Genomic DNA, 109,421 nt, shown 5'->3' with positions numbered 1-109,421 from the left:
GCAATGTCCTCGTCGAGGGACGCCGTATCGTCGCCGCCGGACGGGCGGAGACACCAAACGCCTGTGGAGCGCCGGTAAGACGGGCACACGTGCCCGCACAGCGCCGTGAAGCAGGAAGCCCCCGGAAGAGTCGACCGACCCAGACCGGAATCCCTGGACTTCAGACCAGGGAGCACGTCAAATGAGTGTCCCTACCGTGCTGAGCGCGCGGTTCCGCCTACTCTTCCGCCCATGGCAGCGGCTCGACCACAGATGACGGAGGGTTCCGGCGGCGGCACGGAGGGGGCAGGCGGCGACGACGTACCGCTCCCGTTCCGGCAGGCCGTCGCGGCCCTGAACAGTGCCCGGCCGCGACCGGAGGTACAGCTCTCGCAGCTTCCGGCCCCCAAGCGGCTCGCGCCCTACGCGTACGCGCTGGAGGCGGCGGTCACCGCGGCCGGGGCAGAAGCGGGGGCGGACGCGGAGGAGCTGGCCGACGGGCGCTTCGTGCTGCTCCACGACCCGGCCGGACAGGACCCGTGGCAGGGCACCTTCCGGGTCGTCACGCTGATCCGCGCCGAGCTGGAGCCCGAGATGGCCACGGACCCCCTGTTGCCCGAGGTGACCTGGTCCTGGCTCACGGGCGCGCTGGAGGCACGCGAAGCGCCCTACACGGAGCCGAGCGGGACGGTGACCCGGTCGGGCTCGTACTTCTTCGGCGGCCTCTCCTCGCGCGAGCCGCAGTCCGAGCTGGAGATCCGGGCGAGCTGGACCCCGCGCGCGACGGGCCAGGCCGGGCCGACAGGTCATGGCGGGCCGACGGGCCAGGGCGCGGTCACTGACGTGGCGGCGCACCTGTCCGCCTGGTGCGAGCTGCTGTGCCAGGTCGCGGGACTGCCCCCGGAGAACGGCGACGGCGACTCCGCGGTCCAGGTGGTCCAGCTTCCGCAACGGCGCGGCCCGCAGTCACTCTGACGATGGTCGGACAGGTACCCGGCATTTCGGATGAATGCCCGATTCAAGAAAATATCGGTCACCGATTTGTGATCATGCCCTAAAGGCGGGCGCGTGAGCTGCCGAAGGAATCAATGACCCTTCCACACGGAACGCCCTGACTCGCCCCCGTTTCCCCGGGGGCGGCTAGTCGGCATTTCCGCAGCCACTCTCCCTTCAGGAGGCCCGGTGTCTGTTCTCCTAGAGCACCCCACAAGCCTGGTCGCCTACCGCCCGAACAAGCCGACGGCCATGGTCGTCGTTGCCGACCCCCGCGTCCGCTCCACCGTGACCCGTCACCTCTGGGCTCTCGGAGTTCGGGACGTGATCGAGGCGTCGTCGATCGCGGAGGCCCGCCCCCGAGTCGGAAACCCACGTGACATCTGCGTGGCCGACGTCCACCTCCCGGACGGCTCGGGGCTCACCCTGCTGTCCGAGACCCGGGCGGCGGGCTGGCCGAACGGCCTCGCCCTGTCGGCCGCCGACGACATCGGAGCCGTGCGCAACGCCCTCGCCGGCGGCGTCAAGGGCTACGTCGTCACCGGCACCCGCAACAACCTCGGCGGAGGCATGACCACCCGGCACGGCGCCGCGCCCATCGGCGCCGCGGCGGCCCGGATGCACCGACGTCCCGGCGGCGGCCCCGGCGGCCCCGGCCACCCCGGCGGCCTCCGCGAACTGTCGGGCCGCGAGGTCGAGGTACTGCGGCTGGTGGCGGAGGGCCAGTCGAACAAGGCCATCGGCGTCTCGATGGGCCTCTCGGCCCTCACCGTCAAGAGTCACCTCGCGCGCATCGCCAGAAAGCTCGGCACGGGCGACCGCGCGGGGATGGTCGCGGTGGCGCTGCGGACCGGCATCATCCACTGATCCGTTCTCCGGTCCGCTTACCGATCCGCCCGCTGATCGCTTTACGTACCGGAAGCGCTCGTCGACGTAACGTTCCGTCGGCGGGCGCTTCGCATTGCGTGCACACAGATACCCTTGACTGGTGACCGACGCCCAAGAGACCGCATCAGCAAACGCAGCTCAGGCCCCGTCCGACGACTCCGGACCGGCGCCGATCCCTTTGCTGGAGCCGCGCGAGGGCATTCCGCCCGTGACCGCGGACGCGGAAGCCCTGGCGGAGATCACCACCGCGTTCGCCACGGGCTCGGGCCCCGTCGCCGTCGACGCCGAGCGCGCCTCGGGCTACCGCTACGGCCAGCGCGCCTACCTGATCCAGCTCCGGCGCGAGGGCGCGGGCAGCGCCCTCATCGACCCGGTCACCTGCACCGACCTCTCCGGGCTCGGCGCGGCTCTGGCGGACACCGAATGGGTCCTGCACGCGGCCACGCAGGACCTCCCCTGCCTGCGCGAGATAGGCATGGTGCCGCGGCGGCTGTTCGACACGGAGCTGGCCGGACGGCTGGCCGGTTTCCCCCGGGTCGGCCTGGGCGCCATGGTGGAGAACGTCCTCGGCTACGCCCTGGAGAAGGGCCACTCCGCCGTCGACTGGTCGACCCGGCCGCTGCCCGAACCCTGGCTGCGGTACGCGGCACTCGACGTCGAACTGCTCGTCGACCTGCGCAACGCGCTGGAGGAGGAGCTGGAGCGCCAGGGCAAGCTGGAGTGGGCGCACGAGGAGTTCGCGGCGATCGTCGCGGCCCCGCCGCCCCCGCCCCGCAAGGACCCCTGGCGGCGCACGTCCGGCATGCACAAGGTGCGGCGGCGACGGCAGATGGCGGTCGTACGGGAGCTGTGGACGGCCCGCGACAGGATCGCGCAGCGGCGCGACGTCTCCCCCGGCAAGGTGCTCACCGACGCGGCGATCGTGGAGGCGGCGCTCGCCGTGCCCGCGGACGCGCAGGCGCTGGCCGCGCTGCCCGGGTACGGCAACCGCATGGGACGCAAGCAACTGGAGCAGTGGCAGAGCGCGGTCGACCGGGCCAAGGCGCTGCCCGAGTCCGAGCTGCCGCAGCAGGGGCAGCCGCTGAACGGTCCGCCGCCGCCCCGTTCCTGGGCCGACAAGGATCCGGCCGCCGCGGCGCGGCTGGCGGCGGCGCGGGCCGCGGTGACGGCGCGGGCCGAGGAGCTGAACCTTCCGCAGGAGAATCTGCTGACTCCTGACACCGTGCGGCGCTTGTGCTGGGCGCCTCCCAAGGAGGCGACGGTGGAGGTTGTCGGGGACGCGCTGCGAGGTCTTGGCGCGCGGGAGTGGCAGGTCGCCCAGACGGCCGACCTCCTCACCACGGCCCTCTCCGCCCCGGCCCCTTCGGCCTGACGCCCCCGCGCGGGGCGACGGACGCCGCGCAGCACCCTTGCAGTGGTGCTGGCGACCGCGAAGGGTCCCGCCCCGCGCGGGGAAATGTGACGTGTGACCCTCCACCAGGGCAGCCCTTGTCACTCAGTTACCCACGGGTAGCATGGCGAGTGGGAAACGCGCCGTCCGGCGTACACGTACCGCACCTGGAGGAGAGCCAACGTGCCTCGTACCGCTAGGGACGTCGTCTTCGTCGACGGCGTCCGTACCCCGTTCGGCAAGGCGGGCCCCAAGGGCATTTACCACGAGACCCGCGCGGACGACCTCGTCGTCAAGTGCATCCGCGAGCTGCTCCGGCGCAACCCGGACCTGCCCCCGGAGCGCGTCGACGAGGTGGCCCTCGCCGCGACCACCCAGATCGGCGACCAGGGCCTGACCCTGGGCCGCACCGCCGGCATCCTCGCCGGGCTCCCGCAGAGCGTGCCGGGGTACTCCATCGACCGCATGTGCGCGGGCGCGATGACCGCGGTGACCACGACCGCAGGTTCGATCGCGTTCGGCGCGTACGACGTCGTCGTCGCGGGCGGTGTCGAGCACATGGGCCGCCACCCGATGGGCGAGGGCGTCGACCCGAACCCCCGGTTCGTGTCGGAGAAGCTCGTCGACCAGTCGGCCCTGTTCATGGGCATGACGGCGGAGAACCTGCACGACCGGTTCCCGCACCTGACCAAGCAGCGGGCCGACGAGTACGCGGTGCGCAGCCAGGAGAAGGCCGCCAAGGCGTACGCCAACGGCAAGGTGCAGGCCGACCTGGTGCCCGTCTCCGTGCGGCGCACCACCGGTGAGGGCGGCGAGAACGGCTGGGGCCTGGCCACCCAGGACGAGCCGATGCGCCCCGGCACCACGCTGGAGATGCTGGCCGGGCTCAAGACCCCGTTCCGTGCCCACGGCCGCGTCACCCCCGGCAACGCCGCGGGCCTCAACGACGGCGCCACGGCCTCGCTCATCGCGGCCGAGGACGTCGCCGAGGAGCTGGGCCTGCCGGTCAAGATGCGCCTGGTGTCGTACGCCTTCGCCGGTGTCGAGCCGGAGGTCATGGGCATCGGCCCGGTGCCGTCGACGGAGAAGGCCCTCGCCAAGGCGGGCCTGGGCATCGACGACATCGGCCTGTTCGAGATCAACGAGGCATTCGCCGTACAGGTCCTGGCGCTGCTGGACCACTACGGCATCGCCGACGACGACCCGCGCGTGAACCAGTACGGCGGTGCCATCGCCTACGGTCACCCGCTGGCCTCGTCCGGCGTGCGTCTGATGACGCAGCTCGCGCGGCAGTTCGAGGAGCAGCCGCACGTCCGCTACGGCCTGACGACCATGTGCGTCGGCTTCGGCATGGGCGGAACGGTCATCTGGGAGAACCCGCACTTCGAGGGAGCAGGCAAGTGAGCGAGACCGCAGAGCTTCTGAAGGGCGCGGCCGAGCGCTTCCCCGACGAGGTCGTCACCGAGGCGCACGTACGCCACCTCGACCTCCCGGCGGGCGCGGGCAGGTTCGCCCTCATCACGCTGGACAACGGCCTGGACCACACCAAGCCGACCACCTTCGGCGCACAGTCCCTCGCCAAGCTGGACCTCGCCATCGACCAGGTGGAGAAGGAGGCCGAGGAGGGCGAGATCGTCGGTGTCGGTGTCACCGGCAAGCCGTTCATCTTCGCCGTGGGCGCCGACCTCAAGGGCGTCGAGGTGCTGACGAACCACGAGGACGCACTGGCCATCGGCAAGGGCGGGCACGCCGTCTTCCGGCGCCTGGGCAAGCTCGGTGTCCCGACGTTCGCGTACTACAACGGCGCGGCCATGGGCGGCGGCGTCGAGGTCGGCCTGCACTGCGACTACCGCACCGTCTCGCAGGCCCTCCCCGCGTTCTCGCTGCCCGAGGTCTTCCTCGGCCTGGTGCCCGGCTGGGGCGGCTGCACGCTGCTGCCGAACCTGATCGGCGCCGACCGCGCCGTCTCGGTCATCATCGAGAACTCGCTCAACCAGAACCGTCAGCTCAAGGGCAAGCAGGTCTACGAGCTGGGCATCGCCGACGCCATCTTCGAGGGCGCCGACTTCCTGGAGGAGTCGCTGCGCTGGACGGCCGCGGTGCTGAAGGGCGAGATCGAGGTCGTACGGTCCGAGATCGACCGCGACGAGGCGTGGGACCAGGCCGTCGCCCGAGGCAAGGAGATCGCGGACAGCAAGGTGCACGGCGCTGCCCCGGCCGCCTACCGCGCGCTCGACATCATCGCCCAGGCCAAGAACGGCGACCTGCGCGCGGGCTTCGAGGCCGAGGACAAGGCGCTCGCCGACCTGATCATGGGCGGCGAACTGCGCAGCGGGATCTACGCGTTCAACCTGGTGCAGAAGCGCGCCAAGCGCCCTGCCGGCGCCCCTGACAAGTCCCTGGCGCGCCCGGTCACCAAGGTCGGCGTCGTGGGCGCGGGCCTGATGGCCTCGCAGCTCGCGCTGCTGTTCGCGCGGCGCCTCGAGGTGCCGGTCGTGCTGACCGACATCGACCAGGAGCGCGTCGACAAGGGCGTGGGCTATGTCCACGAGGAGATCGACAAGCTGCTGCTGAAGGGCCGCGTCAACCAGGACAAGGCGAACCGCCTCAAGGGCCTGGTCTCCGGCTCCCTGGACAAGGCCACCGCCTTCGCCGACGCGGACTTCGTCATCGAGGCCGTCTTCGAGGAGATGGGCGTCAAGCAGCAGGTGTTCGCCGAGGTCGAGGCGGTCGTGCCCGAGCACGCCATCCTCGCCACCAACACCTCCTCGCTGTCCGTCTCCGAGATGGCGTCGAAGCTGAAGCACCCCGAGCGGGTCGTCGGCTTCCACTTCTTCAACCCCGTCGCGATCCTGCCGCTGCTGGAGATCGTGCGGGGCGAGCGGACGGACGACGCGTCGCTGGCCACGGCCTTCTCGGTGGCCAAGTCGCTCAAGAAGACTGCCGTCCTCGTCAAGGACGCCCCGGCGTTCGTCGTCAACCGCGTCCTGACCCGCTTCCTGGGCGAGGTGCTGCGCTCCATCGACGAGGGCACCCCCGTCGACGTCGCGGACCGCGCGCTGGCGCCGCTCGGGCTGCCGATGTCACCGATCGTGCTGCTGGAGCTGGTCGGCCCGGCCGTGGCCCACCACGTCGCGGGCACGCTGCACGCCGCGTTCCCCGACCGGTTCGCCGTCTCGGAGAACCTGGGCCGCGTGGTCGCCGCCGGTAAGCGGAACCTCTACGTCTACGACACCGGCAAGCCGGAGCTGGACCCGGAGGTCGCCGCGCTCTTCGAGACCGGGGACACCGCGCTCACCGAGGAGCAGGTGCGCGAGCGGGCGCTGAACGCCATCGCCGAGGAGGTCCGCCTCATGCTCGACGAGGGCGTCGTCGCCGAGGCGCAGGACATCGACCTGTGCCTGATCACCGGCGCGGGCTGGCCCTTCCACCTGGGCGGCATCACGCCGTACCTGGACCGCGAAGGCGTCAGCGAGCGCGCGACCGGGAAGCGGTTCCTGGCGCCGGGTGTCGCGAGCGTTCCCGTTCCCGCGTGACGGGTGCGCCTACGGCGCGCGCTGAACCGGTGAGCCGCTGAGACCCGAACGGCGCCCGTCCACACCCTCTCTGGTGGACGGGCGCCGTTCGTGTGTCCCCGTCCGCGTGCGCCGGCGCGGGCGGGGCTCAGTGCGTGCCGGGCTGCTGCGGCTGCGCCTCGCTCGGGCGGACGATGACGAACCCCTCGCCCTCCAGGGCCAGTTGCATCGCCTCGCCCGAACCTCCGCGCAGCATGGAGCCGAAGCTCTGCGACCTGTGGAGCGAGGCGTGCAGCCGGGCACTCCAGCCCAGGACCGCGTCCGTGTCGACGTAGACCGGCGCCTGAGGGCTCACGGGGATCACGATCGGCTCGCCCTCGCAGATCAGACCGAGCTTGCCGTGCCCCGTGAAGACGCTGTTGAACAGGCCGCCGCCGGTCATGCCCGCTCCCTTGACGACCTTCACGTCGTAGGACAGCGTCGCGTCGAAGACGAGGACGTGGCGGCCGTTGACGCTCAGCTCGTCGCCCGGCGACATCTCGACGATGAAGCAGCTCGCCGCCTCGTGCGCGAACCACGCCTCGCCCTGACCGCGCACCGCCATCAGCGGCAGGCCCTCGCCGGTGACCTTGCGCTTGATGTAGCCGCCGACGCCCTGGCCCTTCTTCTCGAACTGGAGGTTCCCGCGGAACGCGACCATGGCGCCCTGACGTGCGTAGCACTCGCCGTTTACCACGTACTTGATGGACTTGTTGTTCTGGAGCGTCATCCCGGCCGCGACCGGATCCTTGACCAGGTATTCGTCCTTGAAGAGGTCACTTTGCATACCAGGCATGATCGCCCCGGAACGACTGCGTCCGCCAGCCCCTTCGCGGGGCTGCGGAAGGAAACGGGGGGTTCCTGCTTCACGGGGGTGTTGCGCGGGACGGTTGGCCGGTGTGGTGCGCAATGTAGGGTCCCGCGCTGATTTTTGCGCCGCTGCACGGGGCGCTGCGTGTGGCGGGGCGCCGTGTTCGGGTGCGGCTGTGTGGCTACGGCGCGGCCTATGGACCGGTGCGTCGCGGCTTGCGCCGCGTGATTCCGGGTTCCTGTTGGGGTTATGGGCACGTGGGTGCGGGGTGTCCGGTGCCGGGGTGGGGTGTCTCCTCGGCGTGAAGGTCTCGCTTACGGCTCTCCGCCGGTGACTCTCTCGACCTGCGGGGACACCCCACCCCGTCCCCGTCCCGCCGGTGGCCCGCTATCCAGCTCCGGGTCGGCTGACGCCCACACCGTGCCCTCACCCGTGGGTGCGCCCTCCCCAGTGCCCCCTCGGGGGTGCGTACGCGTGCTGCGGGCCGGTGGGTGGGTTGTGCCCACCCGTTCCGCCATGCGGAACGCTTGCCCACAACGGTGGTGCTGGTGGCCACCGGGTGGGAGGGGACGCGGTGGGGTGTCCCCGCAAGTGGTGGCGACTGTACAGGCAGCCGAAAAGCCGACCCGCACTTGTCGCCGCCCGAGGAGACACCCCACCGCGGCACCGACCCCCACCACACACGGGCCCCACACGACCACCAGCCGAAACCAAGAACCACGCGGCGCAAGCCGCAACGCACCGCAACCACACGCCGCGCCGAAGCCACCGGCCAGGCACCCGAACACGGCGCCAAGCCACCCCCACTGCGTGCGACGGCGCAAAAATCAGCGCGGGACCCTACAGTGCCCACCTGAGAGGTCAGCCGTCCCGCGCAACACCCCCGTGAGGGGCCGACCCCGCGTTTCCCCTCACGTAAAGCACCGCGCCGTCCACCTCCCCGACACGGTCGTAGTGCCGCTCCAGGTAGTTCCGGAGCGTGGGTGTGGAGGCGATGCCGTATGGGGCGCCCCGTGAGTCGTCGACGACGAGGGCGGGCGGGGTGTCGCGCAGTTCGCGGCGGAAGTGCGGCCAGGCGCCCTCCATCGCGTACCGCTCCCCTACCCGCACGCCCCCGCGCCCGCCGCTGAAGTTGGTGAGGAACCCCGCGGTCAGGTAGCGGGAGGCGGGGGCGCGGTCGGCGAGCCAGTAGCCCTCGGGGTGCATGCCCCACAGCAGGACGCGGTCCGAGGGCTGGGTGCGGGCGCGGACCTCGGCCGCGACGCGCTGGGCGTGGTCGAGTTCGGTGCGCGGCGCCGCGTAGCCCCAGACGAGGTGCCCGGCGGCGATGGCCGCGGTGAGCGCGAGCGCGAGGTCCGCGTGGCGCGGGCGGCGCAGTTCGCGCAGGACGGAGGCGCCGAGGAGAGCGAGGGGCGGGACGAGCTGGAGGTAGTAGTGGCCGAAGAACTGGAAGCCGACCACGATGGCAGCGGCCGAGGCCGCCAGCCATGCCCACAGGTCGGCGGACCACTCAGGACGGCGGCGCCGCAGCCACAGGTGTACGAGCGCCACCAGGAACGGCGCGCAGGCGAGCGCCAGCACACCGGTGCTGGCCAGTGCACGGGCCAGGGCTCGCAGTCCGGCGCCCTCGACGGAGGCGTACGCGCCGGAGCCCGTCGCCATCCAGTAGAGGAAGCGGCCGGGGCCGAAGGCGAGAGCGGTGATCGCGACCGGGAGCACCGCTCCGGCCGCCAGCCGCGCCAGGCCGGGGAGCCGGGGTGCGGGGGCCCGCCACAGCAGCACGAGCACCGGCAGCAGCACGGCACCACCGGTCTGTTTTGTGAGCACTGCTCCGGCGATGCCGAGCCCGGCCCACGCCCACCGGCGCCGGTCCGCGCACCACACGGCGGCGGCCGTCCACGGCAGCATGAAGACCTCGAAGGTCGCCGCCTGGGTGTCCTCGGGGTTGAGCCCGATGGTGAGCAGGACGTACAGCACACCGGCCGTCCATCCCGCCCGGTCTCCCCAGCGCCGCCTGGCCAGCGAGGCGACGAATGCGGCGCCCACGGCCACGGCCAGCACGGCAGCCGCCTTCAGCGGCCACAGCGACTCGTCCCCCGCGAGCGCGAACGCGCCCTGGTAGAGCCAGGGCAGCAGCGGGGGTTTGCGGTCGACGACGGTGTCGTAGAGCGTGCCACCGTCGGCGAGCATCCGCGCCTGGGTCGCGAGGAAGCCCTCGTCGGGGTTCCAGAGCGGGCGTGCGAAGGAGGGCAGGCGGGTGACGAGGGCGAGGAGCGTGAGCGCGGGCAGCAGCAGCGCCCAGTAGCGGCGGCGGGACGGGCTCTCGACGGGGACGGTGTCCGGTGTGTCCCGTGGGTGCGGCCCCGGTGTCCCGGGCGCGTGCCAGGTGTCGCGGCGCGGCTCGGGTACGTGGCCCTCGCGGGTACGGCCGCGCGTCGCCTTGTCCGTCGACGGCCGCGTGTCCACGGAGGACGACGGCGCGCGCGGGGGCTCGGCGGCGGACGGCATGCGCCCCAACTTATCCGGCTCCGTGGCCCCCTCCAGAAGAGGGCCCGCGGGAGCGGAAGCGGAGGATGAGCCTCAGTCGGCGCGGTAGGCGCCGTCCCCCGAGCGGAACCTCCGCTACCGCGCACCCCCGCCGCCAGAACCGGAGCCGGAACCGGAGCCCACGTCGCCCATGAGGCGCAGCCTGCTGTGGCGGCGCCCGTACACGGCGTAGATGACCATGCCCAGCGCCATCCAGACCGCGAACCGCAGCCACGTCTCGACACTGAGGTTCAGCATCAGCCACAGCGAGGCCAGCACCGACACGACCGGCAGCACGGGCACGAACGGGGTGCGGAACGCGCGCGGCAGCTCCGGGCGCGTACGGCGCAGCAGGATCACGCCGAGCGCGACGACGAGGAAGGCGAAGAGGGTGCCGATGTTCACCATCTCCGTCAGCTCCGTCACCGTGAAGAAGCCCGCGATCAGCGCGACGAGGACGCCGAGCAGGACGGTGGAGCGGTACGGCGTGCCGTAGCGGGTGTGCACCCGCGAGAACGACCGGGGCAGCAGCCCGTCGCGGCTCATCGCGAAGAAGACCCGGGTCTGTCCGAGCAGCAGGATCATCACGACCGATGTGAGGCCGACCGCCGCGCCGAACGAGATCAGCCCGGAGAAGAAGGGCTGCCCGACCGCCTTGAAGGCGGAGGCGAGGGGCGCGTCGCTCTCCAGCTTCGAGTACTCGCGCATGCCCGTCACCACCAGCGAGACGGCGACGTAGAGCAGCGTGCACACCGCGAGCGAGCCGAAGATGCCGCGCGGCAGGTCGCGCTGCGGGTTCTTCGTCTCCTCGGCCGCCGTGGCCACGATGTCGAAGCCGATGAAGGCGAAGAAGACGACGGCGGCGGCGGAGAAGATGCCCATCACGCCGAAGTGCGAGGGGGTGAAGCCGAAGATGAGCTGGGAGAGCGGGGTGAGCAGCCCCGAGGTGCCCTCCTCGGTGGGCTGCTCGGGCGGGATGAACGGCGAGTAGTTGTCGCCGACGATGAAGAAGGCGCCCGCGATGATCACGAGGAGCACCACCGTGATCTTCACGGCGACGACCGCCGAGGTGATGCGCGCCGAGAGCTTCATGCCCACCACCAGCACGGCGGTGATCGCGAGCACCAGCGCGGCGGCGAGGATGTCGAAGCCGAAGCCGAAGCCGTCACCGGAATGGGTGAGGACCTCGGGGACGGTGAGGCCGAGGTTGTCGAGCAGCGTGCCCACGTACTGCGACCAGCCGCCCGCCACGGTGGCGGCGCCCAGCGCCAGCTCCAGGACGAGGTCCCAGCCGATGATCCAGGCGGGCAGCTCGCCGAGCGAGGCGTACGAGAAGGTGTAAGCGGATCCGGCGACCGGGACCGTCGAGGCGAACTCCGCGTAGCAGAGCGCGGCCAGCCCGCACACCAGCGCGGCGACGATGAAGGAGATCGCCACCGCGGGTCCCGCGTAGTCCTTGGCGACTGTGCCCGTGACGACGAAGATCCCGGTGCCGACGATGACGCCGACACCGTAGACCACGAGGTCGAACGCGCTGAGCGACTTCTTCAGCGCGTGCTCCGGTTCCTCCGTGTCCTGGATCGACTGCTCGACCGACTTCGTCCGGAACCAGCCGCCGCCTCGTGCGCCGCTGTCCGGGCTCTCCGGCCTCCGCTGTGTACCGCTCATCTGCTTCCTCCGCGCCGCTGGACGGTCGTGGGGGACGGATCGGCACACCGGCGGGGCCCCTCGGCGCCGCCCCCGGACCGACTTCGCCCGATGAGACGCATACCCCGCGCACACCGATGGGCCGCCCGGTTCACCCTCACGGGGTCCGGACGGCCCATCGGCACGGGGCTCACGGCGACGCGGCGGCACCGGTCTTTCGGGCCGGGCCTCGCGTCGCGCGCGGGTGGTGTCAGTCGCGGGCCGCCTCGCGCCCCGCTCCCGCGGTCTCCGTGTCGTAGCGGCCGTCGATACGGGCCACCAGACCCGTCACCTGACGGGCGATGTCCGGCGCGGTGAGCCCGATCTCCGCCATGACCTCGCCCCGCGAGGCGTGGTCGAGGAAGCGCTCCGGGATGCCGAAGTCGCGCAGCGGCACGTCCACACCCGCGTCGCGCAGCGCCTGCGCCACGGCCGAGCCGACGCCGCCCGCCCTGCTGTTGTCCTCGACGGTGACGACGACCCGGTGCTGGTCGGCCAGCGGCGCCAGCGCCTCGTCGACGGGCTTGACCCAGCGCGGGTCCACGACCGTCGTCGAGATGCCCTGCTTGTCCAGCAGACCGGCGATCTCCAGGCACATCGGCGCCAGCGCGCCCACGGACACCAGCAGCACGTCCGGGCGCGCGGCACCCGCCTCGCGCAGCACGTCCATGCCGCCGATACGGGCCACAGCGGGGACGGCGGGGCCGACAGCGCCCTTCGAATAGCGCACGACGGTCGGTGCGTCGTCCACATCGACCGCCTCGCGCAACTGGGCGCGCAACTGATCGGCGTCGCGCGGCGCTGACAGGCGCAGTCCGGGGACGCACTGGAGGATCGACATGTCCCACATGCCGTTGTGCGAGGCACCGTCCGAGCCGGTGACCCCCGCCCTGTCCAGCACGAACGTGACGCCGCACTGGTGCAGCGCCACATCCATCAGCAGTTGGTCGAAGGCGCGGTTGAGGAACGTCGCGTACACCGCGAAGACCGGGTGCAGGCCGCCCGTGGCCAGCCCGGCGGCCGAGACCGCGGCGTGCTGCTCGGCGATGCCCACGTCGTAGACCCGCTCCGGATACGCCTGGGCGAAGCCGTGCAGGCCGACGGGGCGCATCATGGCCGCCGTGATGGCGACGATGTCCTCGCGCTCCCGGCCGAGCTTGACCATCTCCTCGCCGAAGACCGAGGTCCAGTCGGCGCCGGAGGACTTCACCGGCAGGCCCGTGTCCGGGTGGATGACGCCGACCGCGTGGAACTGGTCGGCCTCGTCCTGCCGCGCGGGCTGATAGCCGCGGCCCTTCTCGGTGAGGCAGTGCACCAGGACGGGGCCGCCGAAGCGCTTGGCGCGCTGGAGCGCGGACTCGACGGCGGCGATGTCGTGGCCGTCGATCGGGCCGACGTACTTCAGGCCCAGGTCCTCGAACATGCCCTGCGGCGCGATGAAGTCCTTCAGGCCCTTCTTGGCGCCGTGCAGCGTCTCGTAGAGGGGCTTGCCGACGACGGGGGTCCGGTTGAGGACCTCCTTGCCGCGGGCCAGGAACCGCTCGTAGCCGTCGGTGGTGCGCAGCGTCGCCAGGTGGTTCGCGAGACCGCCGATCGTCGGCTCGTACGAGCGCTCGTTGTCGTTCACCACGATCACGAGCGGGCGGTCCTTGGCGGCGGCGATGTTGTTGAGGGCCTCCCAGGCCATGCCGCCGGTGAGCGCGCCGTCGCCGATGACGGCCACGACGTGGTCGTCCTTCTTGAGCACCTCGTTCGCCTTGGCGAGGCCGTCCGCCCAGCCGAGGACGGTAGAGGCGTGGCTGTTCTCGATGATGTCGTGCTCGGACTCCGCGCGCGACGGGTATCCGGAGAGGCCGCCCTTCGCGCGCAGCCTGGAGAAGTCCTGGCGGCCCGTGAGCAGCTTGTGCACGTAGGACTGGTGCCCCGTGTCGAAGAGCACCTTGTCCTGGGGGGAGTGGAAGACCCGGTGCAGGGCGATGGTCAGCTCGACCACGCCGAGGTTGGGCCCCAGGTGTCCGCCGGTCTTGGCGACCGAGTCGACGAGGAAGGCCCGGACCTCGCCGGCCAGCCGCTCCAGCTCCTCCGGAGTGAGCCGGTCGAGATCGCGCGGTCCCGTGATGCGGGTCAGCAGCGCCACCCGTACCTCCTTGCTGTCGCACATGTCGAGATGTCGAGCTGTGCCATCTGTGCCGTTCGGGCTGTGCTTGTGCGGTTCCTTGTGCCGATTCCGACGAGTCTAATGTTCCGTACGCGGCGACGGAGATCGCCCTGTGCGATCTCGGTCACGCGAACGGGTCCCCTTCGCGGGGCCGCGGAAGGAAACGGGGCGTCGCCCCTTCACGGGGGTGTTGCGCGGGACGGTGGCCCGTGCGGTGGGCACCGTAGGGTCCCGCGCTGGGTTTGCGGGGTTCGCCGTTGTCTTTCGAGTGCGGGTTGGTGGCTAGGGCGCGGCGTGTGGACCGGTACGTCGCGGCTGGCGCCGCGTGGATCTTGGCCGGTGCCTGTGGTCGCGGGGTGCCTGGGTGGTGGGGGTCGGCGCCGCGCCGGGGCGCCCCTCTGGGGCGGGAGGGGCGCCCTTGGCCGTGAAGGTGGGCGGTGCGGGGCCGTAGGCCCCTTACGTGCGGCCCGCCGTCTTCTGCGTGCGCCGCGAGAGCGAGTCGATCACGACAGCGGCCAGCAGCACCGCACCCGTGATCATGTACTGGATCTCGCTCGCCATCCCGAGCAGGTTCAGCCCCTGCTGAATGGACTGGATCACCAGGATGCCGAGCAGCGCCGACCAGATCTTGCCGCGCCCGCCGAAGAGGCTGGTGCCTCCGATGACCGCTGCGGCGATGACGTTCATCAGCGTGTTCCCCGCGCCGAGGCTCTTCGTCGCACCGCCCGAGAGGCTGGCGATGAACAGACCGCCGAAGGCGGCGAGCATGCCCGCGATGGCGAAGACGCTGATCCGGACGCGTTCGACGTTGATGCCCGCGCGCCGCGCGGCCTCCGCGTTGCCGCCGACGGCGAAGATCTGCCGCCCGTAGGTGGTGCGCCGCACCACGAAGTCCGCGATGACCAGCACGGCCAGGAAGACCACCAGGGCGAGCGGCAGGCCGCGCGACTGGTTGAGGACGTAAGCGGCGACGAACGCGACCACCGCGACCACACCCGTGCGCAGCGCGATCTCGCTCATGGGCCGGAAGGGCAGCTCCGCCGCGCGGCGCCGCTTCGCGTCCAGGAGCAGCGCGCCCGCGTAGGCGAGGACGGCCACGAGGGCGAGGCCGTAGCCCGCGGCGATGTCCTCGAAGTAGTAGCCGGTGAGGTCCTCGACGATGCTGCCGCCGGGGGTGTTGATGCTTCCCTCGGCGCCCATCAGCCAGATCTGGAGCCCGCTCCAGCCCAGGAAGCCCGCCAGTGTGACGACGAACGCGGGCACGCCCACCTTGGCGAAAAAGAACCCATGGAGGGCGCCGATGAGGAGGCCCGCGCCGATGGCGAGGATCACCGAGAGCCAGTCGTTGACACCGTGCGTGACGCTGAGCACGGCCCACACGGCGGCGCCGACGCCCGCGACGGAGCCGACCGACAGGTCGATCTCGCCGAGCAGCAGGACGAAGACGATGCCCGTCGCCATGATGCCCGTACCGGCGATGTAGACGCCGATGTCGCTCAGGCTGCCCGCGGAGAGGAAGCTGCTGTTCAGCGACTGGAAGATGATCGCGATGGCGATGAGGCCGAGGATGACGGGCAGCGAGCCCAGCTCGCCGCCGCGCATGCGGCGCTTGAAGTCGGTCCAGTAGCCCGCGAAGCCCTGTTCGCGCACGAGCAGCCGGGGATCGACGGCAGCGGGCGCCGCGCCGTTCGCGTCGGCGGGGACGGGCCCGGCGACGGAGGCGTCCTTGCCGCCCTTGCCGCCCTTGTCCGTGTTCACGGTGTCGCTCACTTCGACCCCTCCTTGGAGCCCTCGCTCGTGCGGGCCTGACGGCGGGTGACCGCGTTGTCCGAGGCGCCGGTGATCGCCGCGACGATCTTCTCGTGGGAGGTGCTGGCGACCGGGAAGACACCGTTGTTGCGGCCGAGGCGCAGCACCGCGACCCGGTCGGCCACGGCCTGGACGTCGGCCATGTTGTGGCTGATGAGGATGACGGCGAGGCCGCGCTCGCGCAGCCGCTCGACCAGGTCGAGGACCTGCGCGGTCTGCTCGACGCCGAGGGCCGCGGTGGGCTCGTCGAGGATGACGACCTTGGGGTCGCCGATCAGCGCGCGGGCGATGGCGACGACCTGCCGCTGCCCGCCGGAGAGCGAGGCGACGGGGATGCGGACGCTGGGGATGCGGATGGACAGGGTGTCCAGCAGTTCCTTGGCGCGCTTCTCCATGGCGATCTCGTCCAGCACGGCCGAGCGCCGCACCTCGCTGCCGAGGAAGAGGTTGGCGACGACGTCGAGGTTGTCGCACAGCGCCAGGTCCTGGTAGACGGTGGCGATGCCGAGTTCCTGCGCGTCGTGCGGGCGGTGGATGGCGACGGAGCGCCCTTCCCACTCGATGTTCCCGTCGTCGATGGGGTGGACGCCTGCGATGGTCTTGACGAGCGTGGACTTCCCGGCGCCGTTGTCGCCGACGAGGGCGACGACCTCACCGGTGCGGACCTCCAGGTCCACCTCGGTGAGCGCCTGTACGGCACCGAACCGCTTGGAGATTCCGCGCAGCGCCAGCACGGGTTCGTTAGGCACTTGGCCTGCTCCGATCTTTCTTTCAGGAATGAGGACTGCGGGTGCGCCGCGCCGTGCCTCCCCCGCCACGGCGGCCTCCCCCGCGCGGCGGAGAGCAGGACCGCTGGTGCGGCCCTGCTCCCGTACTCCGCGACGCGGTCGGCGCGTCCGGCGCGGTCGGCGCGCCGTACGGCTCATCGCTCGGGGCTCACCGCTCACGGCTCGCCGCGTACGGCTTCGCCAAGTAGGGCGTACCGCTTACAGCAGGCCCGCGTCCTTGCAGGCCGAGGCGAATTCCTTGGTGCAGATCTGGCCGACCTTGTACACCTTGTCCTTGATGATCGTGTCCTTGATGTTGTCCTTGGTCACGATCTTGGCGCTGTAGAGCTGGGACGGGACGCCGTCCTGGCTCTTGCTGTCGACCTTCTTCGGGGTGAGGGAGTCGATCTTCTCGCCCTGGAGGAGCTTGACCGCGATCTCGGCGGTCGTCTCGGCCTCGGGCTTGATCGCCTTGTAGATGGTGAAGCTCTGGTCGCCGCTCACGAGGCGCTGGAGACCGGCGAGTTCGGCGTCCTGGCCGCTCAGCGGGACGTCCTTGACGCCGGACTTCTTCATGGCGGTGGCGATGCCGCCCGCCATGCCGTCGTTGGCCGAGTAGACGCCGTCGAAGCCGTCCTTGCCCAGCTTGGTGATGGCGGCGCCCATCTTCTTGTTGGCCTCGTCCGGGGACCAGTCCGGGATGTCCTGCTCGTAGACGACCTCCTTGACCTCCTTGTCGAGGACGCTGTGCGCGCCCTTCTTGAAGAGGGCCGCGTTCGGGTCGGTCGGCGAGCCGTTGATCATGACGACGTTGGCGTCCTTGGCCTTGTCGCCCATCGCCTCGACGAGCCCCTGTCCCTGGAGCTCGCCGATCTTCTCGTTGTCGTAGGAGACGTAGGCCGAGATGTCGCCCTCGGCGAGGCGGTCGTAGGCGACGACCTTGACGCCCTTCTTCGCCGCCCGGTCGACCCAGGACTTGGTGGCCTGCGCGTCCACCGCGTCGAGGATGATGACCTTGACGCCCTGGGTTATGAGGGCGTCGAACTGCTTCTTCTGGGTCTCGGTGTCCTGCGTGGCGTTGTTGTACTTGACCTTGCAGTCCGAGCACAGCGCCTTGATCTTCTTCTCCATGTACGGACGGTCGAAGGTCTCGTAGCGCGTGGTCTTGTTCTCGGGCAGGAGAAGCCCGATGGTCTTGTTGTCTCCACCGCCGCCTTCACCGTCGCCGCCGCCCGCCTTGCCGCACGCGGCGAGGGACAGGGCCATCGAGACGGCAGCCGTTCCGATGACGACGCGACGCATCTTTGCGTTCATGGGGTTCCAACCTCCCTGACGAGGCCGCGTCGTTGCGGCCGAGGTGGCTGGAAGTCAACTCGCAGGCCACGCAAGCGTCAAGAAGTAAATCCTTAACGAGACGGCAACGATGCCATTCGTTATGTGCATGAACACAAAAGCGCTCTCTGTGGTGACGCCGCGCAACCGTGCGCGGCGTCACCGACGGCGCCGGCGCCGGGCACCGCGGGCCCGGCGGCCGGGCGTCAGACCGAGGCCGCGGCCACCGCCGTGTCCGGGGGTCCCGCGGGGTCGGCGGCGCCCGTACGCCCGCCCGTACGGCCCGGCTCCCGCCCCTCGCGCGGCCCTTCCGGGGAACCGTCCGACGCGGCGCCCTCGCCCGCACCCTCCCCCGCGCCGAACCCGGCAGCGGCGGCGGCGTCCAGCAGCGTCGCGTCACCCATCTCGCTCAGCACCAGCGCCAGCGCGCCCAGCACCTCGGCGCGGCCCCCGAGCGTGCCGGGGACCACGGTGAGCTGACGTCCGGCGCTGGGGATCGCGTAGCGGGCCACGGAGTCGCGCACCGGGTCGAGCACCAGGTCACCGGCCTCCGCGAGGTCTCCGCCGAGCAGCACCTTGGAGGGGTTGAGCAGGTTGCAGAGGTTGGCGACGCCGCTGCCGATGTGCCGCCCCACGTCGGCGATCACCCGGCGGCAGCCCGGGTCGCCGTCGCGCGCGAGCTGGACCACGCGGGCCATCGTCAGGTCCGCGCCGTGGCTGGAGTGCAGCAGGGGCAGCACATAGCGGGCCGCGGTGAAGGTCTCCAGGCAGCCGCGGTTGCCGCAGCGGCACACGGGGCCCGACTCGTCCAGGGTGATGTGCCCGATCTCGCCCGCCGTGCCGCCGGGGCCGCGGTAGATCTGGCCGTTGATCACCAGTCCGGCGCCGACGCCGCTCGCCACCTTGATGTACGCGAGGTCGGCCGAGCCGCGCCCGTTGCCCCAGACCTGCTCGCCGAGCGCGCCGAGGTTGGCGTCGTTGTCGACGTAGACGGGGACGCCGAGGCGGGAGGCCAGCTCCTCGCGCGGGTTCGTGCCCGCCCATCCCGGGAGGATCGACGTGGAGCCCAGCGCTCCCGTCTCCACGTCGATGGGTCCGGGGACGCCGAGGCCGACGCCGATGAGCTTCTCGGGGCTGATGCCCGTCGTGGCGATGAGGCGCTGGACGAGCTGCTCGGCGCGGTCGAAGCCCTCGGCTGCCGAGGCGTCCACGTCGATGGGCTCGGCCTCCTCGGCGAGCACCTGGTGCGCGAGGTTGCCGACGGCGACCCGCAGGTGCGAGTGCCCGAAGTCGACGCCCACGACGGTGCCCGCGTCGCCGCTCAGCGACACTGCGCGGGCCCTGCGGCCCCCGGCGGAGGTGGGCGTGACCTGCACCGTTCCGCCGTCCTTCAGCTCCCGGACGATATTGGAGACGGTGGCGGCCGACAGCCCTGTGCTCCGGGCGATCTCCGCCTGGGTGAGCGATCCGGCCATCCGTACGGCCCGTACGACCCGCTCCAGATTCGCCCGGTGCAGCGAAGACTGCGAGCCCGGAGTCTCGACCACTGTTCCACTCCCGCCTCGACGGCCGGCACGACCGCCGCCCCGTCTGCCGTACCGCGTCGATGGGATACGGCCTGTTTCCAACATCTGAACTCTAAGCAGAGCCCGAGCGGTTCTCCCCCGTCAAGACCTTGAGCGTGCTTCGGCGACGGGGGCGCTCATCCGAGAGGCATTCTACGGAGGGTGAGCGGACGTCGCAGGGGGCGGACCGGCCCTGCTCCGGTCCGCCACCGTGACGGTCTGGGTCCGTGCTGTGAACGGTCCCCCTGCCTCGTCGCGCCCGGTTACTTCACCGCGCCCGCCGTCAGGCCCTGCTGCACCTGGCGCTGGAAGACCATGTAGACGACGAGGATGGGCAGCATGGCCACCGTCAGCCCCGCGAAGAGGGCGCCCCAGTCCCCCTCGTAGCCCTGATTCACGGACAGCTCGGCCAGGCCCTGGGTCAGCAGGGCCTTGTGGGAGCTCTCGCTGTTCAGGGCCAGGGGGAGGAAGTACTGGTTCCACTGGCCCAGGAAGTTGAAGATGCCGATGCTGATCAGGCCGGGCTTGGCCATGGGCAGCATGATCTGGAAGAAGGTCCGCAGGTGCGAGGCGCCGTCGATGGTGGCCGCCTCCGCGATCGATCCCGGCAGGGTGCGGAAGAACGCCGTCATGAAGAAGGTCGTGAACGGCAGTGAGTAGGCGATGTACGCCAGGATCAGGCCCTGCTTCGTGTCCAGCAGCCCGAAGTTGTCCATCACGAAGAACAGCGGCACGACCGCCAGGATGATGGGGAACATCATCCCGCCAGCGAACAGCAGATAGATGACGCGGTTGCCGGGGAACGCGAAGCGGGCGATGACGTAGGCCGCCATCGAGCCCAGCAGCATGGTGCCGGGCAGCGAACCGCACAGCACCAGCGCCGAGTTGAGGGCGTACTCGCCGATGTTGGCGTCGCTCCACGCGTTGGTGAAGTTCTCGACGCTGAACGCGGTGGGCCAGCCGAAGGGCTTGCCCTCGATCTCCGCCGACTTCCGCAGCGAGTTGACCATGACCCACAGCAGGGGCCCGGCCGCCATGACGCTCCACAGGATGAGGAAGCCGTTGGCGAAGACGTTGAGGGTGGCGCCCTCGGTGCCGATCCGGGCGCGCCCTTCGCGGCCCCCGTCCCCGCCCTTCGCGCCGGGCCCGGTGCCGGTGCCGGAGGCGGGGGGCTTGCCGTCGGCCCGGTCCGCTTCCCCGGGGGCCTCGGCGGGCTGGATAGCGTTCATCGCTCGAATCTCCCCGCTCACTTCAGTACTCGATCCGGTCGCGGCGGCTCAGCAGCATCATGACCGCGGCGAAAACCATGGTGACCAGCAGCAGCACGACGCCGATCGCGGTGGCGTAGCCCGCCTGCCCCGAGTCGAACGCCTTCTTGTAGAGGTAGACCGGGGTGACCAGGGTGGAGTCGCCCGGGCCGCCCTTGTTGATGGTCATGATGTGCACGACGGCGAAGCAGTCGAGCGCCTGGATGCCCATGTAGATCCAGCCGGTCTGCACCGTGTCCCAGATCAGCGGCAGCGTGACCTTGAAGAAGGTCTTGGGCCTGCTCGCGCCGTCCAGCAGCGCCGCCTCGTAGATGTCCTTCGGGATGGAGCCCATGGCAGCGGAGAACAGCACCACGTAGAAGCCGACGAACATCCAGCAGACGACGAACAGCACCGAGGCGAGCGCGAAGGTGGGGTCGGCGAGCCAGTTCTGCGCGAGCGCCCCGAGGCCCACGGTGCGCAGCACCTCGTTGATCGGCCCCGTGATGGGGTCGTACATCGCGCCCCAGACGACACCGATGATGGCGACGGAGATGACCTGCGGGAAGAAGTAGACGTTCTTGTAGAGCTTCGATCCGCGGACGCCGGAGATGACCTCGTTCTTCTTGTGCCGCCCGCCCGCCTGGAGCATGAAGGCGAAGAAGAGGCCGAGCGCCAGGGTGACGACGGGGGCCACGATGAGCAGGATCAGGCTGTGCTGCATCGCCGCCCAGAACGTGGAGTCGTCCATCATCCGGGTGTAGTTGTCCAGCCCGACGAAGCTGAACTCGCTGCTGAAGCCCGTCCAGTCGGTCAGTGAGTAGTAGAACGCCTGGAAGAACGGCGAGATCACGAAGACCGCGTAGATCACCAGCGGCAGCAGCAGGAACCAGCAGATGAAGCGGTACTTGTCGAGGGTCCGGTAGCGCGGGTCCCTGCGCGCCCTCTCCGGGGTGGCGCGGGGCGGCAGCAGGAAGGCCGCCACGAGCAGTGGGAAGGCGGCCTTGGTGCGCGCGGCGCCGCCCTGTCGTTCCGGTGCCGGACCCGTGGTCTTCCCCACCGTCCGGAGATCGTTCGCCATGCCGCCCCGCTCCGTACTCAGCATTGAACCGATGGATACCCGTGCCGTGCCCGGTCTTGCCCGGTCGGAGGCTGACCCGCCGGTCCGGCGGGTCAGCTCCGGATCAGCGCTTGTACTTCTTGACGGAGTCGTCCTTGGCCACGTCGTCGGCCGCCTTCTGGCAGCGCTTGATGGCCTCGTCCGGCTCGATGTCGCCCGACATCATCGAGGCGATGGCGCCGCCGATCTTGTCCTTGTGCAGTTCCAGGTACCAGTCCTGGAGGCGGGGGCCCACCACGTTCTCACCGGCGGCCTTGAGGATCTGCTGCGCCGAGGAGAGCCCCGGCTTCAGGTCCAGCCCCTCGGCCGCGCCGTCGACACAGGTGAGCGCCGACACCTGCTCGCTGAAGTTCTGTGTGGATTGCTTGCCCAGCATGATGCGCAGCCACTCCATGCCGCCCTCGACGTTCTTCGCCTTGGCCGGGACCATGAAGGGCTCGCTCGCCTCGGCGTAGATGGTCTCGAAGGGCATGGCGTCGGACTTGTCGAGGCTGGAGGGCGGGGCCACGGTCATCTCGAAGTCCTTGGGCGTGGTCTTCCTGGCCTCGTTCTCCACCCAGGAGCCGTTCGGGAGGAAGAGCGCCTTGCCCTTGTTCCACTGCGTCTGGGACTGGATGTGGTCGATGCCGGGGGTGCCCTTGAGGATGTAGCCCTTGGCGTACAGCTCGTGGTACGCCTCGAACGCCTTCTTGACGGCGTCGTGCTTCCAGGCGTTGGGCTCCAGGTTGTCGATGGCCTTCATGACCTCCTGGCCGCCGATCTTCGTGAAGAACGGGTACAGCGTGAAGGCGAAGTAGTACGGGTACTTGCCCGCGTACGTCCAGCCCGCGATGCCCTCCTTCTTCGCCTTGGCGCAGGCGGCGAGCATCTCGTCCCAGGTCTTGGGGTATTCGAGGTCCAGCTTCTCCAGCGCCGTCTTGGAATACCAGACGCCGTAGACGGTGAAGGAATAGTTGAGCTGGTACATCTTGTCGCTGCCGAACTGCCCCTTCTCGATGGTTCCGGGGAGAAGGGTGTCGCGTACCTTCTTCGACGGGTCGAAGAGGGAAGGCGCGTCCAGCAGCGGTTCGAGATCCATGACCTGCTCGTCCTTGATCAGACTCGCGATGTCCATGTTCTCGGCGCCGGAGTTGTTGATCACGTCCGGCGGGTTGCCCTTCACCATCCGCGGCTGCATCTTGGTGCGGATCTTCTGGGTCTTGACGTGCTCGACCTGTCCGAAGGACTTCTCGTAGACCGCGTGGTTGTCCTTGGCGTACTGATCGCCGTATCCACCGTTGAAGATGACGACTTCGAGCTTGGCGTCCTTGTTGACCGCCAGCGGGTTGTCCTTGCTCTTCTTGCCCTTGTCGACCTTGTCCTCGTTCTCGCCGCCGCCGCTCGCGCAGGAGCTGAGAAGCCCCATTCCGGGGGCGGCGACAAGGCCGGCTGCCGCGGTGCGCTTGATCAGATCACGACGGTTGACGTGGGTGGATCCCATGCTCAAGTCCTCGCCTTCTCCAGGACTCAGGCGGTGTACCGGTCTCCCGTCAGCTCGCCCGTCGGACGAAGGGCCCGACACCGCGGGTCAGTTGAAGCTGGGGTCGTACTGGTCGTGCTACCGCCAGCGGCTCCGTGTGAGGGCCCCGCTTGAGGTGCCGACAGGTATAGTCCACTTCTCGCCACGTGGGCAAGATCGAAAGCAGGGTTGCGCGTCAGTCTTTCCCTAGTTGAGACCTCTCGGACATAGGTGAGCACATGCACGCGACATCCGGCTAGGACAATCGCGGTACGGCGCTTGGACATACGAAAGCACGCGCCCCGGCTGACGTGGGGCGCTTCCGCTCTTTCGCGCCGCCTCACCGGAAGAAAACCCTCCGCCCGGCGCTACGCCCGCACGGCGGCACCTCGCGGAAAATCCCGTACCCCTTCGCGCTCCTTCACGTCCCGTAAATCGCGTGCCCCTTCGGCACCCTTGACAACAAAGGTCCCCCGCACGTTACTTAATCCTGCATTGCGTAACTGACAACGATGTCACCTCTGTTGAGAGGCCCGAGTGCGACGTAGCCATCAGACCACCCGGCACAGACCCGCGGCCCGCCGCGGATTCCGTCCCCCGACCCCCTTCTCCCCCTTCTCCCCCAGGGCCGCGCGCGCCGTCGTGCTCGCCGCGGTCACCATGCTCGTCGTGACGGCCCAGGGCACCGCGGTGGCGGCCCCCGAGCCCGGTGACCGCGGCACACGCTTCAGCTCCTCGTTCGAGCCAGGACAGCAGGCCCCCGACTGGAACAGCACCGTCGAGACAGGCCCCGACGGCGAACCCCGCGTCTCCGGCGTCGGCCCGGACGACTCCGGGTCGGGCCAGGGCATGAGCACCCGCACCGGAACCGGCCCCTCCGAGTCGCCTACGGCGAAGACGGGTGCGGGCTTCACCGGCAAGCACGCGCTGCGCTACGCGGGCGTCCACCGGACCGAGGGCCACGCGTACTCCTCCAACAAGGTCTTCGACGTCGACACCGACATCGCCGCCGACTCCGTGCTGTCGTACCGGATCTTCCCCGAGATGCCGGAGGGCGACCGCGGTTACGCGGCGACCCAGGTGGCCGTCGACCTGGCCTTCACCGACGGGACGTACCTCAGCGAGCTGCGCGCCGCCGACCAGCACGGCGCCCCGCTGAGCCCGCGCGGCCAGGGCGCGTCCAAGACGCTGTACGTCAACCAGTGGAACCACAAGGAGGCCAGGATCGGCCGGGTCGCGGCGGGCAAGACCGTCGACCGGGTCCTGGTGGGCTACGACTCCGACAAGGGCCCAGGCGCCTTCAGCGGCTGGGTGGACGACCTCACGATCGCGCCCGAGGCCCCCGCGAAGCCCAAGGCGCACCTGTCCGACCATGTGGCGACCAACAGGGGCACGAACTCCAGCGGCAGCTTCTCGCGCGGCAACAACTTCCCGGCGACGGCCGTGCCCAATGGCTTCAACTTCTGGACGCCGGTGACCAACGCGGGCTCCACGGACTGGCTGTACGAGTACGCGCGCAAGAACAACGGCGACAACCTGCCGACGCTCCAGGCGTTCAGCGCGAGCCACGAGCCGAGCCCCTGGATGGGCGACCGGCAGACGTTCCAGGTGATGCCGTCGGCGAAGGCGGGCACCCCGGACGCCTCGCGCTCGGCGCGCGCACTGCCTTTCCGGCACGAGAACGAGACGGCGAAGCCCCACTACTACGGCGTCGAGTTCGAGAACGGCCTGCGCACCGAGATGACGCCGACCGACCACGCCGCGATGATGCGCTTCACCTTCCCCGGCGACGACGCCGGCCTCGTCTTCGACAACGTGGACAACAGGGGCGGGCTCAGCCTGGACACCGAGAACGGAGTCGTGACGGGCTACTCGGACGTCAAGAGCGGCGGCTCGACGGGGGCCACGCGGCTGTTCGTCTACGCCACCTTCGACTCCCCCGTCACCTCCGGCGGCAAGCTGACGGGCGGCGGCGGAGCGGACGTCACCGGCTATCTGCGCTTCGCCCCGGGCGAGGACCGCACCGTCACCATGCGCATCGCCACCTCGCTGATCAGCGTGGACCAGGCGAAGGCCAACCTCGCCGACGAGATCCCCGGCTCGGCCACCTTCGAGGGGGTCAGGGACCGGGCCCAGAAGCAGTGGGACGACATCCTCGGCGTCATCGAGGTGGAGGGCGCGAGCGAGGACCAGCTCACCACGCTCTACTCCAACCTCTACCGCCTCTACCTCTACCCCAACTCCGGCTACGAGAAGGTGGGTTCGCGCAGCCGCTACGCCAGCCCGTTCTCCCCGGCCGAGAAACCGGACACGCCGACGGAGACCGGCTCGAAGATCGTCGACGGCGAGGTCTACGTCAACAACGGGTTCTGGGACACGTACCGCACCACCTGGCCCGCCTACTCCTTCCTCACCCCGGAGCGCGCGGGGAAGATGGCGGACGGCTTCGTGCAGCAGTACAAGGACGGCGGCTGGATCTCCCGCTGGTCCTCGCCCGGCTACGCGGACCTGATGACGGGCACCAGCTCGGACGTGGCCTTCGCCGACGCCTACGCCAAGGGCGTGGACTTCGACGCCGAGGCGGCCTACGAGGCGGCGCTCAAGAACGCGACGGTGGCCCCGCCGGACCCGGGCGTCGGGCGCAAGGGCATGAACACCTCGGCCTTCCTGGGCTACACGAGCACGGCCACCAAGGAGGGCATGTCCTGGGCGCTGGAGGGTTATCTCAACGACTTCGGCATAGCGAACATGGCCAAGGCCCTCCACAAAAAGACGGGAAAGAAGCGGTACAAGGAAGAGGCGTCCTACTTCCTGAACCGGGCCCGGAACTACGTGAAGCTCTTCGACGAGCGGATCGGCTTCTTCCAGGGCAAGGACGCCAAGGGTGACTGGCGGCTGTCGCCCGACGCGTACGACCCGCGCGTCTGGGGCCACGACTACACCGAGACCAACGGCTGGAACTTCGCCTTCACCGCGCCCCAGGACACCCGCGGCCTGGCGAACCTCTACGGCGGCAGGGCGGGACTCGCGAAGAAGCTGGACAGCTACTTCGCGACGCCCGAGACGGCGGAGAAGCGGTTCGCGGGCTCGTACGGCAACGTCATCCACGAGATGACGGAGGCCAGGGACGTCCGGATGGGCATGTACGGGCACAGCAACCAGCCCTCGCACCACATCGCCTACACCTACGACGCGGCCGGGCAGCCGTGGAAGACCCAGGAGAAGGTGCGCGAGGCGCTCTCGCGGCTCTACCTGGGCAGCGAGATCGGCCAGGGGTACGCGGGCGACGAGGACAACGGCGAGATGTCCGCCTGGTACGTCTTCAGCGCCCTGGGCTTCTACCCACTGGTGATGGGCTCCCCCGAGTACGCCATCGGCTCACCGCTGTTCACGAAGGCCACGGTCCACCTGGAGAACGGCCGCGACCTGGTCGTCAAGGCTCCGGAGAACAGCGCGAAGAACGTGTACGTGCAGGGCCTGAAGGTCAACGGCAAGAAGTGGAACTCCACGGCGCTCCCCCACAAGCTCCTCGCCAAGGGCGGCACGCTGGAGTTCGCCATGGGCCCCGAACCGTCGAAGTGGGGCAGCGGCAAGCACGCGGGCCCCACCTCCCTCACGAAGGACGACAAGGTGCCCTCACCGCGCCGCGATGTGACACGTCCCGAGGAGGGCGACACGCTCCTGGACGACACCTCGGACACCGGCGCCGAGGTCACCTCCTCGCCGGTGGCGGTGGAGAAGGGCTCGCGCGTCACCTCGTACACCCTCACCTCGGCGAAGAAGGACGAGGCGCCGGAGGGCTGGGTGCTCCAGGGCTCGCGGGACGGGAAGCGGTGGACCGATGTGGACCGGCGCGCCGGGGAGAGCTTCCGCTGGGACAAGCAGACGCGGGTCTTCGAGGTGAAGCGGCCCGGGTCGTGGGAGACGTACCGGCTGGTGCCGAAGGGTGGTGGCGCTAGGCTCGCGGAGATCGAGCTGCTGTCGTCGTAGGCGCCATTGATCCGTGCGTGTCCGTGCATGGCGGAGGCCCGCACCCCCGGTGGGGGTACGGGCCTCTTCGCCGTGCGTCACCTCATGCGGTGCGTCACTTGCTGATGAGCGAGCGCAGCACGTACTGGAGGATGCCGCCGTTGCGGTAGTAGTCCGCCTCGCCGGGGGTGTCGATGCGGACCTTGGCGTCGAACGCGACGCCGTTGTCCGTCGTCACCTTCACGGTCTCCGGGATGCCGCCGTCGTTCAGCGCGGTGATGCCGCTGATCGAGAAGGTCTCCTCGCCGCCCAGCCCGAGGGACTCGGCCGAGGCGCCCTCGGGGAACTGGAGCGGCAGGACGCCCATGCCGATGAGGTTGGAGCGGTGGATGCGCTCGTAGCTCTCGGCGATGACGGCCTTGACGCCCAGCAGCGCGGTGCCCTTGGCCGCCCAGTCACGGGACGATCCGGAGCCGTACTCCTTGCCCGCGAGGATGACCAGCGGGGTGCCCTGCGCCTGGTAGTTCTGCGAGGCGTCGTAGATGAAGGAGACCGGGCCGCCCTCCTGCGTGAAGTCACGCGTGTAGCCGCCCTCGGTGCCCGGCGCGATCTGGTTGCGCAGGCGGATGTTGGCGAACGTGCCGCGGATCATGACCTCGTGGTTGCCGCGGCGCGAGCCGTAGCTGTTGAAGTCGCGGCGCTCGATGCCGTGCTCGGTGAGGTACTTGCCCGCCGGGGTGTCGGCCTTGATCGCACCGGCCGGGGAGATGTGGTCGGTGGTGACCGAGTCGCCCAGCTTGGCCAGCACGCGGGCGCCGGAGATGTCGCCGACCGGCGAGGGCTCCATGCCCATGCCCTCGAAGTACGGGGGCTTGCGCACGTAGGTGGACTCGGCGTCCCACTCGAAGGTGTTGCCGGTCGGGACGGGGAGCGCCTGCCACTGGGCGTCGCCGGCGAAGACGTCCTCGTAGGACTTGTTGAACATGTCCTCGCCGATGGAGTTGGCGACGACGTCGTTCACCTCGGCCTCGGTCGGCCAGATGTCGGCGAGGTAGACCGGCTTGCCGTCCTGGTCGGTGCCGAGCGCGTCGCGCGTGATGTCCACCTTCATGGACCCGGCGATGGCGTAGGCGACGACCAGCGGCGGGGAGGCCAGGTAGTTCATCTTGACGTCGGGGTTGATCCGGCCCTCGAAGTTGCGGTTGCCGGAGAGCACCGAGGTGACGGCCAGGTCGTTGTCGTTGACGGCCTGGGAGACCTCGTCGGGCAGCGGGCCTGAGTTGCCGATGCAGGTGGTGCAGCCGTAGCCGACGAGGTTGAAGCCGACCTTGTCCAGGTACGGCGTCAGGTCGGCCTTGTCGAAGTAGTCGGTGACGACCTTCGAGCCCGGGGCCAGGGTGGTCTTGACCCACGGCTTGCGGGTCAGGCCCTTCTCCACGGCCTTCTTCGCGACGAGCGCGGCGGCGACCATGACGTACGGGTTCGAGGTGTTGGTGCAGGAGGTGATGGCCGCGACCGTCACCGCGCCGTGGTCCAGCTCGTACGTCGAGCCGTCGGGCGCCGTGACCTGGACGGGCTTACTGGGCACGCCGTTGGAGACGGCCGGCGCGTCGGAGGCGGGGAAGGACTCCTTGCCCGCCTCGTCGACGTCAGCCTCGGTGACGTAGTTGCGGACGTCCACGCCGAACTGGACGGCGGCGTCGGAGAGCGCGATGCGGTCCTGGGGGCGCTTCGGGCCCGCGATGGACGGCACGACGGTGGAGAGGTCCAGCTCCAGCTTCTCGGAGAAGTCGGGCTCGGCCGCCGGGTCGAGCCAGAGGCCCTGCTCCTTGGCGTACGCCTCGACGAGCGCGACCTGCTGGTCGCTGCGCCCGGTGAGGCGCAGGTAGTTCAGGGTCTCGTCGTCGACCGGGAAGATCGCCGCTGTGGAGCCGAACTCCGGCGACATGTTGCCGATGGTGGCGCGGTTGGCGAGCGAGGTGGCGGCGACGCCCTCGCCGTAGAACTCCACGAACTTGCCGACGACGCCGTGCTTGCGCAGCATCTCGGTGATCGTGAGCACCAGGTCGGTGGCGGTGGTACCGGCCTTCAGCTCGCCGGTCAGCTTGAAGCCGACGACGCGCGGGATGAGCATCGAGACGGGCTGGCCGAGCATCGCGGCCTCGGCCTCGATGCCGCCGACGCCCCAGCCGAGCACGCCGAGGCCGTTGACCATGGTGGTGTGCGAGTCGGTGCCCACGAGCGTGTCGGGGTACGCCTGGCCGTTGCGGACCATGACGGTGCGGGCCAGCTTCTCGATGTTGACCTGGTGCACGATGCCGGTGCCGGGCGGGACGACCTTGAACTCGTCGAAGGCGGTCTGGCCCCAGCGCAGGAACTGGTAGCGCTCGCGGTTGCGGCCGTACTCCAGCTCCACGTTCTGCTTGAACGCCTCGCTGGTGCCGAACTTGTCGGCGATGACCGAGTGGTCGATGACCAGCTCGGCGGGGGCCAGCGGGTTGATGCGGGCCGGGTCGCCGCCCAGCTCCTTGACGGCCTCACGCATCGTGGCGAGGTCCACGACGCAGGGCACACCGGTGAAGTCCTGCATGATCACGCGCGCCGGAGTGAACTGGATCTCCTGGCTGGGCTGGGCGCTCGCGTCCCAGCTTCCGAGCGCGCGGATGTGGTCGGCGGTGATGTTCGCGCCGTCCTCGGTGCGGAGCAGGTTCTCCAGCAGAACCTTCAGGCTGTAGGGAAGGCGCGCGGAGCCCTCGACCTTGTCCAGCTTGAAGATCTCGTACGACTCGTCGCCCACGCGCAGCGTGCTGCGGGCGTCGAAGCTGTTCGCCGACACGACAGTCTCCTTCAGTGCATGAATAGCGATCCGCTATGGTGGGCAGGGCTTAGTTAGGTAAGCCTTACTTCAGCGGTCGGTGTGCGCCTTCTCGCCAGTTATCTCGATGTCGAGATAACTCTAGTACACGACCGGCGGACGGTCATGCCCCGCCCCGGTCGTGCGCCACCCCCTGGTCCGACGCGTACCCCGCGACCGGCCCGGCGGCACCCGCCTCCCCCACCCCCTCTCGCCACCCGGGCCGAACCCCGCCACCCGCGCACCCTCACCCCCGGATGGCCCACCCCCCTTGCACCCCTATCTCACATCTGAGATACCGTCTTTTATATGACCGACGACTACCTCGCTCGTATCGGACAGCTCATCCGTGACGCCCGGCAGCACCGCGGCTGGACCCAGTCGCAGCTCGCCGAGGCCCTGGGCACCAGCCAGAGCGCCGTCAACCGCATCGAACGCGGGAACCAGAACATCAGCCTTGAGATGATCGCCCGAATTTCCGAGGCGCTCGACAGTGAAATCGTGTCGCTGGGCTACTCGGGACCCATGCATCTGAGGGTCGTCGGCGGACGCCGTCTCTCCGGCAGCATCGACGTCAAGACGAGCAAGAACGCCTGCGTCGCGCTGCTGTGCGCCTCCCTGCTCAACTCGGGGCGCACCGTACTGCGCCGGGTGGCCAGGATCGAGGAGGTCTTCCGCATCCTGGAGGTGCTCACCTCCGTCGGGGTCCGCACGCGCTGGATCAACGGCGGGGCCGATCTGGAGATCGTGCCCCCGGCCGAGCTGGACCTGGACGCGATCGACGAGGAAGCCGCGCGGCGCACGCGCAGCATCATCATGTTCCTCGGCCCCCTGATGCACCGCATGGACCGCTTCCGCATCCCCTACGCGGGCGGCTGCGACCTCGGTACCAGGACCGTGCAGCCCCACATGAGCGCGCTGCGCCACTTCGGCCTGGAGGTGACGGCGACGGAGGGGATCTACCACGTCGAGGTGCGCAGGGGCGTCTCGCCCGCGCGCCCGATCGTGCTGACCGAGCGCGGCGACACCGTGACCGAGAACGCGCTGCTGGCCGCCGCGCGGCACGACGGCACCACGGTCATCCGCAACGCCTCGTCCAACTACATGGTCCAGGACCTGTGCTTCTTCCTGGAGCAGCTCGGCGTCAGGGTCGAGGGAGTGGGCACCACCACCCTCACCGTGCACGGCGTCCCTGACATCGACGTCGACGTGGACTACTCCCCCTCCGAGGACCCGGTCGAGGCGATGAGCCTGGTGGCCGCGGCCGTGGTCACCGAGTCGGAGCTGACGGTGCGCCGGGTGCCCGCCGAGTTCCTGGAGATCGAGCTGGCCGTGCTGGAGGAGATGGGGCTCGACTTCGACCGCAGCGCGGAGTATCCGGCGGACAACGGGCGTACGCGCCTCACCGATCTGACGGTGCGCCCCTCCAAGCTGGAGGCGCCCATCGACAAGATCCACCCGATGCCGTTCCCCGGGCTCAACATCGACAACGTGCCCTTCTTCGCGGCCATCGCCGCCTCGGCCCAGGGCAAGACCCTCATCCACGACTGGGTCTACGACAACCGCGCCATCTACCTCACCGACCTCAACCGGCTCGGTGGCCGCCTCCAACTGCTCGACCCGCACCGCGTCCTGGTCGAGGGCCCGACCCGCTGGCGGGCAGCGGAGATGATGTGCCCGCCGGCCCTGCGTCCCGCCGTGGTGGTCCTGCTGGCGATGCTGGCGGCCGAGGGCACGTCGGTGCTGCGCAATGTGTACGTGATCAACCGCGGGTACGAGGATCTCGCGGAGCGGCTCAACGAGGTGGGCGCGCAGATCGAGACGTTCCGGGACATCTGAGGGTGACCCTCCGGGGTGCCCGGAATGTCCCGGGCACCCCGGGCTACAGCAGGGGGCCGACCACCGCGCGGGCGAGGGCCTCGGCGCGGGAGCGCGGGGCGCCATCGCGTGATCGTGTACGGATGCATCCCAGCACACGCGTACGACACCACTGCCCCGCCGCCACCGGTCCCGTGCCACCGGGCGCTCCGCGGCTCCTCGGCGGGCTCCGCTACGGCCCCTCGACGGCGGCGGCCCGTCGCAGCGGGTCGTACGGGGTCAGGTCCAGCTCCGGCGGCGTGCCCAACGCCAGACGCGCTGCCAGGGCGCCGACGTAGGGGCCCATGGTCAGGCCCGAGGAGCCCAGGCCGTTGGCCACGACGAGGCCCTCGCACGCGGGGACCGTGCCGAGCAGGGGCCGGACGTCGGGGCCCATCGGGCGGAAGCCGACCCGGGTCTCCACATGGGTGGCCGCGGCCAGTCCGGGGGCCACGGCCAGTGCCTCGCCCAGCACCTCGGCCAGTCCGCCCGCCGTCACGCGGTGGTCGAACCCGCTGCCCTCCTCGCGGGTCGCGCCCACGACGACGCGGGAGCCGTCGAAGGCGAGCAGGTAGTGGCTGGAGCGCGGGAGCACGACGGGCCAGCGCGCGGTGTCCGCACCCGCACCCCCGTCCGTGCCCGTGCCCACGCCCGCGCCCGTGCCCGCGTCCGCATCCGGGAGGCGCAGGTGCACGATCTGGCCGCGCTGCGGGGTCACCTCGACGTGCACGCCGAGCGGCCCGAGCAGCGCCGGTGACCACGCACCCGCCGCGGCGACCACCCCGTCAGCCGCGACGAGTTCGTCCCCGACGGACACCCCGCGCACCCGCCCGTCGCGCGCCTCGATCCTGGCCGTGCCCCGCACCGTCCGCGCCCCGCGCCGGACCGCGGCCCGCCGCAGCGCGTCCCGCAGCAGCCGCCCGTCCAGCCGCGCGCCCCCTTCGACACGCAGCACCGGCCCCTCGTGCCGGAGCGGAGGGAAGAGCCGCGCCGCCTCGTCGCCCGTGAGCAGGGAGACGTCCCCGGCGAGCGCGGAGACGGAGGCACGGGTGGCGACCAGGGAACGTACGGACTCGGCGCCCTCCCGGTCCCCGGGGTCCAGCAGCCGGAGCGCGCCGACGCGGCGGTACCCGATGTCCTCCTCCCCGTCCTCGGACAGGGCCGCGAGCAGCGCGGGGTAGTGCTCGGCGCCCGCGCTGGCCAGCAGGTACCAGGCCGGGTCGCGGACGCGGCTGGTCCAGGGGCAGATGATGCCCGCTCCCGCGGAGGTCGCCCTGCCCTCGGCTGCGGAGTCGACGAGTACGGTGTCCGCGCCGGAGCGGGCCAGTTCGTACGCGGCTGCCGCGCCCGCCACGCCGGATCCGATGACGACGATGCGCATGTGGTTCCCTCTTCCGGTTGTCCATGACGGCGGTGTCGGGCCGGGAGAGTTCGGCGGCCACCGAACGGTCCCGGTCGCATCATGGTCGTATGAAACGTGAGCTACGCGGTAAACCCGGTGCACCCGCTGCACCCGGTACGCCCGTGACGCATGGCACCGCCTTCCGCGCCGAGGACGCGAGCGCCGGGCTCGCCCGGCTGGCCGCGCTGCTCGCCGACAGGACACGGGCGCGGTTCTGTCTGACGCTGCTCGACGGCCGGGCCTGGACGGCGGGCGAACTGGCGCGCGCGGCCGGGGTCGCGGCGGCCACGGCGAGCGGCCACCTGGACAAGCTGATCGCGGGCGGCCTGCTGGCCGAGGAGCGGCAGGGGCGGCACCGCTATGTGCGCCTCGCGGGCCCCCGCGAGGCGCAGTTGGTCGAGAGCCTCGCGGCGCACGCGGGCCCGCCGCCCGCGCCCCGTTCGCTGCGTGCCTCGTCGGTGCACTCGGCGCAGGCACAGGCGCGTACCTGCTACGACCATCTCGCGGGCCGCCTCGGCGTGGCCGTCACGGACGCGCTGCTGACGCGCGGGCTGCTGCGCCAGGGCACGGACATGGGCACGGGCACGGGGTTCGCGGTGACGGAGGCCGGGCTGGCGTGGTTCCGGGACGCGGGCGTCGAACTGGCGCCACGCCCGCACGGCCGACGCCCCCTCGCGCGCGCCTGCCTCGACTGGACCGAACGCCGCCCGCATCTGGCGGGGGTGGCCGGGGCCGCGCTGTGCGCGCACGCCCTGGCGGAGAACTGGTGCGAACGCGTCGGAAGCGGGCGCGCCCTGCGCGTCACGGCGCGCGGCGACGAGGCGCTGCGCGCGCTGCTGGGCATCGGATTCGACTTCGACTTCGACGGGGAGGGCACGGCGTGAGCGGGAACGGACGGCAGGAACGGGCCGAGGCAGGGGAGCGGGCGCGGACGGAACCGGCACCGGAACCGGCAGCGGGAGCACGCGCGTTCCATCGGCTGCACCACGGGGAGCGCCCGTTCCTGCTGCCCAACGCCTGGGACCACGCGTCGGGCGCGGCGCTCGCCGCGCACGGCTTCGCCGCCGTCGGCACGACGAGCCTGGGGGTCGCGGCCGCGGCAGGACTCCCGGACGGCGAGGGCGTGGCCCGCGACCTGACCCGCGCGCTGGGGTGCGCCCTCGCGCGGCTGCCGGTGCCGGTCAGCGTCGACATCGAGGGAGGCTTCGCCGACACGCCGGAAGCGGTGGCGGCGCTGGCGGCCGAGCTGTGGCGTGCGGGCGTCGCGGGCGTCAACATCGAGGACGGGCGCCCCGACGGCACCCTCACCGACCCCGCCCTGCACGCCGCCAAGGTGACGGCGGTGAAGGAGGCGGCGCCCGGCCTGTTCGTCAACGCGCGCACCGACACCCACTGGCTCCGCGCGGACCCGACGGTGCGGGGCGCGCTGCGCCGCGCCGAGACGTATGCGGTCGCGGGGGCCGACGGCGTCTTCGTGCCGGGCGTGTCCGACGAGGACACCATCGCCGCGCTGACGTCCGCGCTGGCCGTCCCCCTGAACGTCCTCCACTCCCCCGCGCTGCCCTCCTTCGACCGCCTCGCCGCGCTGGGCGTGGCCCGCGTCAGCCTGGGCTCGTCGCTGTTCAGGGCCGCGCTGGGCCACGCCGTCGCGACGGCCGCCGCGCTCGCGGCCGGTGCCGGCGGGGCGCCCGCCACCGCGCCCCGCTGGGCGGGCAGCGGCACGGGCGTGCCGCCGTACGCCGACGTCCAGGCGCTGGCCGGGCACTTCGCCTGAGCGCGGCGGTGCCGGGACCGACCGGGACGTTGAAGACACTCTTAGCGGACCAGCGGGAGGAAGACCGTGTCGACGATCTCCTCGATCACCTCGGGCGCGACCGGCCGTCGCGTCATCATCGTCTCGCTCCGGAGCAGGTCGAAGGGGAGTGAGGCGATCCGTGGGGTGAGCTTGGCCGGGTCGATCTCGCCGCGCTCGACGGCGCGCTCCATGATCTCGTCACGTCCGGAGCGGCGTCCGGCGAGGAGCGTGTCGCGCAGCTCGGCGAAGCTGGTTTCGGCCTCGGCGAAGTACCCGGCGAGCAGCAGGCTGAGCTGAGTGAGGAACGGTCCCCGTTCCTCACTCAGCTCGGTGAGGGTGGCGATCAGGTCGCCGCGCAGGGACCCGGTGTCGGCCGGGGTAACCGGCCGGATGATGCCGCGGTGCTCTACCGCCGCCTCGACCAGCTCCCGCTTGTCCGCCCAGCGCCGGTAGAGCACCGGTTTGCTGGTGCCTGCGCGCCTGGCGACGGAGTCGACGGTCAGGTTCGCGTACCCCCGCTCGTTCAACTCGTCCCAGGCCGCTTCGAGGATCGCCGCCTCAAGGGCTTCGCCACGCCGTCGTCCCACAACACTCCTTAGAAACTTTGACGTTTCTTATCTCGCACCGTACTGTGCGAGATAAGAAACCCAAACGTATCGTAAACGAGTGTGTGAGGAGTCCTTCATGCGGCAGATCAGGGCCGGAGGCGCAGACGCCGGGCCGCACACGAGATGGAACGGGCGGCTCGTCGGCCTGGTGGCCGTGCTGGTCATGGTGAACTTCGTGCTCGACTCGGCCGTCAGCGCGCCGCTGGTCGTCCTCCCGGAGATGCTCGACCACTTCGACACCGACCAGACGGCGTGGCTCAACGCCAGCGCGATGCTGGCGGGAGTGCTGTGGGCGCCCCTGCTCGGCAAGAGCGCCGACATCCACGGCAAGCGCAAGGTGCTGGTGCTGTCGTTACTCCTCAGCGGCGCGGGCGCCCTCCTGTGCGCCGTGGCACCCAGCCTCTGGTTGTTCGTGCCGGGGCGCATGCTCCAGGGAGCGGCCCTGGCCACCCTGTTCCTCTCCGTCGCAATCGTCCGGGAGGTCTGCGTACCCCGCATCGCGATGGTCATCGTGGGCATCGTCACCTCTGCCTCAGCGACGCTCAACATCGCGTCCCGTTTCGCCGTCGAGAAACTGGCCGAGACGTTCGGCTTCCAGATCCTGTTCGTCATGTCGGCCCTCGTCGCGGCCGTGATGGCGGTATGCGTGCACAAGATCGTCCCCGAATCCACGGTCAGGACACCGGGCAGGATCGACCTCAGCGGCGCCTTCCTCCTCGGCGGCGGACTCGTCGGGGTGCTCAGCTACGTCAGCCTGGGCTCGGGCCTCGGCTGGCTCGCCGTCGGCCCGCTGGCCCTCCTGACCGGCGGCGCCGCGGCACTGACCGGGTGGTTCGTGGCCTCGGGCCGCAAGCCCGACCCCCTGATCAACGTCAGGAACCTCGGCCGCCCCTTGGTGCTCACGCTCCTCGTCGTCTTCTTCGCGACCGGCTCGTACCAGAGCATGCTTCAGCTCGTCTCCCTCATCGCCGACGTCTCGGCGGACCAGGGGCTCGGATACGGGCTGGCCGACCAGGGCTCCGTGGCACTGCTGCTCGCGGCACCGGCGCTCGGCGTCACGCTCGGCGGCCCGGCGTCCGGATGGATCGCCGCACGCGTCGGACCGGCCAGGACGCTGGCCGGCGCTGTCGTGCTCGGCACGGCGGTGACCGTCGCGATGTTCCTCGGGGCCTCCCTGCTCCCCGTCGCGCTCTGCTGCGGAGTCCTGCTGGGTGTCACGGTGGGAGCGCTCGGGTCGTCCGGCTTCAACGTGGTCGGCAGCCTGGCGTCCCCCGAGCGGCAGGCCGTCGTGTCCAGCCTGGTCATGGTCATGGTCTCGATCGGCTCCGTGGTGCTGGAGTTCGTGGGTTCGGCCGTGCTCGGGTCGACCAAGGTGGTCGTCGACGGCGACACGGCGAACTCGGCCACGGGCGTGTACAGCTACATCGCGATCGCCTCCGTCGCGTTCGCGGTCGCCGCGATGCTGGCCGTCAGGCTCGTGCGGAGCACCCGCCTCAGCGGTGATTCACCGTCGCCCGGCGTCGAGCGGGAAACGGTGTAGAGCGGCGTAAAGGATCCCGGAAATCCCGCATGTCCCATCACAGGCTGAGGAGTTGCTGTCGAATGAGCACAAGAACCGCATCGAAGGGCACGGTCCTGATATCCGGCGCGAGCATCGCGGGTCCCGCCGTGGCGTTCTGGCTGCACCGGTACGGATTCGCGGTGACGGTGGTGGAGAAGTCCACCGGGCCGCGGGACGGCGGATATCCGGTCGACGTGCGCGGCACGGCGGTGGAGGTGGCGCGCCGGATGGGAATTCTGCCGCGGCTCAGGGAGGCGCATATCGAGTCACGCCGGATGACCTTCCTCAATGCCGACGGCAGCACGGCGGCCGTGGTCCATCCACAAGCGGTGACGGGAGGAATCGAGGGACGCGACGTCGAGGTGCGTCGCGGGGATCTGACGGAGATCCTTTACGGGGCCGTCCGCGACGAGGTGGAGTTCGTGTTCGACGACTCCATCGACACGCTCACGGAACACGCGCACGGCGTCGACGTCACCTTCCGCAGCGGCGCCCGACGCGATTTCGACGTGGTCCTCGGCGCCGACGGGCTGCATTCGCATACGCGGCAGCTCGTATTCGGCCCCGAGCGGCAATTCCACCGCTATCTGGGGTACTGCTTCGCCATATTCACCATGCCCAACGCCTTCGGGCTCTCCCATGAAGTGCTCATGTGGAACGCCCCAGGAAGGGCGGCGGCGCTCTACGCGATCGGGGACGGCGACGAACTGCACGCGTTCCTCAACTTCGCGCGCCCCGAGCCGCCGTACGGGGTTCTCCGCGACCCCGGGGCACAACGCGACCTCGTCGCCGCCACCTTCGCCGACGACGGCTGGGAGATCCCGGCCATGGTCGCCGCCATGCGCCACGCGGACGACCGGTTCTTCGACACCGTGAGCCAGATCCGCATGCCGCGCTGGTCCAGCGGCCGGGTCGCGCTCGTCGGCGACGCCGCCTACGCCCCCTCGTTCCTGACCGGGCAGGGGACCAGCCTCGCCCTCGTCGGCGCCTATATGCTCGCCGACGCGCTGGCCACCCACCGCGACCACACCGCGGCCTTCGCCGCCTACGAACGCGATATCCGCGGCTTCGTCGAACTGAACCAGAACCAGGTCGGCAAGGGCGACGCGGCGCTTTTCCCCACCACCGCCGAAGCCCTGGAAAAACGCAACGCCAGGCTCCGCGGCCTCACCGCCTTGCCGCCGGGGACCGGACGCCCGGCCCACACGGCCCTCACCTTGCCGGACCGGCCCACGGCAGGACGCCCCGCCCCGAGGTCTTCACCGGCTCGTTAGGGGGTGTCTTCCGCGTCCCGCCCGGGCCGCCGGGGGCACCTCCCAGCGGTAGCTGGGGGAGTCCGGCACGCACGCCCGCGGCGTTGTCGGTCGTCAGCGCGCATGTTCCGCTTCCGCGTCCTCACGGCAGCACGGCCACCCCGTCCAGTTCCACCAGCGCCGTCTCGTCCCAGAGGCGGACAACTCCCACGACGGCCATGGCCGGGTAGTCGCGGCCCGCCAGCGTACGCCACAGGGCGCCGAGTTCGCGGGCGCACTCCCGGTACGCGGGCACGTCCGTCGTGTAGACGGTGACGCGGGTGAGGTCGGCCGGGGTGCCGTCGCAGGCGGCGAGGGCCGTGAGGAGGTTGGTGAGGGCGCGTTCGAACTGGGCGGGGAGGGTGTCACCGCGGATCACGCCCTCGGCGTCCAGCGCCGTCTGCCCCGCGAGGAAGACCAGCCGGGAGCCAGTCGCGGTCACCGCGTGCGAGAAGCCGGTGGGGGGTGAGAGGCCGGCGGGGTTGACGCGGCGGTTGGGCGACGGGCGCGCGGCTTCGCGGGCCGCGGACTGCGCTGGGCCTGGTTCCGGTGCTGGTACTGGTGCGGGCGCCAGTTCCGGTTCCGGTGCCGGTGCCGGGTGGCCGTCTCCCTCGGGGCCCGGCGTGCCGCACTCGCCCGCCCCGTCCCCCGTCATCGGTACAGCTCCTTCGCGATGACCGAGCGCTGGACCTCGCTCGCACCCTCGTAGATGCGGGGCGCCCGCACCTCGCGGTAGAGGTGCTCCAGCAGGTGGCCCCGCTGGAGCGCCGCCGCGCCATGGATCTGTACGGCCGTGTCGACCGCCGCCTGCGCCGTCTCCGTGGCCAGCAGCTTCGCCATCGCGGCCCGCTTGGCGATGTCCGGGTCGCCCCTGTCGTACGCCTCGGCCGCCGCGTAGACGAGGAGCCGCGCCGCCTCCACCCGGGTCGCCGTCTCCGCGAGCTGGTGGGAGACGGACTGGAGGTCGCGCAGCGTCCCGCCGAACGCGCGCCGCCGCGCCGCGTGGCCGAGTGCCGCGTCGAGTGCCGCCTGCGCCATGCCGACCGCGAAGGCGCCGACGCTGGGCCGGAAGAGGTTGAGGGTGCGCATGGCGACGCCGAAGCCGCCGTCCACCTCGCCGAGCACGTCCTCCGGACCGACCCGCACCCCGTCGAAGCGCAGCGTTCCGATGGGGTGCGGGGAGAGCATGTCCAGGGGCTCGCCCGTGAGGCCCGGTCTGTCGCCGGGGACCAGGAACGCGGTGATGCCGCGCGCGCCCGCGCCGCCACCCGTACGGGCGAAGACGGAGTAGACGTCCGCGTACGGGGCGTTGGAGATCCACGTCTTGGTGCCGTCGAGGCGCCAGCCGCCCCCGCCCCGGCCCACGTCACCGCTCCTGTCCCCACCCCCCTCCGGGGTCGCGGCGAGGGTGAGGGCCGCCGCGTCGCTGCCCGCCTCCGGCTCGCTCAGTGCGAAGGCCGCGACAGCGCGGCCCGAGGCCACCTCGCCCAGCCAGCGGTCCCGTTGCCGCTCGGTGCCCGCCTGGGCCAGCGGTCCCGCGCCGAGCCCCTGGAGCGCGAGCGCGGTCTCGGCCTCCGTGCAGGCGTAGGCGAGGGACTCGCGCAGCAGGCACAGGTCGAGGGCGCGGACCGGCCCCGCGACCGACGGCTCCGGTGACCCCGCTGTCCCCGGCGACCCTGGCGGCCCCGTCACGCCTGAGCCCAGCACCCGCGCCAGCAGCCCGAGTTCGCCGAGCGCGGCGACCAGCTCCCGGTTGACGCGCCCCGGAGCACCCGCTTCCGCGAGCGGACGCAGTCGCTCCGCGCCCAGCTCCCGCACCTCCGCACACCACGTCAACTGCTCCGTATCGAGCGCGAAAGCGGGCATCGGCAACGCCTCCTGTATCGCGTACTGTTGACTGCCGTCACCATCACGTTACGCTCAACGGCACATCGGCACACCCGCCGTGAGGGGGCAACCGCATGCGCCACCTGAGCCCGTCAGCGCACCTCGACACCTTCGCCCGCGACCACCTGCCCCCTCCCGAGCAGTGGCCCGACCTCCTCCTCGACCGGCCCGAGCTGCACTACCCCGACCGCCTCAACTGCGGTACCGAACTGCTCGACCGCACCGTCGCACGCCTCGGCCGCGACCGCCCCGCACTGCGCGCCGAAGCCCCGGCAACGCCCTCCGGTTCCGGTTCCGGCCCGGAAGCGCACGCGACGACGTGGTCGTACGGCGAACTCCAGGACCACGTCGACCGCCTCGCCCACGTCCTCACCCGCGAGCTGGGCGTCCTGCCCGGCAACCGCGTGCTGCTGCGCGGGCCCACCAGCCCCCAGCTCGCCGCCTGCTGGCTGGCGGTGATGAAGGCGGGCGGCATCGCCGTGACCGTGCTGGCCGCACAGCGCCCGCACGAACTGCGCACCGTCTGCGGCCTCGCCAGGGCCGGTCACGCGCTCTGCGACACGCGCGCGACGGACGATCTGATAGCGGCGCGGATACCGGGGCTGCGCGTCACCCCCTTCGGCAGTGACACCCCCGACGACCTGCTGCGACTGGCCGAGAACGCCCCCTCGGCGCCGTACGCGGCGGTCGCGACGGCGGCCGACGACGTCGCCCTGATCGCCTTCACCTCCGGCACCACCGGACGCCCGAAGGGCTGCGTCCACTTCCACCGCGACGTCCTCGCGGTCGCCGACACCTTCTCGGCGCACGTGCTGCGCCCGCGCCCCGACGACGTGTTCGCGGGAAGCCCGCCCCTGGGCTTCACCTTCGGGCTCGGCGGGCTCCTGCTCTTCCCGCTGCGCGCGGGGGCCAGCACCGTGCTGGAGCAGTGGAGCGGCGCCGAGGGGCTGCTGGCGGCGGTCGGACGGCACCGGGTGACCGTGCTGTTCACCGCGCCGACCGCGTACCGCGCCATGCTCGCGAAGCTCGCCGAGCCCGCGCACGGCCCCGAGACAGGCTCCGCGTACGACGACACCTCCTACGTCATCCCGCCGTACGACGTCTCCTCGCTGCGCCGCTGCGTCTCCGCGGGCGAGAACCTCCCGGCCGCGACCTGGCGCGGCTGGCACGAGCGGACGGGGCTGCGGCTGATCAACGGCATCGGCGCGACCGAGATGCTGCACATCTTCCTCTCCGCCGCCGACGAGGCCGCGCGGCCCGGCGTGACGGGCGTGCCCGTGCCCGGCTTCGAGGCGCGCGTCGTGGGTCCCGAGGGCACCGCGCCGCTGCCCGACGGGGAGCCGGGGCTGCTGGCGGTGCGCGGCCCCGTGGGCTGCCGGTATCTGGACGACGAGCGTCAGCGCGAGTACGTACGGGAGGGCTGGAACCTCACGGGCGACAGCTATGTGCGCGAGCCCGACGGCTACTTCCGCTATGTCGCACGCGCCGACGACATGATCATCTCGGCGGGCTACAACATCGCCGGTCCCGAGGTCGAGGAGGTCCTGCTGCGCCACCCCGACGTGGTGGAGGCGGCCGTGGTCGGGCGCCCCGACGAGAAGCGCGGGCAGGCGGTGGTGGCGCACGTGGTGCTGCGGTCCGGCACGCCGGAGGGTGAGGCGACGGCCGAGGCGCTGCGGGCGTTCACCGCCAGGGAGCTGACCCCGTACAAGTGCCCGCGCGAGTTCGTGTTCGCCGCCTCGCTGCCTCGCACCCCGACGGGCAAGCTCCAGCGATTCCGGCTCCGCGAAGCACACCTAGAGTGACCGCGTGACCCAGCACCCGCCCGCCGAAGCCCCCGTCTCCCCGGCCCGCTCAGCCCCGGCCGCCGACCCGTACGCCGTTCCCGCGCCCGGCCCCGGGTCCGGATCCAGTTCCGGTTCCGGTTCCGGTTCCGCGAGGCCGTCGCCGGGGTCCTTGATCATCACCTTCTACGGTGCCTACGGCCGCGACTTCCCCGGCGACGGCACCGTGCCGGTGGCCGCTCTCATCCGCGCCATGGCCGCCGTCGGCATCGACGCGCCCTCCGTGCGCTCGGCGGTCTCGCGGCTGAAACGGCGCGGCCTGCTGACCGCCGACCGGCCCGGCAGCAAGGCCGCCGGATACGCGCCCTCCCCCGCCGCACGTCAGCTCCTCGACGACGGCGACCGCCGCGTCTACACCCGCCCCGTGCCCGACGGGCGCTGGCTGCTCGCCGTCTTCTCGGTGCCCGAGAGCGAGCGCACCCGCCGCCACGTGCTGCGTTCCCGGCTCGCCAGGCTCGGCTTCGGCAACGCGGCGCCCGGCATCTGGATCGCCCCCTCCCACCTGGAGGACGAGACCCGGCACACCCTCGTCCGGCTGGGTCTCGACGCCTACGTCGATCTCTTCCGGGGGACACACGAGGGCTTCGAGCCGACGGCCGAGGCAGCGGCGCGCTGGTGGGACCTGGAGGCCATCGCAGCCCTGCACCGCTCCTTCCTCTCCGCGCACGAGCCGGTGCTGCGTGCCTGGTCACGGCGGCGCAAGACGCCGCCGGAGGAGGCGTACCGCGACTACCTCCCCGCTCTGGACGCCTGGCGCCGCCTCCCCTACGCGGACCCGGGGCTGCCCGCCGCGCTCCTCCCCCGCGACTGGCCCGGCGCCCGCGCCGCCGAGGTGTTCTTCGCGCTGCACGCGAAGCTGCGGGACGCGGGGCGGCGGTACGTGCTGGGCGCCGGCGACGGCGCGTAACCGGGCCGGAAACGGGCCAGGGCGGACCGGGTCGGGGCCGCCGGGGCGGTCGTACCCTGGGGGCATGACCATCCGTCGCCCGACTTCCCGTCCGGGCGCAGGACCGGAGAGGTCACCGGACCCGGTCCCGGTCCCGGCCCCGGACGGCGCCCGCCGCTCCTACCCGCGACGGCGCCGCCGCTACTTCGCGATGATGACGCTCTGCCTGGTGCTGTTCGTCTCGGCCTGGGCCTTCGTGCGGCTCTGGTCCGTGCCCGTCGCGGTGGGCATGTGCGTGGTCGCCATGGTCATTCCGCCGTGCGCCGCGATCGTCGGCAACAGGCGCGAGCGCGATGACCGCTGGTGGGACGAGGACGGGAACGGGAACAGCCGGGGCGGCTGAGCGGCGCTCCGCTCGCGCGTCAGAGGGTGAGCCTGGGCTTGGGCGCGTCCGTGCGCCCCGTCGGCGGCTTGCGGCTTCCCGCGCGGTACGGCAGCGGCCAGGGCGCGCCCGGCCCCTCGTACCCCTGCTCTGCGGCGGCGTGCAGGGTCCAGTGCGGGTCGTACAGGTGCGGGCGGGCCAGGGCGCACAGGTCGGCGCGGCCCGCGAGGACGAGGGAGTTGACGTCGTCCCAGGAGGAGATGGCGCCGACCGCGATCACGGGGACGCCGAGGGTGTTGCGTATGCGGTCGGCGTACGGGGTCTGGTACGAGCGCCCGAAGTCGGGGCGTTCGTCGGGCACGACCTGGCCCGTCGACACGTCGAGCGCGTCGGCCCCGTGCTCCGCGAAGGCGGCGGCGATGGCGAGCGCGTCCTCGGCGCTGGTGCCGCCCTCGGCCCAGTCGGTCGCGGAGATCCGCACGGTCATGGGCCGCTCGGCGGGCCAGATCGCGCGTACGGCGTCGAAGACTTCGAGGGGGAAGCGCAGCCGTCCGGTGAGGTCGCCGCCGTAGGCGTCGGTGCGGTGGTTGGTCAGCGGGGAGAGGAAGCTGGAGAGCAGATAGCCGTGGGCGCAGTGGAGTTCGAGCAGGTCGAAGCCGCAGCGCACGGCGCGCTCGGCCGCTGCCGCGAAGTCCTCGCGTATCGCGTCGAGTTCGGCGCGGGTCAGCTCGTGCGGTATCTGGTTGACGCCCTCGCGGTACGGGAGGGGTGAGGGTGCGACCAGCGGCCAGTTGCCCTCCGGGAGCGGCTGGTCGATGCCGTCCCACATGAGCCGCGTCGAGCCCTTGCGGCCCGAGTGGCCGAGCTGCACGCCGATGGCGGCGCCCGGTGACGCCTCGTGCGCGAAGCGGGTGACGCGGCGCCAGGCTGCTTCCTGCGCGTCCGTCCACAGGCCCGTGCAGCCGGGGGTGATGCGGCCCTGCGCCGAGACGCACACCATCTCCGTCATGGTGAGGCCCGCGCCACCGAGGGCGCGGGCACCCAGGTGGACGAGGTGGAAGTCGCCGGGTGTGCCCTCGCCGTCGGCCGAGTACATGTCCATGGCCGAGACGACGATCCGGTTGCGCAGGGTCAGTTCGCGCAGCGGGAAGGGGGTGAACATGGGGGGCGTGCCGCCGGTGCCCCCCGTGTCGTCCCCCGTGGCGTCCCCGGTTCCGCACACCTCACGTTCCACGGACGCGACGAAGTCCGCGTCGCGCAGCCGCAGGTTGTCGTGGGTGACGCGGCGGCTGCGCGTCAGCAGGTTGAAGGCGAACTGGCGTGGCGGCTGGCCCGTGTAGGTGGCCAGGTCCTCGAACCACTCCAGGCTCGCGCGCGCGGCCCGCTGCGTGGACGCGACGACGGGGCGACGCTCGGCCTCGTACGCGGCCAGCGCCGACGGCAGGTCGGGCTGCTCCTCCACACAGGCCGCCAGCGCGAGGGCGTCCTCGACGGCGAGCTTGGTGCCCGAGCCGATCGAGAAGTGCGCGGTGTGCGCGGCGTCGCCGAGGAGGACGGTGCGGCCGTGCGACCAGTGCTCGTTGACGACCGTACGGAACGCGATCCACTGCGAGTTGTTGCCGCGCAGCGCGCGCCCCTCCAGCGTCGCCGCGAACAGCTTGGCGCACGCCTCGGCGGAGGCCCGCTCGTCCATCGCGTCGAGCCCGGCCGCGCGCCAGACCTCCTCGCGGGTCTCGACGATGACGGTGGAGGCGCCGTCGGGGTGCTCGGGGGACGGGGCCGCGTAGGGGTACGCGTGCAGTTGGAACACGCCGTGCGGGGTCTCCGCTATCTCGAAACGGAACGCGTCCAGTGCGAAGTCGGCGGCGAGCCAGATGTAGCGGCAACGGTGTGTGGTGACCGTCGGACGGAACGCGTCGGCGTGGGCCTCGCGGGTGGCGCTGTGCACGCCGTCGGCGGCGACGACCAGGTCGTACGTCTCGGCCAGCGTCGCCGCGGGTGGCGCCTGCGTACGGAAGCGGAGGCGCACCCCGAGATCCCGGCAGCGCGCGTGGAGCACCGCGAGCAGACGCCGCCGCCCCAGCGCGGCGAAGCCGTGGCCGCCCGACGTCAGGACGCGGCCCCGGTACAGCACGTCGATGTCGTCCCAGCGCACGAACTCGTTCTGGAGCGCGGCGAAGACGGCGGGGTCGGCGTGCTCGATGCCGCCGAGGGTCTCGTCGGAGAGGACGACGCCGAAGCCGAAGGTGTCGTCGGGCGCGTTGCGTTCGAAGACGGTGACGTCGCGGGCGGGGTCGAGGCGCTTGAGGAGGGCCGCGGTGTAGAGGCCGCCGGGGCCGCCGCCGATGACGGCGATACGGGTTGTCGGCGTGGCGGCGGCACGAGTTGTCGGCGCGGCGGCAGCGCGGGTCGTCGGCGCGGCAGCGCGGGTCGTCGGCGCGGCAGCGCTGGGGGCTACCTGCCCTGCCACTTGGGGTTCCGCTTCTCGGTGAAGGCAGCGTGGAACTCGGCGTAGTCCGCGCTGTGCATCAGCAGGGCCTGGGTGGCCGCGTCCATCTCGACCGCCGCCGCGAGCGGGAGGTCCAGTTCGGCTGTGAGCAGCGCCTTCGTCTGCGCGTAGGCGAGTGCGGGGCCCTCGGCCAGGCGCCGGGCCAGTCGCTGGGCCGCCTCGTGGGCCTGGCCCTCCTCGGTGAGCTGGCTGATCAGGCCGATACGTTCCGCTTCGGGTGCGCGGACGGGGTCGCCGAGCATGAGGATGCGGGTCGCGTGGCCGAGGCCGACCACGCGGGGCAGCAGGTAGGCGGCGCCCATGTCGCCGCCGGACAGTCCGACGCGGGTGAAGAGGAACGCGAAGCGTGCGGTCGGGTCGGCGACCCGGAAGTCGGCTGCGAGCGCGAGCACGGCGCCCGCCCCTGCGGCGGCGCCGTGGACGGCCGCGACCACGGGGAACGGGGCCTCGCGGATGGCCCGCACGACCTGGCCTGTCATGCGGTTGAAGTCGAGGATGCGGGCGGTGTCCATGCCGAGGGTGGCGCCGATGATCTCGTCCACGTCGCCGCCGGAGCAGAAGCCGCGGCCTTCGCCCGCGAGCACGAGGGCGCGGGTCTTCTTCTCGCGGGCCAGCTCTGCGAGGAGGTCGCGGAGGTCGGCGTAGGCGCCGAACGTGAGCGCGTTCAGCTTGTCCGGTCTGGCGAGCGTGACGGTGACGACGCCTTCTGCGGTGTCGTCACAGGTGACGCGCAGGTGGTGCCACGTGCCGGTGTGTCCGGCTGACCCCGTGAACGGGCTCATGACCTCTGCCTCCTCGCGGGCACTGGCGTGGGGCGGTGCGGTTCGGTTCCGACGTCGCGAACGTATCACTGGTTCGTGACTGTCGTCACGGGTACGCGATAGATGAGCGGCGCTGTGCTGTGCGGTTCGGCGTTTTCGGGGTGCGCCCGTTCGCCGGGGGTGTTGCGGGTCCCCTTCGCGGGGTGCGGAAGGGAACGGGGGGTTGGTCTGTTCGTCGGGGGTGTTGCGCGGGACGGTTCGCCGGTGTGGTGGGTGCCGTAGGGTCCCGCGCTGATTTTTGCGCCGTGGCACGGGGCGCTGCGCGTGTGGCTTGGCGCCGTGTTCGGCTGCCTGGCCGGTGGCTTCGGCGCGGCGTGTGGTTGCGGTGCGATGCGGCTGGCGCCGCGTGATTCTGGGTTGCGACCGTGGATGTGGGGTGCCTGTGTGGTGGGGGTCGGCGCCGCGCCGGGGTGTCTCCTCGGCGTGAAGGTCTCGTGTTTGGCTTTCGGTCGGTGACTTGCTCGTCCTGCGGGGACACCCCACCGCGTCCCCTCCCAGCAGTGGCCAACCTCCGGCCGGTGGCCAATTCGGTTGTTCCCACGCTGTTGACGGCATCCTCACCAGCACCGATACACCACCATGCCCCCGCCCTGTGCCGCACCGGAGGGGCTCCGCCCCTGCCACGGCAGGCTGACGGCGACGGCTCGCCACTGCTGCGGGCCCGCCCCCATGCCGCACCCGCGGGGCTCCGCCCCTGTCGCGGGAAGCCGACGACGGCGGCTCACCACAATTGTTGTGGGCAAGCGTCCCGCTCGGCGGGACGGGTGGGCACAACCCGTGCCACCGGCCCGCAACACGCGAACGAAACCCCAAAGGGGCACTCGGGTAGGCGCACCCTGCCAAGGGGGAGTTGCGCGGGACGGTCGGCCCGTGAAGTGGGGACCGTAGGTCCCGCGCTGAATTTCGTGCCGCCGCACGCCAAGGAGCCGGGATCAGCCCACCCGGAGGAGCAGAGGGTCACCGGCGGGACGGGGACGGGGTGGGGTGTCCCCGCAGGTCGAGAAAGTCACCGGCGTAAAGCCGACAACGAAACCTTCACGCCGAGGAGACACCCCACCCCGGCACCGGACACCCCGCACCCACGCCCCCCACAACCACGGCCGAAACCCAGAATCACGCGGCGCAAGCCGCGTACTACCGCACCACACGCCGCGCCGAAGCCACCGGCCCGCACCCGAACACGGCGCCAAGCCACATGACAGCACCCCGTGCGACGGCACGCCAAAGTTGTGGGCAATCGTCCCGCTGGCGAGGGGGCACCTCCCAGCGGTAGCTGGGGGAGGGTGGGCACAACCCGTGCCACCGGCCCGCACCACGCGAACGAACCCCCAAGGGGCACCCACAGCAGGCGCACCCCTACAAGAGACGCGCACCCCGTGTGACCATCACCCCGCACCCCGTGAAGGGGCACACCAGCATGCAAGGGCAACCCTACGTTTCATTCCGCACCCCGCGAAGGGAGAGGCGGGAGCGGGGGCGGGCGTAGAAGGTGTACAGGAGCAGGCCCACGACGAGGAAGCCCGCGAACTGGACCCACGTCAACCAGGGCAGCCCCCACATGAGGTAGACGCTGAAGGCGACCCCGAGCACAGGCGCCACGGGATACATGGGCACCCGGAAACGGCGTTCGAGACCGGGCCGGGAGCGCCGCAGGGCGATCACGCAGACGTTGACCACGGCCATGATCGCCAGCGTGCCGATCACCGTCATGTCGAGGACGACGTCGAGCGGCACCACGGCCGCCGGCACGGCGAAGACGACGGCGACGATCCAGGTGTTCGCCACAGGCGTCGCCGTCTTCGGCGAGACCCGCTCGAAGACCTTCGGCATCAGCCCGTCGCGGGACATGGACATCAGGATGCGGGTCTGCCCGTACATCACCGCGAGCACGACGGACGCGATGGCCACGACCGCGCCGACGGCGATGACGGTGCTGCCGAACGTGGAGCCCGTCGCGTGGTTGACGATCAGCGAGAGCGCCGCTGGCTTGCCGCCGACGTCCTGCCAGGGCATCGCGCCGAGCGCGGCGACGGAGACCAGGCAGTAGAGGAGGGTGACGACGCCGATGGTGACGAGGATGGCCAGCGGGATGTTGCGCCGCGGGTTCTTGACCTCCTCGCCCGCCGTGGAGATCGCGTCGAAGCCGATGAAGGAGAAGAAGGCGAGCGAGGCGCCCGCGCCGATCCCGCCGATGCCCTCGGGCGCGAAGGGGCTGAGGTTGCCCGCCTCGAACGCGGTGAAGGCGATGGCGCAGAACAGCAGCAGGATGCCGATCTTGATCACGGCCATCGAGGCGGTCGCGCGGGCACTCTCCCGTACGCCGCGCACCAGCAGCGTCGCGGCGAGCAGCAGCACGATGACGGCGGGGACGTTGACGACGCCGCCGTGCCCGGGTGCGTCGGCGAGCGCGGCGGGGATCTGCCAGCCGATGGTGTTGTGGAGCAGTTCGTTGAGGTACTGGCCCCAGCCGATGGCGACGGCGGAGACGGAGACGCCGTACTCCAGCAGCAGGCACCAGCCGATGAGGAAGGCGGCGCGCTCGCCGAGGGTGGCGTAGGTGTAGGAGTACGAGCTGCCGGAGACCGGGATCGCACCGCCCAGCTCGGCGAAGGAGAAGGCGGTGAAGATGCAGGTGATGGCCGCGAGCACGAAGGAGATGATGACGGCGGGCCCCGCCTCGGCGACCGTGTCGGACAGGCCGACGAAGATGCCGGTGCCCACGATCGCGCCGACGCCGAAGCAGACGAGCTGGAAGGGGCCGATGGTGCGCTTGAGGCCGTGGCCCTCGCGGTCGGCGCCGGACTCGGCGACGAGCAGATCGGGGGACTTGACGCGGAGTCCGGGACGGGGCATGGCGGGTCTTTCCGGTGGAGCAAAAGGAGAGGGGCCCGGACGCGGTGCCCTGACCCCTCGGAACGCTTCCATCGTAACCATGCGGAATGAATGGTTCCGCATAACCGTGTATGACTATGCGCACACCCCGCCTCGGGCGACGGTCAGTCGCCCGCGAGCGTCGCGACGAGAACGGCCTTGATCGTGTGCATCCGGTTCTCCGCCTCGTCGAAGACGACGGAGTGCTCGGCGGACTCGAAGACCTCGTCGGTGACCTCCAGGGAGTCGAGCCCGTGGCGCTCGTGTATCTCCCTGCCGACCGCGGTACCAAGGTCGTGGTAGGCGGGCAGGCAGTGCAGGAACTTGACGTGGTCGTTGCCGGTGGCGCGCAGCACGTCCATGGTCACGGCGTACGGGCGCAGCAGCGCGATGCGCTCGTCCCAGACCTCCTTGGGCTCCCCCATGGAGACCCACACGTCGGTGGCGACGAAGTCCGCGCCGCGCACCCCCTCGGCCACGTCCTCGGTGAGCGTGACGCGCGCGCCGGTGCGCCCGGCGAGCGCGCGGGCCTCGGCGACGACCGTGTCCTCGGGCCACAGGCCGCGCGGCGCGACGATGCGCACGTCCATGCCGAGGAGTGCGCCGGTGACGAGGTAGGAGTTGCCCATGTTGGAGCGGGCGTCGCCGAGGTAGGCGAAGACCAGCTCTTCCAGTGGTTTGCCGGGCGCGTGCTCGGTCATGGTGAGCGCGTCGGCCAGCATCTGGGTGGGGTGCCATTCATCGGTGAGTCCGTTGAAGACGGGGACCCCGGCGTACTCGGCCAGCTCCTCGACGACGGACTGGCCGCTGCCCCGGTACTCGATCCCGTCGAACATCCGGCCCAGCACCCGGGCGGTGTCCTTGACGGACTCCTTGTGCCCGATCTGCGAGCCGGAGGGGTCGAGGTAGGTGGTGGCGGCGCCCTGGTCGGCGGCGGCGACCTCGAAGGCGCAGCGGGTGCGGGTCGAGGTCTTCTCGAAGACGAGGGCGATGTTGCGCCCGCGCAGCCGCTGCCGCTCGGTGCCCGCCTTCTTGGCGGCCTTCAGCTCCGCCGCGAGCGTGAGCAGATGACGGAACTCCTCCGGCGAGAAGTCCAGTTCCTTGAGGAAGTGGCGGCCCTTGAGGTGTGTCGCCATGAGGGGCTCCTAGGTGGCTATCGCCGCGCTCGGCCGGGAACGCCGCGTTCGACAGGTACGAAGGACGGAAGTCTATACGATTGACCGTATCTGTATACGGTAAGGCAGTCCTCCGGGCTTCCGCTCACCGGCCCCGGAGACCCCTTCCCCGCGAAGACCCGCCCCCTCCGACACACTGCGCGAAACTGTGCGGAACGGGCGCATCGCGCGCACTTTCCTACTCTTGACACGCCCGATCGTGCTCGTTTTACTACGGTCGACGCACGGACGCGCTCCCTGCGTCAGAGGTACGCCTAGCCGGTACACGGTGGTGCACACCACCAGTCCGGACAAAGTCGCCAGGATCGCTGTCAGCGTCCGAGGCGGGGACGTACCCCCAGATCATCAGGAGTTCGATGATGAACACCCCCCGTGTTCTTCGTTCTCGTCGAGGTCTCGCCACCCTTGCCGCGGTCGTCGCAGCCGTGGCGGGCGGGGTGCTGATGCCCACCGCGGCGGACGCCGTCAGACCCGCGGCGGACACCGCCAGGGCCGCTGCGCCCACCTCGGTGACCCTGCCCCCCACGCACGCGGACTTCGACTACCAGATCGGCGGCGCCTACACCCCGCCCGACGGCGTCGAGGTGGTCAGCCGGGCGCACGAGAGCACCCCGGCCGACGGCCTCTACAACATCTGCTACGTCAACGCCTTCCAGACGCAGCCCGGCGCGGAGGAGGAGTGGGACTCCGACCTGCTGCTGCGCGACGACGCGGGCGAGGTCGTGTACGACAGCGAGTGGGGCGAGGCCGTCCTCGACCTGACGACCAAGGACAAGCGCGAGCGCATCGCGAAGAAGGTCAACGGCTGGGTCGACGAGTGCGCCGAGAAGGGCTTCCAGGCCGTCGAGCCCGACAACTACGACACCTTCGACCGCTACGCCGACTACCTCACCCCGGAGCAGGCCAAGTCCCTCCTGGGCCTCATCGCCGACCACGCCCACGAGCGGAACCTGGCCGTCGCGCAGAAGAACACCGTCGAACTCTCCGCCGACCGCGAGTCGGTGGGCCTGGACTTCGCCATCGCCGAGGAGTGCGGCAAGTGGACCGAGTGCGACGGCTACGTCGAGGAGTTCGGTGACCACGTCATCGTCATCGAGTATTCGGCAGAGGGCCTGGCCACCGCCTGCGAGGGGTGGAGCGACCGGCTGAGCATCGTGCGCCGGGACAAGGACGTCAGGCCCATCGGGCACGCGGACTACCTGCGCGAGACCTGCTGACGGGACGCGGGACGTCGGGACCTCCGACGGCCGCTCCGGGCCCGAGGACCGCCGACGCGCCGCCCCGAAGGGGTGCCGACGGTCCGACGGTCCGGCCGTCCGGCCGCCCCGTCGGACGGCCACCCCATCGCCCGGCCGTCCCATCGTTCGACCACGAGGGTTGCCCGCGGCCGGCACGCCGGTCCAGGCCAGGAGCCGGGCACGGAAGCGGTCCAGGGCCGTGAACCGTGCACCGGGGCTCCGGCCGCCTCCCCCGCGGCGGCCCGCCGCTCCCCTCCTTCCGCCACCGGCAGGCTCCCCCTGCCGGTGGCCCGTGGGGCCGTCCCGTATCCCCTAGCGGGACGGCCCCACGATGCGTCCCGGACCCCCTCCCGGTTCTCGCGGTGCTCCCGGCTTTCCCGGTTCTCGCGGCCTCCCCCACGCCACCCCGCATCGCCCCCACGCCACCCACTCCCCCGTTCCTCCCGTGGAGGTTCCAGATGGCACACCGTCAGCTCGGTCAGCTCCGTCAGCCCGGTCAGCGCGGCGGGCACGGTCAGCACACGCGCGGGCGGCCCTCGCGGCGCCGTGTCCTGCGGCAGGGCGCGACGGCGGCGGGCGCGGCCCTCGCCTCGGCTGCGCTCGCGGGCTGCGGCGGCGACGGTGCGGCGGCGGGCGGGGAGAGCGGCGGGCGCGTCACCGTCGAGCTGTGGCACGGGCAGACGGACACGGCCCGCACGGCGATCGAGGCGCTCGTCGACCGGTTCAACAGGGAGCACCCGGACATCCGCGTCGTCCCCGGCGCCGGTGTGGTCGCGGACGCGATGCTCCAGAAGGTGACCGCGGCGCTCGCCTCCGGCGCCTACCCGGACATCGCCTACATCTTCGGCTCGGACCTCGCGGGCGTCGCCCTCAGCCCCCAGGTCGCGAACCTGACCGACACCATGGACGAGGGCCCCACCCCCTGGAAGAACTACTGGCCCGCGGCGCGCGCGGCCGTCACCGTCAAAGGGCAGGTGCGCGCCGCGCCCGCGCTGCTCGACTCCCTCGCCGTCGTGTGCAACAAGAAACTCTTCCGCGAGGCCGGGGTGCCGCTGCCCGAACCGGGCTGGCGCTGGCGGGACTTCCAGGACGTCGCCAAGCGGCTGACCGACCGGGAGCGGGGCGTCTTCGGCACCGGCTGGCCCGGAGTCGGCGACGAGGACACGGTGTGGCGGCTGTGGCCGATGGTGTGGGACCTGGGCGGCGACGTCATCCACGAGGACGGCCGCAGCATCGGCTTCGCCGACACCGGGGTCCGCGCCCTGGAGACGGTGGCGGCGCTGGCCCGCGACAAGAGCGTCTACATCGACCCCAAGCCCGGCAGCGACCAGATGTACCAGGTCTTCCTCTCCGGGCGCATGGGCATGGCCGTCACGGGGCCCTGGCAGCTCCCTGACATCCAGCAGGCGAAGGTCGACTACCACGTGGTGCCGCTGCCGAGCTACAGCGGACGCCCCCTCACCATCTCCGGGCCCGACACCTGGGCCGTCTTCGACAACGGCGGCGCACGGCTGAAGGCCGCGCAGACCTTCGTCAGATGGCTGACGCAGCCCGAACAGGACGTCCGCTGGGACATCGACGCGGGCAGCCTCCCCCTGAGCCGCCGCACCGAGGCACTGCCCGCCTGGCGGAAGAAGAGCGCCGGGACACCGGGCCTGCGGACGTTCACCGACACGCTGGAGACGGCGCGCGTACGGCCCGTCCACCCCGCCTACGCGCAGATCTCAGCGGCGCTGGGCGAAGCCATCGTCTCCGTACTTCTCGGCAAGAGCACACCGGCCGCGGCACTGCGCCGCTGCGCCGACCAGGCCAACGCCGCGTTGATCATCCCGCGTTGAGGAGTCATCAGCCCATGCCCTCTCTTCCCGCACCCCTCACGCTGTCCGACGACGCACGCGAACGCGGCCGTCAGCGGCGCGGCCAGCGCCATGGCCGCCAGGACGACCGGCCGGACGACGGACGGAAAGCACCGGGCCGCAAGCGCCGCCGCGGGCCCGACAGCTCCTGGACGGCGTACCTGTTCGTCTCCCCCGCCGTCCTGATCATCCTCGGGCTGAGCGTCGTCCCCGTCCTCTGGTCCCTGCTGCTCTCCTTCCAGGCGGACGACCTGATCACCCCGAGCCGCTGGGTCGGGCTCGACAACTACCGCGCGCTGAGCCAGGACCCGCACTTCAGCCAGGCGATACGCAACACGGTGCTCTACACCGTCCTCTACGTGCCCCTCAGCATGGGACTCGGCCTCGCGCTGGCCCTCCTGCTGAACCGGCGCATCCGGCTGGTCGGCCTGTACCGCGTCCTGATCTTCGTTCCGTTCATCGTGTCGGCCACGGCCCAGGGCGTGCTCTTCTCCTTCATCCTCGACCCGGAGTTCGGCGCCGCCAACGCGGTGCTGCACTCCCTGGGCGTCTCACCGCAGGGCTTCCTCACCGACCCAGGCCAGGCGCTGCTCGTCCTCGTCGCCATCTCCCTGTGGAGCGGCACCGGGTTCTGCGTCGTGATCTACCTCGCCGCGCTCCAGGACATACCGCAGTCCCTCACCGAAGCGGCCCGGCTGGACGGCGCGAACAGACGGCAGTTGCTGCGGCACGTCGTCCTGCCCACGCTGCTGCCGGTCAGTGTGTTCCTGCTGCTGTGGCAGACGATCAACGCGCTCCAGGTCTTCGACCTGGTGTACGTGACGACCAAGGGCGGGCCGCTCGGCTCCACCACCGTGATCGTCTACTTCATCTGGGAGCAGGCGTTCAAGAACTTCACCGCGGGCTACGGCGCGGCAGCCGCGTATGTGCTGGCCCTGGCGCTGTTCGCGATCGCCGGGTGCCTGCGGCTGGTACGTCGCCGTCGCAACGGCACCGGTGACGGTGACGGTGACGGCGCCGAGAGCGGCACCGGCAGTGGCAGCGACGCCGGAACCAGTACCACCACCAGCACAGCCACCAGCACCGGCACTGTTCAGGGGGCAGCACGATGACCGCGACCTCCACACCGCGCGGCGCCCGCGGCCGTCTCCGCGTACGCCTGCCGTTCAGCCCCTGGCACCTGGTGCTGGCCCCGCTGGCCCTGCTCTTCGCCCTCCCCCTGCTGTGGCTGCTGCTCAGCTCCGTGATGAGCAACGCCGAGATCAACAGGTTCCCGCCGGCCCTGTGGCCCTCGGGCATCCACCTCGACGGCTACCGCTACGTGCTGGGCAACGCCCTCTTCCCCCAGTGGTTCGCCAACTCGCTGATCGTCTCCGCCGTCACCGTCACCTCCAACCTGCTGTTCGGGGCGCTCGGCGGCTACGCGTTCGCCCGGATGCGGTTCGCGGGCTCCCGGCTCCTGCTGGTGCTGATGCTGGGCACGATGGCGATCCCCTTCCAGCTCACGATGATCCCGACGTTCCTCGTCATGAAGCGACTCGGGCTCATCGACTCGCTGGGCGCGCTGATCGTCCCGTCGCTGGTGACACCGTTCGCCGTGTTCCTGCTGCGGCAGTTCTTCCTCTCCCTGCCCAGGGAGCTGGAGGAGGCCGCCTGGCTCGACGGCTGCTCACGGCTGCGGGTGCTGTTCCTCATCGTCCTGCCGCTGTCCAGGCCCGCGCTGAGCACCGTCGCCGTCCTGACGTTCCTCACCACCTGGAACGACCTGACCTGGCCGCTCATCGCCATCCACCACGACAGCCACTACACGCTCCAGCTCGGGCTGACGACGTTCCAGGGCGTGCACCACACCCAGTGGGCGGCCGTCATGGCGGGCAACGTGATCACCGTGCTGCCGGTGCTGCTCGCCTTCCTGGCCGCGCAGAAGTCGTTCATCCGGTCCATCACCTCCAGCGGGCTCAAGGGCTAGCGCCACACCCCCGCCCCGTTCCCGAACCCCGGCCACACCACCGCACGGCAAGGACAGCTCATGCCGCACACCTTCGACCTGCTCGTCATCGGCGACGCCAACCCGGACGTCGTCCTCGGCCCGCTGCACGAGCCCCTCGCCTTCGGACAGCGCGAACAGCTCGTCTCCACCGGCATGCTCACGCTCGGCGGCTCCGCCGCGATCACCGCGTGCGGCGCGGCCAGACTCGGCCTCAGCGTCGCCTTCGCGGGGCGGATCGGCGACGACGACGCCGGGCGCTTCGTCCGCGCCCGGCTCGACGCGCTGGGCGTCGACACCGAGGCGCTGCGCGTCGACCCCGCGCTGCCCACCCCGCTCACCGCCGTCATCACCCGGGACGACGACCGCGCCATCCTCACCGCCTCCGGAACCCTCGGCGCCACCCGTCCCGACGACATACCGGAAGACCTGCTGGCGCGCAGCAGGCACGTGCACGCCGCCTCCTACTTCCTGATGCCGGAGCTGGCCGCCGGACTGCCGGGGCTGCTGGAGACGGCGCGCGCGCACGGAGCCACCACCTCCCTGGACACCAACGACGACCCCGACGGCCAGTGGGACCCGGCAGGGCTGGCGACGGTGCTTCCGCTCGTCGACTTCCTGCTGCCCAACGCGCAGGAGGCGCTGGCCCTGGCGGGACCCTCCGCCGTGTCCCTGGAGTCGGCCGCGGCACGGCTCGCCTCGTACGGCCCGCGCGTGATCGTCAAGAACGGCGGCAAGGGCGCCCTCGCCTACGACGGGCGCACCCCGCTGCGCACCCGGGGCACGCCCGTGCGGCCGTTGGACACCGTCGGCGCGGGCGACAGCTTCAACGCGGGCTACCTCGCCGCCGTCCTCGCCGGGCTGCCGCCCGAGCAGGCGCTCGAACTCGCCGCCGCCTGCGGCGCCCTGTCCACCCGGGCCCACGGCGGCACCACGGCACAGCCGACCTGGGACGAGGCCCTCGCCGCCGCGACCCGCAACCGAGAGAACCAGTAGAACCAGTGACGAAGCCAGTGAGGACGACCACGGTGACGACCACCACCACCCCGACCACAGCCACGACCCCGAAGACAGCCACGGGTCCGAAAGCAGGGCCCGCCGCCAAGAAGATCGCGTTCATCGGCGCGGGAAGCGTCGTGTTCACCCAGGGCCTGCTCGCCGACCTCTTCGAGTTCCCCGAACTCAAGGACGTCCACATCGCCCTGCACGACATCGACGCCGACCGCCTGGCCACCGCACACGCCGCGGCCGACCTCATCTCCGAGACCCGCGCCGCCGCACCCCGCATCACCGCGCACCCCGACCGGCGCGAGGCACTCGACGGGGCCGACTTCGTCATCAACATCATCCAGGTCGGCATGCGCGAAGCCACCCGTACCGACTTCGACGTGCCCGCCCGCTACGGCCTGCGCCAGACCATCGGCGACACCCTCGGCATCGGCGGCATCTTCCGGGCCCTGCGCACCTTCCCCGTGCTGAAGGCCCTCGGCGAGGACATCGCCGAGCTGTGCCCCGACGCCTGGCTGCTCAACTACACCAACCCCATGGCGATGAACGTCCAGTACCTCACCCGCGCCACGGGCCTCACCCGCGTCGTCGGCCTGTGCCACTCGGTGTACTGGACCATGCGGGACCTGTGCGAGCTGCTGAAGGTCCCGTACGAGGAGGTCAGCTACCGCGCCGCCGGGGTCAACCACCAGGCGTGGGTGCTCCGCTTTGAACAGAACGGTGTGGACCTGTACCCGCGGCTCGACGCACTCGTCGCCGAGGACCCGCAACTGCGGCGCCGGGTACGCGTCGACATGTACCGGCGCCTCGGCTACTACCCGACCGAGACCAGCGAGCACTCCTCCGAGTACGTCCCCTGGTACCTGCACCACGACAGCGAGATCGAACGGCTGCGGCTGCCCGTCGGCGCCTACCTGGACATCGTGGACGAGAACGTCGCCGCGTACGAGAAGACCCGCGAGGCGCTCGAAGCCGGGGACCCCCTCCCCGTCGAGGGCACCATGGAGTACGCGCCCCAGATCATCCACAGCATCACCACGGGCACACCCCGCACCGTCTACGGCAACGTGCCCAACCACGGCCACGGCCTGATCGACAACCTGCCGGCGCACGGGGTCGTCGAGGTCCCCTGCCTCGTCGACGACCTCGGCGTACAGCCCACCCGCGTCGGCTCCCTGCCCCCGCAGTGCGCGGCCCTCAACAGCAACTATCTGCACATGAACGAGCTGGTCGTACGGGCCGCGCTGGAGAACGAGCCGCGCCACATCCGGCGCGCCGCCATGGCCGACCCGGCCACCGCGGCGACGCTGCCCGTCGAACGCATCTGGGACCTGTGCGACGACATGGTGCGCGCGCACGGGGACGCCCTCCAGCCCGCGCTGCGTGCGACGCTCGGCCACTGAGCGGGAGGGCGCGCGCTCATGAGTGAACTGCGGAGTTCGCCGCAGGATGAACTGCGGATCGGGGTAGTCGGGGTCGGCCAGCGCGCGCCGCTGGCGGCCCACGCCCACCGTCCGGGCGTCGCACGGGTCGTCTCCTGCGCGGATCCCTCCCCACGGGGCCGCGCCGACGCGCTCGGCCTGTTCGGGCCCGGCACCGCCGTGCACGAGAACTACGAGGACATGCTCGCCGACGGCCTCGACGCCGTCTTCGTCCTCACCCCGGACGACCTCCATCTGCGGCCCGCGCTGTTCTTCCTCGCCGCGCGGGTCGCGGTGTTCGTCGAGAAGCCGCTCGCCATCACCATGGCCGACTGCGACCACCTGCTGCGGGCCGCGCGGGACTCCGGCACGCGGCTGTACGTCGGCCACAACCTGCGGCACCTGCCCGTGCTGCGCCGGATGCGGCGGCTGATCGACGACGGGCTGATCGGGCGGGTCCGCTCGGTGTGGTGCCGCCACTTCGTGGGCCACGGCGGGGACTACTACTTCAAGGACTGGCACGCCGAACGCGCCAGGACCACGGGGCTGCTGCTCCAGAAGGGCGCACACGATCTCGACGTCATCCACTGGCTGGCCGGGGGCCACACGCGCGGGGTCACCGCCATGGGCGACCTCGCGGTGTACGGGTCCAACCCGCGCCGCATGCCGGACGGTGGGGACGGGAGCGGTGACGGGGGCGGTGACGGGGGCGGACCGGGTGACGGGGACGACGGGAGCGGGCCGGGTGACGGGGACGACGGGAGCGGGCCGGGCTCGGCGCGGATGCCGGACTGGTTCGACCCGGACGTGTGGCCGCCCGCCGCGCTCACCGGGCTGAACCCGGTCGTCGACGTCGAGGACATCAGCCTGCTCCTCGCCCGCCTCGACAACGGCGTACTGGCCAGCTACCAGCAGTGCCACTTCACCCCCGACTACTGGCGCAACTACACCGTCATCGGTGACGAGGGACGGCTGGAGAACTTCGGCGACGGACTCGAGGGCGCCCCGGCCACGCTCAAGGTGTGGAACCGCCGCCGCTCCGGCTACCGCCCCGAGGCCGACCACACCGAGGAGATCGCCGCACCGGACGCGCTGCTCGGGCACGGCGGCGCGGACGGTGCGCTCGTCGCGGAGTTCCTGCGCTTCGTCGCCGAGGGCGGCCCCACCGACACCTCGCCGCTCGCGGCCCGCGAGGCCGTCGCCGCCGGAGCCGCCGCGACGGCGTCACTGCGCGCGGGCGGCGTCCCCACCGACGTACCGGCCCCTGACCCCGCCCTCGCCCACTACTTCACGCACCACCAGCCGGGGGCCGGGCCGACGGAACACGAGGTGAGAGGGGCTGAGGGGGGCCGAGGGGGAGTGAGCGGACTCTAGACCGCGTCCCGCTCCACCGGACAGCTCATGCAGCGCGGCCCGCCCCTGCCCCGGCCCAGTTCGCTGCCCGGGATCTCCAGGACCTCGATGCCCTGCTTGCGCAGATGGGTGTTGGTGGTGACGTTCCGCTCGTAGGCAAGCACCACTCCGGGCTCGACGGCCAGCACGTTGCAGCCGTCGTCCCACTGCTCGCGCTCAGCCGAGTGCACATCCTGGCTGGGCGTCAGCACCCGGACGCCGTCGAGCCCGAGGGCCGCGGCGATGGCGCGGTGCATGTGCTCGGGCGGATGATCGGCGACCTTCAGCTCGCTGTCGCCCACACCCGGCTCGATGGTGTACGAGCGGAGCATGCCCAGCCCCTCGTACTGCGTGAAGGTGTCCCCGTCGACCATCGTCATCACCGTGTCCAGATGCATGAAGGCACGGCGCTTCGGCATGTCCAGGGCCACGATGCTGCGGGCCGAGCCCGCCGCGAAGAGGCCGCGGGCCAGCATCTCGACGGCCTGCGGCGTCGTCCGCTCGCTCATCCCGATCAGCACGGCGCCGTCGCCGATGACCAGCACGTCCCCGCCCTCGATGGTGGACGGGTAGGCCGACTGCCCCTCCGACCAGACATGGAAGCCGCCCGCCTCCGCGCCCGTGAAGAGGGGATGGTGCCGGTAGATCGCCTCGAAGTGCACCGTCTCGCGGCGGCGCGCGGGCCAGCGCATGGCGTTGATGGACACACCGTCGTAGACCCAGGCCGACGTGTCGCGGGTGAAGAGGTGGTTGGGGAGCGGCGCGAGGAGGAAATCGTCCAGCTCCATCACATGGAAGCGGACCGAGACAGGCTCGGGGTGCCGCTCCAGGTACTCGCGCTTGGTCATACCGCCCACCAGCACGTCCGCCAGCTCGAACGACGGCAGCTCCTCGAAGGCCGCGCGCAGCACGTCCGTGGCGAGGGGCCCGTACTCCTTCTCGTCGAAGACCCGGTCCAGCACCAGCGCACGGGCCGCGGGAATCGCCAGGGTCTCGCCGAGCAGCTCACCGAAGAGGTGGACGGCGATGCCGCGGTCGCGCAGCGCGTCCGCGAGCGCGTCATGCTCCTGACGTGCGCGACGCACCCACAGGACGTCGTCGAAGAGGAGGTCGTCCTTGTTGGTGGGGGTGAGCCGCTTCAGCTCCAGATCGGGCCGGTGCAGGATGACGCGGCGCAGCCGCCCGGTCTCGGAGTTCACATGGAAACCCATCCCCCCATCCTCTCCGAGCACCGCGCGACACGCGGGCGGAACGATGAACGCGTCGGGGGGTGAGGGGTGGGGTGGAGTGGGAACGGGAGGGGGTGGGCGCATCCGGGCCCCGCACTGGGGGGAGGGGCCCCTCCCCCCTCCCCCACCCCACCCCTCACCCCACCGCCAGTCCCTTCGCCAGTGCCGCGATCCGGGCCGGGCCGACCCGGCAGCAGCCGCCGACGAGCCGGGCGCCGCGCGCGGTCCAGCCCGCGACGCGCGCCGGGTCGAACGTCGCGGCGCCCCGCCAGGCGCGGGCCCGCGCGTCCCAGCCCTCGCCGCTGTTGGGGTAGACGACGGCGGGCTTGCCCGCGCCGTCCACCGCGGCCCGCACGGCGGCGTCCACCTCGGCGGCGTCGCAGCAGTTCACCCCGACGGCGACCACCTGGTCGTTGCCCGCCGCCAGCGCGAACGCCTCCTCCAGCGGCTGCCCCGCCCGCGTGCGTCCCCCCTCGACGGTGTAGCTCAGCCACACCGGGACGCCGCAGCCCTCCACCGCCCGCAGCAGCGCCTCCGCCTCGGTCACGTCCGGCACCGTCTCCAGCGCCAGCACATCGGGCTCCGCCTCCACCAGTGCCGCCACCCTCGGCCGGTGGAAACGCTCCAGCTCCGGCACGCTCAGCCCGTAACGCCCTCGGTACTCGCTGCCGTCGGCGAGTACGGCGCCGTACGGGCCGACCGAGGCCGCCACCCACACCGGCTCGTCCCCCGAGGCGGAACGCGCCAGCTCCACGCTGCGCCGGAACAGTCCTTCCGCCTCCCGGCGGCCGACGCCGCGCCGCGCGAAGCCCTCGAACGACGCCTGATAGCTGCTGGTGATGAGCGCACGCGCCCCCGCCCGTACGTACGCCGCGTGGGCCTCCTCGATCTGTCCCGGGCCGTCGGCCAGCAGCCGGGCCGACCACAGCTCGTCCGAGAGATCGCAGCCCTGTGCCTCCAACTGGTTGGAGAGCCCGCCGTCCAGGGCCACCGGTCCCTGGGCGAGCGCCGTACGGAGCGGGAGCGCGGGACGTGTCACGACAGTTGCGTCCCCACCTCGCGGGCGATCAGCTCAAGGTGGTCGAGGTCGCCCAGGTCCAGGATCTGGAAGTAGATCCGGGAGGTCCCGGCCTCGGCGAAACGGCCGATCTTGTCGACGACCTCGGCGGGCGAGCCCGCGAGACCGTTCTCCTTCAGTTCCTCCACCTCCCTTCCGATGGCCGCGGCGCGGCGGGCGACCTCGGCGTCGTCCTTGCCGACGCAGGCGACCAGCGCATTCGAATACACCAGCTCGTCCGCCGACCGTCCGTGCTCCTCGGCGGCGGCACGTACGCGGGCGAACTGTGCGCGTGTGTCGTCGAGGGAGGCGAACGGGATGTTGAACTCGTCTGCGAAGCGGGCGGCCAGCCGTGGTGTGCGCACCTTGCCGAGGCCGCCGATCAGCACGGGGACCTTCGGCTGCGCGGGCTTGGGCAGCGCGGGTGAGTCCTTGAGCTGATAGTGCGTCCCCTCGAACTGGAACTTCTCACCGACCGGGGTGCCCCACAGCCCGGTGATGATCTCCAGTTGTTCCTCCAGCCGCCCGAACTTCTCCCTGGGGAACGGGATGCCGTAGGCCGAGTGCTCCTCGCCGTACCACCCCGAGCCGAGGCCCAGCTCGATCCGGCCGCCCGACATGGCGTCCACCTGCGCGACCTGGATGGCGAGCGGACCGGGGAGACGGAAGGTCGCCGCGGTCATCAGCGTGCCCAGGCGGATACGGCTGGTCTCCCGGGCGAGCCCGGCGAGGGTGATCCAGGCGTCGGTCGGGCCCGGGAGACCGTCGGAGTCGCCCATGACGAGGTAGTGGTCGGAGCGGTAGAAGGCGTCGAAGCCGAGATCCTCGGTGGCCTTGGCGACGGAGAGCAGGGTGTCGTAGCTGGCCCCTTGCTGGGGCTCGGTGAAAATGCGCAGGTCCATGCTTCCATCTTGCACCGTGGCGGTCCCCGCCCCGCAGTCGGCAGGGTCCGCGACCAGGCATTCGGCCGTGGCGCACCGGGTCTCAGCGGCGGGCGCGGCGGACAGGGTGGCTGCGGCGGGCCCGCGGCGCGAGGGAGCGGTCTCATGGCGCGAGGGGACGGGCCCGTGGTGCGAGGGGACAGCTCCGCAGGGCGTGGCGTGTTCATGCGACGCCTCCCCTCTCCCGCAGGGCGAGTCTGCGGAGTATGCCGATGACGCGATCGCCCGACTCGTCCGCCGCGTCGATGGCTTCGACGCACTGCCAGTACAGCCCCTCCTCGTCCGCCGAGACCGCGACGGAGACGAGGGCCGCGCCCGTCTCCCCCAGCAGTCCGGCGAGATCGAGGAGAGTGCAGCGGGCGTCCCCGATCATGGTGAGCCGGGTGGCGCGCACGCCGTCCGCGCGCAGCGCGGGGTGATGGAGCGAACCGCAGGCACGGCTGCCCGCTTCGCTGAGGCCGAGGGCCTCGGAGCGGACCGTTGGTGGCCCGTTTATCGCGAGGTGGCTGCCGACCGCCTCCGCGAGCGCTTGTGCCTGCCACGCCTCGGCCACGATGTCCGGCACGGCCTTGCTCTCGGCTAGCGCGTACCGGGTGGCTTCGATGAGACGTTCCGCATCCATCTGCCTTCCCCCTCCACTGGTCGCTACCCAGCGTGACCGTCAATGGGCTCTTCCGCCAGGGGGTTTGGGAAATCTGTGGATAATAAGCCCTACGCGGGCTTCTCCGTCACTCCATAGAGTGACCGTTTCCGGGGGGCGGGAAACGCTTTTCGTTCCTCTCGATCTTCGCGGAGAGCGCGGAGAGCGGGTCGACGCCCAGCACTTCGCAGAACTGGAGGAGGTAGGCGAGCACGTCAGCCACCTCGTCCTCGACGCGCGCTGCGGAGTCGGGCTTCTCCATCACGCGTACGGATTCGTCGGGCGTCAGCCACTGGAAGATCTCCACCAGCTCGCCCGCTTCCACGCTCAGCGCGGCCGCCAGGTTCTTGGGCGTGTGGTACTGCCGCCAGTCGCGCGCGGCGGCGAACTCGGCCAGCCGGTCCTGGAGTTGGCGCACCGTGGGGCGGCCTTCGGCGCCGTCGGCAGCGGGAGTGCCGGATGCGGGGATCTCAGAAGTGGGGGTGTCAGGGGTATCGCTCACTCCCCCAGGTCTACCAGTGACACCCCCGCCACCTCCTCCTTGCCCTCGCCCCCGTCCCCGCCCGCCTCCGCACCCGCGCTGTCGCCCACGCCCCGCACCTCGTCCGCGTCCCGCACCGTGCCGAGCAGCCTGACGTGTCCGCGCCTGCCCATGCGCGCGGCCAGCGACCGCAGTTCGGCCGACTGCCGCCGGTCCATGGCCCGGTCCATGCCGTCCGCGAGGACGGTCAGCGCCTGCCGCGCGGGCAGCACCTCGTCGGCCGGGTCCATGGAGAGCACGCCGGGCCCCGTGAGCAGCACGAGGGCCAGGGCCGTGTAGCGCAGCTCGCCGTCCCCGAGCCATTCCAGGGGCGTGCCGGGCGTGCAGGGGCCGCGCTCGACCAGGGCCCTTACGAGCCGGGGGTCGTGCGGGTCGCCGCAGCGCTGCCCCCGCCCCATGCCGCCCCTGGCCCCTGTGACCCCCGTGACGGTGATCAGGTCGGCCGTCAGCCCCGTGACGGGGCCCGCGCAGCCCGCGCGTACGGCGTCGACGAGGGCCGCGTGCCGGGTGCCGCACTCCGTACGCGTACGGCGCAGCACCGCCGCCATGTTGTCGCAGCCGCCGCGCAGCATGCCGTCGGCGTAGGCGACCGGATCGCGCATGGTCTCGGGGCGCGGGTCGCAGGCGAAGGCGGAGCGCAGCGCGACGACGACCTGTTCGGCGGCGGCGAGCACGTGCCGCTGTCCCTCGGTGGTGCCCGCGACGCGCAGGGGCAGCAGTGCCGTGCCGAGGCGGTCGTCGGGGAGCGGCGCTCGCGTGACGCGGGTGGCGCCCGCTGTGTGCCACTCGGCCTGGACGGTGCGACGGGCGGGATCGCGCAGCGCGGTGGACAGCAGCGCCCGGCCGCCGGCGCCCGTCAGCCGCTCGCCCGCGATGCGCAGTTCGGGTTCGGCCTGGACGGCGACGTCAAAGTGGACCGTGCCCGCCGGGCCGTCGACGGTGCAGCCGAGCCGGAAGCCGCGTCTGCCCTGGCCGTCGGGGCGTGCGCGCTGCGGTACGTAGGCGGACGGGCCGCCGCTCACGGTGCCGAAGACCTCGCCGAGCGCTTCGCCGCCGCCGAGGCGCGCGAGTGCTTCGTACGCCTCCAGGACGGTGGACTTGCCGCTTCCGCTGGGTCCCGTCAGCAGCGTGACGGGGGTGAGGGGGACGACGAGGCCACGGAGGGAACGGTAGGAGGAGAGCCGGAGTTCGGTGACCACGGCTGCCCTGGCCGTCATGGGGTCGTCCATGCCGGGGACCGTACGCACAGGCCGCGCAGGCGAACCGTTCCAGCGTGCGTCCGGCCCCACGATCGTGTGATCAATGGACCGGCACGCGCCGCCCGCGCCCGGACGGGGCCCGCCTCACCGGCCCCCGGTCCGGTTCCGGCCCCCTTCAGCGCTGGGGCCCGCGCGGGGCCGCGCTCAGGGGCCCGCGCTCAGGGCACGGGCGGAAGCGTGCTGCGGCTCCAGTCGGCACCGCGTCGCCAGGGACGCTGCCGCCCCCGGTGCCGCCGTACCGTGTCAGGGACGATCAGCAGCAGGGCCACGACGGCCCCGAGCGCGAAGCCGCCCAGCACATCGGTGGCCCAGTGCACGCCCAGATACACGCGGCTGACGCCCACCAGCAGCGCCAGGCCCAGCGCCCCCGCCCATACGGCGAGGGCTGCGGCACGCGAGCGGGCGCGCAGATGGCCCGCGAACACGTAGGCCAGCACCAGCAGCACGGCGACGGCGATCGTGGTGTGCCGGGAGGGGAAGCAGAAGCCGCTCTCCGGGACGGCCCAGAAGGAGGCGGGCGGGCGGGTCCGGTCCGTGAGTTCCTTGACAAGTGTGGCAGCCCCCACCGACAGCGCCCCCGCCCCGGCCACCAGCAGCACCGGACGCCACGAGCGGGCGCGCAGCCCGAGCAGCGCGGTGGCCAGCACGGAGACGATGATCAGCGGGACCTTCGAGTTGTCGGTGGCGAACGTCATCAGCCCGTCGAGGGCCTGGTGACGGGACGCGACGGCCCCGGTCAGCACGGGACGGTCGACGAAGTCGGTACGGCGCCCGAGGACGAGGGCCATGTCCAGGAGGAACACGGCGGCGCAGAGCGGCAGGAGGCTCACCGTGGCGGCCACGGTCACGGGGCGGGCCCGGCCGTCCTGCGGCGCCGGGCTGAGGGGCCGGACCGGCCGGAGTGACCGGATGGGCCTGAGCGGGGGACGGGGCATCGTGCGTCTCCGGATCGCGGGCGGAGGTTGGCTGACAGTGGGGATTCGGGGCCGGGGTCGGGGGGCCGGGGGGCAAAGGGGAGCAGTCGGACGGAACGGACAAGAACGGTCCCCCACCCTGCCCCTCGCCGCGCCGCCTGTGGCACCGCCACACCGGCCACGGGCCGAAGACGCCCGTGTTGCGGGTAAGCGCGGGAGGTGTTGACGGGACTCCCGCGAGCCCGGAATTGTAATGGCCATGGCGAACAGGCGTGTGCATGGACGACGTGCGTTCCGTGGTTTCCGCTGGGCCCACCGCCCCTCCCGTCACCCACGACCGCCCCGTCCGCCCCATCCGCCCCGTCACCACCGACCACCCCGCCCCCTCGCCGCCGCGCTGGCCGCGCTCCTCACCGGGCTGCTGGCGTTCGCGGGCGCCCCGCCCTCGACCGCGTCCCCGCCCTCATCCGCGCCCGCGCCCGCGTCCTCAGCCGCCGAAGCCCTCCCCGACTCCCTGTGGTTCGACGGCCCCGCCACGGCCACCCTCACCGCCGAAGACGGCCGTTTCACGGACGGGCTCGGCCGCGAGGCCGTGCTGCGCGGCTACAACGTCTCCGGCGAGACCAAGCTGGAGGAGAACGGCGGCCTGCCCTTCGCCTCCGTCGCCGACGCCGAGAAGTCCGCGGCGGCGCTGCGCGCCCTCGGCGGCGGCAACACCGTGCGCTTCCTGCTGTCCTGGGCGTACGCCGAGCCGGAACGCGGACGGGTGGACACCGCGTACCTCGCCGACGTCACAGCCCAGATGCGCGCCTTCCTCGACGCCGGGATCCGCGTCTTCCCCGACTTCCACCAGGACCTCTACTCGCGCCACCTGTTCCACGAGGAGAGCTGGTACACCGGCGACGGGGCCCCGGCCTGGGCCGTCGAGGCGGGCGGGTATCCGAGGGAGTCCTGCGGGATCTGCTTCTTCTGGGGGCAGAACATCACCCAGAACGAGGCCGTGAAGCAGGCCACGTACGACTTCTGGCACAACGAGCACGGCGTCCAGGACGCGTTCCTCGACACCGCCGAGACCACCATGGCCTACCTCGCAGACCACCTGAGCGCGGAGGAGTTCGCGGCCGTCGCCGGGTTCGACCCGTACAACGAACCCCACGCGGGCAGCTACGACTCCGGCCAGAACAGCCGCACGTGGGAGCGCGACGTGCTGTGGCCCTTCTACGAGAGGTTCCGCGCCCGCATGGACGCGGCCGGGTGGCGGGAAAAGCCCGCCTACGTAGAGCCCAACCTCTTCTGGAACGCGAACCTCTCCTTCCAGAAGGAGGAGGGCGGCCTCCTGGACGCGGGCACCCTGGGGCCCCGCTACGTCTTCAACACCCACTTCTACGACCAGAAGGCCATCTCCGGCGTCTTCATGCCGGGCAAGGCGCGCGACGGCCAGTACACCGGCGACTTCGAGTCCGTGCGCGAGCGCGCGGACGACTCCGGCACGGCGGCCGTCGTCAGCGAGTTCGGGCACCCCCTGAAGGGGGCCGTCTCCGACAAGGCGCCGACGGTCTACAAGGCGATGTACCAGGCGCTCGACTCCCGCCTCCCCGGAGCCGACTGGTGGTCGGACCCCACGGACTCGGGCCCCGTCCTCTCCGGTACGCAGTGGCAGTGGGACATCTACAACGGCCGCCACCACGAGCTGATGAACGGCAACCCGGACAAGGTCCGCACCGAGGGCGACGCCTGGAACGACGAGGACCTGTCCGCCGTCCGCCTCGACGACTCCGGCAAGGCCGCACTGCGCCAGGACGCCCGCCTCCTCGACCGCCTGTACCCCGCAGCGACCGCGGGCCGCACCCTCGGCTTCACCTACGAGGACCGCTCACGCGACGGCTCCGCCGCCCTCACCTGGAACCCCGTCCCCGACTCCCTGCCGCACCTCGCGGAACTGGTGGGATCGGGGCAGTACGGCGTCCTGCTGTGGCGGTCCGACAGCAAGGAGGCGCCGACCGAGCTGCACCTGCCCGCGTCCTTCGGCACCGGCGACACCACCGTCGTCTCCGACCTCGGTACCGTCCACGGGCCGCCCGCATACACGCGGACCACGCCCGTCGCCGTCGCGCCCGAGCCCGGCGGCACCGGCAGCCGCCGCCTGCTGCTCACCTCGTCCGCGCCCGCGGGCACCATGCACGCGGCGCTGGTCACCAACGGCGCGCCGTCCCCGTCGCCAGGGCTGCTGGCCGCCGCCGAGTCCGAACTGTCCGCGTGGGCCGAGGCACAGGGCTGACCGACCCTGCCGGCGAAGCGGGCCGAGCCCGTCGAACCCAGGCGTGAAGTCGCGCTGACGGAGGCCCGCCGACGGGCTACGGTCGGACCCCACGGGCAGGGGCCAGGGACCGGGACCAGGGAGGTGCCGCGGTGAGCGGTGACGTACTGGGCGCACGCAAGATCCACCGGAAACTGGACCCCGAAACGGCACCGGCACCCGGCGCAGGTGCGGCACCCGGACCGGGACGGGTGCCCGGGCCGGGACCGGCACCGGAACCGGCACCCGCGGCCGATCCGGGCCCCGCCGCCGACAGCTGCCCCGTGCGCCGCGGCCCCGACGGCGTCTGGCGGATACGCGGCTACGACGAGGCGCGCACCGTGCTGCGCAGCACCGGCACGGTGCAGGCGGGCCTCGGCATCGAGACGGTACGCAAGCTGCCCGCGCGCGTGCGGCGCCCCGTCCTGTACCGCGACGGCCCCGAGCACCGCGAACACCGTCGGCAGACCGCACGGTTCTTCACCCCACGCCGCGTCTCCCAGGAGTACCGCCCGACGATGATCAGAATCGCGGAGGCGCAGCTCGCGAAGCTGCGCGCGGCGGGCAAGGCCGACCTGGCCGATCTGAGCTTCCACCTCGCCATCGGAGTGGCCGCCTCCGTGATCGGCCTGACCGAGGGCGGACCGGGCCTCCGGCGCCGCCTGGAGCGCTTCATTCCCGAGCGGTTCGGCACGCCCGGCTTCACCAGCGTCGAGGGCATCCGCTGGGTGGTGCGGCAGAACTCGAACTGGCTGCGCTTCTACGTCGCCGACGTACGCCCCGCCATCAGGGCCCACCGCCGGGCGCGCCGCGACGACCTCATCTCGCACCTGCTGGACGAGGGGTGCACGAGCCCGGAGATCCTCGGCGAGTGCCTGTCGTTCGCGGCGGCGGGGATGTTCACTACGCGGGAGTTCGTCACCGTCGCCGCCTGGCACCTCTTCTCCGACGACGCGCTGCTCCGCCGCTACCGCGCGGCCGACGAGGACGAACGCCTCGCGGTGCTGCACGAACTGCTCCGGCTCGAACCCGTCATCGGCCGCCTCCGCCGCCGTACCACCGCGCCGCTCGACGTCCGGAGCACCGACGGGACGGTGACGGTGCCCTCCGGGGAGCTGGTCGAGCTGCTCATCGACAGCGCCAACACCGACCCCCGCGCGGTCGGACAGCAGCCCGAGTGCCTCCGCCCGCAACGCTCGATCGACGGCCTCGCCGTCGCCTCCGGGCTCTCCTTCGGAGACGGTCCGCACAGATGCCCCGGAGCCCACATCGCGATCCTGGAGACGGACATCTTCCTCAGCCGCCTCTTCGCCGAACCCGGAATACGGCTGCGCTCCGAGCCCCGCCTCACCTTCCAGGAGGCGATCGACAGCTACGCGCTGCGCGGCATGACCGTCGCAGTCGGCGACGGCTGACGGCTGACGGCTGACGGCTGACGGCTGACGGCTGACGGCTGACGGCTGACGGCTGACGGGTATCAGATAGCAGGTGACGGATGACGGATATCAACTAACAGATAACAGGTAACAGATATCGAAGTCTGTCAGCTCCACATCAACCGCCACCCCATTCCACCCCGCCCCGCCCCATGGCTGGTTTACACGCTTCAACACTCCCCCGAGGAGTAATACCCTCCGCAATGGGAGCGCTCCCATTACCCCCATCACCCGCACACCCCCACGGAGAACGGAGACCCACCCATGCGTGCCGATTGTCATGATCGCGCCAGACGCGTCAGGCGTGTGAGCTGGCCCCTCCGCGTGCTGACGCTGCTGTCCGCGGCGCTGCTCTGCCTGCTCTCCTGGTCCGGGACCGCCTCGGCCCACGGTTCGGTCGTCGACCCCGCCTCCCGCAACTACGGCTGCTGGGACCGCTGGGGCGACGATTTCCAGAACCCCGACATGGCGCAGGAAGACCCCATGTGCTGGCAGGCGTGGCAGGACAACCCGAACGCGATGTGGAACTGGAACGGGCTGTACCGCAACGGCGTCGGCGGCAACCACCAGGCCGCCGTCCCGAACGGGCAGCTGTGCAGCGGAGGCCGGACGGAAGGCGGGCGCTACAACTCGCTCGACGCGGTGGGCCCGTGGAAGACGACACCCGTGGCCGACAACTTCACCGTGCAGCTCCACGACCAGGCCAGTCATGGCGCCGACTACTTCAAGGTCTACGTCACCCGTCAGGGCTTCGACCCCACCACCGAGGCCATGGGCTGGGACGACCTGCAACTGGTCGCCGAGACCGGCAGATACGCGCCCAGCCAGAACTACGCGATCAACGTGAACACGTCCGGGTACTCAGGGCGCCATGTCGTCTACACGATCTGGCAGGCGTCGCACATGGACCAGGCGTACTACTTGTGCAGCGACGTGGACTTCGGCTGACGACGGACTCCCGCGTCCCGTAACCCCCTCTACCCCTCCCGGGGGCCCGCCGGAACGGGCCTCCGGGAGGTCTCCGTCGAGAAGGCCTCCGTCGAGAAGGCCCCTGTCGAGGAAGTCTCCGTCGAAGGGCCCCCGTCACACTCCCGGAGCTACTCCCAGACGACGACGCTCCGCCGCACCGGCACCGTCTCCGAGTTGGCCGCGAACAGCTCGGGCGAGTGGGCGCGGATGCGCTCGATGTCGTTGAAGACGGCGCGCAGGTGGGTGCGCATGGCGGTGCGGGCGAGCGGGACGTCGCCGCCGACGACCGCGTCGAAGATCTCGTCGTGCTGGGCGGCGAACGCGGCGGGCGACACGTTCTCGTAGAGGCCCAGGCGGCGGGCCCGGTCCAGGTGGCCCTTCGCGGCGGCGACGGTCGTCCAGGCGTTGCCGTGGCCGCTGAGGCGCATCAGGCCCTGATGGAACGCCTCGTCCAGCGCGAAGAACTCCTCCAGGCCGAGATCCTCGCGCCGCTGCTGTTCCAGGTTGCCGCGCAGTTCACCGACGACCGCCTCGTCCAGCTCGGCCGGCAGGTCCTCCAGGGAGGCCAGCTCGACGGCCTCCCGCAGGAACTGGGCGTCGGCCACCTGTGCCGGGTCCACCCGCGAGACGAACGAGCCGATCTGCGGGAAGACCTGCACCAGCCCCTCCTGCGCGAGCAGGATCAGCCCCTCGCGCACGGGCGTGCGGCTCACGCCGAGCGAGGCCGCGAGTTCGTTCTCCGAAAGGGCGGCACCCGGCGGGAGTTCGAGGGTGAGGACCATCTGGCGCAGCGTCGTGTAGATCGCCCGCCGACTCGTCCGCCGGTTCGATTGAGCCATGCGCCCATCGTATAGCTGAGCGTGCCTCCGCCCGGCACGTTCGACGGCTCTCCCGCGCCCCTCGCCGGGCCCTCGTGCGGCGCTCCGGCGCGTCGACGGGCCCCTGATCTGCGATGTTCTCCGACGACGCGCGCGTAAAAACGTGGTGACTCTGGTATTGCCGTACTGAAACACAAGTGCTTGTATACCAGTGTTGCCCGACAGGCCCCCCGTTGTGCGGGACGCCGAACCCACGCACACCCCACGCACCCGTCAGTCCGCAAGCCCGCAAGTCCGCAAGCCCGCAAGCCCGTGAAGGAGATCCGTCTGTGAGCAAGATCGAGCGCGCCGAGGTGTTCGTCGCCTCGCCGGGCCGCACGTTCGTCACACTGCGCATCACCACGACGGACGGTGTGACCGGCCTCGGTGACGCCACGCTGAACGGCCGCGAGCTGGCCGTCGCCGCCTATCTGCGCGACCACGTGGTCCCCCTGCTGATCGGCAAGGACGCCGACCGCATCGAGGACATGTGGCAGTACCTCTACCGCGGCGCCTACTGGCGGCGCGGGCCCGTCACCATGACGGCGGTCTCCGCCGTGGACACCGCGCTGTGGGACATCAAGGGCAAGGCGGCCGGGATGCCCGTCTACCAGCTCCTCGGCGGGCGCTCCCGGGACGGCGTGCTGGTCTACTCGCACGCCAGCGGCACCGACGTGCCCTCCCTGCTGGACGACGTCGAGCGCTATCTGGAGCTGGGCTACAAGGCCGTAAGGGCGCAGGCCGCCGTCCCCGACGTCGGCGGCACCTACGGCGTCCGCAAGGGCAAGGTCTACGAGCCCGCGGCGACGGAGCTGCCCGACGAGCAGCCCTGGGACACCGAGGCGTATCTGAACTTCGCGCCCACCTACCTGGAGGCGGTGCGGGAGCGGTTCGGATTCGGCTTCCACCTGCTGCACGACGTGCACCACCGGCTCACCCCGATCGAGGCGGCCAGGTTCGGCAAGAGCGTCGAGAGCTGCCGCCTGTTCTGGATGGAGGACCCGACCCCGGCCGAGAACCAGGAGGCGTTCCGCCTGATCCGGCAGCACACCACGACCCCGATCGCGGTCGGCGAGGTGCTGAACTCGATCTGGGACGTCCAGCATCTGATCACCGAGCAGCTCATCGACTACGTGCGCACCACCGTCGTGCACGCGGGCGGCATCACGCACCTGCGGCGGATCTTCGACCTCGCCGCGCTCTACCACGTGCGCACCGGCTCCCACGGCGCGACGGACCTCTCGCCCGTGAGCATGGCCGCTGCCGTGCACCTCGATGTCACCGTGCCGAACTTCGGCATCCAGGAGTACATGGGCCACCCCGACGAGGCGGCGGAGGTCTTCCACGGCGGTGCCACGTTCGCCGACGGGATGCTGCACCCCTCGGAGGAGCCGGGGCTCGGCGTCGAGTACGACGAGAAGGCCGCCGAGCGCTTCCCGTACCAGCAGCGCTATCTGCCGGTCGCGCGGCGCCTCGACGGTTCGGTGCACGACTGGTGAGCGCCGACGCACTCCCCCAGTCCCAGCCCCAGACCCAGACCCAGCCGCTGAGCCGTGCGGCGCTGCCCCGGCTCGCGCCCGGTCAGCGTCCCGCCGTCGACCCCGCCGAACTGCGCACCCGCGTCGTGCACTTCGGGCTCGGCGCCTTCCACCGCGCCCACCAGGCCGTCTACACCGAGAACGCCGCGGCCCGCTCCGGGCAGCCCTGGGGCATCACCGCCGTGGCACCCCGCTCGGCGGAGACGGTGCGCGCCCTGCGGGAGCAGGACTGTCTGTACTCCCTCACCGAACTCGACGGACTCACCGAGCGGCGGCCCGGCGGCGAGCGGCGGCCCGGCGGCGGCGCGACGCGCGTCGTCGGCGCGGTCACCGGCGCGCTGCACATGGGCGCGGACGCCGCGGACGTCGACGCGCTGCTCGCCGACCCCGAGGTGACGGTGGTGACCCTGACCGTCACGGAGAAGGGGTACCACCGGTCGCCGCGCACCGGCGGCCTGGACACGTCGGCGCCGCCCGTCGCCGCGGACCTCGCGGCCCCCTCCGACGGATCCGGCACCGCCCTCGGCACCGTGGTCGGGCGCCTGGCCACGGGCCTCGCGGCCCGGATGCGCGCGGGTGCTCCCCCGGTCACCGTCGTGTCCTGCGACAACATGGCGGACAACGGCGCCGCGCTGGAACGGCTGGTCCACGACTACGTCCGCGCCGCCGCCTGGCCCGACCGCGCCACGGTGCTGGACCGGCTGGCCCTGGCCGTCGCCTTCCCCTCGACGGTCGTGGACCGGATCGTGCCCGCCGCGACGGACGCCGACCGCGACGCCGCGGGCGCGGCGCTCGGTGTGCGCGACGCGCTCCCCGTCGCGGGCGAGCCCTACCGGCAGTGGGTGCTGGAGGACTCCTTCGCCGCGCCGCGCCCCCCGTGGGAGCTGGACGGCGCCCTGTTCGTCCCGGACGTCGCGCCCTACCAGCTCACCAAGCTGCGGCTGCTCAACGGCTCCCACTCGGCCCTCGCCCACCTCGGTCTGGCCGTCGGCCGCACCACGATCGCCGACGCCATGGCGGCCGACTGGGGCGAGCGCCTCGTGCGGGCACTGTGCGCGGAGATCGCCCCGACGCTCCCTGCGGGCGGCCCCGATACGGGCGCGTACGCCGACGACCTCGTCGCGCGCTTCCGCAACCCCGCGATGCGGCATCTGCTGCGGCAGATCGGCTCCGACGCCTCGCTGAAGATCACGGAGCGGTGGCTGCCCGCGCTGCGGGAGCTGCGCGGGCAGGGCGGACGGGGCGTGGGCACCCCGGTGCTCGAACTCGCCCTCGCGGGCTGGGCGTACACCACGCGCCCGTGCGACGACGGGACCGGGAGCGTCACCGAGGGGGTCACCGATCCCGCGCGGGACGCGCTCGCCGCCTGCTGGGGGCCGGGGAAGCGACCGGCCGACGTCGTCGGCGCGCTCCTGCGGGTCCTGGGCGCGGCGGACCTGGCGGAGGACACCGCGCTGGTCACGGCCGTCGCGGACCGGCTTCCCGCGCTACGGGCAGGCCGCGTCGAAATCTGACACCCCCGCCCCCGACCCTCCACGCAGTGCACGGACAACGGAGTTCACGATGCAGCACAGCGCCACCGCAGCGGAGCCCTCGGGCACCCCGCCACAAGGCACGCAGCGCACCACACGCACCACACGCGATCTCACCAAGGCCGCCGTCTCCGGCTGGCTCGGCACGGCCATGGAGTTCATGGACTTCCAGCTCTACTCGCTGGCCGCCGCCATCGTCTTCAACAAGATCTTCTTCCCTGACGTCAGCCCCGCGATGGGTCTGATCGCCGCGATGGGCACCTATGGCGTCGGCTACGTCGCCCGGCTCGCGGGCGCCGTCTACTTCGGCCGGATGGGCGACCGGCTCGGCCGCAAGAAGGTCCTCTACATCACCATCCTGCTGATGGGCGCCTCCACCACCCTCATCGGCGTCCTGCCCACCTACGCGATGATCGGCATCCTCGCGCCCGTCCTCCTCGTCGTCCTCCGGCTCGTCCAGGGCTTCGGTGCGGGTGCCGAGATCGCGGGGGCGACGGTGATGCTGGCCGAGTACGCGCCCGTCAAGCGGCGCGGACTGGTCTCCTCGCTGGTGTCGCTCGGCACCAACTCGGGGACTCTCGCGGCGTCGGGGCTCTGGGCCGTGCTGCTCGCCGTCCTGAGCGAGGAGCAGTTGCTCTCCTGGGGCTGGCGGCTGCCCTTCCTGCTCAGCTTCGGGCTGATGATCTTCGCGGTGTGGCTGCGTACGGGGCTCAAGGAGAGCCCGGTCTTCGAGGAGCGGCCCGACGTGGTGGACGGCGTCGCGATGACGCGCGACGAGGTCGAGTCCACGCTCGCCGCGACGGACAGCACGGAGGGCACTGGCGGCGCGAACGGCGGAAGCGTCGCGGACAACGCCAAGAGCGCCGGAGACACGGCGTCCCCCACGCCCACGGACCGCAAGGCCGGTGTGCTGGAGGCGGGCATCCGTCAACGCAAGGGCAAGGCGTTCTTCCTCACCCTGGGCCTGCGCTTCGGGCAGGCGGGCAACTCCGGCCTGCTCCAGACGTTCCTCGTCGGCTACATCGCCACCAACCTCGCCGTCGGCCGGTCCGTCCCCACGGACGCGATCGTGTACGGCTCGCTCGCCGGGTTCGTCACCGTCCCCCTCGTCGGCCTGCTCGGCGACCGCTTCGGACGCCGCCCCGTCTACCTCGCGCTGACCATGCTCACCATCGTCACGGCCTTCCCCGTGATGTGGCTGATCACCTCCGGGTCCACCGCCGCGCTGATGCTGGGCATGATCCTCGGCGTGAACATCGGCGTGCTCGGGCTGTTCTCGCTGGAGAGCGTGACGATGGCCGAACTCTTCGGCTCCCGTACGCGGTTCACCCAGCTCGCGCTGGCCAAGGAGATCGGCGGCATCCTCGCCACCGCCATCGGCCCGGTCATCGCGGCGACGCTCACCGCCGCCACCGGCAGTTGGTGGCCCATCGCCGTGATGCTCATCGTCTACTCACTCATCACCCTGATCAGCGCGTATCTCGCCCCGGAGACACGGGGACGCGACCTGGTCCGCCTGGAGGACGCGGTATGAAGGCCAGCGTGAAGGCCGTCAGGAAAGCCGTCATGAAGGCCGTCGTGGTACACGGTCCCGACGACGTACGGATCGACGAGCGCGCCCGCCCCGTACCGGGCGAGGGCGAGGTCCTCATGGCCATGGAGTGGGGCGGCATCTGCGGCTCCGACCTCGCCTACTGGAAGCGGGGCGCCTCCGGCACCGCCACGCTCGCCCACCCCCTCGTCCTCGGCCACGAGGTCGCGGGCCGGATCGCCGCGCTCGGGCCCGGCGTGACGGGGCTCGCCGAGGGGCAGCCCGTCACCGTCCACCCGGCGGAGCTGGTCGGCGACGGCGCGCTGCCCAGCGCCATCGCCGGACGCACCAACCTCTATCCGCACATCCGCTACTTCGGCTCGGCGGCCTTCGACCCGCACACCGACGGCGGCTTCAGCGAGTACCGCGCGGTGCGGGCGGAGCAGATCCGGCCGCTGCCCGAGAGCGTCGGCACCGAGGCGGGCGCGCTGGCGGAACCGCTGGCCGTCGCCCTGCACGCCGTGGGGCGGGTGCCCGCGCTACAGGGCCGTACGGTGCTGGTCAACGGCGCCGGGCCGATCGGCTCCCTGGTCGTCGCGGCGGCCAGGCTGCGCGGCGCCGCGAGCGTCGTGGCCGCCGACCTCTCCGCCTCCTCGCTCGCCGTGGCCCGCGCCATGGGCGCCGGGGCGACCCGCGACCTCTCGCGCGGCGAACCGCTGCCCGAGGACGTGGACGTGGCCTTCGAGGCGTCCGGCGCGCCGTCCGCGCTGGGCCCGGTGCTGCGTGCGACGGCGCGCGGCGGCACCGTCGTCCAGGTCGGCAACCTGCCCGGCACGGCAGCCCCGGCGACCCTGGGCGACCTGGTCACCCGCGAACTCACCTGGATCGGCTCCTACCGCTTCGTCGACGAGATCGACACGGCCCTCACCGCGCTGCGCGACGGCCTCGACGTCACCCCGGTCATCAGCCACCGCTTCCCCCTGACCCGCGCCGAGGAGGCACTGACCGTCGCCGCCGACCCGGCGGCGGGGAGCAGCAAGGTGATGCTGCGGCTGGGGGAAGCGGAGGGGTGACGGGCGCGACGGGCGCGGCCGGGGGCGCAGCGGGCAGGCAGCGCGGGCCCGTGCCGCCTCAAGGCGGCGGGTGCGCTGCCCCGGCTGAACAGGGCAGCGGGCACCCCGGCGCGGGCCCGCGCCGGGGTGCCCGGCCCCCGGCGAGGAACCGCTGACCCCCGACGGCGCGACCCACGCCGGGAGGGGCGTCCGGTCCCCGGCGAGGACGCGCCTACGCCGACCCCCGCTCCACCAGCACCGGCCGGAACACCCTGGACCCCGGCGCACTCTCCCGCTCCCGCTCCGGTTGACTGATACGCGCCAGCAGCAGCCGGGCCAGTTCGGCGGCCATCTCCTCCACCGGCTGGCGGACCGTGGTCAGGGGTGGTTCGCAGGCCACGGCCGCCTCGCTGTCGTCGAAGCCGACCACCGACACGTCGTGCGGCAGTCCGACGCCCGCGCGCAGCAGTGTCTGGAGCGCGCCCTGTGCCATCAGGTCCGAGGCGACGAACACACCGTCCAGGTCCGGACGCTCCGCCAGGAGCCGACGCATCGCCGCGGCGCCGCCAGCCCGCGTGAAGTCCGCCTCGGCCCAGGGCGCTTCGGTGACGCCGTGCGCGGCGAGCGCGTCGCGGAAGCCTTCGAGACGCTCCTGGGCGGCGGGCATGTCCTGCGGTCCGGCGATCGTGCCGATCCTGCGGCGGCCCCGGGAGAGCAGGTGGGCGACGGCCAGCCGCGCCCCCGCCCGCTGGTCCACCTCCACGTAGGGCAGCGGAACCTCTCGCGCCGGACGCCCGGAGAGCACCGCGGGCAGTCCGCTCTCGGCGAGGAGCCGGGGCAGCGGGTCGGCGGCGTGCGAGGAGACGAGGACCGCGCCGTCGACGTGGCCCTGCCGCACGTAGGAGACGAACTGACGGCGTGACGCCTCGTCGTCCACCAGCATCAGCAGCATCTGCACCCCGGCCGGGCGCAGCACGTCCAGGAGGCCGCCGACCACGCGGCCGAAGTGGGGGTCGGTGAACATCCGGCCGACGAAGGGGGCCGCGACGGGGCGCCGTTCCCGTTCGGAGATCACCAGGGCGACGGAGTCGGTCCGGCGGGTCACCAGGGAGCGGGCCGCCTGGTGGGGCACGTAGCCGGTGGCCTCGACGGCGTCCTCGACCTTGCGGCGCAGCGCCGGGTCGACGGTGGGTGTGCCGTTGACGACACGGGAGACGGTGGCCCGCGACACCCCGGCGGCGCGGGCCACGTCCTCCAGGGTCACCGGGCGGCCGGGCCGCGGCGCGTCGGCAGTCATCGACCCTTTATAGCCCCACGTGGGAGCGCGTGGCGCCAACCGGCGCGCCCTGCCGCCGGTTCGGCCGGGTGCGCCGAGTTCCGCGTGACATCGTGCGCACCCCCTTGACGTGTCTCATCCAAGCCACAACTATCCAACGCCAGAGAGCGCTCTCTCACGGATCACTGTTCATGTTGTGAACACGCGCACGCCCAGCACGTCCGCCGAATCCACCCCCCACCAGAGAGAGTTGACATGACGTCGAACCTTCCTCAGCCCGGCACGTCCACCGAGAGATCCGCCGTCTCCCGCCGCGCGGCGCTCGCCGCAGCGCTGGCGGTCCCGGCCGCGGGCATGCTCGCCGCCTCCCCCGCTACGGCGGCCCCCGCCGCCCGGCCGCAGTCGCGGCCACGGCCCGCGAACGCCCTGGCCCCGGACCTCGGCCCGAACGTGATCGTCTTCGACCCGTCCACCCCGGGCATCCAGGCCAAGCTGGACGAGGTGTTCAAGCGGCAGGAGTCGGCGCAGTTCGGCACCGGCCGCTACGCGCTGCTGTTCAAGCCCGGCACGTACAACGGCCTCAACGCGCAGATCGGCTTCTACACCTCGATCATGGGCCTCGGCCTGACCCCCGACGCCACCCACATCAACGGCGACGTCACCGTCGACGCTGGCTGGTTCAACGGCAACGCCACCCAGAACTTCTGGCGTTCGGCCGAGAACCTGTCCCTCTCCCCCGTCAACGGCACCAACCGCTGGGCGGTCTCGCAGGCGGCCCCGTTCCGCCGGATGCACGTGCGCGGCAATCTGAACCTCGCGCCCAACGGCTACGGCTGGGCCAGCGGCGGCTACATCGCCGACAGCCGCGTCGACGGCACCGTACAGCCGTACAGCCAGCAGCAGTGGTACACGCGCGACAGCTACGTCGGCGGCTGGCTCAACGCCGTGTGGAACATGGTCTACTCCGGCGTCGAGGGCGCCCCCGGCAACACCTTCCCCGACCCTCCGTACACCACCCTGGACACCACCCCGTACTCCCGCGAGAAGCCCTTCCTCTACCTCGACGGCGCGGAGTACAAGGTCTTCCTCCCCGCCCTGCGCACCAACGCGCGGGGCACCAGCTGGGGCGGCGGCACCCCGCAGGGCCAGTCGCTCTCCCTCTCCGCCTTCTACGTCGCCAAGCAGGGCGACAGCGCGGCCACCCTCAACGCCGCGCTCGACCGGGGGCTCCACCTCCTGCTCACCCCCGGCATCTACCACCTCGACCGCGCCATCGAGGTGAAGCGCGCGAACACCGTGGTCCTCGGCCTCGGCTACGCGACACTCGTCCCCGACGGCGGGGTGACCGCGCTCAAGACCGCCGACGTGGACGGGATACGGCTGGCGGGCCTCCTCGTCGACGCCGGGCCGCAGAACTCCGCCACGCTCGTCGAGGTCGGCCCCTCGGGCGCGAACACCGCGCACTCCGGCAACCCGGTCACCGTCCAGGACGTGTTCGTCCGGATCGGCGGCGCGGGCGCGGGCAAGGCCACCACCAGCATGGTCGTCAACAGCAGGCACACCCTCGTCGACCACACGTGGGTGTGGCGCGCCGACCACGGCGAGGGCGTCGGCTGGGAGACGAACCGGGCCGACTACGGCGTCGTCGTCAACGGCGCCGACGTGCTGGCCACCGGGCTGTTCGTGGAGCACTTCAACAAGTACGACGTGCAGTGGAACGGCGAGCGCGGGCGCACGATCTTCTTCCAGAACGAGAAGGCGTACGACGCGCCCAGCCAGGCCGCCATCCAGAACGGCAGCATCAGGGGCTACGCGGCGTACAAGGTCGCCGACTCCGTCAACACCCACGAGGGCTGGGGCCTGGGCAGCTACTGCTACTACAACGTCGCGCCGAGCATCGTGCAGGAACACGGCTTCGCGGCGCCGAACAAGGCGGGCGTGAAGTTCCACCACCTGCTCGTCGTCTCGCTCGGCGGCCAGGGCCAGTACGCGCACGTCATCAACTCCACCGGCTCCCCCACCTCGGGCACCTCGACCGTGCCGTCCACGGTGGTCTCCTTCCCCTGACCGCCGCCGGGCCCCGCGCGGCCGTCGGCGCGACGACGGCCGTGCGGGGCCCGTGACCCGTACACGGCCATGTGCCGGAGGCGTCCCGGCGACACCGACAATTGTCCGATGGCATCCACCTCCGCCTCCCCGGGCTCGCCCGCCTCGCCCGTCCCGCCCGGCTCCCGGAGCCCGTTCGCGGCTCCCGGCGAACAGGGGCGGGGGCTGTGGCGCGCGCTCGCGGAGGTGACCGGGGGCGGGCTGCTGGTGGTTCCCTCCCATCTCGTCCTGCAGGACCTGAACGACACCTACGCCGAACCCCTGCTGCTCTTCCTCGGCGCGGCCGTCCTCGCCCTGCTCGCGGTCCGGCGCCGCTTTCCCGCCACGAGCCTGCTGGGCGTCGCCGCGCTGCTGGGCCTGCTGCCCGCGGCCGGGCTGCCCGCCGCCGTGATCGCGTACACCACGGCCAAACACACAGCGGAAGCGCGGCGCCGGAACACGGTGCTGATCGCCTCGACGGTCCTGGCGATGCTGGCCTGCGCCGTCTTCGCTCCCCTCACCGGGCTCGGCGGCCACGCGTTCGGGCTGACGGTCGGCACCGTGCTCGCCGCCACCGCGCTGCTCGTGCCGGGGCTCGTCGGCACCTCCGGCGGGCAGCAGGAGCGGCTGCTGCTGGCGCTGCGGGAACGGGCCGCCGCAGCGGAGACGGCACGCCGGCTCGCCGACAGCGAGTCCCGGATCCACGAGCGGTCGCGGATCGCCGCCGAGATGCACGATCTGGTCGGCCACCGGCTCAGCCTGATCTCGCTCCACACGGGCGGCCTGGAGATGGCCCTGCGGAACGAGTCGCCCGAGCTGCGCGACGAGGCGGCGCTCGTGCGCCGGGCCACCGGGGACGCGATGCGGGAGCTGCGCGAAGTACTCGGCGTCCTGGGCCCGCTGGGCCGGGACGACACCGGGACCGGCGCCCTCACCGACACGACGGGCACCCGGTCCGACGTGGAGGCGCTGGCCGAGGAGTCGCGGTCCGGCGGCATCCCCGTCGACCTCGACTGGGAGGGCCCCGACCTGGACGGCCGCCCGGCCCAGGTGCGACGCGCGGTGCACCGGGTGGTGCGCGAGTCCCTCACCAACGTGCACCGGTACGCCACCGGAGCACATGTCACCGTGACGGTCACCCACAACGGCGACCAGGTGACGGTGCGCGTACGCAACGGGCTCCCACCTCAGGCCCCGGAGGCCGCCACAGGACTGGGCTCGGGGCGCGGCCTCGTCGGACTGCGGGAACGCGTGACACTGCTCGGCGGCACCCTGGCGACGGGCCCGACAGCGGCCGGGGGCTTCGCCGTGACGGCACGGGTTCCGGCGCGCCCCGACCCGTCGACGGTCCTCGCGCACGCGGAAGCGTCCTCGCCCGAGTCGTCCGGGGCACCCGGACCGGCGGGGGCGCCCGGTTCGCCCGAGCCGCTCTCCGCGCAGGGCTCCGACCGCACGGCGGGCCCTGCGGCCGGTGCCAGGCGCCGGGTGGTGAGCGCCCTCACCGGGGTGCTCGGGCTCTCGGGCGTCGGCGTGATGATCATGGGCGGGCTCCTCCTCGTCACCTCGGCCGTGGAACAGCCCGGAGCGCCCGAGCCCGTCGAGCCCCGGGTCGGGATGTCCCGTCAGCGGGTGCTGGAGAGCGGGGCGTGGGACGACGCGACGGTGCGCGCGGCGGCGACGGGCCACGAGCCGGCCCGCCCGGAGTCCGCGACGAGCTGCATGTACCCGGTGGTGCCGAGCGACGGCTTCGTGCCCCAGGCCGAGGACGACGGCACCGGGCACACGGAGTCGCCCGGACCACAGAGCCAAGAGGGCTCCGACTCCGGCTCCGATTCCGGCTCCGGCCCGTACTCCGACGCGGGGCCCGGCCATCTGAAGATCACCCGGTACTGCTTCCATGGCGAAAGGCTGACCGCCATCGACCGTTTCACCGTTCCGGTGGTGTCGCCGGTGCCGCCCTGGAAGACCCCGTGACCGCTCCCCGCCTCCGGCGGCCGTCCGCCGCCCGGTACGGGGCCCGCCGCTCCGGGCCAGGGCCGGCCGGTCTCCGTCTTCCGGCAGAGGCGGGAGTCCGACCGCAGGACTACGCACGTGCCCGCCACCGACCTTCGGCAGGTACCCGATCCACCTCCTGAGACCGACGGTTCGCACGCGGACCGCGCCGAGGATGAATGACAGGCACAGCGCCCCTTCTCTCTCGTCACCCTCATCCCCCTCGTTGTCGTATCTCTGGAGCAGCCATGTCGATGCAGGCCGCAGCCCCCGCGACCGCCCACCTTCCCGAGACCGCCGCCGCGGCCCGTGCCACCGGACTGAGCAAGGTCTACGGCGAGGGCGAGACCCGGGTCGTCGCGCTGGACTCGGTCTCCGTGGAGTTCGGGCGCGGCCGGTTCACCGCGATCATGGGGCCTTCCGGCTCGGGCAAGTCGACGCTGATGCACTGCATGGCGGGCCTCGACTCCGTCTCCGCCGGCTCCGCGCGCATCGGTGACACCGAGCTGACGGGGCTCAAGGACCGGCAGCTCACGCGGCTGCGCCGGGACAGCGTCGGCTTCGTCTTCCAGTCGTTCAACCTGCTGCCCACGCTGACGGCGCTGGAGAACATCACGCTCCCGACGGCCATCGCGGGCCACAGGCCCGACCAGGGGTGGCTGGACACGGTCATGGCGACCGTCGGCCTCTCCGGGCGGCTGAACCACCGCCCGTCGCAGCTCTCCGGCGGCCAGCAGCAGCGCGTCGCCGTGGCCCGCGCCCTCGCCTCCCGCCCCGAGATCGTCTTCGCGGACGAGCCGACCGGCAACCTGGACTCCCGCTCCGGCGCCGAGGTCCTGGGCTTCCTGCGGGACTCCGTACGGGAACTGGGCCAGACCGTCGTGATGGTCACCCACGACCCGGTCGCCGCCGCCTACGCCGACCGCGTGGTCTTCCTCGCCGACGGCCGCCTCACCGACGAGCTGGTCGCGCCGACCGCCGAGGGCGTACTGGACCGGATGCGGCGCTTCGACACCGAGGGCCGCACGAGCTGACCCGGCCGCCCGCCCGCCCTCTCGCCATTCGCCCCGCACGTACCGACGTACGTCCCTCACGCATCCCTGGAGTGGGACCACCATGCTCCGTACAGCCGTGCGCAACGTCTTCGCGCACAAAGCCCGGCTGATCATGACGGCCCTGGCCGTCATGCTCGGCGTGGCCTTCGTCTCCGGCACGCTCGTCTTCGGCGACAGCGTCGCCCAGGCCCTGCGCGGTGCCTCCGCCAAGAACCTGGAGGGCGTCGCCGTATCCGTGCAGGGCGACTCCGAATTCGCCGAGGAAGGCGTCGGCGAGGACCGTCACACGGCGCTCACCAGCGACCTCGCCGAGAAGGTGCGCGCGCTGCCCAGCGTCGCCTCCGTACGCCCCACCGTCAACGGCAACGCCACCCTGGCCGCCAAGGACGGCGAGCCGCTGAACACCGACAACACCTGGCAGAACCTGGCGCTCAACTACGCGCCGGACTCACCGGACTCGCCGGACGCCCGGAACGGCGACCCCGGCGGCAAGGACAGCCAGTTCCCGCTGGCCGAAGGGCGCGGTCCCGCCGACAGCGGCGAACTGGCCCTGGACCGCCGTACGGCCGAGAAGGCGGGCTACCGCGTCGGCGACACCGTCCGCTTCGCCACCGACGGGCCCGCGCTGACGAAGAAGCTGGTCGGCGTCGTCGACACCGACGACCCGCGCGTGACCGCTGGCGGCAGCCTGGCCCTCCTGGACACCGCGACCGCGCAGAAGCTGTTCCTCCAGCCCGGCCAGTTCGACGAGCTGACGGTCCGCTCGACGCCCGGCACCGACGAGGAGAAGCTCACCCACGAGGTGCGCGCGCTGCTGCCCACCGACGGCATCACCGTCACCAGCGGCACCACGCTCGCGAACGAGCAGGCGGACCAGATCGCCAAGAGCACCGAGTGGCTCACCCGGATGCTGCTCGTCTTCGCCGGGATCGCGCTGTTCGTCGGCGTCTTCATCATCGCCAACACCTTCACGATGCTGATCGCCCAGCGCAGCCGCGAGACCGCGCTGCTGCGCGCCGTGGGGGCCTCGCGCCGCCAGGTCGTGCGTGCGGTCCTCATCGAGGCGGGACTGCTCGGGCTCGTCGCCTCCGCGGCCGGATTCGGCCTCGGGCTGGGCATCGCCGCGCTCCTGCGCCCGCTGCTCAACGCGAGCGGCGCGGGCATGCCGGGCGGCCCCCTGGTGGTCTCCGCCGGCACACTCGGCTGGTCCCTCGTCGTCGGCGTCGGCGTGACGGTGTTCGCCGCCTGGCTGCCGTCGCGCAAGGCCGCGAAGATCGCCCCCGTCGAGGCGCTGAGCAGCGTCGACCAGGCGCCGAAGAGGCGCGGCATGGTGCTCCGCAACACCCTCGGCGGGCTCCTCACGGGCCTGGGCGTCCTCATCATGCTGTACGTCTCCACACAGGACGACGGCGCGGAGGACAACCTGATGGCCGCCGCGGCCGGTGCGCTGCTGACGATGACGGGCATGATCGTGCTCGCCCCGCTGCTGTCCCGTCCGCTGGTCTCGCTCGCGGGCGCGGTCACCACCCGGCTCTTCGGCGTCAGCGGCAAGCTCGCCAAGGAGAACGCGCTGCGCAACCCGCGCCGTACCGCCGCGACCGCGTCGGCGCTGATGATCGGGCTCGTCCTGATCACGGGCATGTCCGTGGTGGGCAACTCCATGGAGACCGCCCTCAAGAAGCAGGCGGTACTCGGCCTGACGGCGGACTACAAGGTGTCCAACGCCAGCTACGAGGGCATCGACCCCGCACTCGGCGCGAAGGTCGCCGACACCCCGGACGCGGCGAGCACGGCACCGGTCTGCACCACGTTCCTGGAGACGCGCGGCCAGGCCGTCACGCTCACGGGTGCGGACCCGCGAGAGCTGGGCGAGGTCACCGACCTCAAGTTCAGCAGCGGCTCGCTCGACGACGTCGGCCCGGGGAAGATCGCGCTCAGCGAGGAGTGGGCCAAGAAGACCGGCCTCTCGGCGGGCGACACCTTCCAGGGCACGGTGGGCTTCGACGACGACGACAAGAAGAAGCTGACGGTCGTCGGCGTCTACGAGGACACCCGCGCCGTCGAGGAGGCCGTGGGCACCACGGCCGACGTCCTGCCGTACGCCGCGGGCAAGAAGCTCGACAACATCCTGGTCAAGGCCGCGCCCGGCGCGGACATGGACGCCCTCGAACACGACATCCGCACGGCCCTCGGCAACAGCCCGCTCCTCCAGGTGCAGGACCAGGAGCAGTTGACCAAGGCGGAGTCCAGCGAGATCGGCACGATGCTCAACATGATGTACGGGCTGCTCGGCATGGCCGTCGTCATCGCCGTCCTCGGCGTCATCAACACCCTGGCCATGTCGGTCTTCGAGCGGACGAGGGAGATCGGGCTGCTGCGTGCGATCGGCCTCGACGACAGGGGCGTCAAGAAGATGGTGCGCCTGGAGTCGGTGGTGATCTCCCTGTTCGGCGCGGCCCTGGGCATCGGCACCGGCGTCTTCCTGGCCTGGTCCTCCGGCAGCCTCATGGGCTCCTCGGTGACGACGTACGAGACGGTTCTCCCCTGGGGCCGCCTGACCCTGTTCCTGCTCGTGGGCCTGGCGATCGGCGTCCTGGCGGCGGTCTGGCCCGCGCGCCGGGCCGCCCGCCTGAACGTGCTGCGCGCGGTGAGCACGCAGTAGACCTCCCAGGCCCCCGCCCGGTGACGCCGAACGGCCTCGCGACCGGTTCCCCGAACCGCTCGCGGGGCCGTCGCCGTTCCGCGTCCCGCGCGGCGCCGGGCGGGGCCCGTCATCCCTGTCTACGCCGACGGGGTCTGTCCCCGCGGGCGCGGGGAGCGCACCGGACGCCGTGGATCCTCGATGTCGACGATGAAGGAGAGGTCCGCCGAGGAGCGGAACGTGGCGTAGCCGTCGGAGAGGTCGATGGGGTCCTCGAAGGGGTTGGAGTCCGTGAAGAAGACCACCCAGCGCAGGGAGTCGTCAGCGCCGACGCGGGCGAAGAAGCCCTCGGAGCCCCATGAGCCCTCGCCTCCCCAGAGGAAGCCGCCGTCCTCCAGCGGGACCTCTTCGAGGGGCATGAGGGTGGTCAGCCACTCGGGGTCCTCCGCGATCACCTTCGGTGCGTCGAACGCTTCGCGGACGCCGAGGCAGCCGAGGACGTACGGGTCCCTGACCACGTCGTAGGAGCCGCCGTCCCCGGGGAAGTGGAGCGCGTCGCGGACCGGGAGTCTGCGGTCGGTCCACAGCTCGTCGATCGTCGTCATCGTCCTGGGTACCCTTCCTGCTTCTGCTCTTGCATCTGCTGCCTCCGCTCGGCCGGCGTGAGGTGCTCAGGGCGTTCCTTCAGTCCGGTCTCGGGGACCGGTTCGCCGTTCGGGCCGAGGTTCTCGGGGCGGTTCCTGCGGTCGTTGAAGGCGTCGGCCCAGGTGTTGTACCGCTTGCCTGGATACGGGTCGTCCGGGTTCACACGCTCCACCGGGACACGGTATCCGCCCTCCATGTTGGCGTTCGCGTGGCGGGCGCCGTCCAGGCGGCGGTTGTCGTAGCTGACGAGCTGCCCGTTCACGTCCATCACCTTCAACTGCGTCTCCCGGCCCTCCCAGTCCCAGAACTTGGGGTGGCTGGGGTCGGTGATCATCATCTTCTCGCCGTTGTTGTGCGGTGACACGGAGCGCTGGGAGAAGTTGACGTCCTCCGGATCGACCCACTCGATCTTGCCGTCCTCCCAGGGGTTGAGGCCGAGGGGGTCGGTCCAGGTGTGGGGGTTGTGGACGTACGTCGCCGGGTTGGGCGCCGGGGTGAGGCCGAGGGGGTCCGGGGTGGTGTAGCGGGCGGTGGTGGGGTCGTAGTAGCGGTGGTGGTTGTAGTGCAGACCCGTTTCCGGGTCGTAGTACTGACCGGGGAAGCGGAGCGGAGTGTAGGCGCGCGCGTCGGCGTTCCAGGTGGTGCTGCCCCACAGCGTGGTGCGCGTGTGCCAGACGATCTCGCCCTCCTCGGAGACCAGCTCCGTGGGCGTGCCGATCAGATCCGTGGCGATGGCGAAGAAGCGGCTGTCGATCTCCTTCTGGGTGCGCGCGTCGGTCAGGCGCTCGGTCTGGGTGAGCGGGGTCCGGCCGTCGTGGTCCCAGGTCAGGGTGACCGGGTGCGCGTGCTCGCCGGGGCGGCTGCTGGTCTCCTCGCACAGCAGCGGCCCGTCCCAGGCGAAGTCGGTGCGCTCGACGACCGTCTCGCCGTCGGCGGCCAGCCGCTGCTTCGACGTGCGGCGGCCCAGGGGGTCGTAGGTGTAGCGCCAGACCGTGCCGTCCGGGGTGGTGACCTGGGTCAGCCGGTTCTCGGCGCAGTACGTGTAGTGCCAGGTGGCGGGCTTCTTCGACAGGCGGGTCCTGGTGCGCTGGACGAGGCGGCCCGCGCCGTCGTACCGATAGCGGTTGGCACCGGCGCGGGCGAGGGTGGTGCCGGTGTAAGCGCGCTCGCCCCGCGCGTCCGGGGCCGCGTGCCGGTCCGGCCAGGAGGCGGAGGTCTGGTTACCGGCGGCGTCGTAAGTGTAGGACTCGCGCCAGCCCCTCGCGCTCGCCCCCGCGGTCCCCGTGCTCCTCGTGGTCCCTGTGACCCCCGTGACCCGGCCCGTCGCGTCGAGGTCGAAGGCGCGCGGGCCGCGCAGGGTGTCGTCGACGGCAGTGAGGTAGCCGTCGGGGCGGTAGGTGTAGGCGCGGCTGTTCAGGGTGCGGTCCCCGGCCGTCAGCTCCTGTCCTGTGAGGCGTCCTGACAGGTCCCACTCGGAGGTCAGCCCGAGCATGTCCCCGATCCGCCGCTCCACCTCCCGGCCCAGCTCGTCGCGGGTGAAGGACACCTCGCGGCCGTGGGCGCTGAGTCCGGTCAGGCGGCCGGAGGCGTCGTGGGTATAGGTGGTCACGGCCCCGCTCGGGGTCGTACGGCGCACGCGGCGGCCCTGCTCGTCGTACGCGTACGTCATCGCGCGGCCGTTGACCAGCTCGGTCTTGACCCGTCCCGCCCTGTCGTACTGGTAGACGAGTTCGCTGCCGGGCTCAGGCCCTGTGGCGTGGACCAGCCGCCCCGCCGCGTCGTACGCGTACGAACTGACCTCGCCGGCGGCGTCCTTGCGGATCACGCGGCCCATCTGGTCCCGCTCGTAGCGGATCTCCTCGCCCAGCGGGGTGGTGAAGGCGGTGAGCTGTCCGGCGCCGTCCAGTTCGTAGCGCACGGTGCGTCCGTCGAAGTCGGTCTCCGAGACGACGCGGCCGACGGCGTCATAGGTGTACGACCAGGCCAGGCCCTGCGCGTTGGTGACCTTGGTGAGCCGGGCCGAGGCGTCGTGCTCGAATTCGTAGCGCGCGCCGTCCGGGTCCGTGCGCGCCTTCAGCAGGTCGAAGTGGGTGTACTCGTAGCGGCTCGTGTGCCCCGAACGGTTCGTGTGGCTCGTGCAGTTGCCCTGCCCGTCGTAGGTCCAGCTCTCGGTGGTGCCGTCCGGGTGCGTGTGACGGACGAGTCTGCCCGTGACGGTCCACTCCAGGCGGCGGGTCGCCCCGGTGGGGTCCGTGACGGCGGCCGGGCGGCCGAAGGCGTCCCGGAGGTAGTGGGTCACCTCGCCCCGAGGCCCCGTGACCCGCACGGGCAGCCCGGCGGCGTTGGTCCGCACGGCGACGACCGCGCCCAGGGGGCTGGTCACGGAGACGATCCGGCCGCGGTCGTCGTACGTGTAGCGGGTCGTCTGCCCGCAGGGGTCGGTCGACGCGGTGCAGTTGCCGCGCTCGTCGTACTCACGCCGCGACCGCGCCCCGTCGGCGTCGGTGTACTCCACCGGCAGCCCGCTGTCGTCGTAGCGGATGCGCTGTTCCGTGCCGTCGGCGCGTACGAGGACGGTCCGCCGTCCCTCCTCGTCGTAGCCGAAGGTGGTGGTGCGGCCGACGGCGTCCGTGGTGGTCAGCAGGCGGCCGTGCTTGTCGTGGGTGAAGCGGGTGGTGCGGCCGAGCGCGTCGGTGACGGCGATGGTGCGGCAGCGGTCGTCGATCAGATGGCGGGTGCTGTGCCCCGCCGCTGTGGTGAGCACCGTCCACCGTTCGCCGGTGTCCGGGTCGGGGCGGCCGTAGCTGATGGTGAGCTGGTGGTGGCCCGCCTCGCCGCCCTCGGCGACGACGCGGTTGTCGTCGTCGTAGACGTAGTCGTAGCGCCTGCCGTTGGAGTCGGTCCAGGCGATGATCCGCCGCTCTTCGTCGTACTCGAAGACGGCCCTGCTGCCCTCCACCTTGGCCGATTCGGTCAGATTGCCCGCGGCGTCGTACGCGTAGGAGATCAGCGGCTGGTCCGCGCCGCCCGGTCCCGCGCCTGCCAGGGCCAGCGCGGTGACCCGGCCCCCTTCCGTGGCGATGGTGAGGTGGTAGCCGCCGGAGTGGACCAGGGCGAGAGGGGTGCCGGAGCCGTCCTCCGCGCGGTCGTAGGTGAGGGTGTGGCCGTTGCGGTCCGACAGCTCCGCCAGCCAGGCGGTGCCGTCCGCACCGGATTCGCGGGATGCGGCGCCCCCGCCGGGTTCGCCGGGCTGGCCGGGTTCACCGTGTTGGCCGGGTTCACCGAGCGCGGGCTGGTGGGGTGCGGTGAAGTGCCGGACCAGGCCGGTGTCCGGCTCGGTGAGGAGGTAGTCGCCGTCGGCTGTCCGCTCCAGCAGGCGGCGCTCGGCACCGGTCTCCGGCCACACCGGAAGTCCTGGAGCCGGGTGCGGATACGCCTGCAACTTGCCGTCGGCGGTGACATGGACGACGCCGACCGGATCGATCTCCAGGCGCTCGTCCACCGTCGAGGACCAGCGGGGGCCGAAGAACCGGCCCCAGGTGTAGCCGGAGTCGACGCGACGGGTGAAGACCAGCGGCAGCAGCCCTGCCAGCACGACGTCGGTCTGCGGCAGATACATCCTGCCCGTCGCCAGATCGACCGGGTCGGTCTCCGCGTCGTCGGGAGTGCGGTCCGGGTGGTGCGCGTCAGGGCCGTCGTGGGTCAGGCCCCTGCGGCCCGCCGCGGCCAGGTCCCCCGCGTTGTCCGCCAGGCGGGCGGCCTTGACGCCCGCACCGGCGCCGCCTGTGGCGGCCGTCAGCGCCAGGTCCGGCAGGAGCCGCCCGAACCCTTCTGCCGGGTCCTTCATGAAGTCGGAGAGCATCTGCTTGCCGGCGCCCATCGGGTCGTTGGCGACCTGCACCAGACCGGCGGCGGTGCTGTTCAGATTGGTGACGTACTCGGCGGGGTGAGTGAGGTTGTACGGGTCCACCGGGTTGATCTGCCGGGCGAACGAGTTGATCCCGGCCAGGCCCTTGACCACGCCGCCCGCGATGTGGGACTGGATGCTGCCGTACTCGTAGAGGGCGTCCATGGCCTGCTCGCCGTACTCCGGCTTCGGCGGCGCCAGTTCCTTCGCGGCCTTCACCGCTTCGAGGGCCGACTCGGCGGTGGTGTTGCGCTGCCGACGGGCCTCCGTCAGGATCTCCTGCGCCTCCTTCATCAGCGCCTCGCCCGGATCGGTGCCGGACGGGCGCGACGGGAGGGAGGACGGGTCACGCTCGTCGGCCGGCTTGGCGTTGTAGGCGGTGGCGGCCTTGTTGTAGGCGTCGCAGTCCTTCGCCCAGGCGGTGGACTTCTCCTCGCCGCGCTTCCACTTGTCGATCGCCTGCTGCGCCTGGCCCTGCGCCCACTCCACGGTGCCGACGAAGCGCTCCAGTGCTCCGGCGGCCTTCTCGCAGGCGTCGGCGCCCTTGCGCCACTTGCCGGGCTCGACCTCCTGCTTCTCCCGGAACCTGTCCGCCGCCTTGCCTTTCAGCTCGGACGACTCCAGGCCCTTCATGCCGCTCGCGACGGTCTCGAATGCGCTCTGGAAGTCCCGCAGATGCTTGATCGTCGAGCGCACCTTGCTGGGGGAGCCGTGGATGAGCTTGGTCTTGTCCTCGGTCTGACCCAGGTCCAGTTCGTCGACCTCGGCGCCCATCCGGTTGGCCAGGGAGCCTGACTTGTCCCGCACCCAGTCGGCGGCCGAGTCGAAGCCCGCGTCCTCCAGGCGGTCCGCGCCCCAGTTGCCGACCGTCTCCACCACATCGCCGGCGCCCTCGACGAACCCCTCGACCGCGTCCTCGACCGAATCCGGCGTCAGATCGCTGACGACGTCCCCGAACCCCATCGGTTACCCCCAGTCCCCATGGCGTGGTTGGTGCTGTTGTTGCCGCTGCTGTGCTGTCCCTGCCGCTGCTGGTCCCGCTGCTACTGCCCCTGTTATTGCTGCCCCTGTTGTTGCTGTTGCTGCTGGGCGCGTTCCTCGGGCGAGGGTCCGAAGAGCTGGTCGCGGGCCCGCTCGGCGTCCTCGTCAGAGATCCCGACGACGTCGTTCACGAGATCGGTACGCATTCCGCCCATGCCGTCCTCGGTGAGCGAGCGTCCGGTGTCCTTCCACGTCTGGCCCATCTCGTCCCCGGCCTGCTGCCAGGATTCAGCCGACCAGTCGGGCGCGTCCGGCGTCGCGATGTCCGACCAGGACTGGTTCTGGACCTCGTCCTCGGACGCGTGCGGGTTGCCGATCAGGGAGTTCAGGCCGACCTTCAGCGTGCCCGCCCAGTACTGGTCCTCCTCCCACAGCATCCCCGCCGACAGGCCCAGCCGGGCCGCGAGCTGGTTCGCGTCCTGGAGCAGCGCGCGCACTCCCCACTCCCAGCGCTCCGCGAATGCCTCGAACTCCGTCGACAGTCCGTGGTGCCCCGTCTCCATGCCGGTCATCGCCAGGGAGTCGAAGCCCTTGCCGGTCTCCGCGCCCGTCGCGTCATGGATCTCTTTCAGCTCGGCCATCGCCGCTCTGATGCCCTTGGTCAGGCGGTCGATGGTCTCCTTCGGGATCTGGAGGTCCGCGTCACCCATGGCGCCGCGCCTCCCCCTCGTGCCGCTCGGGGACCCGTCCCGCCAGCGCAGTCGCTTCCCTCACCGGAACTCCCCCAAGTCCTCGATGGCCTACGGACCCGCACCGCCCGCACCACTCTCAGCCATTCCCAACCGTTCTCAGCCTGCACATGAACCACGCGCGAGACAAGGGAATGGTTGCACGGCCACGCTAAAGGGACCGTGAGTCAGGGGCCCCTGGGACCGTTGCCACGGGCGCGGGCGCGGGCGCGGGCGCGGGTGCGGGCGCGGGTGCGGGCGCGGGTGCGGGCGCGGGTGCGGGTGCGGGTGCGATGGCGGTCGCTTGGTCCCGTAGAGACCGGCCCACAGTGCCTCCGCCCCGCCCCGCCCCGTACCCCCGTACCTCACGCCTGCCGACGCAGCGGCGGAAGGCTCAGACCGCCGACCGGGCCCGCTCCCACACCGTGCGGGCCGTACGGGCGCGGCGGTACGGCGACAGCGCGGCGCGCAGCCGAACGACCTCCCCGGACACCTGTGCCGAGGCCAGGTCGGGCAGCAGCTCGAAGAAGGCGCACGCCTGGGCGCAGGCTTCCTCCAGTTGCCCGGTGCGCAACAGCACCCTGGCGAGCCGGGCCTGCGTCAGCGCACGGCTGCGGCACTGGCTGTCAGGGCGTGCGGCCAGCGAGGCGTGGGCGGCACGCACCGCGGTCTCCCGCTCGCCGAGCAACTCGAACACCGCGGCACGCTGGTAGTCCAGGGCGCACACCGGATAGGTGGTGAAGGGGTCTCCGCTGTAGCGGTCGCCGTCGTGACGGTCACCGGACCGACGGCCGCCGGACCGACGGTCGTCGCCGGGGTGGCAGTCCTCGGCGGCGGACAGGTCGGCGCGCGCCCGGTGGGCATGGCCGCGGGCCGCGTGACAGGCCGCCCGCTCGACGAGCAGGTAACTCCGCACGGCGGGCGGCGCCTGCGCGTAGCTCTCCACCGCGGCGTCGGCCAGCAGGAGAGCGCGGCGCGACTGGTCCAGGCGACGGGCCTGGGTACTCATGGCGCGCAGAGCCAGCGCGTAGGCGCCGCGGTCACCGGCCACGCGGCCTGCCTCGGCGGCGTGGCGCCAGTAGGCGTCGGCCAGGGCATGGTGACCGGCGTCCGCGCTCATCCCGGCCAGCAGGAAGACCATGCGGGACGCCTGACTGAGCAGGGCGGCAGGCGGTGTGCCGGGACGGCACGTCAGGCTCACCAGTTCCTCGGCGAGATGCGCCAGCAGCGGCGTACGGGCGCGAGCACCACCGTGCCGCTCGGCCCACTCCAGCACCACTTCCTGGAGCCAGTCCGACGCGGAAGCCGTCGCGTCCGTCTCCGCCGCCAGGTCGACAGGGGAAGCGGGTGGGGGTGCGGCGGGTACGGGGGCGGGTTCCGGTGCGGGTGCCGGTTCCGGTTCCGGTGCTGCCAGTGGGCTGAGCCACCGTGCCGGTAACGCCTGCACCGCGGGGTAGGGCTGCGCGTACAGGTGGGGCTGCGTCTCGGCATCCGCGTCCGTCCGGCACAGCCGGACGAGCCCCGTCAGGACCGCCCCACGGCTCTGCGGGAGATCGCCGCCCCCTCCCCCGGCTCTGGACAACAGGGTCGCCGCCCCAGGAGCGTTGGCGAGCCCGGCGTCCGCAGCGTCGATGCCGCGCCGCAGCGCCCGCGACAGCACGGCCACCACCAACTGACCGGCAGGTGGACGCGGCTGAGTACCGGCCAGCCAGCGGGCGGCTGCGGTACGCGCATAGCTGACGGTCAAACCCTGCCGGGCCGCCTCGCGGTTGACCTCCCGCACAAGTTGCGCACCACTCCACTCAGCTTCACAGAGCAACGTCGCTAATCGACGATTGGGAGCGCGCGCCATCATTACCCACCTCCGGAAACCCGCCGACGAAGGGATCCCCACTGTCGTCGCTGGTCACACCTCACCACACACCGCCGGGCCAACTGCCGGGTGCTCTAGTAGACATACCCCGCCACGTGACACGGTCAGTCGCAGGGGGCGGTTCGCAGAGATCGTCACTGCCGACGCCGAACAGGGTCCATCCCCGCGCGTGCGGGGAGCAGCGCGCCCTGGCGAAGATCTACCGCACGTCTGCGGGTCCATCCCCGCGCGTGCGGGGAGCAGGGCCGTTATGAGTGGATGCGTGTCCGCCCAACGGGTCCATCCCCGCGCGTGCGGGGAGCAGGCAACGCCGTAGGCAGGCGGGCAGGCGATGGTGGGTCCATCCCCGCGCGTGCGGGGAGCAGACCGATGGGCAGAGCGACAGGTGCCCGAACAGGGGTCCATCCCCGCGCGTGCGGGGAGCAGACCGATGGGCAGAGCGACAGGTGCCCGAACAGGGGTCCATCCCCGCGCGTGCGGGGAGCAGGCCGCCCACCATCATCAGTCCGGCCAGCCCGAGGGTCCATCCCCGCGCGTGCGGGGAGCAGGCCTACGGCATGGCCGACGGCAGCGACGCGCAGGGTCCATCCCCGCGCGTGCGGGGAGCAGCTGTACGACTCCGGGAAGAACGCCTCGAAGGGGGGTCCATCCCCGCGCGTGCGGGGAGCAGTCTTGCTGACCTGGGCGTTTAGTGGTGGGCGAAGCCAATCTGAGCAACAAGTGGAGACTCGGACATTTCCACCACCCGGTCGAGCGTCGCCCTCACACGTTCCCTGGACGCAGAGTACGTACAGGAGGCCAGTCGCGCCCAGTCATGACGCTGCTCGTAGATCCGGGTGCGCACGACGCGGGGGCGACCCCGGTTCGGATGGGGCACCTCGCCCTGTCCGCGTGCAGTGCGATCGTGCGATATGGCTTGGCTATGTCTCTGCGGCCGGGTCACCGCGTCATGCCCGCCAAGGTAGCCAGACCATCAGAGGCCCGGTAGAGGATCTCGCTGAACCTGGATGTAAGCGATGCGTATGGCTACCGGGCGGCTGCGAGATTGTCGGCGAGGCGGAGGAGGTCCGCGCTCAGCGGGGAGTCCATGCTCCATACCGCCTCGAAGGAGATCTGCACCTCGCGCCCCTCGTCCGTCAGCGGCCGGTGGGGCACGTCGGGCGAAGAGAGCTTGGAGCGCGGGACCATCGCCGATCCCAGGCCCAACTTCGTCCACTCCTCCAGGACTTGGTATCCGGCGGCCTCGCCCGGATAGGTGCGCAGGGGCATCTCGCGTGCCTGGAAGAGCTGTGTGGTGAACGTGGTCAGGCCGCAGGTGTCCGGGACGAGGATGAACCGGCCCTTGCCCGCCTCTTCGAGTTCGAGAGGGGCGGCGTCGCCGGGAGTGCCGGAGTCGGCGGCATCGGCGTCCGGGGTGACGACGACGATCGGCTCGACGTCTACCACCCGGTGCTCAAAGCGCGGCATCGCGGCCACGGCCGGGATCAGGATGATGTCGAGACGGCCCGCCACCAGATCCGCCCGCAGCTCCTGCATGTTGGCCTCGCGCAGCACCAGGCCACGGGGTTCGGGCAGTTCGCGGACCATGCCGAACATCCGCGCCACCAGGGGCGGACTGATCAGCGGTGAGACGCCCAGGCGGATCTTGTGCTCGCCTGGCCCCGTCAGCCGCTTGGCCTCCGCCGCGACGGCGTCGAGCGCGGACACGGCACGCTCGATCAACGGCAGGATGCGGTCGCCGAAGGCGGTCGGGGTCACCCCGCGCGGCGAGCGGTCGAACAGCTTCTCGCCCAGGCGCTCCTCCAGCTTGGCGATCCCGTTGGACAGAGCGGGCTGCGTGACTCCGTAGGCCCGCGCGGCGGCGCTGAACGACTTCGTCTCGGCGACCGCCTGCGCGTACCTGAGCCCCTCGGTGTTCACCCGGTCGGCCATAGCCATGCCTTATCTCCGCATTCACTGATCTGCCCTACCGGGCACGTTCGCCTGTTTCTACGGTGGGACGTCGCAGATCCAACATAACCAGAAGCTATACGTCCAGCGTACGCCGACGTCCTCAGCGCACGCCCCGCACGGGCGGGACCGAAAGGAGAACCGCCATGGCCGTGACCGAGCCCCGGGGGGGGCCGCTGCGGCCCGTCGACGTGCCGGTGGAGTCGCCGGGGCCCGGCTGGGTGCGGGTGTCCGTCGTGGCGAGCGGGGTGTGCGGCGCCGACATCGGCACGGCCGCCGCCACGGGAGAGGGCGCCGTCTTCCCCGTCTCCCCGGGGCACGAGGTCGCCGGGACCGTGGTGGAGCTGGGCGAACGCGTCGAGGGGTGGTCGGCCGGGGACCGCGTGGCCGTCGGGTGGTCCGGCGGGAGCTGCGGGCACTGCGCGTACCGCCGGACCGGCGATGTCGTCCACTGCCCCGAGCGGCGGATCCCCGGCCTGTCCTACCCCGGCGGCCACCGGTGTGCGTCCCACCGTCGAAGGATGGGGCTGGAGCGCACACCCCGGCCGGAACCCCGCGCGCCCGGCACATCGTCCTGGCCATGCCCCCGGCCCTCGCCATGGAGCGCGTCGGCTTCGGCGGCGCGCTCGGGGAGGACCTGGCCGCTCTCGCCCGGTCCACCCCGGTGTGGATGGGCACCACGGCCAAGGTCGTCGCCGAGTACGCCGCTCCTTTCTGGCGCGAACAGGGCCTGGCCGGGGCCGCGTTCAGCAGGACGGGGGCGCTGCGGGAGGTCCACGACGTCGTCCTCGAAGCCGGGCACGCGGTCAACGTCATCCCCGACACCGCGCGTGCCCGCTACGAACTGCGCGCCCGCACCACAAGAGACCTCGCCCATGCCCGTCGACGGGTCAGGGCCTGCCTGGAGGCCGCCGCCCTCGCCACCGGCGCCGAGCTGGAACTCACCCCGCACGGAGCCGACTTCGCCGACCTGCGCCAGGACGAGTTCCTCACCTCGGCATACACGCGCGCGGCGCGGGCCCTGGGCCGTGCGCCGGTGGACCGACGGGGCGAGGTCATGGCCTCCACCGACATGGGCAACGTCTCCCACGTCCTGCCCGCGCTCCACCCCACCATCGGCTACGACACCGGCGGCGCCCTCCACCACACCGCGCCCTTCGCCCGGTACGGCGACTCGCCGGGGGCGGACCGTGCCGTGCTCGACGCCGCGACCGCCCTCGCCCACGTCGGCGTCGAGCTGGCGACGGACGCGGCACAGCGGGAGCGGTGCCTCCGGCTGCTCACCGACCGTCGAGCAGCGGCCGTACCCCCGTCATGACGGCCGAGGCAGCTCAGGGGCGGCGCCGCGCCGCCAGCGCTCGGGGTCGATGCGACCCGCGTAGAGGGGGAGTTCGAGCGGTGCCTGGCCCTCCGTGAACGGGTCCCACACCCGGGTGAGACCCGCGGTCCCCCGCGTGCGCACCCGGCGCGCCTCGGCGAGGTCGAGCACATCGCTGACGACCTCCTCCGGTCCAGGACCGGCCTCGGCGCGCGGGTTCCCCTCGGGGTCCACGACGACGCTGCGCCCGACGCCGTCCGGCGCCGCCGCGTTGAGGCTGGCCATGAACACCTGGTTCACGATCGCGTTGGCCCGCGCCAGCACGACTTCCTGCGCGCGGTCGACGGTGGGCGTGCGCACCAGGTTCAGTACGAGGTCGGCGCCCTGCCACGCCAGGTGGCGGGTTGTCTCGGGGAACCACGCGTCGTAGCAGATCGTCAGGCCCACGCGTCCGTGGCCCTGCACGTCGAAGACGACGAAGCTGCCGCCTGCCGCCGTGGTCTCGTAGGGCCGCCAGGGGAAGATCTTGCGGTACTCCGCGACCCGCTCGCCCGTGGGCGCGTAGACGGGGGCCGTGTTGTAGACCCGCCCTTCGGCGCCCAGTTCGTAGACGCTGCCGGGCACCAGCCAGATGTCCAGTTCGCGGGCGAGAGCGGCCAGCCGGGCACCGCGCGGCCCGTCCAGCGGCTCGGCCGCCGCGGTCATCACCGTCCCGGGGTCCTCGTCGGGCCGGTGGCCGCACAGGTGCAGTTCCGGGTACGCGAGCAGCCGGACCCCGGGGTGCGCGGCGGCGACGCGGCGCACGTCAGCGGCGAACGCGTCCGGCTCTTCGGCGGCGTGGTGGCGTGCGGCGGTCTGGACGAGGCCGATCGGCAAGGGTGTCGTCATCGCTTGGGGCAGCCTTCCGCGCTGGGTGACGTCCAGGGGCGCGGCCGAGCCAATCATCGCGCCGTCCACGGGACAAGACACCTTCGTCCTGCGGCATCCACAGGACGAACCCGGGGGCTGCCGCACCGATGCCCGCCCGGCCCCCGTCCCGGAACACCGTGGTAGAACGAGGATCGTCGCGTCCCTGACGCGGATCACCGACTCGACAGGACACAGGGAACCCATGACCCTCAACCAGCTGAGGGCCTTCGTCGAGGCGGAGCGGCTCGGGTCGTTCACCGCGGCGGCGCGGGCCATGGACATCGCCCAGGCATCGGCCTCCGAACTGGTGCGCCGCCTCGAAACGGAACTGGACGCCGAGCTGTTCGCGCGCGGCAGCCGCACCCTGACCCTGACCTCGGCGGGCCAGGAACTGCTGCCGTACGCGCGGCAGGCGCTGGAGGCCGCCGAGAGCGGGACCCGCGCGGTGCGCTCCCTGGGCTCGCTGGGCGGGGGAACCGCCACGTTCGGCGTGCTCCGCAACGCGGACTACTACCTGCTGTCCAACCTCGTGCAGATGTTCCACGCCCGGTACCCGTCCGTCCGGGTCCGGCTCGTGGGCCAGAACTCGGCCGAGACCGCGGCGGCCGTGGCGGCGGGACGGATCGAGGCTGGCCTGGTCGTCCTGCCCATCGACGACGAGGGGCTGACGGTGACCCCGCTGCTGCGCGACGAGGTGTTCTTCGTCAGCGCCAGCGAGGAGAGAACCCGCGCGCCGGTCACGATGGAGGACTTCGCCCGGGCGCCCCTCGTCCTCTACGACGCGCACTACGGGTGGCAGGACCCCACCCGGCGGCAGCTCGCGGAGCGGGCCCAGCTCGCCGGGGTCGGCATCGACCCGCTGATCGAGCTGGAACACGTCGAGGCCGCGCTGGGCCTCGTGGCCGCGGGGGTGGGCGACACGATCGCCAGCAGGGCGGTGACCGCCGGCTCCGCGTTTCCCGCCGGGCTGCGCACCGTCCCGTTCGCCGACCCCCTCTACGACACGATCGCCCTGGTCAGACGGCGGGGGCATCCGCTGTCGCGGGCCACGAGGGAGCTGGCCCGGATCGCCGAGGACACCCTGCGCGAGCTCCGCACCGACCTCGGCGGCTGACCGGCCGGGCGCACGGGTGTGTGCAATGCGCGGGGGCGGGACACAGGGGGGGGACACAGGGGAACCCTGTGGTTCGGACAGGAATCACCCCTCTAGTCCTGTGGCAGCGCGGCGTCTAGCGTCCTCGCCATGCAGATCACGCACGCCGAAGCACAGGCCCTCCCCCCGCTCCAGTGGCTCAAGAAGCCGTCCGTGGACGGTCCGCCAGCGCAGCGCGACCCCGCGGTGGTCGAGCGGGTCTCGCGGATGCTGAAGGAGATCGAGACCAAGGGCATGGACGCGGTACGCGCCTACGCCCAGGAGCTGGACGGCTGGTCGGGCGCCCTGGAGATCGAGGCCGCCGAGCTGAAGAAGTCGGGGGACGCGCTCCCCCCGGACGTCCGCACCGCACTGGAGATGGGGTACGAGCGCACCCACAGGTTCGCCGCCGCGCAGCGCGAGCACCTGACGGACTTCGAGACCGAGGTCGCCCCCGGAGTCGTCGGCGGCCAGCGCTACGTTCCCGTCTCCCGCGTCGGCGCGTATCTGCCCGCAGGGCGCTTCCCCCTGCTGGCCAGCGCCTTCATGACGGTCAACGTGGCGAAGACGGCCGGGGTCCCGACCGTGCTGGCGTGCACTCCCCCGTCCGGCGAGCACGGCGCGCATCCCGCCGTGCTGTACGGCGCCTACTTGTCGCACGCCGACCGGGTGTTCGCGCTCGGCGGCGTCCAGGCGCTCGGCGCGATGGCCTTCGGGCTGCTGGGCGAGGCCCCGGTCGACATGCTGGTCGGCGCGGGCAACGCGTTCGTCACCGAGGCGAAGCGGCAGTTGTTCGGCCGGGTCGGCATCGACCTGCTGGCCGGTCCCTCCGAGGTCGCCGTCATCGCCGACGACAGCGCCGACCCGGTGTGGGTGGCCGCCGACCTGCTGGGCCAGGCCGAGCACGGCCCCAACTCCCCCGCGGCGCTGATCACCACGTCCGAGCAGCAGGGGCGTGCCGTGATCGCGGAGGTGGAGCGCCAGCTGGAGTCCCTGGCCACCCGGGACATCGCGGGCCCGGCGTGGCGCGACTTCGGCTCCGTCATCGTCGTGGACGACCGGGACGGCGCCGTCGCCGTCGCCGACGTGATCGCTCCCGAACACCTGGAGATCCAGACCGAGGACGACGACCACTACCTGGCGAACCTGTCCAACTACGGCTCGCTGTTCATCGGGTCGTGGTCGACGGTCGCCTACTCCGACAAGGGCATCGCCGGTACCAACCACGTGCTGCCCACGGGCAAGACCGCCCGCTACAACGCGGGGCTCTCCGTCTCGCGCTTCCTGAAACCGCTGACGTACCAGCGGGCCGCGAAGGAGGGGACCGCGTCGCTGGCACCCGCCGTCGAGCGCATCTCGGCGTTCGAGGGGTTGGCGGCCCACGGCGCCACGGCGACGCTCCGCATCGACCGGATCGGGCGCACCTCCGGTGCGTTCGACGACGTTCCGGCCGCCCTGCGCGACCAGCTCTGACGCCCTCGTGTGCGGAGGCGCCGCGTGGGCTGCTGGTCGCCGGAGCTGGCGCCGGGTCCGACATGAAATAAGTCTGTATGGTTTGTGCTGTGCAGCTCAGGTACGGGTTCCGCCTGTACCCGAACGGCCCTCAGTGCGCGGCGCTGGCAAGGGCGTTCGGGTGCGCTCGGGTGGTCTTCAACGACGCGCTTGGCGTCCGCGAGGACGCCCGCACGGCCGGGCTGCCGTTCGTCACCTTGGGCGATCTGTCCAAGCGGCTCACCGCGTCGAAGAAGACGCCGGAGCGAGCATGGCTCGGCGAGGTTTCCTCGGTAATCCTCCAACAGTCCCTTCGGGACCTGGACGCCGCCTACCGCAACTTCTTCGACGGTCTCAAGGGCAAACGCCCGAAGACGGGACCGCCCCGCTTCAAGTCCAAGCGGGACAACCGGCAGGCGATCCGCTTCACCGGGAACGCCGGATGGAAGATCACCCACGGCGGAAAGCTGCGCCTGCCGAAGGTCGGCGATGTGCCGGTGAAGTGGTCACGTTCCCTGCCGTCCATCCCGACCACGGTGAGCGTCATCCGGGACAGTGCGGGCAGGTACTTCGCGTCGTTCGTCGTGGAGACCGGCTCGGAAGAAGTCCTGCCCCCGGTCACACCCGAGATCGGCGTCGACCTGGGACTGGGGCACTTCGCGGTCCTCTCGGACGGCACGAAGGTCGGCAACCCGCGCTTCCTGCGTAGGGCTGAGAAGCAGCTCACGAAGGCTCAGCGCGCCCTGTCACGCAAGGAGCGGGGCAGTGCCAACAGGACGAAGGCCCGGCTCAAGGTGGCCCGCGCTCACGCACGGGTCGCCGACGCGCGGCGCGAGTTCCACCACCAGCTCTCCACCAAGCTGATCCGCGAAAACCAAGCCATCGCGGTGGAAGATCTGACGGTCAAGGGACTCGCCCGCACACGCCTCGCCAAGTCCGTGCACGATGCCGGATGGTCGCAGTTCGTGACCATGCTGGAGTACAAGGCCAGCCGGTACGGGCGCACCTTCATACGTATCGGCCGGTTCGAGCCGACCTCTCAGCTCTGCTCGGTCTGCGGCGTCCAGGACGGCCCCAAACCCCTGCACGTCCGAGAATGGACCTGCAAGGAATGCGGGGCCCTCCTGGACCGGGACATCAACGCGGCGGTCAACGTCGCGAAGGCGGCTGGACTGGCCGTGTCAGCCTGTGGAGCGCGGGTAAGACCGGGACCCGTCCCGGCACAGCGCGATGAAGCAGGAACCCGCCCGAAACCGCGCCCGACAACGGCGCGGCAGACGGGAATCGCCCACCTTCAGGTGAGCGAGGATCTCAAACCGCGTCCCGCATGATGTTCTCGCTGGCCGGACGCGGCGATGCCCCCGCCGCCTTCGCCCGCACCTCACGGGACGGAGTGCCCCGCAACGCGGTGGCGGCGTCCGCCGTGCTCGTCGGCGTGGGCGTGCTGCGGCAGCGGCGGTCGGCAGGGCCGGGCCGCGCCGACGGTGCCGTCCCGGCGCCCCCGTCCCGGAACCCGGAGCAGCGACCAGAACGGACGGCACCCCGGCCGTGACGGGTCAGCCGGCGCGGGCGTGCGTGGCGCGGGGAACGAACTCGGTGCGAAGGACCAGGCGTTCCCCGGCCGGGTCGACGTCCTTGGTGATCCGCCGGACCAGCAGGCGCGCCGCCTGCCGCGACAGCTCCCGCAGATCGTGCCGGACGGTGGTGAGCCGGAACACCTCCCAGGCGGCCATCGGGAGGTCGTCGAAGCCGATGACGGTGAGGTCGTCGGGGACCTTGACCCCGGCCGCGAGGGCCGCGTTCAGGACACCGATGGCGATGACGTCGTTGCCGCAGAACACGGCCGTGGGCGCCTCGTCCGCCTCCAGCAGCGCTGGCAGCGCGCGGTATCCGGTGTCGTACTCGAACGCTCCGCGCACCACCCGGTCCTCCGGCAGTCCCACGCCCGCCTCGGCGAGCGCCAGCCGGAAGCCCATCTCGCGCTCGCGCCCCGTGGTGGTGTTGGCCGCGCCGAAGACACCGGCGATGTGCCGGTGCCCGAGGGACACGAGTTCCCGGGCGACGAGCCGCCCGCCGCCCTCGTTGTCCACGACGGAGGCGAAGTCGCCTGCCCGGCCCGTGTCGCGGTTGAGGAAGACGTAGGGCATGCCGCGCCGCTCCAGCTGTGCGGGCAGGCGGGAGTCGGTGGTGGTCGTCGCGAGGACGACGCCGTCCATCGACTGGTCCAGCAGCTTCTCCTCCGCGACCGCCTCGTCGGACCGCTCCGTGATCAGCATCATGCGGTAGCCGAGGCTGCTCAGCTCGTCGTGGAGCGGGGCGATGATGTGCGGGTAGAAGGGGTTCGTCAGATCGGTGACGATGACTCCGACCCGCCGTGTGGCACGCGTCGAGAGGGTGCGTCCGGCCTCGCTCGGCACATAGTTCAGCGCCTGCGCCGCGCGCTTGACCTTCTCGCGGGTGGCCTGGGACACGCGGGGGTCGTCGCGCAGGGCGCGGGAGACCGTGGGCTGCGAGACACCGGCCAGTCTCGCCACGTCGTGACTGTTGATCCCCATCGGCCCTCTCCTCGTCGCCACCGGCGCCGCGCACCGGCGCGCCCCAAGTCAGTAACCCCAAATCAGTATACGTATGCCGAATGCCGCTCCGCCGACCGCGCGGCCCCAGCCCTCTCCGTCTCGCGACACCCGGCTACCCGAAACAAGCTTGAGCATCCCCCTTGACATCCACACGGCCGACGCCTGTCATGGCGTACATACGTATTCACAAGTAAGGAGCGGTCATGTCCGATGCCGTCGTCACCCCCAGCGAGCTGGCCCGCCGAACGGTGCGCCGCAGCGACTTCGTCTCCTGCAACCGGGCCTTCATCGACTGCCGTACGCCAGGTTCCGACCGCAAGGAGAACTACGCGATGATCGGCCCTGGCGTCTCCCAGTCCGCCGACCAGCACGTCAACCTCCGGCTGCCGCACGGCTACAACATCGGCGCCGCCGCCATGCCGCACGGCATCACCAACAACCTGCACCTGCACTACACGGCCGAGGTGTTCATCTGCACCGGGGGCGAGTACCTGCTGCGCTGGGGTGTCGACGGCACCGAGGGCGAACTCACGCTCAGGGCGGGCGACATCGCCTCCGTCCCGACGTGGATCTTCCGCGGCTTCACCAACACGGGCCCCGACGACGGCTGGCTGTTCACCGTGCTGGGCATGGACGACACCGGCGGCATCATCTGGGGCCCCTCGGTGCTGCGCGAGGCACGGGACCACGGCCTGCATCTCACCACCGGCAACGACCTGGTCGACACCGTCGCGGGCGACCCCCTGCCGCCGGAGTCCGAGCTGGTCGGCCCCCTGGCCCAGGAGCACATCGACCGGCTGCGGCACTACACCCCCGAGGAGATGAGGCGCCGCATCGCAGCGGCGGACGAGCTGGTGTTCTCCGAGCACCCCTTCCTCGACAGCACCCTGCCCGGCGGCGGCGCCCGCCTGAGCTGCGTCATCGGCTACGGCATGACCGAGGACCCGCACCAGGAGCCCCGCGTCTTCAACCCGCACGGCCACAACGTCGCCTGGCTCCGCGCAGAGCCCGGCCAGGGCGTCTCGCAGCACCGCCAGCACGAGACGCAGACGCTGATCGTGAAGGACGGCCTGTGGGAGGTCACCCTCAACCGCACCGACCCCGTCCCGGTGCGGCTCGGCCCCCGCGACATGCTCTCCGTCCCGCAGGACGCCTGGCGCACCGTGCGCAACGTCGGCGACGGGCAGGGCGACATCCTCGTGGTCAACTCCGGCGACGGGCGGGTCCGTCTGGAGTGGGACGACGAGGTCCTCAAGAGCGCGGCGGACGCGGGCCTGGGCATCGACCACAACGGCTACGTCGCCCCGTACGCGCTGCTCCCCCGCTCGGCGCGCTCCTGGTGACCGGCGTGCAGCACACCGACACCGGGGAGGCCGGTCGGCCGCCGCTCGTCGTCGTGCCCGGGATGCTCTGCGACGCGAGCCTGTGGCACGACGTGGGCTTCCCCGAGGGCCACGACGTCCACCACGTCCCGCTGCGGCGGCCGGACATCGGGGCGCTCGCCGAGGACGTGCTCGCCGCGGTCCAGGGCCCGTTCGTGCTCGTCGGGCTCAGCCTGGGGGCCATCGTCGGCTTCGAGGCGCTGCGCCGGGCACCGGAGCGCGTCGCGGGCCTGTGCGTGATGGCGGCCAACTCGGGCGCGCCGCGCCCCGAGCAGTACGCGGCCTGGCGGGAGATGGACGGGCTGATCGCGGACGGGCGGTTCGCGGACGTCGTCGAGCGGACGCTGCCGGACATGTTCCCCGACCGCAGCGCCACGCCCGAGGGCGCACGGCGCTACCGCGACATGGCGCACGCCGTGGGCCCCGCCGCAGCCCGTGCCCAGCTCGCCGCGCAGGCGACCCGTACGGACGCGGCCGGAGCGCTGCGGACGGTGCGCTGCCCCACCGTGGTCCTGGCCGGAGCGCGGGACACGCTGTGCCCGCCCACCTTCCACCGGGTGATCGCGGACGCGGTCCCCGGAGCCCGCCTGACGCTGCTGCCCGACGCGGGCCACCTGCTGCCGTGGCAGCGGCCCGACGCGGTGAAGGGCGCGCTGCGCGAACTGGCCGCGGCCGTCACCGGAACCACCGGGACGGCGCCCCAGAGCGCCGCGCCCTCCGCCCCCTGAACACCCTCCGGACTTCCGAACTCCCCCTTCATCCCTCCCCCTTGCCCCTCACCAGCAGTGGAAGAGAGCCGTCATGCCCCGACACCTCAAGTCCCCCGTGCCAGCGGCCCAAGTGACCGCGGCCCGCGCCGATGTCGCCGAGCGCGTCCGCGTCATCCTCGACGACGTCCGTGAGCACGGCGACGACGCGGTCCGCCGGTACTCCGAGAGGTTCGACGACTGGAGCCCCGCGTCCTTCCGCCTGAGCCCCGACGAGACCCGGCGGATCGTCTCCCAGGTGCCCGGCACGGTCCTGGACGACATCCGCTTCGTGCAGCGGCAGGTGCGCACGTTCGCCCAGGCCCAGCGTGACGCGCTGGGCGACGTCGAGATCGAGACGCTGCCCGGCGTCCACCTCGGCCACCGGCACGTCCCCGTGTCCGGCGCGGGCGCGTACGTCCCCGGTGGCCGCTACCCGCTGACCGCGTCGGCCCATATGACGATCGTGACCGCCAAGGTGGCGGGCGTTCCGCGCGTCGCCGCCTGCACGCCGCCCATCCGGGGCGAGGTCCCCGCCGCTACGGTCGCGGCGATGCACCTCGCGGGCGCCGACGAGATCTACCTGCTGGGCGGCGTCCAGGCCGTCGCGGCGCTGGCCGTGGGAACCGGGACCATCGGGCGCGTCCCGATGCTCGCCGGCCCGGGGAACGCGTATGTGGCGGAGGCCAAGCGGCAGTTGTTCGGCGAGGTCGGCATCGACCTGTTCGCCGGTCCCACCGAGATCCTGGTGATCGCCGACGAGCACGCGGACCCGTTCGTCGTCGCCGTCGACCTGCTGTCGCAGGCCGAGCACGGCCCGGACTCCCCCGCCGTGCTGGTCACCACGTCCGAGGAGCTGGGCCGCGAGGCCGAGCGGCACATCGAGCGGCTGCTGCCCACCATGCCCACCCGGGACTTCGCCGCACCGGCCTGGCGCGACCACGGCGAGATCGTGGTGGCCGACACCCTCGACGAGGCGTTCCGGATCGCCGACTCCTACGCCAGCGAGCATGTGGAGGTGCTGACCGAGAACCCGCGCCAGGCGCTGGAGAAGATGCGGGACTACGGTGCGCTCTTCCTCGGCGAGGGCACCTGCGTCTCCTACGGCGACAAGGTCATCGGCACCAACCACGTCCTGCCCACGCGTGGCGCAGCCCGCTACACCGGCGGCCTGTGGGTCGGCAAGTACCTCAAGACGGTGACGTACCAGGAGGTCACCGACACCGCGTCGTCCGCGCTGCTCGGCGAGGTGTGCGGCCGGGCCGCGCGCGTCGAGCTGTTCGAGGGCCACGCCCGCTCCGGCGATGTCCGCGCCGCCAAGTACGGCGAGGGTGCCCTGCCGTGGAACGAGGAGGGCGCCGCATGACCGGCCCCACCCCGCCACTGGCGGACCGCGCCGCACCACTGGCCGGGCGTACCGCGCTCGTCACCGGGGGAGGCAGCGGCCTCGGCAGGGCCATCACGAGGTCGCTGCTCGCCGACGGGGCCCGGGTGGTGATCACGGGCCGCGACGAGGCCACGCTCAAGGAGACCGCGTCGCGGCTCGGCCCGCACGTCTCGCACCGTGTCTGCGACGTCTCGCGCCCCGACGACGTCGGGGAACTCGCCCGGAGCCTGGCCGGTGAGGAGATATCGGTCCTGGTCAACAACGCCGGGATCGCGGGCCCCGTAGCCCCGCTGACCGAGATCACCCCGCGGGACTGGGACGAGGTCTTCGACGTGAACGTGCGCGGGGTGTTCCTGATGTGCCGGGCCTTCCTGCCCGCCATGACCGCGCGCGGCGCGGGCGACATCGTCAACGTCGCCTCGGTCTCGGGCAAGCGCCCGCTGGCGCGGCGCACCCCCTACTGCGCGTCCAAGATGGCGGTCATCGGTCTCACGGCCACGCTGGCGGCCGAGGCGGGCCCTTCGGGCGTCACCGTCAACTCGCTGTCCCCCGGGCCCGTTTCGGGGCCGCGCATGGAGCGCAACTTCCGGCTGGAGGCGGAACGCACGGGCAGTACGTACGCGGAGGCCGAGCAGGCGTTCGTCGCCCGCTCGGCACTGGGCCGGATGGTCACCGAGGACGAGGTGGGCGAGGCCGTCAGCGCGATGCTGCGCATGCGCGGACTGTGCGGGGCCGACATCGACCTCTCCGCGGGGATGGTGGCACGGTGACGGCACGGAGCACGCCGCACCCGTCGCGCCGCAGCCTCAAGCGGCGCCTGGCGGACGGCGAGCGGCTGCGGGGCGTGCTGCTGCGGCTCCCCTCGGAGACGCTGGTGGAGATGGCGGGTGTCGCGGGGTTCGACTACGCCGTCATCGACTGCGAGCACGGACCGGCCGATACGGCGCTGCTCCAGCAGCACCTCACGGCCGCGGCGGCGCACGGGCTCGACGTTCTGGTCCGCGTGGGTTCGGCCGAACCGGCGCTCGCGCTGCGCTGCCTCGACCTGGGCGCCGCCGGGCTGATCCACCCGCACGTGGACGGCCCCGAGGACGCCGCGCGGGCGGTGGCCGCCAGCCACTACCCGCCGTGGGGAGAGCGGGGCTTCGCCACCTACAGCAGAGCGGGCCGGTTCGGCACGGTCACGGCGGCCGACCATGTGGCCGCGTCCCGCGAGACCCTGGTCGTGGCGATGGCCGAGACGCGGCGGGCCTGCGAAGCCGCCGACGCGATCGCCGCGACGGAGGGGGTGGACGCGGTCCTGGTGGGTCCCGCCGACCTGGCAGCGGACTGCGGCTTCCCCGGACCCGGCGTCGTCGACGGGCTGACCGCCCGCGCACACGACGCGGCACGGGCCAACGAGCGCGCGGTGATGACCATCGTGCCGGGTCTCGACGCCGCCCGGGCCGCCGAGCGCCAGGGGGCCCAGCTCGTCCTCTACAACATGGCCCACGTCCTCATGGACACCCTGCGCTCCCTGGCCGGGCCAGGAACGACGGGCGCGGCCGGGACGGCGGGCGCGGCCGGGACGGCGGGCGCGGCCGGGACGGCGGGCGCGGCCGGGACGGCGGGCGCGGC

Annotated in this window: 78 protein-coding genes, 1 pseudogene and 1 CRISPR repeat array; of the genes and pseudogenes, 43 read left to right on the top strand and 36 right to left on the bottom strand. The window is 71.8% G+C overall.

Annotated elements, in window-relative coordinates; genetic code table 11:
* The first annotated feature begins 231 nt into the window (after positions 1 to 231).
* The 5 genes from ACYVOO_RS30000 to ACYVOO_RS29980 all read left to right on the top strand — a co-directional run bounded on the left by ACYVOO_RS30000 (position 232) and on the right by ACYVOO_RS29980 (position 6,786).
* Positions 232 to 954: a DUF3000 domain-containing protein gene (locus tag ACYVOO_RS30000; RefSeq protein WP_461018858.1), complete on the top strand. Its 723-nt coding sequence runs from the start codon at positions 232 to 234 to the stop codon at positions 952 to 954.
* A gap of 207 nt (positions 955 to 1,161) precedes the next feature.
* Positions 1,162 to 1,839, top strand: a complete 678-nt coding sequence (locus ACYVOO_RS29995; RefSeq protein ID WP_453344527.1) for a LuxR C-terminal-related transcriptional regulator — start codon at positions 1,162 to 1,164, stop codon at positions 1,837 to 1,839.
* 121 nt (positions 1,840 to 1,960) lie between these two features.
* A complete protein-coding gene (locus ACYVOO_RS29990; protein ID WP_461018857.1) occupies positions 1,961 to 3,232 on the top strand; it encodes an HRDC domain-containing protein in 1,272 nt (423 codons plus the stop codon).
* A gap of 201 nt (positions 3,233 to 3,433) precedes the next feature.
* The gene (locus ACYVOO_RS29985) at positions 3,434 to 4,654 is read left to right on the top strand and encodes a thiolase family protein (protein WP_453344525.1); all 1,221 of its coding nucleotides are present in this window, start codon (positions 3,434 to 3,436) and stop codon (positions 4,652 to 4,654) included.
* A complete protein-coding gene (locus ACYVOO_RS29980) occupies positions 4,651 to 6,786 on the top strand; it encodes a 3-hydroxyacyl-CoA dehydrogenase NAD-binding domain-containing protein (protein ID WP_461018856.1) in 2,136 nt (711 codons plus the stop codon). The genes ACYVOO_RS29985 and ACYVOO_RS29980 overlap by 4 nt, the downstream gene beginning before the upstream one ends.
* Positions 6,787 to 6,913: 127 nt before the next feature.
* Here the strand turns inward: ACYVOO_RS29980 and ACYVOO_RS29975 are convergent, their stop codons facing one another.
* The 11 genes from ACYVOO_RS29975 to ngcE all read right to left on the bottom strand — a co-directional run bounded on the left by ACYVOO_RS29975 (position 6,914) and on the right by ngcE (position 23,305).
* Complete coding sequence (locus ACYVOO_RS29975; protein WP_461018855.1) at positions 6,914 to 7,591, bottom strand: AIM24 family protein; 678 nt, start codon at positions 7,589 to 7,591, stop codon at positions 6,914 to 6,916.
* 885 nt (positions 7,592 to 8,476) lie between these two features.
* Positions 8,477 to 10,123, bottom strand: a complete 1,647-nt coding sequence (locus tag ACYVOO_RS29970) for an ArnT family glycosyltransferase (RefSeq protein ID WP_461018854.1) — start codon at positions 10,121 to 10,123, stop codon at positions 8,477 to 8,479.
* A 114-nt stretch (positions 10,124 to 10,237) separates the two neighbouring features.
* The gene (locus ACYVOO_RS29965; protein WP_461018853.1) at positions 10,238 to 11,809 is read right to left on the bottom strand and encodes an amino acid permease; all 1,572 of its coding nucleotides are present in this window, start codon (positions 11,807 to 11,809) and stop codon (positions 10,238 to 10,240) included.
* Between the two features lie 229 nt (positions 11,810 to 12,038).
* A complete protein-coding gene (dxs, locus tag ACYVOO_RS29960) occupies positions 12,039 to 13,964 on the bottom strand; it encodes a 1-deoxy-D-xylulose-5-phosphate synthase (RefSeq protein WP_461018934.1) in 1,926 nt (641 codons plus the stop codon).
* Between the two features lie 477 nt (positions 13,965 to 14,441).
* On the bottom strand, positions 14,442 to 15,743 hold the full coding sequence (locus ACYVOO_RS29955) for a sugar ABC transporter permease (protein WP_461018933.1): 1,302 nt from the start codon (positions 15,741 to 15,743) through the stop codon (positions 14,442 to 14,444).
* Between the two features lie 8 nt (positions 15,744 to 15,751).
* Entirely contained in the window at positions 15,752 to 16,543 is a 792-nt protein-coding gene (locus tag ACYVOO_RS29950) for an ATP-binding cassette domain-containing protein (protein WP_453344519.1), read from the bottom strand.
* Positions 16,544 to 16,780: 237 nt separating this feature from the next.
* Positions 16,781 to 17,875 (bottom strand): ABC transporter substrate-binding protein, encoded by a 1,095-nt coding sequence (locus ACYVOO_RS29945; protein ID WP_461018852.1) that lies wholly within the window; start codon positions 17,873 to 17,875, stop codon positions 16,781 to 16,783.
* 224 nt (positions 17,876 to 18,099) lie between these two features.
* Entirely contained in the window at positions 18,100 to 19,440 is a 1,341-nt protein-coding gene (locus ACYVOO_RS29940; RefSeq protein ID WP_461018851.1) for an ROK family transcriptional regulator, read from the bottom strand.
* A 281-nt stretch (positions 19,441 to 19,721) separates the two neighbouring features.
* Positions 19,722 to 20,687: a carbohydrate ABC transporter permease gene (locus tag ACYVOO_RS29935; RefSeq protein ID WP_461018850.1), complete on the bottom strand. Its 966-nt coding sequence runs from the start codon at positions 20,685 to 20,687 to the stop codon at positions 19,722 to 19,724.
* Between the two features lie 22 nt (positions 20,688 to 20,709).
* The gene (locus ACYVOO_RS29930) at positions 20,710 to 21,786 is read right to left on the bottom strand and encodes a carbohydrate ABC transporter permease (protein WP_461018849.1); all 1,077 of its coding nucleotides are present in this window, start codon (positions 21,784 to 21,786) and stop codon (positions 20,710 to 20,712) included.
* Positions 21,787 to 21,889: 103 nt separating this feature from the next.
* The gene (gene ngcE / locus ACYVOO_RS29925) at positions 21,890 to 23,305 is read right to left on the bottom strand and encodes an N-acetylglucosamine/diacetylchitobiose ABC transporter substrate-binding protein (RefSeq protein ID WP_461018848.1); all 1,416 of its coding nucleotides are present in this window, start codon (positions 23,303 to 23,305) and stop codon (positions 21,890 to 21,892) included.
* 678 nt (positions 23,306 to 23,983) lie between these two features.
* Here ngcE and ACYVOO_RS29920 point away from each other — a divergent pair.
* Positions 23,984 to 27,313 (top strand): GH92 family glycosyl hydrolase, encoded by a 3,330-nt coding sequence (locus tag ACYVOO_RS29920; protein WP_461018932.1) that lies wholly within the window; start codon positions 23,984 to 23,986, stop codon positions 27,311 to 27,313.
* 94 nt (positions 27,314 to 27,407) lie between these two features.
* On the opposite strand, the gene acnA is transcribed toward ACYVOO_RS29920, so the two are convergent.
* Entirely contained in the window at positions 27,408 to 30,128 is a 2,721-nt protein-coding gene (acnA, locus tag ACYVOO_RS29915; RefSeq protein WP_461018847.1) for an aconitate hydratase AcnA, read from the bottom strand.
* Between the two features lie 327 nt (positions 30,129 to 30,455).
* Between acnA and ACYVOO_RS29910 the strand changes: the two genes are divergently transcribed.
* Positions 30,456 to 31,985 (top strand): helix-turn-helix domain-containing protein, encoded by a 1,530-nt coding sequence (locus ACYVOO_RS29910; RefSeq protein ID WP_453344512.1) that lies wholly within the window; start codon positions 30,456 to 30,458, stop codon positions 31,983 to 31,985.
* A gap of 211 nt (positions 31,986 to 32,196) precedes the next feature.
* Here the strand turns inward: ACYVOO_RS29910 and ACYVOO_RS29905 are convergent, their stop codons facing one another.
* Positions 32,197 to 33,384 (bottom strand): NAD(P)/FAD-dependent oxidoreductase, encoded by a 1,188-nt coding sequence (locus tag ACYVOO_RS29905; protein ID WP_461018846.1) that lies wholly within the window; start codon positions 33,382 to 33,384, stop codon positions 32,197 to 32,199.
* Between the two features lie 89 nt (positions 33,385 to 33,473).
* Between ACYVOO_RS29905 and ACYVOO_RS29900 the strand changes: the two genes are divergently transcribed.
* Together ACYVOO_RS29900 and ACYVOO_RS29895 are read left to right on the top strand one after the other, a co-directional pair.
* On the top strand, positions 33,474 to 34,289 hold the full coding sequence (locus ACYVOO_RS29900; RefSeq protein ID WP_461018845.1) for an ArsR/SmtB family transcription factor: 816 nt from the start codon (positions 33,474 to 33,476) through the stop codon (positions 34,287 to 34,289).
* On the top strand, positions 34,286 to 35,179 hold the full coding sequence (locus tag ACYVOO_RS29895; RefSeq protein WP_461018844.1) for an isocitrate lyase/PEP mutase family protein: 894 nt from the start codon (positions 34,286 to 34,288) through the stop codon (positions 35,177 to 35,179). The genes ACYVOO_RS29900 and ACYVOO_RS29895 overlap by 4 nt, the downstream gene beginning before the upstream one ends.
* Positions 35,180 to 35,220: 41 nt before the next feature.
* Here ACYVOO_RS29895 and ACYVOO_RS29890 read toward each other — a convergent pair whose 3' ends face one another.
* The gene (locus ACYVOO_RS29890; RefSeq protein WP_461018843.1) at positions 35,221 to 35,787 is read right to left on the bottom strand and encodes a TetR/AcrR family transcriptional regulator; all 567 of its coding nucleotides are present in this window, start codon (positions 35,785 to 35,787) and stop codon (positions 35,221 to 35,223) included.
* Between the two features lie 97 nt (positions 35,788 to 35,884).
* Between ACYVOO_RS29890 and ACYVOO_RS29885 the strand changes: the two genes are divergently transcribed.
* Positions 35,885 to 37,348 carry an MFS transporter gene (locus tag ACYVOO_RS29885; RefSeq protein WP_461018842.1) on the top strand — a complete coding sequence of 488 codons (1,464 nt, stop codon included), beginning with the start codon at positions 35,885 to 35,887 and terminating at the stop codon, positions 37,346 to 37,348.
* Positions 37,349 to 37,410: 62 nt separating this feature from the next.
* A complete protein-coding gene (locus ACYVOO_RS29880; protein ID WP_461018841.1) occupies positions 37,411 to 38,643 on the top strand; it encodes an FAD-dependent monooxygenase in 1,233 nt (410 codons plus the stop codon).
* A gap of 121 nt (positions 38,644 to 38,764) precedes the next feature.
* Here ACYVOO_RS29880 and ACYVOO_RS29875 read toward each other — a convergent pair whose 3' ends face one another.
* Together ACYVOO_RS29875 and ACYVOO_RS29870 are read right to left on the bottom strand one after the other, a co-directional pair.
* On the bottom strand, positions 38,765 to 39,103 hold the full coding sequence (locus tag ACYVOO_RS29875; protein ID WP_453344505.1) for a RidA family protein: 339 nt from the start codon (positions 39,101 to 39,103) through the stop codon (positions 38,765 to 38,767).
* Positions 39,104 to 39,312: 209 nt separating this feature from the next.
* Positions 39,313 to 40,527, bottom strand: coding sequence for an acyl-CoA dehydrogenase family protein (locus ACYVOO_RS29870; RefSeq protein ID WP_461018840.1), 1,215 nt, complete (start codon positions 40,525 to 40,527; stop codon positions 39,313 to 39,315).
* Positions 40,528 to 40,622: 95 nt separating this feature from the next.
* Here ACYVOO_RS29870 and ACYVOO_RS29865 point away from each other — a divergent pair, with 95 nt between their 5' ends.
* The 3 genes from ACYVOO_RS29865 to ACYVOO_RS29855 all read left to right on the top strand — a co-directional run bounded on the left by ACYVOO_RS29865 (position 40,623) and on the right by ACYVOO_RS29855 (position 43,681).
* Positions 40,623 to 42,353 carry an AMP-binding protein gene (locus ACYVOO_RS29865; protein WP_461018839.1) on the top strand — a complete coding sequence of 577 codons (1,731 nt, stop codon included), beginning with the start codon at positions 40,623 to 40,625 and terminating at the stop codon, positions 42,351 to 42,353.
* Between the two features lie 151 nt (positions 42,354 to 42,504).
* A complete protein-coding gene (locus tag ACYVOO_RS29860) occupies positions 42,505 to 43,299 on the top strand; it encodes a PaaX family transcriptional regulator (protein WP_461018931.1) in 795 nt (264 codons plus the stop codon).
* Positions 43,300 to 43,363: 64 nt separating this feature from the next.
* Entirely contained in the window at positions 43,364 to 43,681 is a 318-nt protein-coding gene (locus ACYVOO_RS29855) for a DUF3099 domain-containing protein (protein WP_461018838.1), read from the top strand.
* A gap of 19 nt (positions 43,682 to 43,700) precedes the next feature.
* On the opposite strand, the gene ACYVOO_RS29850 is transcribed toward ACYVOO_RS29855, so the two are convergent.
* The 4 genes from ACYVOO_RS29850 to argF form a co-directional block, all read right to left on the bottom strand.
* Positions 43,701 to 46,016, bottom strand: a complete 2,316-nt coding sequence (locus ACYVOO_RS29850; protein WP_461018930.1) for a bifunctional salicylyl-CoA 5-hydroxylase/oxidoreductase — start codon at positions 46,014 to 46,016, stop codon at positions 43,701 to 43,703.
* Between the two features lie 98 nt (positions 46,017 to 46,114).
* Positions 46,115 to 46,951 carry an enoyl-CoA hydratase family protein gene (locus ACYVOO_RS29845; RefSeq protein WP_461018837.1) on the bottom strand — a complete coding sequence of 279 codons (837 nt, stop codon included), beginning with the start codon at positions 46,949 to 46,951 and terminating at the stop codon, positions 46,115 to 46,117.
* Between the two features lie 1,470 nt (positions 46,952 to 48,421).
* Positions 48,422 to 49,843: an amino acid permease gene (locus ACYVOO_RS29840; protein ID WP_461018836.1), complete on the bottom strand. Its 1,422-nt coding sequence runs from the start codon at positions 49,841 to 49,843 to the stop codon at positions 48,422 to 48,424.
* 143 nt (positions 49,844 to 49,986) lie between these two features.
* Complete coding sequence (gene argF, locus ACYVOO_RS29835; protein WP_461018835.1) at positions 49,987 to 50,997, bottom strand: ornithine carbamoyltransferase; 1,011 nt, start codon at positions 50,995 to 50,997, stop codon at positions 49,987 to 49,989.
* Between the two features lie 398 nt (positions 50,998 to 51,395).
* Between argF and ACYVOO_RS29830 the strand changes: the two genes are divergently transcribed.
* From ACYVOO_RS29830 to ACYVOO_RS29800, 7 genes are all read left to right on the top strand, one after another.
* Positions 51,396 to 52,253 (top strand): endo alpha-1,4 polygalactosaminidase, encoded by an 858-nt coding sequence (locus ACYVOO_RS29830; RefSeq protein ID WP_461018834.1) that lies wholly within the window; start codon positions 51,396 to 51,398, stop codon positions 52,251 to 52,253.
* A 479-nt stretch (positions 52,254 to 52,732) separates the two neighbouring features.
* Positions 52,733 to 54,112 (top strand): ABC transporter substrate-binding protein, encoded by a 1,380-nt coding sequence (locus ACYVOO_RS29825; RefSeq protein ID WP_461018833.1) that lies wholly within the window; start codon positions 52,733 to 52,735, stop codon positions 54,110 to 54,112.
* Positions 54,113 to 54,126: 14 nt separating this feature from the next.
* Positions 54,127 to 55,242 carry a carbohydrate ABC transporter permease gene (locus ACYVOO_RS29820; RefSeq protein ID WP_461018832.1) on the top strand — a complete coding sequence of 372 codons (1,116 nt, stop codon included), beginning with the start codon at positions 54,127 to 54,129 and terminating at the stop codon, positions 55,240 to 55,242.
* Positions 55,239 to 56,099 carry a carbohydrate ABC transporter permease gene (locus ACYVOO_RS29815; protein WP_461018831.1) on the top strand — a complete coding sequence of 287 codons (861 nt, stop codon included), beginning with the start codon at positions 55,239 to 55,241 and terminating at the stop codon, positions 56,097 to 56,099. The genes ACYVOO_RS29820 and ACYVOO_RS29815 overlap by 4 nt, the downstream gene beginning before the upstream one ends.
* 60 nt (positions 56,100 to 56,159) lie before the next feature.
* Positions 56,160 to 57,113 carry a carbohydrate kinase family protein gene (locus tag ACYVOO_RS29810; protein WP_461018830.1) on the top strand — a complete coding sequence of 318 codons (954 nt, stop codon included), beginning with the start codon at positions 56,160 to 56,162 and terminating at the stop codon, positions 57,111 to 57,113.
* A gap of 113 nt (positions 57,114 to 57,226) precedes the next feature.
* Positions 57,227 to 58,528, top strand: a complete 1,302-nt coding sequence (melA, locus tag ACYVOO_RS29805; protein ID WP_461018929.1) for an alpha-galactosidase — start codon at positions 57,227 to 57,229, stop codon at positions 58,526 to 58,528.
* A gap of 18 nt (positions 58,529 to 58,546) precedes the next feature.
* On the top strand, positions 58,547 to 59,920 hold the full coding sequence (locus ACYVOO_RS29800; protein ID WP_461018829.1) for a Gfo/Idh/MocA family protein: 1,374 nt from the start codon (positions 58,547 to 58,549) through the stop codon (positions 59,918 to 59,920).
* Here the strand turns inward: ACYVOO_RS29800 and ACYVOO_RS29795 are convergent.
* From ACYVOO_RS29795 to ACYVOO_RS29765, 7 genes are all read right to left on the bottom strand, one after another.
* Positions 59,917 to 61,149 carry an arginine deiminase gene (locus tag ACYVOO_RS29795; RefSeq protein ID WP_461018828.1) on the bottom strand — a complete coding sequence of 411 codons (1,233 nt, stop codon included), beginning with the start codon at positions 61,147 to 61,149 and terminating at the stop codon, positions 59,917 to 59,919. The genes ACYVOO_RS29800 and ACYVOO_RS29795 overlap by 4 nt on opposite strands.
* A gap of 154 nt (positions 61,150 to 61,303) precedes the next feature.
* The gene (gene mmuM, locus ACYVOO_RS29790; RefSeq protein ID WP_461018827.1) at positions 61,304 to 62,206 is read right to left on the bottom strand and encodes a homocysteine S-methyltransferase; all 903 of its coding nucleotides are present in this window, start codon (positions 62,204 to 62,206) and stop codon (positions 61,304 to 61,306) included.
* Positions 62,203 to 63,126 (bottom strand): LLM class F420-dependent oxidoreductase, encoded by a 924-nt coding sequence (locus tag ACYVOO_RS29785; RefSeq protein WP_461018826.1) that lies wholly within the window; start codon positions 63,124 to 63,126, stop codon positions 62,203 to 62,205. Before ACYVOO_RS29785 ends, mmuM begins: the two co-directional genes overlap by 4 nt.
* 202 nt (positions 63,127 to 63,328) lie before the next feature.
* Positions 63,329 to 63,787: a DUF6099 family protein gene (locus ACYVOO_RS29780; RefSeq protein ID WP_453344490.1), complete on the bottom strand. Its 459-nt coding sequence runs from the start codon at positions 63,785 to 63,787 to the stop codon at positions 63,329 to 63,331.
* A gap of 106 nt (positions 63,788 to 63,893) precedes the next feature.
* A complete protein-coding gene (locus ACYVOO_RS29775) occupies positions 63,894 to 64,274 on the bottom strand; it encodes a nucleotide pyrophosphohydrolase (RefSeq protein ID WP_461018928.1) in 381 nt (126 codons plus the stop codon).
* 29 nt (positions 64,275 to 64,303) lie between these two features.
* Positions 64,304 to 65,575 (bottom strand): AAA family ATPase, encoded by a 1,272-nt coding sequence (locus ACYVOO_RS29770; RefSeq protein ID WP_461018825.1) that lies wholly within the window; start codon positions 65,573 to 65,575, stop codon positions 64,304 to 64,306.
* Between the two features lie 188 nt (positions 65,576 to 65,763).
* Complete coding sequence (locus ACYVOO_RS29765; protein WP_461018824.1) at positions 65,764 to 66,435, bottom strand: phosphatase PAP2 family protein; 672 nt, start codon at positions 66,433 to 66,435, stop codon at positions 65,764 to 65,766.
* Between the two features lie 343 nt (positions 66,436 to 66,778).
* Between ACYVOO_RS29765 and ACYVOO_RS29760 the strand changes: the two genes are divergently transcribed.
* The 3 genes from ACYVOO_RS29760 (at position 66,779) to ACYVOO_RS29750 (ending at position 71,199) form a co-directional block, all read left to right on the top strand.
* Entirely contained in the window at positions 66,779 to 68,797 is a 2,019-nt protein-coding gene (locus ACYVOO_RS29760) for a cellulase family glycosylhydrolase (RefSeq protein WP_461018823.1), read from the top strand.
* Between the two features lie 302 nt (positions 68,798 to 69,099).
* Positions 69,100 to 70,230 carry a cytochrome P450 gene (locus ACYVOO_RS29755; RefSeq protein WP_461018927.1) on the top strand — a complete coding sequence of 377 codons (1,131 nt, stop codon included), beginning with the start codon at positions 69,100 to 69,102 and terminating at the stop codon, positions 70,228 to 70,230.
* A 285-nt stretch (positions 70,231 to 70,515) separates the two neighbouring features.
* Positions 70,516 to 71,199: a lytic polysaccharide monooxygenase auxiliary activity family 9 protein gene (locus ACYVOO_RS29750; RefSeq protein ID WP_461018822.1), complete on the top strand. Its 684-nt coding sequence runs from the start codon at positions 70,516 to 70,518 to the stop codon at positions 71,197 to 71,199.
* Between the two features lie 149 nt (positions 71,200 to 71,348).
* On the opposite strand, the gene ACYVOO_RS29745 is transcribed toward ACYVOO_RS29750, so the two are convergent.
* A complete protein-coding gene (locus ACYVOO_RS29745; RefSeq protein ID WP_461018821.1) occupies positions 71,349 to 72,059 on the bottom strand; it encodes a GntR family transcriptional regulator in 711 nt (236 codons plus the stop codon).
* Positions 72,060 to 72,367: 308 nt separating this feature from the next.
* Here ACYVOO_RS29745 and manD point away from each other — a divergent pair, with 308 nt between their 5' ends.
* Genes manD through ACYVOO_RS29725 form a run of 4 tightly spaced genes read left to right on the top strand, consistent with a single transcriptional unit; the run spans position 72,368 to position 77,751 of the window.
* Positions 72,368 to 73,576 carry a D-mannonate dehydratase ManD gene (gene manD, locus ACYVOO_RS29740; protein ID WP_461018820.1) on the top strand — a complete coding sequence of 403 codons (1,209 nt, stop codon included), beginning with the start codon at positions 72,368 to 72,370 and terminating at the stop codon, positions 73,574 to 73,576.
* The gene (locus tag ACYVOO_RS29735) at positions 73,573 to 75,129 is read left to right on the top strand and encodes a mannitol dehydrogenase family protein (protein WP_461018819.1); all 1,557 of its coding nucleotides are present in this window, start codon (positions 73,573 to 73,575) and stop codon (positions 75,127 to 75,129) included. Before manD ends, ACYVOO_RS29735 begins: the two co-directional genes overlap by 4 nt.
* A 49-nt stretch (positions 75,130 to 75,178) precedes the next feature.
* On the top strand, positions 75,179 to 76,681 hold the full coding sequence (locus ACYVOO_RS29730) for an MFS transporter (protein WP_461018818.1): 1,503 nt from the start codon (positions 75,179 to 75,181) through the stop codon (positions 76,679 to 76,681).
* A complete protein-coding gene (locus tag ACYVOO_RS29725) occupies positions 76,678 to 77,751 on the top strand; it encodes an L-idonate 5-dehydrogenase (protein ID WP_461018817.1) in 1,074 nt (357 codons plus the stop codon). Before ACYVOO_RS29730 ends, ACYVOO_RS29725 begins: the two co-directional genes overlap by 4 nt.
* Positions 77,752 to 77,962: 211 nt before the next feature.
* Here the strand turns inward: ACYVOO_RS29725 and ACYVOO_RS29720 are convergent, their stop codons facing one another.
* Positions 77,963 to 79,027, bottom strand: a complete 1,065-nt coding sequence (locus ACYVOO_RS29720; RefSeq protein ID WP_461018816.1) for a LacI family DNA-binding transcriptional regulator — start codon at positions 79,025 to 79,027, stop codon at positions 77,963 to 77,965.
* A gap of 234 nt (positions 79,028 to 79,261) precedes the next feature.
* Here ACYVOO_RS29720 and ACYVOO_RS29715 point away from each other — a divergent pair, with 234 nt between their 5' ends.
* From ACYVOO_RS29715 to ACYVOO_RS29700, 4 genes are all read left to right on the top strand, one after another.
* Positions 79,262 to 81,073 carry a coagulation factor 5/8 type domain-containing protein gene (locus ACYVOO_RS29715; RefSeq protein ID WP_461018815.1) on the top strand — a complete coding sequence of 604 codons (1,812 nt, stop codon included), beginning with the start codon at positions 79,262 to 79,264 and terminating at the stop codon, positions 81,071 to 81,073.
* A gap of 108 nt (positions 81,074 to 81,181) precedes the next feature.
* A complete protein-coding gene (locus ACYVOO_RS29710) occupies positions 81,182 to 83,065 on the top strand; it encodes a sensor histidine kinase (RefSeq protein WP_461018814.1) in 1,884 nt (627 codons plus the stop codon).
* Between the two features lie 266 nt (positions 83,066 to 83,331).
* A complete protein-coding gene (locus tag ACYVOO_RS29705; RefSeq protein WP_461018813.1) occupies positions 83,332 to 84,117 on the top strand; it encodes an ABC transporter ATP-binding protein in 786 nt (261 codons plus the stop codon).
* Positions 84,118 to 84,199: 82 nt separating this feature from the next.
* A complete protein-coding gene (locus tag ACYVOO_RS29700; RefSeq protein ID WP_461018812.1) occupies positions 84,200 to 86,800 on the top strand; it encodes an ABC transporter permease in 2,601 nt (866 codons plus the stop codon).
* Between the two features lie 119 nt (positions 86,801 to 86,919).
* Here ACYVOO_RS29700 and ACYVOO_RS29695 read toward each other — a convergent pair whose 3' ends face one another.
* The 5 genes from ACYVOO_RS29695 to ACYVOO_RS29675 all read right to left on the bottom strand — a co-directional run bounded on the left by ACYVOO_RS29695 (position 86,920) and on the right by ACYVOO_RS29675 (position 96,851).
* Positions 86,920 to 87,384 (bottom strand): hypothetical protein, encoded by a 465-nt coding sequence (locus ACYVOO_RS29695; RefSeq protein WP_461018811.1) that lies wholly within the window; start codon positions 87,382 to 87,384, stop codon positions 86,920 to 86,922.
* Positions 87,381 to 92,294, bottom strand: coding sequence for a putative T7SS-secreted protein (locus ACYVOO_RS29690; RefSeq protein ID WP_461018810.1), 4,914 nt, complete (start codon positions 92,292 to 92,294; stop codon positions 87,381 to 87,383). Before ACYVOO_RS29690 ends, ACYVOO_RS29695 begins: the two co-directional genes overlap by 4 nt.
* A gap of 92 nt (positions 92,295 to 92,386) precedes the next feature.
* Positions 92,387 to 93,022, bottom strand: coding sequence for a hypothetical protein (locus tag ACYVOO_RS29685; RefSeq protein WP_461018809.1), 636 nt, complete (start codon positions 93,020 to 93,022; stop codon positions 92,387 to 92,389).
* Positions 93,023 to 93,434: 412 nt separating this feature from the next.
* Positions 93,435 to 94,823, bottom strand: a complete 1,389-nt coding sequence (locus tag ACYVOO_RS29680) for an ATP-binding protein (protein ID WP_461018808.1) — start codon at positions 94,821 to 94,823, stop codon at positions 93,435 to 93,437.
* Between the two features lie 243 nt (positions 94,824 to 95,066).
* Positions 95,067 to 95,583: a CRISPR direct-repeat array (repeat unit 29 nt; unit sequence GGGTCCATCCCCGCGCGTGCGGGGAGCAG).
* Positions 95,584 to 95,939: 356 nt separating this feature from the next.
* The gene (locus ACYVOO_RS29675) at positions 95,940 to 96,851 is read right to left on the bottom strand and encodes a LysR family transcriptional regulator (protein ID WP_461018807.1); all 912 of its coding nucleotides are present in this window, start codon (positions 96,849 to 96,851) and stop codon (positions 95,940 to 95,942) included.
* Positions 96,852 to 97,009: 158 nt separating this feature from the next.
* Here ACYVOO_RS29675 and ACYVOO_RS29670 point away from each other — a divergent pair.
* Together ACYVOO_RS29670 and ACYVOO_RS29665 are read left to right on the top strand one after the other, a co-directional pair.
* A pseudogene (locus ACYVOO_RS29670) lies at positions 97,010 to 97,345 on the top strand (alcohol dehydrogenase catalytic domain-containing protein); the annotation flags it as partial.
* Positions 97,346 to 97,443: 98 nt separating this feature from the next.
* Positions 97,444 to 98,181 carry a zinc-binding metallopeptidase family protein gene (locus ACYVOO_RS29665; protein ID WP_461018806.1) on the top strand — a complete coding sequence of 246 codons (738 nt, stop codon included), beginning with the start codon at positions 97,444 to 97,446 and terminating at the stop codon, positions 98,179 to 98,181.
* Here ACYVOO_RS29665 and ACYVOO_RS29660 read toward each other — a convergent pair.
* Complete coding sequence (locus tag ACYVOO_RS29660) at positions 98,176 to 99,069, bottom strand: carbon-nitrogen hydrolase family protein (protein ID WP_461018805.1); 894 nt, start codon at positions 99,067 to 99,069, stop codon at positions 98,176 to 98,178. The genes ACYVOO_RS29665 and ACYVOO_RS29660 overlap by 6 nt on opposite strands.
* Positions 99,070 to 99,292: 223 nt before the next feature.
* Between ACYVOO_RS29660 and ACYVOO_RS29655 the strand changes: the two genes are divergently transcribed.
* From ACYVOO_RS29655 to ACYVOO_RS29640, 4 genes are all read left to right on the top strand, one after another.
* The gene (locus ACYVOO_RS29655) at positions 99,293 to 100,204 is read left to right on the top strand and encodes a LysR family transcriptional regulator (protein ID WP_461018804.1); all 912 of its coding nucleotides are present in this window, start codon (positions 99,293 to 99,295) and stop codon (positions 100,202 to 100,204) included.
* A gap of 129 nt (positions 100,205 to 100,333) precedes the next feature.
* Positions 100,334 to 101,695, top strand: a complete 1,362-nt coding sequence (gene hisD / locus ACYVOO_RS29650; protein ID WP_461018803.1) for a histidinol dehydrogenase — start codon at positions 100,334 to 100,336, stop codon at positions 101,693 to 101,695.
* An 89-nt stretch (positions 101,696 to 101,784) separates the two neighbouring features.
* Entirely contained in the window at positions 101,785 to 103,044 is a 1,260-nt protein-coding gene (locus ACYVOO_RS29645) for an RNA-guided endonuclease InsQ/TnpB family protein (RefSeq protein WP_461018802.1), read from the top strand.
* Entirely contained in the window at positions 103,041 to 103,265 is a 225-nt protein-coding gene (locus tag ACYVOO_RS29640) for a hypothetical protein (RefSeq protein ID WP_461018801.1), read from the top strand. The genes ACYVOO_RS29645 and ACYVOO_RS29640 overlap by 4 nt, the downstream gene beginning before the upstream one ends.
* A 4-nt stretch (positions 103,266 to 103,269) precedes the next feature.
* On the opposite strand, the gene ACYVOO_RS29635 is transcribed toward ACYVOO_RS29640, so the two are convergent.
* The gene (locus ACYVOO_RS29635; protein ID WP_461018800.1) at positions 103,270 to 104,268 is read right to left on the bottom strand and encodes a LacI family DNA-binding transcriptional regulator; all 999 of its coding nucleotides are present in this window, start codon (positions 104,266 to 104,268) and stop codon (positions 103,270 to 103,272) included.
* A 224-nt stretch (positions 104,269 to 104,492) separates the two neighbouring features.
* On the opposite strand from ACYVOO_RS29635, the gene ACYVOO_RS29630 reads away from it, so the two are divergent.
* The 5 genes from ACYVOO_RS29630 to ACYVOO_RS29610 all read left to right on the top strand — a co-directional run.
* Positions 104,493 to 105,632 (top strand): cupin domain-containing protein, encoded by a 1,140-nt coding sequence (locus tag ACYVOO_RS29630; protein WP_461018799.1) that lies wholly within the window; start codon positions 104,493 to 104,495, stop codon positions 105,630 to 105,632.
* 5 nt (positions 105,633 to 105,637) lie between these two features.
* Positions 105,638 to 106,399, top strand: a complete 762-nt coding sequence (locus tag ACYVOO_RS29625; RefSeq protein ID WP_461018798.1) for an alpha/beta fold hydrolase — start codon at positions 105,638 to 105,640, stop codon at positions 106,397 to 106,399.
* Between the two features lie 73 nt (positions 106,400 to 106,472).
* Positions 106,473 to 107,783: a histidinol dehydrogenase gene (gene hisD / locus ACYVOO_RS29620; protein ID WP_461018797.1), complete on the top strand. Its 1,311-nt coding sequence runs from the start codon at positions 106,473 to 106,475 to the stop codon at positions 107,781 to 107,783.
* The gene (locus ACYVOO_RS29615) at positions 107,780 to 108,574 is read left to right on the top strand and encodes an SDR family NAD(P)-dependent oxidoreductase (protein ID WP_461018796.1); all 795 of its coding nucleotides are present in this window, start codon (positions 107,780 to 107,782) and stop codon (positions 108,572 to 108,574) included. Before hisD (ACYVOO_RS29620) ends, ACYVOO_RS29615 begins: the two co-directional genes overlap by 4 nt.
* A partial coding sequence (locus ACYVOO_RS29610; protein ID WP_461018795.1) for an HpcH/HpaI aldolase family protein occupies positions 108,571 to 109,421 on the top strand: 851 nt, incomplete at its 3' end. The genes ACYVOO_RS29615 and ACYVOO_RS29610, both read left to right, overlap by 4 nt.

The organism is Streptomyces daliensis, from assembly GCF_054782395.1.
The sequence above is the reverse complement of the archived record's forward strand: the minus strand, read 5'-3'. Positions and strand labels throughout refer to the sequence as shown.

Bases quoted from the DNA above. Each gene is read 5' to 3' on its own strand.
- ACYVOO_RS29970 (WP_461018854.1), bottom strand. From the start codon at position 10,123: ATGCCGTCCGCCGCCGAGCCCCCGCGCGCGCCGTCGTCCTCCGTGGAC.
- argF (WP_461018835.1), bottom strand. From the start codon at position 50,997: ATGGCGACACACCTCAAGGGCCGCCACTTCCTCAAGGAACTGGACTTC.
- ACYVOO_RS29640 (WP_461018801.1), top strand. From the start codon at position 103,041: ATGATGTTCTCGCTGGCCGGACGCGGCGATGCCCCCGCCGCCTTCGCC.
- ACYVOO_RS29760 (WP_461018823.1), top strand. From the start codon at position 66,779: ATGGCGAACAGGCGTGTGCATGGACGACGTGCGTTCCGTGGTTTCCGC.
- ACYVOO_RS29770 (WP_461018825.1), bottom strand. From the start codon at position 65,575: ATGGACGACCCCATGACGGCCAGGGCAGCCGTGGTCACCGAACTCCGG.
- ACYVOO_RS29700 (WP_461018812.1), top strand. From the start codon at position 84,200: ATGCTCCGTACAGCCGTGCGCAACGTCTTCGCGCACAAAGCCCGGCTG.
- ACYVOO_RS29930 (WP_461018849.1), bottom strand. From the start codon at position 21,786: ATGGCGAACGATCTCCGGACGGTGGGGAAGACCACGGGTCCGGCACCG.
- ACYVOO_RS29800 (WP_461018829.1), top strand. From the start codon at position 58,547: ATGAGTGAACTGCGGAGTTCGCCGCAGGATGAACTGCGGATCGGGGTA.
- hisD (WP_461018797.1), top strand. From the start codon at position 106,473: ATGCCCCGACACCTCAAGTCCCCCGTGCCAGCGGCCCAAGTGACCGCG.
- ACYVOO_RS29810 (WP_461018830.1), top strand. From the start codon at position 56,160: ATGCCGCACACCTTCGACCTGCTCGTCATCGGCGACGCCAACCCGGAC.
- ACYVOO_RS29685 (WP_461018809.1), bottom strand. From the start codon at position 93,022: ATGGGTGACGCGGACCTCCAGATCCCGAAGGAGACCATCGACCGCCTG.
- ACYVOO_RS29795 (WP_461018828.1), bottom strand. From the start codon at position 61,149: ATGGGTTTCCATGTGAACTCCGAGACCGGGCGGCTGCGCCGCGTCATC.
- ACYVOO_RS29975 (WP_461018855.1), bottom strand. From the start codon at position 7,591: ATGCAAAGTGACCTCTTCAAGGACGAATACCTGGTCAAGGATCCGGTC.
- ACYVOO_RS29920 (WP_461018932.1), top strand. From the start codon at position 23,984: ATGCTCGTCGTGACGGCCCAGGGCACCGCGGTGGCGGCCCCCGAGCCC.
- ACYVOO_RS29845 (WP_461018837.1), bottom strand. From the start codon at position 46,951: ATGAGCCCGTTCACGGGGTCAGCCGGACACACCGGCACGTGGCACCAC.
- ACYVOO_RS29935 (WP_461018850.1), bottom strand. From the start codon at position 20,687: ATGAACGCTATCCAGCCCGCCGAGGCCCCCGGGGAAGCGGACCGGGCC.
- ngcE (WP_461018848.1), bottom strand. From the start codon at position 23,305: ATGGGATCCACCCACGTCAACCGTCGTGATCTGATCAAGCGCACCGCG.
- ACYVOO_RS29780 (WP_453344490.1), bottom strand. From the start codon at position 63,787: ATGGATGCGGAACGTCTCATCGAAGCCACCCGGTACGCGCTAGCCGAG.
- ACYVOO_RS29815 (WP_461018831.1), top strand. From the start codon at position 55,239: ATGACCGCGACCTCCACACCGCGCGGCGCCCGCGGCCGTCTCCGCGTA.
- ACYVOO_RS29865 (WP_461018839.1), top strand. From the start codon at position 40,623: ATGCGCCACCTGAGCCCGTCAGCGCACCTCGACACCTTCGCCCGCGAC.
- ACYVOO_RS29750 (WP_461018822.1), top strand. From the start codon at position 70,516: ATGCGTGCCGATTGTCATGATCGCGCCAGACGCGTCAGGCGTGTGAGC.
- ACYVOO_RS29820 (WP_461018832.1), top strand. From the start codon at position 54,127: ATGCCCTCTCTTCCCGCACCCCTCACGCTGTCCGACGACGCACGCGAA.
- ACYVOO_RS29825 (WP_461018833.1), top strand. From the start codon at position 52,733: ATGGCACACCGTCAGCTCGGTCAGCTCCGTCAGCCCGGTCAGCGCGGC.
- ACYVOO_RS29725 (WP_461018817.1), top strand. From the start codon at position 76,678: ATGAAGGCCAGCGTGAAGGCCGTCAGGAAAGCCGTCATGAAGGCCGTC.
- ACYVOO_RS29635 (WP_461018800.1), bottom strand. From the start codon at position 104,268: ATGGGGATCAACAGTCACGACGTGGCGAGACTGGCCGGTGTCTCGCAG.
- ACYVOO_RS29730 (WP_461018818.1), top strand. From the start codon at position 75,179: ATGCAGCACAGCGCCACCGCAGCGGAGCCCTCGGGCACCCCGCCACAA.
- ACYVOO_RS29655 (WP_461018804.1), top strand. From the start codon at position 99,293: ATGACCCTCAACCAGCTGAGGGCCTTCGTCGAGGCGGAGCGGCTCGGG.
- ACYVOO_RS29675 (WP_461018807.1), bottom strand. From the start codon at position 96,851: ATGGCTATGGCCGACCGGGTGAACACCGAGGGGCTCAGGTACGCGCAG.
- ACYVOO_RS29885 (WP_461018842.1), top strand. From the start codon at position 35,885: ATGCGGCAGATCAGGGCCGGAGGCGCAGACGCCGGGCCGCACACGAGA.
- ACYVOO_RS29830 (WP_461018834.1), top strand. From the start codon at position 51,396: ATGAACACCCCCCGTGTTCTTCGTTCTCGTCGAGGTCTCGCCACCCTT.
- ACYVOO_RS29665 (WP_461018806.1), top strand. From the start codon at position 97,444: ATGCCCCCGGCCCTCGCCATGGAGCGCGTCGGCTTCGGCGGCGCGCTC.
- ACYVOO_RS29785 (WP_461018826.1), bottom strand. From the start codon at position 63,126: ATGGACCTGCGCATTTTCACCGAGCCCCAGCAAGGGGCCAGCTACGAC.
- ACYVOO_RS29945 (WP_461018852.1), bottom strand. From the start codon at position 17,875: ATGAACGCAAAGATGCGTCGCGTCGTCATCGGAACGGCTGCCGTCTCG.
- ACYVOO_RS29855 (WP_461018838.1), top strand. From the start codon at position 43,364: ATGACCATCCGTCGCCCGACTTCCCGTCCGGGCGCAGGACCGGAGAGG.
- ACYVOO_RS29630 (WP_461018799.1), top strand. From the start codon at position 104,493: ATGTCCGATGCCGTCGTCACCCCCAGCGAGCTGGCCCGCCGAACGGTG.
- ACYVOO_RS29910 (WP_453344512.1), top strand. From the start codon at position 30,456: ATGACCGACGACTACCTCGCTCGTATCGGACAGCTCATCCGTGACGCC.
- ACYVOO_RS29660 (WP_461018805.1), bottom strand. From the start codon at position 99,069: ATGACGACACCCTTGCCGATCGGCCTCGTCCAGACCGCCGCACGCCAC.
- ACYVOO_RS29615 (WP_461018796.1), top strand. From the start codon at position 107,780: ATGACCGGCCCCACCCCGCCACTGGCGGACCGCGCCGCACCACTGGCC.
- ACYVOO_RS29720 (WP_461018816.1), bottom strand. From the start codon at position 79,027: ATGACTGCCGACGCGCCGCGGCCCGGCCGCCCGGTGACCCTGGAGGAC.
- ACYVOO_RS29840 (WP_461018836.1), bottom strand. From the start codon at position 49,843: ATGCCCCGTCCCGGACTCCGCGTCAAGTCCCCCGATCTGCTCGTCGCC.
- hisD (WP_461018803.1), top strand. From the start codon at position 100,334: ATGCAGATCACGCACGCCGAAGCACAGGCCCTCCCCCCGCTCCAGTGG.
- ACYVOO_RS29880 (WP_461018841.1), top strand. From the start codon at position 37,411: ATGAGCACAAGAACCGCATCGAAGGGCACGGTCCTGATATCCGGCGCG.
- ACYVOO_RS29715 (WP_461018815.1), top strand. From the start codon at position 79,262: ATGACGTCGAACCTTCCTCAGCCCGGCACGTCCACCGAGAGATCCGCC.
- ACYVOO_RS29705 (WP_461018813.1), top strand. From the start codon at position 83,332: ATGTCGATGCAGGCCGCAGCCCCCGCGACCGCCCACCTTCCCGAGACC.
- ACYVOO_RS29965 (WP_461018853.1), bottom strand. From the start codon at position 11,809: ATGAGCGGTACACAGCGGAGGCCGGAGAGCCCGGACAGCGGCGCACGA.
- ACYVOO_RS29745 (WP_461018821.1), bottom strand. From the start codon at position 72,059: ATGGCTCAATCGAACCGGCGGACGAGTCGGCGGGCGATCTACACGACG.
- ACYVOO_RS29695 (WP_461018811.1), bottom strand. From the start codon at position 87,384: ATGACGACGATCGACGAGCTGTGGACCGACCGCAGACTCCCGGTCCGC.
- ACYVOO_RS29905 (WP_461018846.1), bottom strand. From the start codon at position 33,384: ATGCGCATCGTCGTCATCGGATCCGGCGTGGCGGGCGCGGCAGCCGCG.
- ACYVOO_RS29710 (WP_461018814.1), top strand. From the start codon at position 81,182: ATGGCATCCACCTCCGCCTCCCCGGGCTCGCCCGCCTCGCCCGTCCCG.
- ACYVOO_RS29870 (WP_461018840.1), bottom strand. From the start codon at position 40,527: ATGCCCGCTTTCGCGCTCGATACGGAGCAGTTGACGTGGTGTGCGGAG.
- ACYVOO_RS30000 (WP_461018858.1), top strand. From the start codon at position 232: ATGGCAGCGGCTCGACCACAGATGACGGAGGGTTCCGGCGGCGGCACG.
- ACYVOO_RS29690 (WP_461018810.1), bottom strand. From the start codon at position 92,294: ATGGGGTTCGGGGACGTCGTCAGCGATCTGACGCCGGATTCGGTCGAG.
- ACYVOO_RS29900 (WP_461018845.1), top strand. From the start codon at position 33,474: ATGAAACGTGAGCTACGCGGTAAACCCGGTGCACCCGCTGCACCCGGT.